96 protein-coding genes and 2 pseudogenes are annotated in these 115,343 nt (G+C 59.4%); 37 read left to right on the forward strand and 61 right to left on the reverse strand.

All coding sequences use genetic code 11. From position 1 onward, the window contains the following. Positions 1-136: IS3 family transposase (locus ABIB80_RS27225; RefSeq protein WP_354128838.1), on the forward strand; the 136-nt coding region annotated here is incomplete at its 5' end. A gap of 1,216 nt (positions 137-1,352) precedes the next feature. Here ABIB80_RS27225 and ABIB80_RS27230 read toward each other — a convergent pair. Continuing rightward, entirely contained in the window at positions 1,353-1,832 is a 480-nt protein-coding gene (locus ABIB80_RS27230) for a hypothetical protein (protein WP_240543874.1), read from the reverse strand. A 629-nt stretch (positions 1,833-2,461) separates the two neighbouring features. Here ABIB80_RS27230 and ABIB80_RS27235 point away from each other — a divergent pair. The 9 genes from ABIB80_RS27235 to ABIB80_RS27275 all read left to right on the forward strand — a co-directional run bounded on the left by ABIB80_RS27235 (position 2,462) and on the right by ABIB80_RS27275 (position 11,727). Next, positions 2,462-2,800: an H-NS histone family protein gene (locus tag ABIB80_RS27235; RefSeq protein WP_085357172.1), complete on the forward strand. Its 339-nt coding sequence runs from the start codon at positions 2,462-2,464 to the stop codon at positions 2,798-2,800. Positions 2,801-3,848: 1,048 nt separating this feature from the next. Continuing rightward, positions 3,849-4,031, forward strand: coding sequence for a hypothetical protein (locus ABIB80_RS27240; protein ID WP_245333112.1), 183 nt, complete (start codon positions 3,849-3,851; stop codon positions 4,029-4,031). A gap of 524 nt (positions 4,032-4,555) precedes the next feature. Further along, positions 4,556-4,741, forward strand: coding sequence for a hypothetical protein (locus ABIB80_RS27245; RefSeq protein ID WP_354128771.1), 186 nt, complete (start codon positions 4,556-4,558; stop codon positions 4,739-4,741). Between the two features lie 354 nt (positions 4,742-5,095). After that, positions 5,096-5,548 (forward strand): IS66-like element accessory protein TnpA, encoded by a 453-nt coding sequence (tnpA, locus tag ABIB80_RS27250; protein ID WP_354128772.1) that lies wholly within the window; start codon positions 5,096-5,098, stop codon positions 5,546-5,548. Beyond that, on the forward strand, positions 5,545-5,901 hold the full coding sequence (tnpB, locus tag ABIB80_RS27255; protein ID WP_007606730.1) for an IS66 family insertion sequence element accessory protein TnpB: 357 nt from the start codon (positions 5,545-5,547) through the stop codon (positions 5,899-5,901). Before tnpA ends, tnpB begins: the two co-directional genes overlap by 4 nt. A gap of 69 nt (positions 5,902-5,970) precedes the next feature. Further along, positions 5,971-7,500, forward strand: coding sequence for an IS66 family transposase (gene tnpC / locus ABIB80_RS27260; RefSeq protein WP_354128773.1), 1,530 nt, complete (start codon positions 5,971-5,973; stop codon positions 7,498-7,500). Between the two features lie 78 nt (positions 7,501-7,578). After that, positions 7,579-7,752 carry a hypothetical protein gene (locus ABIB80_RS27265; RefSeq protein ID WP_007592727.1) on the forward strand — a complete coding sequence of 58 codons (174 nt, stop codon included), beginning with the start codon at positions 7,579-7,581 and terminating at the stop codon, positions 7,750-7,752. 2,636 nt (positions 7,753-10,388) lie between these two features. Continuing rightward, positions 10,389-11,132, forward strand: a complete 744-nt coding sequence (locus ABIB80_RS27270; RefSeq protein WP_354128774.1) for a Crp/Fnr family transcriptional regulator — start codon at positions 10,389-10,391, stop codon at positions 11,130-11,132. A gap of 412 nt (positions 11,133-11,544) precedes the next feature. Beyond that, positions 11,545-11,727 (forward strand): hypothetical protein, encoded by a 183-nt coding sequence (locus ABIB80_RS27275; RefSeq protein ID WP_354128775.1) that lies wholly within the window; start codon positions 11,545-11,547, stop codon positions 11,725-11,727. Between the two features lie 228 nt (positions 11,728-11,955). Here ABIB80_RS27275 and ABIB80_RS27280 read toward each other — a convergent pair whose 3' ends face one another. The 5 genes from ABIB80_RS27280 to ABIB80_RS27300 form a co-directional block, all read right to left on the reverse strand. Further along, on the reverse strand, positions 11,956-12,219 hold the full coding sequence (locus ABIB80_RS27280) for a hypothetical protein (protein WP_007592736.1): 264 nt from the start codon (positions 12,217-12,219) through the stop codon (positions 11,956-11,958). Positions 12,220-12,924: 705 nt separating this feature from the next. Next, positions 12,925-13,590 (reverse strand): RraA family protein, encoded by a 666-nt coding sequence (locus tag ABIB80_RS27285; RefSeq protein WP_354128776.1) that lies wholly within the window; start codon positions 13,588-13,590, stop codon positions 12,925-12,927. 70 nt (positions 13,591-13,660) lie between these two features. Continuing rightward, positions 13,661-14,008: a hypothetical protein gene (locus ABIB80_RS27290; protein ID WP_354128777.1), complete on the reverse strand. Its 348-nt coding sequence runs from the start codon at positions 14,006-14,008 to the stop codon at positions 13,661-13,663. Between the two features lie 387 nt (positions 14,009-14,395). Further along, the gene (locus ABIB80_RS27295) at positions 14,396-17,767 is read right to left on the reverse strand and encodes an adenylate/guanylate cyclase domain-containing protein (protein WP_354128778.1); all 3,372 of its coding nucleotides are present in this window, start codon (positions 17,765-17,767) and stop codon (positions 14,396-14,398) included. Positions 17,768-17,809: 42 nt separating this feature from the next. After that, positions 17,810-18,208, reverse strand: a complete 399-nt coding sequence (locus tag ABIB80_RS27300) for a YybH family protein (RefSeq protein WP_246648595.1) — start codon at positions 18,206-18,208, stop codon at positions 17,810-17,812. 220 nt (positions 18,209-18,428) lie between these two features. On the opposite strand from ABIB80_RS27300, the gene ABIB80_RS27305 reads away from it, so the two are divergent. The 4 genes from ABIB80_RS27305 (at position 18,429) to ABIB80_RS27320 (ending at position 19,810) form a co-directional block, all read left to right on the forward strand. Continuing rightward, positions 18,429-18,644 carry a dodecin family protein gene (locus ABIB80_RS27305; RefSeq protein ID WP_035994976.1) on the forward strand — a complete coding sequence of 72 codons (216 nt, stop codon included), beginning with the start codon at positions 18,429-18,431 and terminating at the stop codon, positions 18,642-18,644. A gap of 165 nt (positions 18,645-18,809) precedes the next feature. Next, complete coding sequence (locus tag ABIB80_RS27310) at positions 18,810-19,121, forward strand: hypothetical protein (protein ID WP_219680055.1); 312 nt, start codon at positions 18,810-18,812, stop codon at positions 19,119-19,121. A 151-nt stretch (positions 19,122-19,272) separates the two neighbouring features. Beyond that, a complete protein-coding gene (locus ABIB80_RS27315; RefSeq protein WP_354128779.1) occupies positions 19,273-19,443 on the forward strand; it encodes a hypothetical protein in 171 nt (56 codons plus the stop codon). 37 nt (positions 19,444-19,480) lie between these two features. Then, on the forward strand, positions 19,481-19,810 hold the full coding sequence (locus tag ABIB80_RS27320) for a GcrA family cell cycle regulator (RefSeq protein WP_007592751.1): 330 nt from the start codon (positions 19,481-19,483) through the stop codon (positions 19,808-19,810). Positions 19,811-20,845: 1,035 nt separating this feature from the next. Here the strand turns inward: ABIB80_RS27320 and ABIB80_RS27325 are convergent. Then, positions 20,846-20,995 (reverse strand): hypothetical protein, encoded by a 150-nt coding sequence (locus ABIB80_RS27325; RefSeq protein ID WP_198288232.1) that lies wholly within the window; start codon positions 20,993-20,995, stop codon positions 20,846-20,848. A 1,014-nt stretch (positions 20,996-22,009) separates the two neighbouring features. Between ABIB80_RS27325 and ABIB80_RS27330 the strand changes: the two genes are divergently transcribed. After that, positions 22,010-22,213 (forward strand): hypothetical protein, encoded by a 204-nt coding sequence (locus tag ABIB80_RS27330; RefSeq protein ID WP_007592755.1) that lies wholly within the window; start codon positions 22,010-22,012, stop codon positions 22,211-22,213. 35 nt (positions 22,214-22,248) lie between these two features. Here the strand turns inward: ABIB80_RS27330 and ABIB80_RS27335 are convergent, their stop codons facing one another. The 10 genes from ABIB80_RS27335 to ABIB80_RS27380 form a co-directional block, all read right to left on the reverse strand. Continuing rightward, on the reverse strand, positions 22,249-23,250 hold the full coding sequence (locus ABIB80_RS27335) for a formate dehydrogenase subunit gamma (protein ID WP_007592756.1): 1,002 nt from the start codon (positions 23,248-23,250) through the stop codon (positions 22,249-22,251). A 39-nt stretch (positions 23,251-23,289) separates the two neighbouring features. Then, entirely contained in the window at positions 23,290-23,886 is a 597-nt protein-coding gene (fdh3B, locus tag ABIB80_RS27340; protein WP_007592757.1) for a formate dehydrogenase FDH3 subunit beta, read from the reverse strand. A gap of 13 nt (positions 23,887-23,899) precedes the next feature. Beyond that, complete coding sequence (locus ABIB80_RS27345) at positions 23,900-26,848, reverse strand: formate dehydrogenase subunit alpha (protein WP_354128780.1); 2,949 nt, start codon at positions 26,846-26,848, stop codon at positions 23,900-23,902. Positions 26,849-26,860: 12 nt separating this feature from the next. Continuing rightward, positions 26,861-27,070 (reverse strand): twin-arginine translocation signal domain-containing protein, encoded by a 210-nt coding sequence (locus tag ABIB80_RS27350; protein WP_007592759.1) that lies wholly within the window; start codon positions 27,068-27,070, stop codon positions 26,861-26,863. Then, positions 27,067-27,891, reverse strand: a complete 825-nt coding sequence (locus tag ABIB80_RS27355; RefSeq protein ID WP_354128781.1) for a molecular chaperone TorD family protein — start codon at positions 27,889-27,891, stop codon at positions 27,067-27,069. The genes ABIB80_RS27350 and ABIB80_RS27355 overlap by 4 nt, the downstream gene beginning before the upstream one ends. Positions 27,892-28,027: 136 nt before the next feature. Continuing rightward, the gene (locus tag ABIB80_RS27360) at positions 28,028-28,636 is read right to left on the reverse strand and encodes a DUF3306 domain-containing protein (protein ID WP_354128782.1); all 609 of its coding nucleotides are present in this window, start codon (positions 28,634-28,636) and stop codon (positions 28,028-28,030) included. Next, the gene (locus tag ABIB80_RS27365) at positions 28,633-29,145 is read right to left on the reverse strand and encodes a DUF3305 domain-containing protein (protein ID WP_007592762.1); all 513 of its coding nucleotides are present in this window, start codon (positions 29,143-29,145) and stop codon (positions 28,633-28,635) included. The genes ABIB80_RS27360 and ABIB80_RS27365 overlap by 4 nt, the downstream gene beginning before the upstream one ends. After that, positions 29,142-30,149, reverse strand: coding sequence for a DUF6352 family protein (locus ABIB80_RS27370; RefSeq protein ID WP_354128783.1), 1,008 nt, complete (start codon positions 30,147-30,149; stop codon positions 29,142-29,144). Before ABIB80_RS27370 ends, ABIB80_RS27365 begins: the two co-directional genes overlap by 4 nt. Further along, positions 30,146-30,685 (reverse strand): DUF6505 family protein, encoded by a 540-nt coding sequence (locus ABIB80_RS27375; protein ID WP_354128839.1) that lies wholly within the window; start codon positions 30,683-30,685, stop codon positions 30,146-30,148. Before ABIB80_RS27375 ends, ABIB80_RS27370 begins: the two co-directional genes overlap by 4 nt. 8 nt (positions 30,686-30,693) lie before the next feature. Then, positions 30,694-31,461: a biotin/lipoate--protein ligase family protein gene (locus ABIB80_RS27380; protein ID WP_007592767.1), complete on the reverse strand. Its 768-nt coding sequence runs from the start codon at positions 31,459-31,461 to the stop codon at positions 30,694-30,696. A 135-nt stretch (positions 31,462-31,596) separates the two neighbouring features. On the opposite strand from ABIB80_RS27380, the gene ABIB80_RS27385 reads away from it, so the two are divergent. Then, positions 31,597-33,567 (forward strand): 4Fe-4S binding protein, encoded by a 1,971-nt coding sequence (locus tag ABIB80_RS27385; protein WP_354128784.1) that lies wholly within the window; start codon positions 31,597-31,599, stop codon positions 33,565-33,567. Positions 33,568-33,600: 33 nt separating this feature from the next. Here ABIB80_RS27385 and ABIB80_RS27390 read toward each other — a convergent pair whose 3' ends face one another. Both ABIB80_RS27390 and ABIB80_RS27395 read right to left on the reverse strand, forming a co-directional pair. Further along, entirely contained in the window at positions 33,601-34,890 is a 1,290-nt protein-coding gene (locus ABIB80_RS27390; protein WP_354128840.1) for a c-type cytochrome, read from the reverse strand. 69 nt (positions 34,891-34,959) lie between these two features. Then, on the reverse strand, positions 34,960-35,181 hold the full coding sequence (locus tag ABIB80_RS27395; RefSeq protein WP_354128785.1) for a hypothetical protein: 222 nt from the start codon (positions 35,179-35,181) through the stop codon (positions 34,960-34,962). Positions 35,182-35,349: 168 nt separating this feature from the next. Between ABIB80_RS27395 and ABIB80_RS27400 the strand changes: the two genes are divergently transcribed. From ABIB80_RS27400 to ABIB80_RS27415, 4 genes are all read left to right on the forward strand, one after another. Next, the gene (locus ABIB80_RS27400) at positions 35,350-35,619 is read left to right on the forward strand and encodes a hypothetical protein (protein WP_354128786.1); all 270 of its coding nucleotides are present in this window, start codon (positions 35,350-35,352) and stop codon (positions 35,617-35,619) included. Between the two features lie 102 nt (positions 35,620-35,721). Beyond that, positions 35,722-35,844, forward strand: a complete 123-nt coding sequence (locus ABIB80_RS27405; RefSeq protein ID WP_007592777.1) for a hypothetical protein — start codon at positions 35,722-35,724, stop codon at positions 35,842-35,844. 454 nt (positions 35,845-36,298) lie between these two features. Next, positions 36,299-36,724: a YybH family protein gene (locus tag ABIB80_RS27410; RefSeq protein WP_007592779.1), complete on the forward strand. Its 426-nt coding sequence runs from the start codon at positions 36,299-36,301 to the stop codon at positions 36,722-36,724. A gap of 245 nt (positions 36,725-36,969) precedes the next feature. Next, entirely contained in the window at positions 36,970-37,146 is a 177-nt protein-coding gene (locus ABIB80_RS27415) for a hypothetical protein (RefSeq protein ID WP_245285875.1), read from the forward strand. Positions 37,147-37,422: 276 nt separating this feature from the next. Here the strand turns inward: ABIB80_RS27415 and ABIB80_RS27420 are convergent, their stop codons facing one another. Continuing rightward, positions 37,423-37,836, reverse strand: coding sequence for a helix-turn-helix transcriptional regulator (locus ABIB80_RS27420; protein WP_354128787.1), 414 nt, complete (start codon positions 37,834-37,836; stop codon positions 37,423-37,425). 760 nt (positions 37,837-38,596) lie between these two features. Here ABIB80_RS27420 and ABIB80_RS27425 point away from each other — a divergent pair. Continuing rightward, complete coding sequence (locus ABIB80_RS27425; RefSeq protein WP_035992968.1) at positions 38,597-39,388, forward strand: Crp/Fnr family transcriptional regulator; 792 nt, start codon at positions 38,597-38,599, stop codon at positions 39,386-39,388. 280 nt (positions 39,389-39,668) lie between these two features. Here the strand turns inward: ABIB80_RS27425 and ABIB80_RS27430 are convergent, their stop codons facing one another. Continuing rightward, positions 39,669-40,151: a phasin family protein gene (locus ABIB80_RS27430; RefSeq protein ID WP_354128788.1), complete on the reverse strand. Its 483-nt coding sequence runs from the start codon at positions 40,149-40,151 to the stop codon at positions 39,669-39,671. Between the two features lie 862 nt (positions 40,152-41,013). Next, a pseudogene (locus ABIB80_RS39455) lies at positions 41,014-41,292 on the reverse strand (hypothetical protein); the annotation flags it as partial. Between the two features lie 241 nt (positions 41,293-41,533). Here ABIB80_RS39455 and ABIB80_RS27435 point away from each other — a divergent pair. After that, positions 41,534-41,806 (forward strand): hypothetical protein, encoded by a 273-nt coding sequence (locus ABIB80_RS27435; protein ID WP_166517484.1) that lies wholly within the window; start codon positions 41,534-41,536, stop codon positions 41,804-41,806. A gap of 12 nt (positions 41,807-41,818) precedes the next feature. Here ABIB80_RS27435 and ABIB80_RS27440 read toward each other — a convergent pair whose 3' ends face one another. After that, on the reverse strand, positions 41,819-42,565 hold the full coding sequence (locus ABIB80_RS27440) for a LuxR C-terminal-related transcriptional regulator (RefSeq protein WP_354128789.1): 747 nt from the start codon (positions 42,563-42,565) through the stop codon (positions 41,819-41,821). A 970-nt stretch (positions 42,566-43,535) separates the two neighbouring features. On the opposite strand from ABIB80_RS27440, the gene ABIB80_RS27445 reads away from it, so the two are divergent. Next, a complete protein-coding gene (locus ABIB80_RS27445) occupies positions 43,536-43,877 on the forward strand; it encodes an H-NS histone family protein (RefSeq protein WP_007592797.1) in 342 nt (113 codons plus the stop codon). 59 nt (positions 43,878-43,936) lie between these two features. On the opposite strand, the gene ABIB80_RS27450 is transcribed toward ABIB80_RS27445, so the two are convergent. Both ABIB80_RS27450 and ABIB80_RS27455 read right to left on the reverse strand, forming a co-directional pair. Continuing rightward, positions 43,937-44,167: a hypothetical protein gene (locus ABIB80_RS27450; protein ID WP_051058403.1), complete on the reverse strand. Its 231-nt coding sequence runs from the start codon at positions 44,165-44,167 to the stop codon at positions 43,937-43,939. Between the two features lie 170 nt (positions 44,168-44,337). Beyond that, positions 44,338-44,877: an acyltransferase gene (locus ABIB80_RS27455; protein WP_354128790.1), complete on the reverse strand. Its 540-nt coding sequence runs from the start codon at positions 44,875-44,877 to the stop codon at positions 44,338-44,340. 881 nt (positions 44,878-45,758) lie between these two features. On the opposite strand from ABIB80_RS27455, the pseudogene ABIB80_RS27460 reads away from it, so the two are divergent. From ABIB80_RS27460 to ABIB80_RS27470, 3 genes and pseudogenes are all read left to right on the forward strand, one after another. Continuing rightward, positions 45,759-46,295 (forward strand): annotated as a pseudogene (locus ABIB80_RS27460) (YqaJ viral recombinase family protein); the annotation flags it as partial. A 71-nt stretch (positions 46,296-46,366) separates the two neighbouring features. Next, positions 46,367-46,594 (forward strand): hypothetical protein, encoded by a 228-nt coding sequence (locus ABIB80_RS27465; protein ID WP_354128791.1) that lies wholly within the window; start codon positions 46,367-46,369, stop codon positions 46,592-46,594. 22 nt (positions 46,595-46,616) lie between these two features. After that, a complete protein-coding gene (locus ABIB80_RS27470) occupies positions 46,617-48,257 on the forward strand; it encodes an ERF family protein (RefSeq protein ID WP_354128792.1) in 1,641 nt (546 codons plus the stop codon). A 259-nt stretch (positions 48,258-48,516) separates the two neighbouring features. Here ABIB80_RS27470 and ABIB80_RS27475 read toward each other — a convergent pair whose 3' ends face one another. From ABIB80_RS27475 to ABIB80_RS27585, 23 genes are all read right to left on the reverse strand, one after another. Continuing rightward, on the reverse strand, positions 48,517-50,244 hold the full coding sequence (locus ABIB80_RS27475; protein ID WP_354128793.1) for a PQQ-dependent sugar dehydrogenase: 1,728 nt from the start codon (positions 50,242-50,244) through the stop codon (positions 48,517-48,519). Between the two features lie 426 nt (positions 50,245-50,670). Then, a complete protein-coding gene (locus tag ABIB80_RS27480) occupies positions 50,671-51,285 on the reverse strand; it encodes a transglutaminase-like cysteine peptidase (RefSeq protein ID WP_354128794.1) in 615 nt (204 codons plus the stop codon). 876 nt (positions 51,286-52,161) lie between these two features. Continuing rightward, the gene (locus ABIB80_RS27485; RefSeq protein WP_354128795.1) at positions 52,162-53,475 is read right to left on the reverse strand and encodes an HlyD family type I secretion periplasmic adaptor subunit; all 1,314 of its coding nucleotides are present in this window, start codon (positions 53,473-53,475) and stop codon (positions 52,162-52,164) included. Next, a complete protein-coding gene (locus ABIB80_RS27490) occupies positions 53,472-55,175 on the reverse strand; it encodes a type I secretion system permease/ATPase (RefSeq protein ID WP_354128796.1) in 1,704 nt (567 codons plus the stop codon). Before ABIB80_RS27490 ends, ABIB80_RS27485 begins: the two co-directional genes overlap by 4 nt. Before the next feature lie 323 nt (positions 55,176-55,498). After that, positions 55,499-58,240: an Ig-like domain-containing protein gene (locus tag ABIB80_RS27495; protein ID WP_354128797.1), complete on the reverse strand. Its 2,742-nt coding sequence runs from the start codon at positions 58,238-58,240 to the stop codon at positions 55,499-55,501. Positions 58,241-58,892: 652 nt separating this feature from the next. Then, on the reverse strand, positions 58,893-59,930 hold the full coding sequence (locus ABIB80_RS27500) for a glycosyltransferase family 2 protein (RefSeq protein ID WP_354128798.1): 1,038 nt from the start codon (positions 59,928-59,930) through the stop codon (positions 58,893-58,895). Beyond that, on the reverse strand, positions 59,920-61,068 hold the full coding sequence (locus tag ABIB80_RS27505; protein ID WP_354128799.1) for a glycosyltransferase family 4 protein: 1,149 nt from the start codon (positions 61,066-61,068) through the stop codon (positions 59,920-59,922). Before ABIB80_RS27505 ends, ABIB80_RS27500 begins: the two co-directional genes overlap by 11 nt. 125 nt (positions 61,069-61,193) lie before the next feature. Then, positions 61,194-62,384 (reverse strand): GNAT family N-acetyltransferase, encoded by a 1,191-nt coding sequence (locus ABIB80_RS27510; protein ID WP_354128800.1) that lies wholly within the window; start codon positions 62,382-62,384, stop codon positions 61,194-61,196. An 88-nt stretch (positions 62,385-62,472) separates the two neighbouring features. Then, positions 62,473-63,270 (reverse strand): right-handed parallel beta-helix repeat-containing protein, encoded by a 798-nt coding sequence (locus ABIB80_RS27515; RefSeq protein WP_354128801.1) that lies wholly within the window; start codon positions 63,268-63,270, stop codon positions 62,473-62,475. Between the two features lie 303 nt (positions 63,271-63,573). After that, complete coding sequence (locus tag ABIB80_RS27520) at positions 63,574-64,926, reverse strand: O-antigen ligase family protein (protein WP_354128802.1); 1,353 nt, start codon at positions 64,924-64,926, stop codon at positions 63,574-63,576. A 90-nt stretch (positions 64,927-65,016) separates the two neighbouring features. Beyond that, a complete protein-coding gene (locus ABIB80_RS27525) occupies positions 65,017-65,874 on the reverse strand; it encodes a 2OG-Fe(II) oxygenase (protein WP_247816343.1) in 858 nt (285 codons plus the stop codon). Between the two features lie 190 nt (positions 65,875-66,064). Beyond that, complete coding sequence (locus ABIB80_RS27530; protein ID WP_354128803.1) at positions 66,065-66,922, reverse strand: hypothetical protein; 858 nt, start codon at positions 66,920-66,922, stop codon at positions 66,065-66,067. A gap of 268 nt (positions 66,923-67,190) precedes the next feature. Beyond that, a complete protein-coding gene (locus ABIB80_RS27535) occupies positions 67,191-68,381 on the reverse strand; it encodes a glycosyltransferase family 4 protein (RefSeq protein ID WP_354128804.1) in 1,191 nt (396 codons plus the stop codon). 3 nt (positions 68,382-68,384) lie between these two features. Beyond that, a complete protein-coding gene (locus ABIB80_RS27540) occupies positions 68,385-69,422 on the reverse strand; it encodes a glycosyltransferase family 2 protein (protein ID WP_354128805.1) in 1,038 nt (345 codons plus the stop codon). 194 nt (positions 69,423-69,616) lie between these two features. Beyond that, positions 69,617-70,816, reverse strand: coding sequence for a DegT/DnrJ/EryC1/StrS family aminotransferase (locus ABIB80_RS27545; protein WP_354128806.1), 1,200 nt, complete (start codon positions 70,814-70,816; stop codon positions 69,617-69,619). Then, a complete protein-coding gene (locus ABIB80_RS27550) occupies positions 70,756-71,757 on the reverse strand; it encodes an NAD-dependent epimerase/dehydratase family protein (protein ID WP_354128807.1) in 1,002 nt (333 codons plus the stop codon). Before ABIB80_RS27550 ends, ABIB80_RS27545 begins: the two co-directional genes overlap by 61 nt. Beyond that, on the reverse strand, positions 71,754-72,929 hold the full coding sequence (locus tag ABIB80_RS27555) for a DegT/DnrJ/EryC1/StrS family aminotransferase (RefSeq protein ID WP_354128808.1): 1,176 nt from the start codon (positions 72,927-72,929) through the stop codon (positions 71,754-71,756). Before ABIB80_RS27555 ends, ABIB80_RS27550 begins: the two co-directional genes overlap by 4 nt. A gap of 94 nt (positions 72,930-73,023) precedes the next feature. After that, complete coding sequence (locus ABIB80_RS27560; protein ID WP_354128809.1) at positions 73,024-73,545, reverse strand: acyltransferase; 522 nt, start codon at positions 73,543-73,545, stop codon at positions 73,024-73,026. A gap of 27 nt (positions 73,546-73,572) precedes the next feature. After that, entirely contained in the window at positions 73,573-75,093 is a 1,521-nt protein-coding gene (locus tag ABIB80_RS27565; protein WP_354128841.1) for an oligosaccharide flippase family protein, read from the reverse strand. Positions 75,094-75,099: 6 nt separating this feature from the next. Then, a complete protein-coding gene (locus ABIB80_RS27570; RefSeq protein WP_354128810.1) occupies positions 75,100-76,161 on the reverse strand; it encodes a Gfo/Idh/MocA family protein in 1,062 nt (353 codons plus the stop codon). A gap of 61 nt (positions 76,162-76,222) precedes the next feature. Then, positions 76,223-77,485: a UDP-N-acetyl-D-mannosamine dehydrogenase gene (gene wecC / locus ABIB80_RS27575; protein ID WP_354128811.1), complete on the reverse strand. Its 1,263-nt coding sequence runs from the start codon at positions 77,483-77,485 to the stop codon at positions 76,223-76,225. After that, positions 77,478-78,602, reverse strand: coding sequence for a non-hydrolyzing UDP-N-acetylglucosamine 2-epimerase (wecB, locus tag ABIB80_RS27580; protein ID WP_354128812.1), 1,125 nt, complete (start codon positions 78,600-78,602; stop codon positions 77,478-77,480). Before wecB ends, wecC begins: the two co-directional genes overlap by 8 nt. A 3-nt stretch (positions 78,603-78,605) precedes the next feature. Next, on the reverse strand, positions 78,606-79,400 hold the full coding sequence (locus ABIB80_RS27585) for a WecB/TagA/CpsF family glycosyltransferase (RefSeq protein ID WP_354128813.1): 795 nt from the start codon (positions 79,398-79,400) through the stop codon (positions 78,606-78,608). A 190-nt stretch (positions 79,401-79,590) separates the two neighbouring features. Between ABIB80_RS27585 and ABIB80_RS27590 the strand changes: the two genes are divergently transcribed. After that, positions 79,591-80,478, forward strand: a complete 888-nt coding sequence (locus ABIB80_RS27590; protein ID WP_247816356.1) for a glycosyltransferase family 2 protein — start codon at positions 79,591-79,593, stop codon at positions 80,476-80,478. Between the two features lies 1 nt (position 80,479). Here the strand turns inward: ABIB80_RS27590 and ABIB80_RS27595 are convergent, their stop codons facing one another. The 9 genes from ABIB80_RS27595 to rfbC form a co-directional block, all read right to left on the reverse strand. Beyond that, positions 80,480-81,667 carry a hypothetical protein gene (locus ABIB80_RS27595; protein ID WP_354128814.1) on the reverse strand — a complete coding sequence of 396 codons (1,188 nt, stop codon included), beginning with the start codon at positions 81,665-81,667 and terminating at the stop codon, positions 80,480-80,482. 24 nt (positions 81,668-81,691) lie between these two features. Next, positions 81,692-83,119, reverse strand: a complete 1,428-nt coding sequence (locus ABIB80_RS27600; protein ID WP_354128815.1) for an HlyD family type I secretion periplasmic adaptor subunit — start codon at positions 83,117-83,119, stop codon at positions 81,692-81,694. After that, entirely contained in the window at positions 83,116-85,320 is a 2,205-nt protein-coding gene (locus ABIB80_RS27605; protein WP_354128816.1) for a peptidase domain-containing ABC transporter, read from the reverse strand. Before ABIB80_RS27605 ends, ABIB80_RS27600 begins: the two co-directional genes overlap by 4 nt. Beyond that, complete coding sequence (locus tag ABIB80_RS27610; RefSeq protein WP_247816360.1) at positions 85,298-85,624, reverse strand: hypothetical protein; 327 nt, start codon at positions 85,622-85,624, stop codon at positions 85,298-85,300. The genes ABIB80_RS27605 and ABIB80_RS27610 overlap by 23 nt, the downstream gene beginning before the upstream one ends. Positions 85,625-85,635: 11 nt before the next feature. Further along, complete coding sequence (locus ABIB80_RS27615) at positions 85,636-92,376, reverse strand: DUF4082 domain-containing protein (RefSeq protein ID WP_354128817.1); 6,741 nt, start codon at positions 92,374-92,376, stop codon at positions 85,636-85,638. A 90-nt stretch (positions 92,377-92,466) separates the two neighbouring features. Then, a complete protein-coding gene (gene rfbA / locus ABIB80_RS27620) occupies positions 92,467-93,342 on the reverse strand; it encodes a glucose-1-phosphate thymidylyltransferase RfbA (RefSeq protein WP_354128818.1) in 876 nt (291 codons plus the stop codon). Then, positions 93,251-94,240, reverse strand: a complete 990-nt coding sequence (gene rfbD, locus ABIB80_RS27625; RefSeq protein ID WP_354128819.1) for a dTDP-4-dehydrorhamnose reductase — start codon at positions 94,238-94,240, stop codon at positions 93,251-93,253. Before rfbD ends, rfbA begins: the two co-directional genes overlap by 92 nt. Before the next feature lie 7 nt (positions 94,241-94,247). Then, positions 94,248-95,306, reverse strand: a complete 1,059-nt coding sequence (rfbB, locus tag ABIB80_RS27630) for a dTDP-glucose 4,6-dehydratase (protein WP_354128820.1) — start codon at positions 95,304-95,306, stop codon at positions 94,248-94,250. A gap of 28 nt (positions 95,307-95,334) precedes the next feature. Beyond that, a complete protein-coding gene (gene rfbC, locus ABIB80_RS27635) occupies positions 95,335-95,892 on the reverse strand; it encodes a dTDP-4-dehydrorhamnose 3,5-epimerase (RefSeq protein ID WP_354128821.1) in 558 nt (185 codons plus the stop codon). Between the two features lie 349 nt (positions 95,893-96,241). Here rfbC and ABIB80_RS27640 point away from each other — a divergent pair, with 349 nt between their 5' ends. The 3 genes from ABIB80_RS27640 to ABIB80_RS27650 all read left to right on the forward strand — a co-directional run bounded on the left by ABIB80_RS27640 (position 96,242) and on the right by ABIB80_RS27650 (position 102,232). After that, entirely contained in the window at positions 96,242-98,578 is a 2,337-nt protein-coding gene (locus tag ABIB80_RS27640) for an AAA family ATPase (RefSeq protein WP_354128842.1), read from the forward strand. Between the two features lie 67 nt (positions 98,579-98,645). Then, a complete protein-coding gene (locus ABIB80_RS27645) occupies positions 98,646-100,652 on the forward strand; it encodes a hypothetical protein (RefSeq protein ID WP_354128822.1) in 2,007 nt (668 codons plus the stop codon). Between the two features lie 110 nt (positions 100,653-100,762). Continuing rightward, positions 100,763-102,232, forward strand: a complete 1,470-nt coding sequence (locus ABIB80_RS27650; RefSeq protein WP_502918756.1) for an exopolysaccharide biosynthesis polyprenyl glycosylphosphotransferase — start codon at positions 100,763-100,765, stop codon at positions 102,230-102,232. A gap of 67 nt (positions 102,233-102,299) precedes the next feature. On the opposite strand, the gene ABIB80_RS27655 is transcribed toward ABIB80_RS27650, so the two are convergent. After that, on the reverse strand, positions 102,300-102,668 hold the full coding sequence (locus tag ABIB80_RS27655) for an H-NS histone family protein (protein ID WP_007592882.1): 369 nt from the start codon (positions 102,666-102,668) through the stop codon (positions 102,300-102,302). A 711-nt stretch (positions 102,669-103,379) separates the two neighbouring features. Here ABIB80_RS27655 and ABIB80_RS27660 point away from each other — a divergent pair. Further along, positions 103,380-103,763: an H-NS histone family protein gene (locus tag ABIB80_RS27660; RefSeq protein ID WP_007592884.1), complete on the forward strand. Its 384-nt coding sequence runs from the start codon at positions 103,380-103,382 to the stop codon at positions 103,761-103,763. Positions 103,764-103,833: 70 nt separating this feature from the next. Here the strand turns inward: ABIB80_RS27660 and ABIB80_RS27665 are convergent, their stop codons facing one another. The 3 genes from ABIB80_RS27665 to ABIB80_RS27675 all read right to left on the reverse strand — a co-directional run bounded on the left by ABIB80_RS27665 (position 103,834) and on the right by ABIB80_RS27675 (position 106,471). After that, complete coding sequence (locus tag ABIB80_RS27665; protein ID WP_245285879.1) at positions 103,834-104,859, reverse strand: nucleotidyltransferase family protein; 1,026 nt, start codon at positions 104,857-104,859, stop codon at positions 103,834-103,836. Positions 104,860-104,896: 37 nt separating this feature from the next. Further along, a complete protein-coding gene (locus ABIB80_RS27670) occupies positions 104,897-106,012 on the reverse strand; it encodes a hypothetical protein (RefSeq protein ID WP_007592888.1) in 1,116 nt (371 codons plus the stop codon). Between the two features lie 213 nt (positions 106,013-106,225). Then, on the reverse strand, positions 106,226-106,471 hold the full coding sequence (locus tag ABIB80_RS27675) for a hypothetical protein (protein WP_007592890.1): 246 nt from the start codon (positions 106,469-106,471) through the stop codon (positions 106,226-106,228). A gap of 3,211 nt (positions 106,472-109,682) precedes the next feature. On the opposite strand from ABIB80_RS27675, the gene ABIB80_RS27680 reads away from it, so the two are divergent. The 6 genes from ABIB80_RS27680 to ABIB80_RS39460 all read left to right on the forward strand — a co-directional run bounded on the left by ABIB80_RS27680 (position 109,683) and on the right by ABIB80_RS39460 (position 114,671). Further along, positions 109,683-111,140 carry a coiled-coil domain-containing protein gene (locus ABIB80_RS27680; RefSeq protein WP_354128823.1) on the forward strand — a complete coding sequence of 486 codons (1,458 nt, stop codon included), beginning with the start codon at positions 109,683-109,685 and terminating at the stop codon, positions 111,138-111,140. A gap of 124 nt (positions 111,141-111,264) precedes the next feature. After that, positions 111,265-112,284: a TAXI family TRAP transporter solute-binding subunit gene (locus ABIB80_RS27685; protein ID WP_354128824.1), complete on the forward strand. Its 1,020-nt coding sequence runs from the start codon at positions 111,265-111,267 to the stop codon at positions 112,282-112,284. Further along, on the forward strand, positions 112,281-112,841 hold the full coding sequence (locus ABIB80_RS27690) for a hypothetical protein (protein ID WP_354128825.1): 561 nt from the start codon (positions 112,281-112,283) through the stop codon (positions 112,839-112,841). Before ABIB80_RS27685 ends, ABIB80_RS27690 begins: the two co-directional genes overlap by 4 nt. 34 nt (positions 112,842-112,875) lie before the next feature. Further along, positions 112,876-113,472 (forward strand): DsrE family protein, encoded by a 597-nt coding sequence (locus ABIB80_RS27695; RefSeq protein ID WP_354128826.1) that lies wholly within the window; start codon positions 112,876-112,878, stop codon positions 113,470-113,472. Positions 113,473-113,951: 479 nt separating this feature from the next. Next, positions 113,952-114,248, forward strand: coding sequence for a hypothetical protein (locus tag ABIB80_RS27700; protein ID WP_354128827.1), 297 nt, complete (start codon positions 113,952-113,954; stop codon positions 114,246-114,248). 135 nt (positions 114,249-114,383) lie between these two features. Continuing rightward, entirely contained in the window at positions 114,384-114,671 is a 288-nt protein-coding gene (locus tag ABIB80_RS39460) for a DUF7662 domain-containing protein (RefSeq protein ID WP_473367095.1), read from the forward strand. The last annotated feature ends 672 nt before the right edge of the window (positions 114,672-115,343 follow it).

The raw sequence follows: 115,343 nt of genomic DNA on the forward strand, positions 1-115,343 counted from the left end.
TCACCGTCAATATGAGACCCGCAATGAAGCCGAGCGCGACATCTTCGCTTACGTCGAAGGCTTCTACAATCAGACCCGAAGACACTCGGCCATCGCCTATATCAGCCCGGTCGAGATGGAGCTAAAATCGGCTTGATCCATGTCCACTTTTTTGGGGGAAGATCACCGTCCCGTGTAGTCTCGTTCGCTTTACCGCGCAACGGGGGTCGGCGAGCAAGCATTCGAAATCCATGTGAAGCTTAAACCGAAAGCAGTTCCCGGTCGGCTTACAAATGGAACCAAATTGATCGCCATTAAATGAGAAATTTGATTATCTCATATAATCATGATGACTCCATCGTAAAATTGAAAAATATGTTGGGGGAAAACATGGGAGGTTGAAATGGAAGCTGCCCGCCGCCTGCGTGCAATGGCGCTGCTTTGCCGACAGACTGCCGCACTCCAACCTGAGAGAAGCTGGAAACTGCTTGCAGAGGCAGAGTACTGGGAGCATCTGGCGGCTGTGGCTTTAGCTCATTGAGCTTCGGTCGAGTGTTCTTTCTTTCGCTTTCGTCGACTTCTTACTTCAAGTCATTTTCTGAGGCATGTGATGTCGAGTACGCGTCAGATTTTTTCGAGTGCTGTTCTGAACGAACGGCACCAGGCGCTTCTGGAGGAGCTTAGAGAGGTGGAGAAGCTTCGAAGCAAGCTCCGACATGTAGAAGCAAGAACAATCGGCAGAAGGCGGCGTACCAAAGCGAGCGGCAGAGCAAGAGCCGTTTAGAGACCGCCGGGACCGAAGGCTGACCCGCGTTGGCTCACTCGCGCGAGTCGATGGACGGATTGCCCGCGTTCCTCGCATCTGCCACTATTTTGAAAGAGGACTGGCGCCTTCATCCCGCAGTAGCGAGCCTCGGTGACGACGTCGCTGCGACATGTCGGCAACCAGCCAGGCCGGGGTGCCTCACAATGCTCGAACTAACTCGGCGGCGAGACCGGCCGTCTATTCAGGATCGCGCGTTAACTCCGACCTTCATTCGACGTTGCACTTCGGAACACAGCAACGAGTCGATCGCCTTGCCAAAGCTCAACGTCGTGCTCGTCATGCATTTGCTCGGCTCGGCGTCTCGCCGCCTGCTCATCAATGCAGTCGAGCTTTGCAGCGCAGATCACTTGCCGGCTGCCGTCCACCACGAACACCTTGTATCGCATAATGCAGTCCGATCCCAAAGGCGACCGTCATCGTACTCGAATGTCCGTCTAAGCCGGTGCCAAACTAGGCGTGGCGCACGGAATCTTTGTACGTGTGGCAGTTCGGCTATACCGGCTCGTGGAATCCATTGATTGCGCGGCGGATGTACCTCGCATCTAAGCTAACGTAATCTCCACGCATGCCGAAGCGTGCGGCTCGAGCTCAAGAGCGAGAGGCCACCAAGCGTCATCAGCAGTACACCGAACCAGGCCGTCCAGCTGCGCGCTTCGCCGTGCGCCTCTGCAGTGCGCGCGCCCAGCGGCATATCTTGAGGTGCGTCGGCGAGAAGCTGCCCAACGTCGACTTGGCCCGGCACGGAGTGTTCGGAGGTGATCTGGTTGGGAAGATCGACAATGGGGGCCGCCGACCCCGTGCCGAGATTGGAAGCGGCATCAGCTACCTTCATTTCGGGTACAGGCGGCTGAGATTGCTCGGGCGGTGCGGAGCGCAGCACCTCCGCGCGCGCATCAACGACCGCGCTCCACCTCGTCCCGTTCTCGTCCAAACTGGCGCTGCGGTCTTTGGCCATGCGAGCCCGAATGGGCTTCTTCACCGTCGCGATGCCCTCGGCCAGGAACCAGCATTTGCGGCGACCGTCCATTCGGTAGACCCAATGCTGTCCACCAGTGGTCGAGGGACCGGGACGCGGCACGCATTCGGCTTGCGGCGGAGAGGTTACCGTGGGTTGGGGCGTAGCAGTATTGAAGAAGTCGGCAAGAGGGTTGGCAGACGCAGGCGCCGCCGATAAACCTCCGACAAGCACCAAACTGGCGAAGTACAATCGCAAATGGCCGGACATCGAAAGCTCCCGGGTGCGCCCCACCCCCGCTCGAACCTTAGCGGCGACAACCGGCTCCCATGCGGCTTAAATCGGGCGGCGCGATGAATTAATTAATTGTACTCTTGGCTACCTGATTAATATGCCGGTCACGAGGCAGCGCGATTCATCGAGCCGTCCGCGCCGCCGTCCGGTCGATCGCCATCTTTGCGCTCGTCCCCGAGCACGAAAGCGCAACTGGCCAAGGGTGAGTTTGTGGAGGTCACGAGACGTGGCTACCCCGCGCGGCGATTTAAATACTCCGCCACGATATTACCACTGTCGCGCCTTTCTCCCTGCTACCTCTCGTATTAAATGTGGATTGCACGATCAATATTTCACTGAGGGCTTGTCTGCTCCCGGATTCCCGACTTGTCTGCCTGGGCCTTCTGCCCAAGATTAGGGATGGAGCCATGAACACCGCGCATTTCAATTCGCTCTCCGTTGACGAGCTCTGGATATTTCACCAAGAGGTCGCCGCCAAACTCACTCAGAAAATGTTGGTGCAAAAAGCACATTTGGAGGAACGGCTCCACAGGATTGGACTGGCCAACGAGGCCACGCGGTTCAATCGCGAGCGCCGTCCATACCCGCCCGTTCGTCCCAAATATCGCAATCCGAAGAACCCGGCGGAGACATGGTCGGGTCGCGGCAGGCTGCCTCGATGGCTGCGGCCGCAGCTTCGAGGCGGCCGAAAATTGGACGATTTCCTAATCGATCGGGCTTCAGCCGAAAAGCGGCAGACAAGTTGAGCGCGCGTTGCGGCATTTTGGGATGGAAATGCTGGCGCCGGCTGTTCCCCCCTGGGCTCTGAGCTTCTCACATCATCGTTCAAACGCGGGTCATAACCATGCTTCGAGGCATGGCCATAGCGAGAGCGCTGGGCTGATGGTCTCGCTGAATCGCTCGGGGGGCCCGCGGCGCAGTGAGGACGCAGTGAGGACATCGACGAGAATCTCAAGCACGCGATGGCCGTGTCTGGTTGTCGTGCCCGCTGAAGTGCCGCCTAACCGCATTCCACGCTCGAAGGACTGGAAAGATGAGCACGATGAAAAGAACCCTGATTGCAACCGGCCTCATTGCGCGCTGCAGGAGTGGTGGGTCGTGATCGTCCAAGCGACCGGCCGTTGTGTTAATCGTCACCGGAGATGGAGTTCCTGCTCGCCGAGTAGGTGCCGGTCTGCGCGAGGGCAGGACAACTACAACGAACAGAACGTTCACCAGTAGCCATATTCCCACAATGAGAAGAAAAGTACGCACGAGGAACGACCATCGTTGGATCTAGAATCTGCCGAGCTTACTCCTGCCTCATACCCGGCACGCAACCGGCAACACTGCGTTCGCGGACGGAGCCGCTTCAGCGCAGCCGGCACATTTCGCATCCCCCGGCGCCGTTGGGCCCCGAGCGCTTTGCGAGCGTCCAGATCGATCGCAGCCTAGTCCGGCGCAACACTCGCGTCTGTGCGCTTTCGAACATTCATGCCCCTTCAGGTATGCTAGTTCTATGCATCATCCGGCGAGAGCCGGACAGGGATGGCTCATCGGCCAAGACGGCCGTCCTCAGCCCGCAATCCTGAACAGGGGCTGGGTCATGGAGCATGGCCAAATATCGCAGCACGATGAGCGGCGAATTTGGCGGTCCGCATAGAACCAGTATCGAGTTTCGGCAGTTGACTCCGGGTGGATCCGAACAAGCAAACTGATTTGTTCGGGCCAAGGATAAGTTTAAAAGCTAAGCCGGCACACATGAAGGACCTCCGACGACGTTTGGAAAAGGTCCGCGCTGACGCCAGAGAGCTTATGCTGATGAGTCAGCAGGCGACGGACATAGAAAAGCGCGAGCTGTTTAAGCGCTTGGCGGATGAACTCGCCTTCGAGGCTCTCGAGCTTGAGCTAATCGTCAAGAAAAATGAGCGAGCTAATCCGTGCGACCAGCACGAGGTCGTGGAGTTTAAGCCGCCCTCTCAGCGAACGCGCGGCTGATGCGGAAGAGGTCAAGCCGGCTCGATCGGCGTGCACAACGGAACTTTGCGCATGGCTCCACCAGCGAACGCTGCTCCGCCTTCGCCGCATCGCATTGCATATTGCGGCTGGGGGGCCCAATCCGGAAGCGGTGATGTCATTGTACGCCGCCAGCAGTTCATCCATTTGGTCCTTCCGTCGATTTCGAAGAACAGCGGGGTTTCAGCCAAGGCGCCCAGGCTACGGAAGTGGTCGACTATTTTTCGGTGAACCTCGATCGCAGCCCACGGACCCACCCGTAAATTTCCCAAGTGTTCGAAACGAGGCGCGCTGGTTAAGTGGTGCGGGTGAGCACCGCACCATGAAAACACCGAAGCCAAAACAATGGACCGACCGCGAGGTCCAGCAATTGTCGAAGCTGGCACGGACGGGCGCTGGCGTAACGAAGATTGCAGCCGAGCTGGGCCGTCATGCAGGATCAGTGAGGCGAATGGCGCGAACGATAGGGGTATTGTTGAAGAAGTAGCCGTCGAGGAAGCTCGCGCATGCCCCGCCCGAAGGAGCGCACCACAGCTGACCTACAGGCCGAAACCACGACTAATGTCCCGCACAAGCCTGAGCGCGGCTTCAGTATTTCGACCATAAAAGAGCGTCTGATCGAGCTGCGAAAGAATGGTCAGCCCAAAAAGCGTGATGGCAATGCCTCTAAACATCGTCGTGGACCGGGTTGAACGATGCAGTGCAAGTTCAAACGGCCCCGGCCGCAGGTTGGGAGGAACAGCCGGGGCCGGTATTCCCATTCCATGTGCCGCAATCGGCGGTAAATCGGCACGCACCTAGCTAGCCAAATAAAAGCTAACGAATTGTTTCGTAAGTCCGGAATTCGGAGCGAAGCGCCGCTTTGGCGTTGCAACGGCTCGTGCTTCGCAACGCAACATAGCGCGAGCACCGCCCGTACTTGCACGAAGGGTTGAACCAAACTTCTTGCCGTTGCATGTCGTCCATATTGTAAGCGCTGTTTCGGTCCCACCTTCCATTGAAGGCGTCGAACGAGGAATGATCGATCTCTGATTGGAGATCGGCTTGTGTCTAAGCTTGACCATATGCTTGAGCCCAGGACCTCGGTTCGTCGGGTCGAGGTCATCACGGAGAGCGGCCGACGGCGGCAGTTCTCGGCCGACGACAAGGCGCGGTTCGTCGAGGAGACGCTGGCCCCGGGAACCGTGGTATCGGAGGTCGCGCGGCGGCACGGATTGTCGCCGCAACAGCTGTTTACGTGGCGCCGGCAAATGCGACAGCCGGTTGCGATCCCTGTGGGATCCGAGCCGCAGACGTTCGTGCCCGCTGTCGTTAGCCCATCGTGCACGCCGCCGGAGCGCTCACCGCGGCAGCGCCGACGACTTCGGAAGACGCCCGAGGGGGCGGAGAACAGCGGCATCATCGAGATCGAGATCAACGGCGTCGCCGTCCGGGTCGGCCGCGGCGCGGATGCCGCGACGGTTGCGGCCGTGATCCATGCGCTGAAGACCTGCACGTGATCGGTCCGACGGGCGCGGTGCGGGTGATGGTGGCGACCAGGCCGGTCGACTTCCGCAAGGGTGCCGAAGGGCTCGCGGCCCTGGTGCGTGAGAGCATCCAGGCCGATCCGTTCTCCGGCGCCGTGTATGTGTTCCGCGCCAAGCGCGCCGACCGGGTGAAGCTGATCTATTGGGACGGCACGGGTGTGTGCCTGTTCGCCAAGCGGCTTGAGACCGGTTCGTTCTGCTGGCCCAACGTGCAGGACGGCGTCATTCGCCTGACCGCGGCGCAGCTGTCAGCCTTGCTCGAAGGACTGGACTGGAAGCGCGTCCACGCCGCGCGCGAGACACCGTCGCCGATCCAGGCGAGTTGAACTGCGGCACAGTGAATCAGTATGCATGTCGCGCTCGCGGGATGCCGCGACGCATGGTGTAATCGCATCATGGCGACGACGGCCGACACGCTTCCGGACGATCCCGGCACGCTCAAGGCGATGCTGCTGGCCGAACGGGCGCGCGCCGCGCGGCTCGAGCAGATCATCAAGGAGTTGCAGCGTCATCGCTTCGGCCGCCGGGCCGAGACGCTGCCGGAGGACCAGTTGCTGCTCGGCCTGGAGGAGGTCGAGCAGGTCGAGGCGAGCAGTGATGCCGCAACCGATGCAGCCAATGCTGCCGAGCGATCGAGCCGAGCCGCACGGCGCCGCAGGAACAGAGGAGCGCTGCCGGCGCATCTGCCGCGGGTCGAGATGCTGATCGACCTCGACGATCACGCCTGCCCTTGCTGTCAGCAGGCGCTGCACCGGATCGGCGAGGATGTGAGCGAACGATTGGATATCGTCCCGGCCCAGTTCCGGGTCCTGGTCGTAAGGCGGCCGAAGTATGCCTGCCGGGCCTGCGAGACCATGGTGCAGGCACCGGCGCCAGCGCGGCTGATCGAGGGCGGGCTACCGACCGAAGCCACCGTAGCGCAGGTACTCGTCGCCAAATATGCCGACCATCTGCCGCTGTATCGGCAGGCTCAAATTTACGCCCGCCAGGGCCTCGAGCTGGATCGCTCGACCCTGGCCGATTGGGTCGGGCGGGCAGCCTTCCTGTTGCGGCCGGTGCATGAGCGACTGCTCGCGAGGCTGAAGCAGTCGACAAAACTGTTTGCCGACGAGACCACCGCCCCGGTGCTCGATCCCGGACGCGGCCGCACCAAGACCGGCCAGCTCTGGGCCTATGCCCGCGACGACCGGCCCTGGGGCGGCACGGACCCGCCCGCCGTCGCCTATGTCTACGCTCCCGATCGCAAGGCCGAACGGCCGATCGTCCACCTCGCGGGTTTTGCCGGCATCCTCCAGGTCGACGGCTATGCCGGCTATCGGGTCCTGGCCGAGCGCGGTGACGTAGAACTGGCGTTCTGCTGGTCCCATGTGCGCCGGCGCTTCTACGAACTCGCCGCGGCCGGTCCCGCACCGATCGCCAGCGAGGCGCTCGAACGTATCGCCGGGCTCTACGTCATCGAAGCCCAGATCCGCGGCCGCACCGCCGACGAGCGTCGCGCCGTCCGCCAAGAGAAGAGCCGGCCGATCGCCGACGAGTTCGAACCCTGGCTGCGCGCCAAGCTCAGTCTGATTAGCCAGAAGACCAAACTCGCGGAGGCTATCCGATATGCGCTGTCGCGTTGGGACGGGCTGACGCGCTTCATTGCCGACGGCCGCATCGAGATCGATTCCAACGTCGTCGAGCGCGCTATCCGCCCAATCGCGCTCAACCGCAAGAACGCCCTGTTCGCTGGCTCGGACGGCGGCGGCGAACACTGGGCCGTCATCGCCTCACTGATCGAAACCTGCAAGCTCATCAGCGTCGAACCCCACGCCTATCTCGCCGACGTCATCACCCGCATCGTCAACGATCACCCGAACAGCCAGATCGACGAATTGCTACCCTGGGCCTATCTCGCTACCCAAAAACGCTGGCGCGTGGCCTGAGAACATCGCTTACTCCATATTCAACGTCTACTTCAGATTGATTTTGTGACAATCCGATTTTTCAGACGAGGCCGGTCCATGAGCGTTCAAGCCATGATGGCGACTATCCTCCAGAACCAACTGACATCGCGCGGAGTGCATTCGCTGACGCATTCGGACTGCGCGGAGATCGTGGAGCACCTGATCGAAAAGCTCACTGAGCTTGAGCTTAGTTTGGCGCGAGAAGTAGCCAACAACCAGAAACTGCAGTAGCGCCAAGCATGATGAGCAATCGAGACTGACAGCGGGGTGTTTGCTGATCCCGTCCCGCTGCCCGATGGCCGCAGTCTGAACACGCTGCACGTCGCCACGATCGACGACGCTCTCGACGCGCGAGCACGATGCGCCGGAATGGTGCCCCTAGCGACGTTGATGCTGGTTGTGGCACTATCGGCGCAGGTCGCGCCCATGGGCGAGAGACCGTCTCGATTAACCCGACCGAGATGTGTAGAGCGCCGACAGCGACCCAACTCACGACACGGTGAGTAGGCCATGTGCTTACAAGGCAGAGGCCCGGAGTGCCTGAGGCGGGCCTCTTCCCTCATCAACTAATCGTCGTCCCGGTCATGATGATGGCGTTCGTGGTGGTGCTCATGGTGATGGTGCTCTGCCCCACCTCCGTTCACACCTTTTGCCCAGACGCAGCGATGGCTTTAGAAGTGAGTGAGGTCGATAGAAGCAAGGTTGAGTGAGGTCGATAGAAGCAAGGTCATGGCGGGCGGCGTTACGCCCGCAAATCTACCGCAGGTCTTCAAAAATTCACGTCGATCGTCATCTTCTGTCGTGGGCATGACATCCACGTCATGGACGTTCGGACAGGCGCGGCGCCATATTATTTCGGCCACTTATCAGAATTTAAATAAGTTAAGCAGATTAAATCAGTCGCTCACGACGTGTAACGAATGCAGCTAATGTTCCGGGTTGCGTGAATCCGAGCGGGTACCTCCTCAGCGGCGGTGGCAGTCTTGAGTATGTCCAGAGCAGTGATCCGTCGGGAACGGATGGGAGTATCGTCCTAATTAACTGGACAGCTTCTTGATGTTATTTAACTTTCTCCGGTTTCAGCTTCGGAACTAATGTTTTGGAGCAAACTCATGCCGGAGTATCGAGCCTACATTCTTGGATCGGACGGCCACATACAGCTTCGCCTTGAACTTGATTGCGCCGACGAACCAACAGCGAGCGAACGAGCCAAGCAGCTCGTTAACCGCCAAGACGTCGAGCTTTGGGAAGGCGCGCGCAAAATCGCGACATATAGGCCAGAAGAGTAAGGTCGCCGACACTGGCGCGCTGGACCAACCCACATTTCGATTGCCGCGACGAGGATCTTGCTCATAGGAGCATAAGCGCACACTGCGCGTCATTCGTGGTCGCCGTTGCTTCGGGGGCAATCGTCTCCCGGCGCGAGTAGTCATTCGCCCCTGTGCGTGCTTGAGGCTCTGTTCTTTCATTTGCACAAGCGGCGTTGCATTCTTGGAAATGGGACGACAGCTCAAGCTCAGCCAAGTGCTCCCAGTATTCTGCTTCCGCGAGGAGCTTCCATTTATTCATGCCATTGTACGCGGCTTGTTGACGACACAGCGAACCCATCGCGCGTAAGCGTCGCACCTTCTCCACTGCGGACCCCCTTCGGCTTGTTCTTCACAAACCTGTTATTTCTGAGTGTCAGAGTTAAAGTCTCGCAGATTGAAATGACAAGCCCGGTGTTTGACTGGTTTTATGACAGCGCAATAGTCTGACTTTTGCCGCTAGCTGAGTGCAATGTCGAATGTCAGCGCCAGAGCGTCGTCCGCCTGCGCTCTGCGCAGGCATGCAATAAGGTTCGCACCAGCAGCATTGAACTTTTGAGCGATCCTTCTTCGATTATGGTTAGCTTTTCATCGCCCCGACGTTTGATCCTTACTTTGTCTCGCCGCATTGGACTACGAACCTGCTCGACGACCGATGGCAATTGATCAACACGACCGCTATTGCGCAAGCCTCCGAGGGCTGTCAGTTATTGCAACGTGGACACTAAGAGCCCGACACACGCAACGAGCGGTGCCGTACTCAGGGTCAAGAGCTTGCTCAGTGCCGGCTTGCAGATCGCGGTTAACAACAGCTGGTTCAGTTGGTTTCCCGCAGATCGAATTTTCTGGAATGCCAGTTCGCAGTGCGCTCACACCATCTAATGGGACGTAAGCTCCGACAGATTACGACGCGCGCAAGCAGGAGCCAGCGTGCAGCTTAAAAGTTCATGGGCGTGGATCGATCTGGAAGATGATCGACATGGATCGAACCGAGCACTTCTTTGCCGGAATGACTATCGTGGGCACGATCTGCCTCTGCGCCGCGTTTACGATGTGGATGCTCGTTTGAGCCGCCACTCGTGCCGCCAACGGAGGCGCCCTATTTCGGTGGCTGCCATCTTGGCAAGGTCAGCCACTCGGTTATCTGAGACGTGATTTCGTTCTGCCGGGCCTTCCTAAGCAGACTGTCTCGTTTGTCCTGGCGGAAATGACCGGGCTTCATCACGTAGCTGTCGAGCTTCTAGGTCAAGCCGAGCCCCACACTTCCGAGATCGCCGCGGCGTTTGCCGCGTCCCGGAAAGCGGAACTCCCTATGGTATTACCCATGCGCATTTCGCAATTGTACAGCGGGGCGCTGGGACCTAACTCCTCAATCATCCTGAGACACAACAATTCGCCTCCGAGGCGCGCGTAGTTGGAGTTTTTTCTTTTGAGATTGAGAGCTTCCGCAGCTGAATTGAACTTCGGGGCGCGAGGCGTAGGCGGATTCAAACAAAGTTCGAGTTGGCCGCCCTATGACGCTCAAAATGCGATGCGGCGGATCGTTCGAGGTAAACTGCAGTGACGCTTCCCGGCGAAATTGGTAACCGACTTCTGGCAACACTACCCGCGGCGGACCTCGATCTGCTGGCGCCCGAGCTAGAGGTGGTAGTGCTCGATCGGGATGCGGTCGTCTCGCAGGCGGGTGACCAGACCGAGCACGTCCTCTTTCCTCATAGTGGCGCCATTTCTGTGATGATCGACATGGCCAACGGACAGACGGTCGCCAGCGCCGCAATAGGGCGCGAGGGAGCAGTAGGCACTCTTTCCGTGCTGGGGCCGTCCCCTTCGGCCGTTACCGCCGTCGTTCGTGCCGCGGGCATTGCCTCGCGGATCCCCGCATCGCGATTCCACGCCGCTTTTAGCCGAAGCCCCGCGATCCGCCACGCAGTCCAGATTCATTTCAAAGCGATGCTGATACAGCTACAAATCGGCGGCGCCTGCAATGCTCTGCATCCGGCCCAAGCCCGCATGGCACGCTGGCTGCTCCATCTTCGCGACCGCGCCGACCACGACGTCCTCGCACTCACCCAAGAGGCGCTTTCGCAAATACTGGGTGTGCGACGAACGACAGTGACGCTCCTGATGCGCAACCTGCGCGCTTCCGGAGCGATCAGATCTGAACGGCGAGGAGAAATCGAAATTGACCCATCGCGGCTCGCAGCGGTGGCGTGCGAATGCCACGATACCATGCGTCTCGAAATCGAGGGGATCTTCTCTATGAATGCAGCCCGATCTCGCGCTTTGGTTCTGCCGACGCCGTAACTGAAACGGGGGATGCCGCAAACCATCGCGCCTTTCGGCGTGATAGCCCGTTATCCCGGACATGGACGATGTGGCCAATGTGCAACGGGCGCCTGGCTTCTCCACGGCAATGTCCGCGACCGAACAATCCCGCTCATGAGGTACGCGGTACTATCGGCGCGCCATGTACTGGGGGTCTGTGGATGAACTTTTCAGACGAAAGATCAGACCTTATTGTCTCTTTGGGAAAGCGTGCGGCGACAAGTGTTGGCTGATCGCGCGAATGGCGGACGCTCCCGCGTTGTTGGTGACAATCTGCGCACCTGCTGAACCGCTACGTTCGGAGATGGATCGACGGGAGCTCAAGTACGCCTCAATCAATTCAACTGAATGAAGCAGAGGGTGCCTCTGGGGCACACAGACGATGAGAGACATGCAGGAGCAGCTCGAGAACCTCCTCAAAGACGCAGCCGACTGCAAATCGATCAGCGATCTGGCCACCGACCTGAAAAAGCGAGAGTTGTTCGCGAGGCTTGCCGATCATCTGAGCGTCTTGGCTTCCGAGGTCGAGCGTGCAATTGCTGCGACAGCCTTTGGCACCGAATCGGAGCGATAAGAGGATATGCCCCCACACCGATGATTGGGAACTAGCATGCGATGAGCGGTGAAGGAGGACATGACTGCGGAGCGGCCTCGCGTGCGGGAGTGCAATCGCGCGCTCGCGTCGCCACTAGTCGGAACGCCTATCTGCCCGTGCAAGGCAATCAGCTAACTTCGATCGTCAGCTGCGACCGCAGCCCTGACCTTGGAGGATATCCCCGGCCACACGAAGGCTGCGTCATGCTCATTCGCTATAGGACCGGCGTTGCCCTGTTTCAGCAGCCTCATTCGAGGCCAAGCAACGCCGCGCCCGCTCGATCTGGGCGCCGGTCGCCCCGTGGTTACGGGCATACATCTCAGCCAGGGCCGCCGAATACTTAGCAACGTAGTATTTGACCTCTGAGCAAGAAATCCGCTCTCCCGGTCTGTGCTGGCGCGCAGCATAGGCTTCAGAGCTCAGCGTCATCAGAAACAAGGCAGCAGCGCCAATCGCACGCGTGACAGTCATTGTCATCCCCCACAGCTACTAGGTTCGTTGCAGAGAGCAGGCCTGAATCGTCCCGATCGCGCAAATTAACACTGGGGCGCTAGTGCAACGTGTTGTGGACTGTTGCTTTCATGCCCCAGCTTCGTGAGCACCGGCCCGCCCATGCTGGCGAACCCCGTACAAATCCAGACTCGTCGACACAGATGCGCGGCAATTGACGTCCCCATGTAAGCTGCATTGCGCAACGGGACACGCCGCTCTGGTCATCTCGGGAACCCAAGGGCGCGACACGCCGGCCGGCGCCGCCGCGATCCTAACGGGCACAAACCTCTCCCGCGTCGCCTGGGGAGGACCTCACGATGCCGACCAGCAATTCAATCCTCTGCGCGGATGACTACCGGTACGATCATCCTCTCTCGCTCCAGTCCATCATGGGCCAGTTTGAGCGAACTACAGCAACCGAGGGCCAACCAGATCCAATCGTGGCCCCGAAGCGCTTGGATTGATGGATCGGGCGGCGGGATTTGATGTCCTGTTCGTCGACGCGATCATGCCGGTCGGCATCAACGGACGGCTGCTTGCCGTCAAGATCGACAATCGCCCGCCCGGTACTTTACACGTGGGGATATTCGGAGAACGCGATCATTCACCATGGCATGCTCGATCCGGGGCTTCCTTGCTCAGCAAGCCGTCCCGGTAGGTCCCTGCTTCCTCCGCTTTGGCGCTTCAGTTCGCGCACCGCGCTTCCAATGCGTCGATGAACGAACGATCCCACCGGCCGCCACGCATGGGCTGCATCGTGGCTTCTTCACGGGCACGCTGAGTCTCGGCATTCGCGATCAACGAGCGAGCCGCATCGGGCGCGAATGCGAGCAGGCCATCCTGATCGCCAACGAGCAGATCACCTGGCCGCACGACCATCCCACCGACCGTGACCGGCACATTGATCGCGCCAGGACCATCCTTGTAGGGGCCGCGGTGATTGACGCCGCGTGCATAGATCGGAAACGTCCGCTCCCGGATTTCCGCCACGTCGCGGATAGCTCCATCGATCACCATCCCAGCAAGACCTATCGTTGCCCCGTAAAAGGATAGAATACCGCCGATCACTGCATTCGTGATGTCGCCACCCGCGTCGATCACCATGACATCGCCCGGCCGGCAAAATTCGAAGGCGCGCAGGATTGCGAGGTTGTCTCCCCCTCGAGTGAGCACTGTGACCGCCGTTCCGCCGAGCGGGGCGGGCTTGTGGTAGGGCGCGAGCCCGACGGAGCCGCTGTTCCGCTGCATATTGTCGCTCAAGAGCGCCACGGGGATGCCGCGAAGCGCAGTAATGATGTCGGCCGATATCTGCGGTGCGGAAGCATTCTTCGTGAGACCGGACGTCTGCATGGCTTCGAATCCTGTGTGGAGTATTAGCGCAAATCGAACACGGCCCGCGCGATGCGCGCGACGCCGTCGGTCAATGTTTCAATATCGGTGGCGATCGAAGACCTGAAGTAGGGCGAAAGTCCATAGGCCGTTCCGGCAACCAACGCGACGCCGGCGCTGTCGAGAAATACAAAACCACGTCGCCGTCGGCGTCGAGCCGTTTGCCGTCGGGCGTGGCCTTGCCGATCAAGCCACCGCAATTGACATAGAGGTAGAACGCACCACTCGGCGCCATGCAACTCAGGCCGGGGATCGCGTTGACGAGCGTGCAAGCACACATGCCTCGGCGCCGGTAAAACGGAATAGCACCCGGATTCGTACCTTCACGAACCTTATCGATGATATTGGCGAGGCGGCGAAAGGGTGTCCGGTAGGTCAATCGAATAAGCCATCAGTCCGCCAACTTGGACGAAGTCCCCATAAGCATACATTGTGGGAATTTGGGCTTCAGCCGCCAGTTCGGCAATCATCGCACGATTGGTGAAATGCTCGGCTTTCATCAGATACCATCAGCGCATCCAAGTGATCTTGTTGCATCGATCTGAAGACGCGCTCTGCCTCGTTAAAGCCCTTGCCCAGCAGCTGCTCTTTTTGCCGCTTCTCGCGCTGCCGCACCCTCTTGGGTCTTGCCAGTACGATCGCGAGTGCGGGCCCGGGTGCCCACCAACAACCAATTTAGTTTTCCAGATTGCGCGAGCCTCAGCAGAAGCTTCGGTCCACCGGAAGCCCCGGACCATGCGAATGGTGCACCGCTGAACACGTGACGTTAAACTTCAGCGATTTCCTCCAAGAGTGCTTTGGCAGAACGAAGGTCTGATGTTTCCAACCCTTCCGTAAACCAGCCGTAGACGGGACCAAGGAGGCCTCTCGCGTCGGCCTTCCTGCCCTGGTCGCGCCAAAGCCGAGCCAGACTCATGGCCGCACGTAATTCAAAGGATTTCGCGCTTTGGCTTTGAGCAATCTTGAGCGCAGCTTGCAAGTAGTTCTCGACCTCCTCAGTTGGAGCACCACGAGTGCGATGCAGTTCGCCCTCCATGCATGCAAGCTCCGCCTCCCACATATGTTCTTCGTTGCGCGCAGCAATGGCCTTCGCTTCGGCCAGGGTGGCCAGCCCGTTTTCGTCGTCACCTAACTGGTGGTGCATCGCCGCGAGCATCCACAAGTACCGGACCTGGTACCAACTGGCTCCGAGCCTGGCCCTCTCGTTCAGACTGAGGCGCATGAGCGCCAAGCCGCCCTCCACGTCACCTTCTTGGGCCATTGCCCAACCCCGCAGGATGAGACCGCTCAAGCGCCAATAATTCAAACTGTGCTGATCGGCGAGATCGATGATGGCTTCAGCGTGCGCATGCACACCCGCCACGTCACCCATCAGCTCCGCAGGCCCCGCTCCGCCATAGACCTGCACGTGCGCCGTAAGGTTCGTTTGATTTAACTCCGCAGCGTATTCAAACGCCGCGCGGCTGGCCCTCTGCGCCTGTTCGGAATAGCCAAGTATCCAAAGCACGATCGCCAGGTAGGGTAACGCCGAGGCCTTCGGATCATGTACATAGTGGACAGGTGGCGGCCGATGCGTATCCGGCTGATAGCGCCTCACGATCGCTTCGAGCTCTAAGCGCGCCGTAAGAAAGTCGCCGGCGTGCATGGCGGTGAGCGCCGCCAAACGATGCGTAGCTAGTTTGAGCGCCGTGTCCCCGGTGCGCTCGGCAGCGCGCTGGGCCTCGGCGACAAGGCTCTGCATGGCACCAAAGTCGCCTCGCACGAAGTGGAAAACAAACTTGCCGCTAAGGGTGGCGAACAAGGCATCCGTGTCATCGAGTTCATAGCAGAGCGCATGGGCCCTGCTGAAGGCCGTGCCAAGCTGCGGCGCCGTGTATCCGTGAATGGCAATCAGCGGACCTCCGATCGCCGTTTGCAGGGCGAGTTCCTGGCGATCGCGCTCCGGCCCTTCTGGATTCGACTTGAGTGCATCCAGCCCTCTTGTGAGATGAGCGATCGCCTCGAGATTGGCGGAACGCCCCGCGGCAATCCGGCCCGCCCGCAGCCAATAGCCGACCGCCTTTCCCGCCAGTCCCCCCTGCGTGAGGTGCAAAGCGATCGTCTCCGGCTCAGCTTCTGCACGGGCAGGATAATGTTCCTCGAGAGCTGCAGCGATGCGAGCATGGATCTGCTGCCGCTTGCTCTTTAAGAGGCTCTCATGCGCGATGTCTTGGACCAGCGCATGTTTGAAGCTGTAGCCCGTATCCGGAGGTGCTCCACGGCGGAATATCAGTTCCGCTGTCATTAGATCATTGAGAGCACGCTGCAGCGCGTGTTCGTCGAGCGCCGTTACCGATCTTAGAAGCTCGTGTCCGAATTCGCGCCCAATGCATGCCGCGATCTGGGCGACTTCCTTTACCGGCGCCAATCGATCGAGGCGCGCCATCAACGAGTCCTGGAGCGTCGTCGGGATCGCTAGGGGCGGCAAAGGACCAATCAACTCATAGTAGCCGCCCCGGTCTTTGAGCAGCCCGGATTCGAGGACGGCCTTGGTGAGTTCCTCGACAAACAGCGGCACGCCATCAGTTTTAGCCAGAATCTGCTCAAGCACCTCTTGTGGAAGTATTTTGCCGCCAGTGATCCGGTCAACGACAGTCGCCCCTTGCCTGCGGCCTAGTCGGCTTAAAGAGAGCGCCGTCACGTGCCCATGACCTGCCCAGCGCGGAACGAACTCAGGCCGGAAGGTGATGATGATCAGAATCGGGAGTTGCTGCACTTCGTCAACGGCCCGGTCGAGGAGTTCGAGCATGGTAGGGTCTGCCCAGTGAACATCCTCGTAGACGGCGAGCAGCGGCTGCCTTGCCGCCAGGCCTTGTATCTGCTCCAGGAGAGCCTGGAACGTTCGCTCCTTCTTCTGGTGTGGGCTAAGTGCGAGTGGCGAGTATCTCTCCCCCGTCGGGATTGCCAGGAGGTCCGCAAGAACCGGCGCGCTCTCATGCACGTCGTTTGTGGCAAGAGCGAGCATGGCCTCGAGTTTATCGAGCTGTTCTTCGGGAGCATCCTCCCGTCGTATTCCTGCTGCCCGCTCAAGGAGCCCAATGACAGGATACAAGGCGGTGCTGGTATGGAACGGAGAACAGAAATGGCTCAGTGGCGTGTGCGGCGCACCTGCGAGGTGGTCGCGCAGCGCCCGCACGAGCCGGGACTTGCCAATGCCTGCTTCGCCGCCGAGCAGGACAATCTGTCCCTCTCGCTCTTTCGCGTGCTCCCAGCGCTCCAGGAGCAATGCAAGTTCTTGGTCTCGTCCGACGAGCGCGGTCGTTGCCATGCCGTGCTGGGCGTCGAATCGACTCTCGGCTGCGCCCTCACCACTGACAAGCCAGGCCTGCACCGGCTCCGGGAAACCTTTGAGCGGCACTGTGCCGAGGTCCTGGTAAATGAAGGCTTCGGCCAGCAGGCGGCGCGTTGACTCGGCGATCACCACATCACCGGGCTCGGCCAGACTCTGCAGTCGGGCAGCCAGGTTCGGGGTTTCGCCGATCACGGCGCGCTCGCGAGCCTCTCCCTCGCCTATCAGTTCGCCGACCACGACGAGACCGGTTGCAATGCCGACGCGCGCGGCAAGCGCTACACCGCCCGGCTCGGTAAGGGAGGCGACCGCCTTGGTCACTCGAAGCCCGGCGCGGACGGCACGCTCCGCCTCATCTTCATGCGCCCGCGGCCAACCGAAATACGCGAGAACGCCGTCGCCCAGGAGCTTGGCTATGTGGCCTTCGAACCGGGCGATCTCGCCCGCCACGGCGTTGTGGTAGGCCTGCATGAGGTCACTCAGCTCCTCGGGGTCGCGCCCTGAGGCGAGCGCGGTGGAACCGACCAAGTCGACGAACATGACCGTAAGCTGCCGACGGTCCGCCTCTGAGGGCAGTGACGGCCTTGTACGTTCAGTTGGCTCACCAGCATCAGTGGCGACGGAAGCGATCGATGACATGCGCGCCTGAATCGCTTTCAATACGGTCTTGCGCGGCCCGAGCGGCAAGCCGAGTTCTCGCAGATCGGCTTCAGTCAGGTCGTGCAGTACATCAGGCGTGACTTCGGCTTCCTGGAAAGCGCGAGTGTAGCGCTCCAGCCCAAGACTGCGAAGCCATTCGGCTATATCCACGCGACGTCTCCTCGCGCGGCGCCAAGCGATACGACGGCGAGTTCAGTTGAAGGTATGTAACCTCAGCTTCAGTGAGCCATCCGCTTGACGCTCGAACACATGGGTGGCAATGCCGCCGGCACTTTGGCGGCTCCCATCCGGTCCCTTGCCGTTGGCCGTCCATTTTGCGGTACTGTAGACGACCTTCTCGTCTCCACCCGCATCTATGATTGTTAGTTTGTGATCAGTGAATCCGCCTGAAAACAGCCCAGCAAAGAATTTTTCGATTTCTTCCGGACCCGATATAACCTGATGCGTTGGTGGTAACACTTTCGCGTTTGAAACGTACGCTGTGGCGACCCCTTTGGCGTCAGCTTTGTTGAACGCCGTATCCCACGCGGCATAAGCTCCGGTAACTTCGGCTCTCACGTCGGAGTTCGTCGAGGAGGCCAGGTTCGGCATGATTCCCTCCCTCAGAATTGGCTTAGTGACCTCCATCATACTACTGCTGGCCAGTCCGCGAAATCGGAACTCGCGGGAACAGGGCGTGCTATTAGGCCGCGGACGAAACGAGGGCACATCCATACTTCCGCTGAGGGCTACGAGCGCCTTTTTCCGATTTCTAGATTTCACAATGGCAGGGAGCACCTGCTTCCTGCTTCATCCCGGACAGGAGGACGACATGCCTGATAGCGTCTACAAGGTCATTGAACTGGTCGGTACGAGCAACGACTCGTGGGAGAAGGCCGCCGCGAATGCGGTCGAGCAAGCTGCAAAATCTCTCCGAGATCTTCGCATTGCAGAGGTCGTCAAGCTGGATATGCAGCTCGATGACAAGGGAAAGGTCGAGGCCTATCGCGCCAAGCTCAACGTATCGTTCAAGTTCGAGGGCTCCTGAGCCTCAGCACCTCGCCCGATGCGCAGGGCGAGGAGGACTCATTGGAAAAGGCGCGTTGCCCGGTTCGCCTAGCCGGACACTGTGGCCCGGCCTCGGAAGTTGGCCCTAGTCCGACCGGGACCGATATGCTTTGATGCGTCGGGGCGTGTGGCGCGTGGTGGCCTTATGTACATGGTCATTCGCAAGTACACCAAGGTTCGTTCGGTAGCGGACGCCGCTCGCCGCGCCAAGAGCGGCGTCGGCCAGATCCTAAGGCAATCGCACGGATTCAGATCTTACTATGTGCTGGATGCGGGCGACGGCGTTGGTATCGCCGTGATGATATTTGACGATCGCGAAAGCGCCAATGCAGCGAACGCCAAGATACTCGCGTTTGTTCAAGCAAGTCTACATGACCTCGATCTTGGAGTTCCCGAAATCACCACCGGCGACGTTTTGGTGAACATAGAGCCGAATGAATTCTCGGGCATAAAGTAGCTGAAAACGCCGCCATTTGCGCGGCGGTTGGCCTCCTTTGCTCCTGTCGTCGACTTGATGTTCCCATCTCGTTTGCACCGGTCGCGCCCTGGACGCGCGTGCCGTCCGCCATGAATATGCGACTACGCGTGTTTTCGAGGAGTAGAGCCACATGAAGCAACATACCTTCGAAGCATTTTCCGCCACCGCGATCTACTGGACACCGCTTGTGCTTATGGGCACCGCGATGCCGCCAAGAGATCCCGATGAAGACGACGAGGACGACGAAGAGGAAGATGACGCTGACGACCCGCCGGTCGTGCGCGAGCCGGACGAAGACTAGACTGGCGTGTTCGGCAGTCGGCGCTATAATATCTCTCATGGGCTGGGATGCGAAAGACATAGCGCTCCTCAACAGACTCTGGTCCGCAGGACAGAGCGCGGCGCAGATTGCGCGTCGTCTCGGGTGCAGTCGTAACGCGGTCTGCGGCATGCTGACCCGTCTGGGCTTGAAGCGCGGCCACAAGCCGCCCACAGCAAGGCCCAAGATAAGGCCGCGCCCGAAGCTGAGGCCGACCTCGTCGGCGGCCTGCGCCCGTCCAGTCGCACGGAAGGTGTCGCGGAACACAGTGCAGAGGCAGCCGCCCAAGGAATTCAGCAAGCAGCAGCTCTACTCCATGCTGGCAGAGGCGGTCAGAAACACTGGCTAAGAGCTCACCAAGAATGTGGTTGTGCTCCCGCAAGTCCCTGGCCGAGTTCGACGGGTTCGGCAGTCGTACACCCATCCCAAGACTTCATCTGCTTGGAGTCAAAAGCAGCGGTAGATGCTAGGCTGAACTTACTTGTGGTTTGCCGCCGAAAGCCGACATGTCACCGATTCAAGAGATCTTCGGCTAAGCGGCCTGAAGTGGAAGCCGTAATGCCGGATCTGGCCCTTGAATGACCTGCCGTCGATATCGGTGACGCCGCAACGTCGATGGCGATCGTCGTGCGCTCGAAAAGCGATCTTGCAAACGATAAGGCGCTGCTTGCGGCCAACTCACCTGTTCCGCCGCAAGGAACGATTGCATCAGCCGTGCTTTAGCCGTCCGCACCTTGTTCGATCAACAGTTTGCGAAAGCCGCCGCCGCCGATCGAAGGACCAGTCAATGCGCATCCGTCTCGTTGGTGGCACGGGGCTTGTTCGATCGGCAATCCAGGCCAGACTGTCCGCCGAAGGGCCCGAATGCGTATTGGTGTCGCGCCACCCGGCGGCACCTGATACGCACCACATCACCCTCGATATGGTCGGACCACCGACGCTTCGAAATGGAAGGACGCTCTTGCCGACGTTGATGTCGTTGTCAATGCGGCGGGTGCCCTGCAGGGACAGGACATGCAGGCGGTTCATGTTGCTGGCAGCGCGGCGCGGGGGCCATGCAAGGGTGCGAAGTCATTGGATGTCTCAGCAGGCGGTTGCTGGGCCCGGCCCGGGCCTAGCAGAATCCCCGCGCTCGTTTCATTGTATGCGGCGCCCGAACCGTTGGGGCTGACTGACATCAGCGCCGAACTGAACCAAGGCTGGAGCCGAGTGACTTCCGCAGTTTGCCCGAAGCTGCAAATCAGAGTCCTCTGCTCTTGTCGCCGTTTGACCCTGAACGGACATGCTAGGCATAAACAGCTGGACGCGGTGTGGTGTGAGGTCTTGGCTTTGGTTTGCTCGGACGTCCGCATCACGGACTGACGCGCTCGCACCAAACCCTGCCCTACTGGGCTTGATCGTAGGCCTGCAGGATCCGGACAAAATCAGCCATGCTGGATCGATCTTGGTTTTCAGCCATAGCTGCAACCTGAGTATTGGACACGCGTTGGCTTCCCCGTCTGAACCGCATCAGGAGGTCGGCGATGTTTCTCATGGCGGACTCTCTGCACTAACTACGGCCGTAAGCGTCAGTTGAGCGGCGAAGCACCGCTAGATCGGGAGAAGAGCCGGCGGGCGCTACGCCGCCGGTCTCGTCCCGCAACTGTCGGCTCGCAGGGCCGGTTCCGTTGCTTTTCAGTCTGGATGTATCGGTAACATTAGCGCTTGGTCGGCGCCATCGCGCGCAGGTATGAAGTGACCATACTTAGGTAGACTTGGGTTAGTGAATCGGGATCGGGAGCCATCCCGATCGGCACCGTTCGAATTGGAGGCTGCCGCTGACCAGGCCATCGCTGCCTGCGGTCGAGACACCCGGGAGGCGGTCAAGGCGCTCATTGTCGCAAACGGGCTCCTCGAGGCGCAGGTCGAGGATTGCGAGCCTCGGTTTCCGCCGGCTACTCGCGCGGCCCGTTCGTCGTCCGCGCGACCGTCCCCCCGAATTGACCAAGTAGGCACTTCGAAACCGCCCGTCGAAAAGGCGGCCTCGGTCAAGCTGCAGATCCGAGCTTCATCGAAAGCTCTCAGCGCGGTCGCCTTCAGCCGCAGCGGGGATGCGGCGATGGGCCACTTCGGAGACGCAACCGTGATACGGAAGTTTGGCGAGGTCCTGGACGACCTGAGTACGCGTGAAGCCGCTGGTTCAGCTTTTTCAAGTCGTACTCGGTGCGCAGCCGGCCCACGATCGCTCCGATCACCTCCTCGCATCTTGCTGCCCGTCCGACATGATCGCGACCTTCCAGGTGTCGTGACAGGGCAAGATGAGATGGCGATATAGGTCGGCAACTCGCAGCTGTCTTCCATTGTTGGACCTTCGGCCCTTCTAAGCTCCGGAACACGTGCGCGGTCCATACTTCTTGTTTGGCGGCGCAAACCATCGATGGACTGCCCGACCTTCGTTCAGCCGTCGGAACCGGAAAAAAGGCTCGAAGGATGTGAGGCGGCTCACATCACCGGGACCAATTAGAGCCTACGCCGTCTTGGCGGATACAACACCGGACGGAGATGTCGAATGAAACGCCTTATGCTTTCGCTCGTCACGGCCCTGCTCGTCATCGGTGCGGCGACCAGCGTGCTCAGACCGCATGCACTTCTTCACTCTGCACAGAGCGGCATGCCAAACATTCAAGAGCTGCAGACAGCCCAGGCGAGCACGCTGGCCGAGCAGGAGATCGAGGACCGGTCCGTTCTGTTTGCCAGAGGGCGCACGCAATAGAGCACACCTGACCGGCCCTCTTCAGCCGCTCCCCCTCATTCCGCCGCAGCGGTCACTGGTTGCGGCTTTTGATCGTTCGGCCCGGTTCGCCCACTCTGTTCGTCGAGCCAGAGGCTATGATGTTCGCGTGCCCAGTTGAGGTCGACCTCACCCGAACCCATGGCCTCGAAAGCCCCCTCCATCCCGATCGTGCCGATGTAGATATGCGCTATCATTGCGGCCACGAATAGCACGGCAACCACGGAGTGGATGATCTGGGCCATCTGCATGCCTTCAATGCCGCTGACGTAGAACGGGAACATCAGCTCGTATCCCGTCGCTGCAACGAGGCCGCCCCCGATTACGACGATCCAGTAAATCATCTTCTGGCCGGCGTTGAAGCGATAGGCCGGTGGATGATCATGGCCGACAATGCCCCCTCCCCGCTTGATCCAGGCGACGTCCACCTTGTTCGGGAGATTTCCCGCGATCCACATCAGGAAGATCAGGACGACGCCGACGGTGAACGGGAAACTCAGATAGTTGTGGGCATACTTCGCCCATTGTGACCATTCGGAGAACGCTTCAAAACCGATCAACGGCAATAACAACGGCCGCCCGAAGGTGATGTTCAGACCCGAGATGGCGAGGATGATGAAGCAGGTCGCTGTCATCCAATGCACGAAGCGCTCAAACAGCGTGAAGCGCACAATGGTGCGGCCCGATCGCCCGCTTTCAAGCCGCACCATGCCGCGGGTGAGATAGAAGATCACGAGCAAAGCCAGCATGCCGATAATCGCGACGCCCCCGATCCAGCGCAGCGTGACATTGCGAAACTCCCGCCATTCGCGTCCCTGTGGCTGCTCAAGCACGCCCGATCTCTGATCCGGAATGCTGACACGGCCCTGGATTCGGTTCAGCTCCTGCAGCAACTGCTGCTCCTTGACGGAGCTTGCGGTCGGATTGACCTGCTGGGTGCTCGCTGGAGCCGCCATGATCACCAGAAGCAGCGCGCATGCGCCAAATGCCAGGCGAACGAGTTTTCCAAATGACGCCATCTGCGCCTCCCGGTATCGCGTCCTTGACTGTCGTCCGCGTCAGGACTCGATCGTCTCGCGATACGCGGTCTTCCAGCCCCACGCGCCGGAGCCGTAGCCGCGCTTCATCACGCGTTCCTTGTAGATCTGGGCGATGATCTCCCCGTCGCCGGCGAGCAATGACTTCGTCGAGCACATTTCGGCACACAGCGGCAACTTGCCCTCCGCCAGCCGGTTCGCGCCGTACTTCTCGTATTCCTCCTTGCTGCCATCGGCCTCGGGGCCGCCGGCGCAGTAGGTGCATTTGTCCATCTTGCCGCGTGAGCCGAAATTCCCGACCTTGGGATATTGCGGCGCGCCGAACGGACAGGCGTAGAAGCAATAGCCGCAGCCGATGCAGAGGTCCTTGGAGTGCAGCACCACGCCATCGGCGGTGGTGTAGAAACAGTTCACGGGGCACACGGCTGCGCAGGGCGCGTCGGTGCAGTGCATACAGGCCATCGAGATCGAACGCTCGCCTGGCTTGCCATCATTTATGGTGACCACGCGGCGCCGGTTGATACCCCAGGGCACCTCATGCTCGTTCTTGCAGGCGGTGACGCAGGCATTGCACTCGATGCAACGGTCGGCGTCGCAGAGGAATTTCATACGGGCCATCGTCGTTGCTCCTTTATGCCGCCGCGATTTGGCAAAGAGTGACCTTCGGTTCCTGCATGCCCGTCGCGGGATCATATCCGTAGGTCGTGATGGTGTTCGCGCTTTCGCCGAGAACGATCGGATCTGTCCCCTTCGGATAGGCGCTGCGAAGATCCTTCCCTGCCAGCCAGCCGCCGAAATGGAAGGGCATCCAGGCGACGCCCTTGCCGACACGCTCGGTGACGAGCGCTTTCATCCTCGCTCTGGAATTGTTCTCTGCGCCGGTGACCCAGACCCAGCCGCCATCCTTGACGCCGCGATCAGCAGCATCGGCCGGGTTGATTTCGATGAACATCTCCTGCTGTAGTTCGGCAAGCCACGGATTGGTACGCGTCTCCTCCCCACCCCCCTCATACTCGACCAGACGGCCCGACGAGAGGATGAGCGGGAACTGCTTGGCAATCCCCTTCTCCACAGCAGCCTTCTGCACCGAGAAGCCGATGTTGGGCATGCGAAACTGCTTGGCATTGGGCAGCGTCGGATATTTCTCGACAAGATCGACACGTGGCGTGTAGATCGGCTCGCGATGGACCGGAATCGGATCGGGCAGGCCGAAGGCGTTCATGCGTGCCTTGCCGTTGCCGTACGGCACGCAGCCGTGTTTGAGCGCGACCCGCTGGATGCCCCCTGAGAGATCGAGCGACCAGGACACCGAATCCGGATTGGTCGGATTGATCTTCATGATCGTGGCCATCTCCGCTTCGGTGAGATCCGTGTCCCAGCCAAGCTTCTTCAGGCTCGCCAGCGTGAATTCGGGATAGCCGTCCTGGATCTCGGAATCCTTAGAGTACGATTTGTCGGCCAGCAGGCTGACCTTGCGCGTGGACCCGTCTGGCAGCTTCTCCTCGCGTTCGATACCGAAGCGCGGCCGGAACGTGCCGCCGCCATCCATCACCGCGAGATTGGTGTTGTAGAGCAGCGGCGTGCCCGGATGCCGGACGTCCGGTGAGCCCCAGCACGGCCACGGCAGGCCGTAGTAGTCACCGCCGACCTCGGGATCGTCCTTTGGGGCACGCATCGTCAGCATGTCGAACTTCGCCTGGTGCTTCATGTGCGCCTTGAGCCGCTCAGGCGATTGCCCGCAATAGCCGGTCGACCAGCTGCCGCGATTCATTTCGCGCAGCACATCCTCTGCTTCAGGCAGATTGTTCTCGACCTTGATTTTCTTGAACATCTGGTCTGCGAATCCGAGCTTCTTGGCCACAAGATAAATGACCTCGAGATCATCCTTGGATTCGAAGATCGGTTTGACGATCTGCTCGCCCCATTGCAGCGAGCGGTTCGAGGCGACGCGCGATCCCTTGCACTCGAATTGCGTGGCCACGGGAAGAATGTAGACGCCATCCTTGCGGCCGGCCTCGACCGCCAATGACGCCCACGTCGTGGGATGCGGGTCGGCAATGACAAGCAGGTCTAGCGCCTTCAGGCCGTTGAGAGACTCCGGAATGCGCGTGATGCTGTTGCTGGCGTGCCCCTGAACGAACACTGCCCGTACGTTGTCCTTCTGAGCGACCTGATCTTTCGGCAGCGTTACTGCCTCGAACCAGCGGGTCAGAGGAATGCCGGGAGTCTCCATGATCTGCTTGGAATCGAAGCGCGACTTCAGGAATTCGTAGTCAACGTCCCAGACCCGCGACCAGTGCTTCCACGCGCCCTCGGCGAGACCGTAGTAGAACGGCAACGTCACAATATCGAGCCCAACATCGGTCGCCCCCTGCACGTTGTCGTGGCCGCGGAAGATGTTGGCACCCATGCCCGGTCCGCCCACATTGCCGGTCAAGAGCAGCAGGATGCAGCTCGCCCTCACATTGGCGGTGCCGACGGTCTTCTGGGTCTGGCCCATGGCCCAGATCAAGGTCGACGGCTTCTCGGTGGCGAACAGCTTGGCGACCCGCTTGAGCTGTTCGCCTGGAATGCCGGTGACGCGCTCCACCTCATTCGGATTCCATTTCTCCACTTCCTTGCGGAGATCGTCGAAGCCGTAGACGCGCTGCCTGATGAATTCCTTGTCCTCCCAACCGTTCTGAAGGATGTGCCACATGATGCCGTAGAGCACCGGAATGTCGGTGCCCGGACGCATCCGCACATATTCCGTGGCGTGCGCAGCGGTGCGTGTCATGCGCGGGTCGATGACGATGAAGTTGGCCTTTTGCAGTTCCTTGCCCTCGAGCAGATGCTGCAACGAAACCGGATGCGCTTCGGCCGGATTGCCGCCCATGATCATCTGGGTCTTGGCGTTGCGGATATCGTTGTAGCTATTGGTCATCGCGCCATAGCCCCAAGTATTGGCGACGCCGGTGACAGTGGTCGAATGGCAGATGCGTGCCTGATGGTCGGTGTTGTTGGTGCCCCAGAACGCCCCGAGCTTGCGGAACAGATAAGCGCCTTCATTGGTCATCTTGGCCGAGCCGAGCCAATAAACGGAATCGGGACCCGATTTTTCGCGAACTTCGATGATCTTGTCGCCGATCTCGTTGATCGCAGTCTCCCAGGAGACGCGCGTCCATTGCCCGTTTAAGAGCTTCATCGGATAGCGCAAACGCCGCTCGCTGTGCACCAACTCGCGTACGGAAGCTCCCTTCGCGCAATGAGATCCTCGATTGATGGGGGAATCCCAGCTCGGCTCCTGGCCGATCCAGACCCCGTTCAACACCTCCGCGGTCACGGTGCATCCGACCGAACAATGCGTACAGATGCTTTTCTTGACGGTGGCCCCGGCGGTCAGCGGACCCGCCACGGCCGCTTCCGCCTTGCGCACGCCGGAAATCGGCATGGTCCCGAGTGCCGCGAGCGCGCCACCCGCAAGACCGGACCGGCGCAGGAAGGCGCGGCGATCGAGACCGCCGGTCTGCCTTGCCATGGTGTCCGCGACCGAGCCGCGGCGGTCGGATCCGGAATGCTCTTGTGTTCGCTTGATAAGCACGGGCGGCCTCCCTCAGGCGGGATAGCGGTTGACGCGGTAATAGGCCTTCACGTGATCGGATTCCTTGTAGCGCGACTTGCGCTTCTCATCGTCATTCTCGCTGTCGGCCTGCGCGGAACCGACGAGTGGCGTCGTCAGCATGGCCCCAGCGCCTACCGTGCCGATGCCAACCCTGCGGAGGAAGTCGCGCCGTCCGACGATCGCTTTCTTTTCATCGCTCATCGCACCTCTCCCGGACCAGCCTCGCATGGCCACTTCGCGAACGAAAATCCTTGCCTCTCGATCTCGATAAACAGGCGGCCGAACGTGCCGACCGCGCGGTAGAACCTTGCGCTCGCCGCCTGCTCCATGTCGCCAAACAGACGTCCCATCCAGGACGAAACGTGTTTCTCGAACAGCGCACGCTGCGCAACGAACGGCGCTTCCCAGCGGCCATCAGCCATTCCGGCCATGATCGCGCAGAGGATGGCGGCATGATCCTCAGGCTCGGAATTGCCCTCGGCGCGCGCGATGCCGAGCTCCGCGAGATCCGTCCGCAAACGTGACAACGGCCGCTCGTTGAGGAAGCCGGTCATATAGTAGGAGGCGTAGGGCAGCAACTCACCGCGGCCGAGACCGACAAAAAGGTCGAAATATTCACGTTCGACCTGAGCTGCGGTCGTGTGCGAAGCGGCTTCCGCCAAGCCGGCGTGAGCCTGACCGAGTGGCGTGCCGTCTCCGCTCAAACCCGTAAGCCGATCGAGCAAGCGCTTGGACGGCGCAGCTGCGAGCAAGGCGGCGAGAAGGACATATTCCTGCGCTCGCGCGACATCGATCGGATCGATGCTGTCTTGCGATGCCGTGTGTTCGTGATGGTGATCGGGATAGAGATCAGGCCGCAGCTCGGCCCGAGGAACACCTGTTGCAGCTTCGACCGCAATCACCCGCTGAGCGGGTATCTTGCTCCAGTTCGAAATCGAGGGCTGGCTGATGTGGATTTTGCGCGCAAGCTGGGCCACGCCGCCTGCGGCGTCAATGGCGCGATATAGCCCGGCGTCACGCACATGGACCTCCGTTGCCTGAGACCCTCGAGCGACCAATTTTACTTGCGCAACAAAGCGCTAGCAAACCTAGACCTAGTTCCGCAGACGGTCAATCGCCGCTCAATAGGTTGAGGCTATAGCGCCTTTGGTAGCAACACTATTGAGGCAGGGCACTACCATGTACGCGGCGCGGAACAGTATCGGGCTCCATGGCCGATTGCGATGCAACGGGAGTCGCGATCTCTGTGGGACCGGTTTCATCAGGCGTCTCGGTAAGCCCAACGGAGTGCACAATATCGCCATTCGGAACGGCCGAGGACTCCTGCAATTGCGTCGGCGTGTCAGGCTGAGTCTCTGCGGCGTCACGCAGACCCCCGACGATCCGGTCGACCCAGGCTGCCAGCTCCGCCTGCGAGCAATCGAGTGGTCCGAAGCCGGGCATGGCATTCGGATCGTTGAAGTCCCAGGCGTTCTCGGCGAGCCCCACGAAATCGCGGATCGCCGGATCGGCCGTCCAGGCGCGGCGAAGGGCCGCTTGCATCAATTCGGGCGGAATACCTTTGCGCAGGAAGGCGGTGATGTCGGTTCCCGCCGCGATCGCGTCGATCGACGGCAAGCTGCCAAGATCCACGTCCGGTTCGGGCTCGGCCGCGGCGGATGGCACCGCGGCTGCACCGGCCGGCCCGGCTGTTTCCGCTGGCGGAGCATTCGAATTCGACGCGCGCTTGCGACGCGACCAACGTGCGAGAAACTCTTCCTCGGTCATTCTTGCCCGCCTTCATGCTGCCGACGCGCCAAAGCCTCGGGGTCGGCGCGCCGGCGCTCGCGTTTGACGAACTCTCGCTCGACGTGGTGTTCGGCAATGAAGCTTTCAATCAGCTCGCGCACTACCTCGGGCATCGGTACGGCTTCAACCAGATTGTCAGCGGCCCCGGTAAACCCCTCTCCTTCGGCGGGATCAGCGGTCGTGGCGGCGATCGCATAAGGCCAAGCTCCCTCGGATGGGCTCAAGACCACCCAGAGGCTCGGCGTGCCGGAGGCAATATTGTCGCGGTAACGCGCAGTTTCCGACACGTACAGATCAACCGTTGCGCTGCCGGCATAGAACCAGGTGGTGCCGCCCTGTTCGCGCAAGATTGTCCAGGGCTCCGTGTCCGGTATGTCAGGCAACACGGCGGCGCTCCGCCAGATAAAATCGCCCCACGGCGAATCCGCCTTGCGCAGTTCGACGACGATACCGACGGGAATACGCTGGAGCGGCAGGGCAACACTCATGAGATCGCCTCCAGGCGCCTGATCGGGAGTCCCCTCAACAGGTTCTGCGGTTTCATGCGGAGCTTCCGATCGGCTGTCATCGCTAGGATCAGATAGACCGGCTCGCCCCGCAGGGTCTCTAGGGCGAGTTGAGGATCCGCAAAGGTGAGGCGAAACAGCGAAAGAACTCGCCCTGCGCTGAGCCCGTCGAGCTCCTCGCCATGCCAAAGCCGATCGCCCATCTTGGTGGCGTCAGCGTCCAACCCGATATACCAGGCCAGCTTTACCTCGCGTAGTTCCGTCAGCGGTTCAATGCGAACATCGATCCCGAGCAGATGGGAGACCCAGCGCGTCATCGCCTGTGCCAGCGCGCGAGGGCCTCGCCCACCCGCGGTGAGATCGAGGGCCATATCGAACTGGTTGCTGCGTTGCCAATAACTCTCGGCATTTTCCTCGCTCAGCACATCGAGCTGGGCGTCAGTCTTGGTGCCCAGCATCGAGATCAGCGACAAGATAGGCGTCGGGCTGCGATCGCCGACAACCTCTTCGTCGCCAAGCAGCAAGGCCTGTTCATGTGGAAGGATCCGCTGCGGCCGGAAGAACAGCTCGGCGGCGCGCAGCACGAACACATCGTCGTTGGCGTCAAGCGCATTGCGCAAGATCACATGCACGAGCTGGTTGATGAACAGCGGCGGCAGGACGTTTGACGACGAACTCAGAACTGCGAGATACGCAGCTTCGAGCGTCGGGTGCCGCAACATAAGATCGCGAAACTCCACCACGAAGCGCCAGTTCTCCCGCGCGTCCTCATCGGCGATCGCAGCGACCTCGTCGGCTGCGACCGCCCGGCGCGGATCAGCAAGCATCTCACGATGCAGTCTTCGTTCGACCGGGCACGCGTCCTTCGGCGGCATCAGCTCGGGACGGGCAAAATAAGCCTTCAAGAATTCGTCGGTGACACGAAGCCCGCCGCTCTCGTCGCGATCGAGCAGATGATGGCCGCATGCGATCCAGAAATCACTCATCGGAGGAGCCGCTCCTGGCCCCCATCAGAATAGTTAAGATCGCTGTCGGCTTTGACATCATCCTCGATTTCCATGAACGAGAATGCCTTGCCATGACGCTGCCCTTCCCGCAGTTGCAGCTTACGGAAGCTCTCGTGGACGTCGCCGTCGCCGCCCGAGCGGTGGACCGCAATGAGCGAGCTGACCGGGTGCGAGCAGAGCGACTGTGCAAAGGTGACTTCCTCTTCCGCAGCGGCCCTCGCAATTGCCATGTCCGGTGCGCCGAACCGATCGACAAGTTGTCTGGCAAGGAGCTCGATCAGCACCTGGCAATCGTCCTCGGTTGCCGGAACGATCTGCGCGAGCGTCGACCATCCCCAGGATTGCACGCCAAGAAAGCCGCTGCGGAAGGCGGCACGTGCCTTTCGGCTCAGCTCCGCCGGATCCTGACCGCAGAAGCGGAAGGCGCCGGAGACGGCCCATTCGCCTGGCATTGCCGGCACGTCGAACACGAAGGTGTCGGAGGGATCCAGGGCGATCGTGCGTAGAAGTTTGATAGTCTTTTTCACCGCCTCGGCCCTCCAAGCGTCGGATCGAGCCAGGATGGCGAGGCCAGCGCGTCGACGAGAGCTGCCCGCTCGGTCGTATCACGACCCGTGTGGCGCGTGAGCAGATCGCCGCGATCATCGATGCGTCGGAGCGTTTGCCGCTCGCGAGGGATACGGCTGAGATATTCGCGCGCGACGCTGTCAAATCCATCGACCTGCCAACTGTCGATCGCCCGCATCAGGTGCCGCGCAAAGCTCTCTGTCATCTGTACTGCGCCGGCCTCGCCGAACCCTTCCTCATCGAGGGCGGAGGCAAGCGGGCGAACACCGGGATCATGATCGTTGATCATGACTGTTCGAATCATGGCCCCAAATACGAGCCAATCCGGCGGCTCATCCTCGTCCGCGGATGCAGGCCAGCCAAGCCGTCCCCCTCCGACGAGTCCACCGTCGATCCTCACCGCATCGGGCCAACCGATCGCAACTTCCTTGGCCGGCGGCGCATAGGCGCGCAGGGCGTCGGTCAGGGCGACCATGCCGGCGTAAAAGGCGCGGCGTGCGGTGATCAGCGGCTCCGTGGGCTCCAGCACCACCGCGAACTCGGCGACGTCGAACCGCCCTACATAGACCAGCGTGCCGGCACCGCTTTCGGGTGCAATGCAGCATGCATGGGCGAACGCGTCTCCGCTCTCGCGCAACCGGACCAAGGCAAAGGGCGGCGGCAATTGGATCCATTCCGCCGTGGAAGCGAGGCTGGTTGGGATCGACCGCAGGCCTTCCTCCAATTTCTCCTTTTCCCCAATTGACAATATCTATACGAAGCGAAGGATCGGAGCGAGCCCGTCATTCGTCGCCTTCTCGGAGGGATGAACCTGGAGCAGCCAGCGAAGACCATCCTGATTTGTTCGTGTGAAGACACGATGCGGCTTGACGTGGCCGCGATCAAGCGCGGATGCGACAATGGCGACATCAGGAGTTTTCGTCACCTGTGCGGCGCCGAGCTCGACCACTTTGGCCCATGCGCAAAGGCAGAGGGCCCTCTGACCGTTGCCTGCACGTATCAGCAATCCTTGTTTGCGGAGCAAGCCGGCGATCGTTCCGCGCCGATTGCTTTCGTGAACATTCGTGAGACGGCAGGCTGGTCGACCGAAGGCACGCATGCGGGCCCCAAAATGGCAGCGCTGCTCGCAGCCAGCGCCGTGCAGGCGCCCGATTATCCACTTGTCACGCTTGCCAGCGACGGCGTCATCCTGATCTATGGCCGGGACGAGGCGGCGATCGAAGCCGGGCTGCTCCTTTCGGATCACCTCGATGTGACCGTGATGCTGAGGGAGCCGGGCGCGATCATCTCGCCTGTGGCAACGCCCTTCCCGGTCGTTAAAGGAACCATCCGTAACGCCAGAGGACATTTTGGCGCTTTCGAGCTCACCGTCAACGACTACGCTCCCCCGCGCCCCTCCTCGCGCGACCACTACGTCTTTGAAACTCCACGCAACGGCGCCACCTCGCGTTGCGACATCGTCATTGACCTATCGGGAGAGAGACCGCTGTTTCAGGCGCATGATCTGCGCGACGGTTACCTGCGGGCCGATCCCAAGGAGCCGGGCGCCATGCTGCGAGCCGTCCTGAGCGCGCGTGAACTTGTCGGGCGTTTCGATAAGCCTAAATATGTCGAGTTCACGCCCGATCTTTGCGCCCATTCGCGCTCGAATCTGACCGGCTGTCATCGCTGTCTTGATCTATGCCCCACGAATGCGATCACGCCAGCCGGCAATCATGTTGCTATCGATGCCGAGATTTGCGCCGGCTGCGGCCAATGTGCCGCCGCCTGCCCGACGGGCGCCGCGTCCTACGCGTTGCCGCCCGCGGACACCCAGCTTCAGACCATCCGCGCCATGCTGCTCGCTTATCATCAGGCGGGCGGATCGAACCCCGTCCTGTTGCTACACGACCGCCAACACGGCACGCCGTTGATCGACGCGCTGGCGCGGCACGGCGATGGCCTGCCTGCCCACGTCATCCCTCTGGCCGTCAACGAGGTGACGCAGATCGGGATTGAGGCTGTCATCGGCGCATTTGCCTACGGAGCGACCGCGTTCCGGCTTTTGCTCCGCGGCAAGCCGCGGCATGACGTGGCTGGACTGACCCAAACGATCAACATGGCAGAGACCATCCTTGCGGGCCTCGGATTTGAAGGGCGCCGGGTCACCGTGATCGAAACTGACGATCCGGAGTCAATGCTGGAGCACCTGAGGGGCATCGAGCGACTTGCCGCGGTGAACACGCCTGCGACCTTCAAGACCGTCGGCAAGCGGCGCGACCTGCTTCGCTTCGCGTTGAGCGAACTGCATCGGCTCGCACCGAAGCAGGTCGACGTCATTGCCTTGCCTCAGGGCGCTCCGATTGGCGCGGTGAGTGTTGATACCGGTGGATGCACGCTGTGCCTGTCCTGCGTTTCCGTTTGCCCGACGGGCGCGCTCCGCGACGATCCCGACCGTCCAGTGCTCAAATTCGTCGAGGATGCCTGCGTGCAATGCGGTCTCTGCCAGAGCACCTGTCCCGAGAAGGTCATAACGCTGAAGCCGCAGATCGATTTCCGCGCAGGCCGCGCGCCCGCGATTGTGATCAAAGAGGAAGAGCCTGCCCTTTGCATCCGCTGCGGCACGGCATTCGGCGTGAAGAGCACGATTGATCGCATCGCGGTCAAGCTCGAGGGCAATCATTGGATGTATCCGGCGGGCGACCAGCGCCTCGACGCCATCAGGATGTGCGCGGATTGCCGCGTGATCGTGATGAGCGAACAGCGGTTCAATCCGTTTGAGGGCGTGCCAGAACGCGCGCCGCCCCGAACCACCGAGGATTATTTGCGCCGGCCGGACAGCAAGACGTAGGCGCGACGTCCCTCGTCCAGGTTAGGGCCTCGCCTATTGCGAGGTCGCCCGGGCCAGGAAGTCGGTCAACGCGCGGCGGTCTTCGGCCGATCCGATGCGCTGCTCCGGCATCTTCGTTCCCGGCGTGTAGGCGTTGGGCCCGACTTCAAACAGCTTTGCGACGGTCTCGGGGCTCCAGACGATATCCATCGTCTTGAGCGCCTCGGAAAACCGATAGCCCGAGAGCGAGGCGATTTTCCGTCCGAACAATCCGGCAAGCGTTGGCCCTGCACGTTGCGGCTCCTTGTCCGACAGCGTGTGGCAGGCAACGCAAGCGCGAAAAATATCGGCACCATGATCGCCCGCATAAGCGGCCAGCGGATCCGCTGATGTCCCGAACAGGTTCGAATCGACGGGCTCACCGGTATACACGTTCCAGCGCCGGATCTTTCCGTCCGCACCTCCGGTCACGAGCGTTGCTGCATCATGCAGAAACACGACCGACCAGATCGGGAAAACGGGGCCCACGAGCGTCCGCAACACTCTCCGCGGCTTGCGCTGCACAATGGCAACCGTGCCGTCGATGCCTGCGGCGGCGATCAGCATCCCATCATCGGAAAGCGCCAAAGCGACGATCGGTGCCAAGCCCGCGGCCACCTGGCCCTCCAGCTCCCCGTCCCTCGTCAACATGCGCAGCTTGCCGTCAGCCCCTGCCGCGACGATCTCGCCATCGGGCGCGATGGCGACGGCGTTCAATGGCGCTGGCAATTCCACCGTCTCAGGCCGGCCCTCGGGCAAGCGCCAGATGCGCAACGCACGATCATAGCCGACGCTAACGAGCGACATGCCGTCTGGAGCGAGGGCCACACCGTTCACATTCTGCGCGTGACCTTCGAACACCCGGGCGGCGCCATCAGCCAACGACCAAAGGCGCACGCTATGGTCCCAAGAGGCCGAGGCGAGGCTCGATCCGTCCGACGCCACGGCGATTGCCACGACGGGAGCGGTATGCCCCTCGAGGACTTGATCAGGCTGTTGGCGGCCGGCTGTCCATACCGCCAGCCGGGCGTCGGACCCCGCGGTGACCATGCGGCCGTCCTGCAGGAAAGCAACGGCGTTAACGGCGTCCGCATGATACCTTAGCACCTCGCCCGCCGCGTTGGTCTTAAGCGACCAGCGGATGACGGAAGTGTCGAAGCTGCCCGACAACAGGCTGTCGCCATCAGCCGAAACGGCGAGCGCACGGACGGGGCCGCCGTGACCCGCAAGCTGCGCGTGCGCCGCTGACGCAGCAACAATCTCCAGGAGGGTTGCGGCAACCCGGGCGCACGAAGCCCATCGCATCAATCACTGCCAGCCATGGTCACTCTATGCCGTCAAGAATGCCCGAAATAAGTGTCCGCGGCACCGCACTTACTTCTTCGGCGCCACGACTTTCTTGGACGAGCCCTCGGGCGCCGCCTGCATCCCGGGCGGGCTCTGGCCCTGCGGACTCTCGGCGGGCGCGCCGCCCGAACCCGTATTAACCGGGCCGGTCCAGCCCTGTGGCTGCGGCTGGCCCCTCTCTTCGGGAACCGTCTGTGGCGCAGGCGCCCCCGTCTGACGGGATTGGGCGAGCGCACTATCGAAGGCCACGACCGCTGCCAGGCATAGTATGGATGTCAGTGCCTTCACGGCCAGATCCTCCTTCTGGGGCGCAAGCTTCAACGAGGAAGGATCGGTATCCGTTCCTCGACGCGCACTGCGTCAGTTCGCCCGCCGCCCGCAATCTTCCCTTGAATCGCGGCAGCGCGAGTCCTAGCCTTGGTTTTTGCTCGTCATGTCAAGGAAGAAGGCATGCTGGGGCAATCGAGGCCATTGCTGCGGATGATCTCATGGCTACGCGCCATGCGCATGTTCTTGATCGCTCCAGAGCCAGCTACCCGAAAAGCCTCGCCTCTGCTCGCTTTTACGGTTGTCGTGCTCATGCTGCTCCTCCTCATATTGGAAGTGGACTTGCAAAGCGCCGACCTTCAATCGCTGGGGTTGATGAGCGATGCATTTTCGATCGACCCGGTTTTTAAGAGCCCCTAGACCCGGCAGCAACTGCGGGCGAGCTTGAGATCGTTCGCCACAGTTACTCACAGGAAGCGGCATCGTAAGATGAGTACGGCTTGTAAATGATGGAGTTCGCGCATGAAGGCTTTTCTGCTCGGTTGCGCTGCTGCCGTTGTGATCGCAATTGCAGCAATGGCGCTCTTGGATCAGGTGCAGAAACCAGTTGCCCAAGCGTTTGCTACAACCGGTGTCCGCCTGTAAGACTGCCCGCCACAAGACGCGCCGGGGTGGCCGCTTGATGCTCGGCTACTAATCTCCACGAGGTGAGGCGCGGGCTTCCATGACATCGCTACAAAGCGATCCCTTGTCGGAGTATCGACCGCGCCTCAAGGGCAGAATGCGATCAGGCACATCAAGAGTGGCACTTCTCCCTTCTCAGTCGAAGTACGACGTTCAGCAACATGGGAACGCTCTTTGTTGGACCGGTGCCTTGCGGCCTGTCACTCTATCGGTGAACCTTCGATAACGAGCAATCAACCTCGTCGCTCGATCGCACCCGGTGCGGCCTTGTTCTTACCTGTCAATGTTGTTGACGGTAGTCCTCCGGAGTTGCTGTTGCGCCAAACGCGGTCTGGGATGCGGCGTTCAGCGCATCCACTCGACGTCAGGACAATTGCCGCTCGCATTCGTATCTACATCAGAATTGGAGATGATCATGCGCAGCATAGCACTGGTGATCGCATTCGTGATTTCGTTGACCGGCCTAGCATCGGCTCAGAAGGCCGAAATTGAAGTGATCAACGCCAAATGGATTGAAATGTTCAACAAGGGCGACTTCTCTGGAATTGGGTCACTCTACAGCACGGATGCGACTGCATTCCCGCCCGGCTCTGCGATGGTGCAGGGCCGAGCAGCCATCGAGACAATGTGGAAAGGCATGGCGGAGCAAGTTGGCGATCCGAAACTTACCACCGTTGACGTTAAGCCGCTTGGCCCTATGGCGGCACGCGAGATCGGCACCTTCGTGCTGAAGACCAAGGGACCGACACCACAGGAAGTGACTGGAAAATATGTCGTGGTTTGGGAAAAGGTCGGAAATGATTGGAAGCTCGCCACCGATATCTGGAACGAAGGCAAGTAGCATCGTTCGCAGGCCTGCTTCGCGTCAAAAGCTTCCGAACGTCAAGGCTGTTTCATTGGCATGAAAGGGCGGGCCCTGCAGGCTTGCGCCTAATGGATTTTTCTGGATCTCCCGGTGCACACGTCGTGCACACGAAAGCCGGAGTGCACACGCGTGGCGACCTACACAAATTGCATCCGGAAACCGGCGCGTCCAAGTCCGGCGCAAGACCCGTTATGTGGCCGAGACGTTCCGAAGACGCAAGGATGGCGAAGGAAGAATGGGCGCTCGAAATGGAGCGCAACATTGACCGTAATGGATCGTCGAAGCCACGCGTGGTCCGGAACGTTCGCACGTTTGGCGATCTGATTGACTTGCACGACCAAGACATGCGCGAGGTCGGTAAGCCCCCTCGCCGATCAAAAGCTGCTGTGATGGCCTAGCTCAAGACCGAACTCGGCAGTGTGAAGCTGCCCGCTCTGAACAGAGAGTCGCTGATCGAGTTCGGAAGAAAGCGCGCCAAGCTGGGCGCTGGCCCCCGCGACACTGGCAATCGATTTGTCCTTCTCCGTACAATCATAACGAACGCCGCCGCCGTGCACGGTGTCGAGGTTTCAGCCGAGGAAGCCCGCCTCGCACGCGTCGCGTTAAGTCACCTCAATTTGGTTGGAAAGAGCAAAGAGCGTAACCGACAGCCCACGCAAGACGAACTCGACGAGCTAATCAAATACTTTGAGACGAACCGCCGGCAATTCATACCGATGGGACGGATCGTCAGACTGTTCCAGACGTTGCGCATTCGGTAGATTCGGCCTGTAAATTTGTGTCAGAAGCATACGCGACAGGCAATCATTGGACCACGTCTGACAGGTGAAAGCCTTTGCGACACGGGCCAGGCGCCCAGCTATGTGACGGGTGAAAGCCTGCGAAAACGAGGATGCGGAGTCACAACCAAGAGCGCGGCTGATTTCGTCGTTGATCTGGTTGCTTTCTCGCAAGGCCTTGGCGACGAGATTGACGCGCCAGCGCGTCGCGCGTCTCCAGCAGGCGCTGAAGCGCCGCACCCGAAAGCCGCTGACGTCACCGCTTGGGAGGCAGGATTCAAACTTTGTTGCGATATCACGGACGCTCACGATCTTTCCCGCGGGCGAAAATGCCGCTTCGCCGCCTCCCGAAGATATGTTCAAGCACGTGCAGGATCTCACCCTGTGGATGGATTCCCTCCGTGAACGTCACAAGCAATTCGCCTAAAATAGGAAGCCGCACCAAGGGCCGATCTGCTCAATAGCAGGGTCGTTCGAACTTGCGGCACACTCGTTCGGCAAATGGTGACTTAGTGGGGAAGCCGCTCGGCGAGCCGCTTGTCACCGGCACCGCCGATCACGTTGTCGGGAGCAACCGTCCGGTGGGATCCAAAAAGCACCGTTTGAAAAACCGTTTTAGTTCGGTCTTCTCAAACCGTGGATCGGCCTAAGGCTTTGCGAGGTGCGGTGGGCGGGGCCCAAACCTGGGACCCGCTGATTAAGAGTCAGCCACGAGTTAAGAACGTTCAATGATTAGGCGGTCGCCGCCTGAGCATACTCGGCCGAAAATTGGCATCCGTCGCACAGGCATAGAGCGTCCGCTTCGATGACACTCTTTCCGGTTCCCGAGAAGGCGGACGAGCGATAGGCTTGGCCGACATCAACTGCAATCCCCGCGAGCCTGCCGGTCTCCAGTTGGAGCCAATCGCAGGATCTAGCGGGATCGTGCGTGGCGGTGCCGTCGCACACGCACGACTCCCAATTGGAACCATATCTCCGGTGACCGATTGGAGCGCTGTTGAGTAGTGCAGACCAGCCGGCACCAGCCGGCAGGAGACCTAGCGCCGGACCTCCGTGGGGGACGAATCCCATGATGGACCACGCGACAAGAGTTGGTAATCGATTGTTAGCAGCGTTGCCGGCGGCGGATTTCGCTTTGCTTGCGCCTCACCTGCGGAAAGTCGTACTCAAGCGCGACGCCGTACTGGTCCGATCGGGAGATCGAATCGAGCACCTTCTCTTCCCCTGTGGCGGCGCGATTTCCTACATCGTGGACTTGCCGAACGGGCAGACTGCCGCCATAGCGGTGATCGGTCGTGAAGGTGCGATCGGTCTAACGTTGGCGCTTGGTACATCCCACTCATCCGTGACGGTAGTCGTCCGCGTACCGGGGCCCGTGCTGCAGATCCCGGCGGCGCAATTTTTGTCAGCTCTGGGGCGCAGCGCCGCGATCGCATCCATGGTGCAGATTTTCACGAGATCGCTGCTGACGCAGGTTCAGCACGTCGCGGCTTGCAATGCACTGCATTCCGTCGAAGCCCGGATGGCCTGCTGGCTGCTTCAAATTCACGACCGGGCGAATGGCAGCAATCTCCTCCCCTTGACCCAGGAGACTATGTCGGAGCTACTGGGCGTCCGACGCACCACGGTCACGCATGTTGTGAGGGCGTTGCGCGCGTCAAGAGCGTTGAAATCCAACCGCCGCGGTCAGCTCGAGATTGACCGGCCGCGGCTCGAAGCCGTGGCATGCGAGTGCTACAAGGTGATGAGCCGCAGGATCGATCGGATAATTTCGCGTGGCGGAGCAGGACTTATTCAAGCCGCGCCGGCGCGAGACGCCCGCCAGCCGCCCGGCGACCGACTATCCAGGGCAGGCTCGTAGACCCAGGCCTCTCGCGCGAACCACTCGTGTGTAGCCGCGCAGACCCGACAATAGGTGCGCGAGAAGAATACCGCGCTGCAGCGAAACCTTTCGCGATCAGTCTCGATACCCGTCGAAATAGCGTCGCCCGTTTCCGGGCATTTGATCATTACCACACCCATCTTCGTTTCCTGCAATCTGTTGCGGACCCTGAGCACGCTGGCCCGCCATCGACTGGACCGAGCGTCCCCTCGTCGCGGAAACGCCTGTCCAGTCGATCCGCGCGGCCGGTAGCCTCGGTTCAGACGGTCTTGTGCAGCACTCTGTTGAAGCTGGTCTTGATGGGCTCGGTCGTCTCGATCGCAACTTTCTGCGCGAGCTCCCAAAGCTCCCGATTCTGTGCGGAGACAACTTCGAAAGCCTCGCGGCTTCGGGCGGTCGAAAGATGCACGATATCCAGCAGCGACCTGGTCTCAGCGAGCCGGGATAAAAACTCCAGGGTGGCGCTGGTATTGTCTTTGGAAATCTCGATGACCTTGGCGCCGTAATCAACGGCCCCTCTGGCGTTCATAGAGCAGGCTTCACGGAGAATGTCGCTGATCTCCTCGGAAGTCGCTTTCATGCTCGCGATATTTTTCTTGGTCTGTGCGGCGCCCCGCTCGGCGAAGCCACGGAGGAGTTCCTGGAAATTCAAAAGCGGCAAATCGAACCTTGGTTTTGCACCATTCGCGTTCTCATTCACCGGATCGGCCTGCGTTTCGACTTTCACATTGGCATCATTCACGAGCTTTCATCCTTTCAAGCGAAACTAGTTAGTAGATTGAAGACCCCCCGCTCCCCGCACGTACTGCGCCAGAAAACTAGCGCCCCTGTTCTCGGCGTGACGGGATGCTGCTGCGGATGAACCGCTCGCCCCCCGCCGAGCCAAATATGATCGATTAAATTCGAACCATCCGTTCGCTTTCGGACTCTCGCTGAATAATTTGATGGGTTGCGACCAGGCGGAGCAGGCATAAGCTTTAAATCTGCGACGTTGCAGGGTTGCGCTCTGAGCTCGCGCGCCGTCCGAGATAGCCCGACCGGCGCAGCTCGCGCTGATGGTTCTCTTCTCGATCCACTCGGTCCCTGAGACTCTCAAGTTCCGCGAGTTGGGAGGCAAGCGCTTCGAGACGCTGGCGAAGAACAGCAGCGGGGTTGTCCACTCGAGCGCAGATTTTCATGTGAGGTCTCCTGGCAATATGTCCGCGAGAATTCCGCCAGCTTCGATGGTGGGCAAAAAAATATGCAATCAGAGAAAAACGCGACTAACATTCGGATGCTGCGTTGCCGATAACGATGCGGCGGCGCGTTAATAGAGTACTCATGTGCCCAGGCGCGGCACGCTCCATTGGGCTAGGCTGCTCAGCATGCAACAACAGCGGGTCGAACCGTTGTTAATGCTCGGAGCGGGTTGCGCTCGAAAGTCGAGTGGCGGCTCGCTCGCACTCGGGCTTGTGCCTCCGCTCGTCGTCTTCTTCATCTGCACAATCGACCCCTCCATATGCGGTCGGATCTCCGGAGTTCCCTCCCGTCGCGAAAGGTCCTTTGCCACCGGCCGCTCCGCCGGATCCGCCGCCACTGCCGGATGGCCCTCCAGCAGCAGATGCCCCTCCACGCCGCCCCCCAGGTCCGCCACCGCCTCCAGGTGCCCCGCCGCCAGAGGACCCCGACGCTGCAGAGGACGGGCGGTCGTTGTCGAGGAACGACTGGCCCCTGTCGTCGCCATGCGTTGCTCCGTTCTGTCCGCCTGAACGCGCGATGGCCGTCGAGGTCAGCGAGGTCGACAGCAGCAGCGTCATGACGGGGGGTGTCACGGCCGCGAATCTTCCGCAGGTTTTCAGGAACGCCCGCCGGTCGTCATCTTCATTGCCACTTTGGCTCACGATGCGCTCCCCTTGATTTAAATTTGCTTTATTCCTATTATATATTAAATAGACTTTCAACCAGAATTTTGTTTGAAAGATGGAGATTACGAAGCGTGCGCCGCCAGCAGATTGCCAGCATTTCCATGGCCTCGGGCTTGCTCGCCCCGGCGCCGGGAAACCCCAATCTGGAGTGTCAAACTAATATTTAATATGCATATATCTGATTAGCTTGATTAAGGGCAGCGCACGACGGATGATTGCCATGCCACTGCAATTTCACCGGCCCATCGAAAACATGGAGATCTGGAGCGCGAGCGGCGATGGCTTCTCGTTTGTGATCAGCCTGGAGAGCCCTACCGGTCCAGGCTTTCACGGACGCTCCGGATACCTGGCGAGTTGGCGACCACTCTACGAGAACAATGGCGCGATCAAGATCAGCGGGTCGCCCTTCCGAACATTGGCTGAGGCCGAAGGAGCCTGCCGCAACATGGCCGAGCATCTGCGCGCCGCAACCGATGCTCACCGCCCAGCATGATGCGGTGTCCAGCTAACGCGTACCTTCCGGAAGGACATTGCTTCGCTTAACGTCCTCGTCGTTTCGAACCGCCGAATCCTGCTGTAGTAGGCCGGAAGAGGCGAGTTCACGTGCGGCCGCATGTTTCCCGTTTTGCGAAATTGCAAATGCCGCGAGAACTGTTCGATTGCTGATATCGAGCTTCTGGAAGATGTGGTGAAGGTGGACTTTGATCGTACCGTCGGTAATGTTCAGGAAACGCCCAATCTCCTTGTTCGACAGCCCCTCCGATACAAGTCTCATGATCTGCCGCTCCCGGTCGGTCAGCTGCGTCGGAGCCTTTTCCTCACCGGTGTGAGACTCCCCACGGACCTCGCCACCTGTGCACGGCGACCGCGATGCCGGTCCCTGGCGTTCCGCGACCTTCCTCAGGGTCGCGACCAGCATCTCCGGCTCAGCATCCCTCGTGAGGACGAGGCAGGCGCGGCCCGCGGCCAGCGTCTGCAACCTTTGATCGCCGGCCTTTTCAGCGAAGAAAATGACCCGGGTACCCTGGCCAGCGGTGTTTGCGATAGCCAGAATGTCCGGTCGACTGATACTGGGCATTGCAATATCGACCAGTGCAATATCGGGCACCAGAAGTCGGATGGCCCCAATGCAGCTTGCAGTATCGCCGCAGGCGGCCACGATCGCAAAATCGCGCTGCGCCGCAAGGACGCTGCTGATCCCCTGCAAGACGATCGGGTGCCGATCCGCGATGACGACTCTGATGCGGCGCATGCTTCCCCTGCCTATCCCTGATACCCCGCGCGGCAGTTTTTATTCCTGCATTCACCTCAAGACGCGCGGGAAGCACAACCAATCCGTTCTGCCAAAACGCCGCACTGTCGATTGGTCGCGGCGCGTATCGGCAACGCATGATGGCCACACCACTGTAACTCGCTTTGAGAATGCATGCAGCACCGTAGGATTGCGGTCCTCCATGGAAAATCCGAAGCAGCCGATTCATCTACAAAACAGTGCCTTCTCAGCTGGCTATGATCTGCAAAACTCTCCCGCAGATCTGGCGGTCCAGTATGTGGCTGCCTTGTCAGGATTGGTTAACAGCCATCAAGCTCATCACCGACCACTTATTACGAACGATATATAGTCACATTCATGATTCAAATCTAACATTCGACAAACTTGACCGGAGCGAGGCGGCTGAAAAGCCTCGACCCATAACACGGAGAGGAGGCTCAAAAAGTAAGACTATTCATCCAACATCAATATGAGGAGTGGAAATTTTCTAACCATTAATCAGACGTCTCGAACGATAACGGCTGCTTCGGCAGGGGCACCGATGAAAACCTGGTCAGCAAAGTTCGGGCGACATTTTCGTTAACCCGGCAAACTTCAATCTGCGGTCACGGGTCATCGCTGGTAATGAGTAGGTGGTCACATGTATTCTTCGGCTGTTTTGCGGCAAACGCATGAATCTCTGATCGTTCAATTCACTGAATTGCAGAATTTACGTAGTCGTGTGTCGATGGCCGAGCAGCGCTTGCTCGGCCCGATGCGAAGGGTCCGCCGGCGGAGACCGGCTGGGAGGCGACCGGCCGGTCGAAGGCACAGGCCCGGCTGGTAGCCCCAAGAAGTACCGCACTGCACACTAGAGTTCTGTGGGCAGGCCGATCAGGCTTGCCCGACGGGGCTTCGACCTGATAAGCCCCCCTCCTATTTCAAATCGGAAGTAGTGGGGACGGCTTCCATGGGGAACGACGAGTGGGCATCCGCGGCCACAGCCGAGCTGTGGCGGCTTTACGATGAAGTGACGACTGTTCTTAGTCGGAGAATGATTGCGGAAAAAGCCAAGCTCGAAGAGCGGCTTCGCAGGATCGAGGGAACTTCCGGGGCCCCCAACGGCGAACGTGCGCGCCGCCCCTACCCGCCAGTGCTGCCGAAGTATCAAAATCCGAAAAACCCGTCCGAGACCTGGTCCGGTCGTGGCAAGCAACCCCGCTGGTTGAAGGCGCAGCTCCGAGCCGGCAAGAAGCTGGACGATTTGTTGATCAACCGTTCATCCAGCCGCAAGCGCCGCCGCACCGGTTGAGCCCCGCGACGGTCGCGACGCCGTAGACACCGCTATGGCGCGGCTGTCCACAGCAACATCTAGCGATCGCGATCCTCTTTATTGTTCGGACTGCCGTCACCGCCGCCGTTGCCGTAGCCATTGTTGCCGTGCACAATATGACCGCCTGAACTGGCTATCGCGGCTGAAGTAAGAGAGGTGGACAGCAACAGCGTCATGGCAGGAGGGGTGACGGCGGCAAATTTTCCGCAGCTCTTCAAGAACTCACGACGATCTTCGCCGTCGGTATCGAGATGGGTCATGGGGATCATCCTGCAACAGCCAGCCCTCAATTAAATGGTACGTCAAACTAGCGGAAGAGCAACTTAAATTTGTTAATGCAGTAATTTATTCCTCAGCTTGCCCGTTGATACTTGCCATTAAATCGGCGGCGACCGGAGTTGCGGCGAAAATGGAAACTTGGGCCGGCCGCGGATTGCATTTATTTCGACGTTGAGGGCTGCTGAAGGCGCGCAGGACAGCCAAACGCCTTGGCACCTGTAGGAATATCCCTGTTGACCAGTGAATTTGCACCTATGATCGCGCGGTCGCCGATCGTTACACCCATTTGGATCACGGAATTAGGGCCCACATATACTCCATTGCCGATCCAGGTGGGTGCGTAATCGATCGGGTCCCTGCCGAGCGAAATAGAACGATTTACGGTGTTATGTGTGTAGATCTGGACGCCAGCGGAGATGGAGCACCAGTCCCCTATCTGCAAATCTCCCCCCGAGCCATCCAGGATACATCCTGGTCCAATCCAGGTATTTCGTCCGACCTTGACAGACCCCAGAACGAGCACGTTGTCGTACATCGTGGTGCCCTCGCCGAACCCATACGCTGCGGCGTTATCGTCGCGCTCGGTGAGAAGGTCTCCGATCGGCACCCTCCGATCGAATTGCTTCCTCTTGCGAACTGCGAGAGCCCGCAAAAACTGGCGCGCAAATGCGAGCCATTGATCCACACGGTCATCGGACATTCTGGGATCTCGTAGCATCGGAAGCACCACTTGGTTTGAATTGCCAACTGCCTAACATCGGCAATCCTGACGTACGGCTAATTTGATAAGCGACTTTGGAATGCAATTACAACTTCCTCCCGATGCGCCGCGCCAAATGCAGGTATCGGAGGGCGATACTAGCTTCGGCACGACGTTCGTCGTCAGGCCGACATTATTTAAACCATTTCAATGGCCTACACTTCTTCGCTCCCGCCACACTTGCACAACCGCGACGAATGGACAGTGAGATCCGCTGTCCGCAGTTGACGCAGCCTTGGCATTTTGCCATGCGCGAACGCCCTTCCGTCCAGACCGGCGAACCTGCCTGTTCAATATCGAAGCCCCAAGGCCGGGGCTCGAAGCGTCGCCGCCGTGGCTGCGCCAAACCGGCCTCAGCTCTAACATCTCGGCGTTGGCAACGAACAAGACTACGTTGTAATCCTTCACGTTAATTGGGTTCGTTCTGCGCATTTCGAGCTCCCCTCCTGTTGCCGGAGCGCACAAACACCCGGGGCCGTGTGCCAATGCGCGCACGCGCGCATTGGCGCGAACCGATCGGCATGAAAACCGGTCCGGACGCCGATCACTGGGCCTGTTCCGCGTGACCAACCGCCTCGGCCGACTTGCGCGGTCTTGGCCCGCGTCCAGCGGGGCGGCATTGCACAGCCTCCTACCGGCTTGCGTCGGAGAGACGACGTCGCAGCAACCTGTCGCGCCGTGCCTGCGCACGCCGCAGATAGCGCTCGACCATTTTGAGGTCGTGAACAAGACCGACACAGGCGTCTCCTCGCCCTGACGCCACCGGGCCTGAAGCTGGATCAGAGCCGCACGCGGTTGCGCACAGTTGAGCCAGCAGTGCATTGGCCGCGACTCTCGATGGGCGGGTGCACCAAACCGGAGACGTATTCGAAAGCAAATTCGCGCTGCCCTGGAATTTCTCCGAGGACGCGGCGGCGGACAAGCATATGGCCCAACTGCAGCACAACATGTGGGTGGTCGCCGCCCGCGCCGCGGTGCTGTCGATCATCACCGGTGGTGGCCGATGGGTCGAAATCAGGGTCCATGCCGATCCGCTTTATCAACATCTGCTGCTCATCGCCGAGTAGAAGTTCTGGCGCTGTGTGCAAAACGGTGAGGCGCCGCAGCTGTTTGGTATCGAGCCGCCGCGGCCGCGGCTGGCGGCGATCCGGGTGGTCGACATGAGCGGCTCAAACGCCTGGGCGGAATTGGGCGCGCTCTACCGCCAAACTCGCGGCGCGGCGCTCGAGCACGAGCGGGCAAAAACGGAGCTAAAGGCGCTGGTGCCGGAAGACGCCAAGGAGGCGAGCGGCCACGGCTTGCGCGCCAAGCGCTCCAAGGCCGGCGCAATCAGCTTCGAGGTGGTCGACGTCGCTTAAACCTGCCGCCGAGCTCAGCCACGGGGCGGGCAACTTGCCGAGCCTGAGCTCCCGGTTCAGAGGGTCTGCCGATGCAGCCGTCCTTTGACTTTGTCCATCTCGATCCCTTCTCTGATCCCCCGGAGCCGTACGAATCGGCATTCGAGCTGTTCGCTGAACTCTGGGCCAAACTGCGTGGCTTTGAGGCGCGCTGCGCGCAGGACCACGCCCTTGTCGCCCTGATCCGTGACCTGGAGCACCAGTTGATCGTCGCCGGACTCATCCTGGCGATCCAGCTGGACCTCCTGAAGGACCGATAACCTCGAGCAGTGGAGACAGCCAATGCAGCGCTGCAGCGTGACCATCAGCCAAATCGCCGGCGCGCTTGCGCGGGCGCAAAGTGAACTTGAAAATCCGGAAAAGGTATTGACCGCGACGATCGTATCACCGTTCCCGCGGGAGGAGAGCCGCACCTTCCGCTATGCCTCGCTCGCCAGCGGGCTTCAGATCGTGCGCAAGTGCCTCACCAAGCACGAGATCGCGACCGTGCAGGCCACCGCGATCGATGTCGACACCGGACTGATCAGGCTCACGACCACCCTGCTCCACGCCTCGGGCGAATGGATTGCCTCCGACTGGCCGGTGTGCCCGGTCGCCGACACCGCCGCCCCGCACCGGATGGGCGCCGCCCTGACCTATGCCCGGCGCTATGCGTTGTTCACGCTGGTCGGCATTGCCGGCGAAGACGATCTGGACGCCCCCGATGCGTCAGCCGGCCCGCCCGCTGCGGCGTCGCAACCAGCCGTTGGCGCCACAGCCAAGCCCGCCAAGGGCGTGCTCAACCGCGCGCCGGTGCTGGGGCCGCCAAGGTCCGCCGAGCTCCGCGAGCAGCTGTTGCGCCGGCTCGCAGAGCTGTCTGGCAGCACTGACCTGCTTGCCTGGGCCAAGGCCAGCCTTCCTCTCAAGAACAGCCTGCTGGAGGCGGACGCCCGCTTGGTCGAGGCCGCCTATCAGAGCAAGCTCGAGGACGCCATCCCTCCCGCAGCCAGCAGGGTCGAACAAGTGCACGCCTTGGATCGCGAGCCAAGCCTGGCAGAAGAACCGCTGCCGGCAGCAGATGCGGGCACCGAGACCGCGCCGCAGCCGGCCCTGCCAGCGGCGCCCGAAACGAGGCTCGCTCATCCCAAAGAGCCTTCCCGCAAGCGCAGCAAGGCCCACCTGCTGTTCGTCCGCAAGCAGCCCTGCCTCGTCTGCCAGCGAGCCCCATGCGATGCCCACCATCTGAAATTCGCCCAACCTAAGGCGCTCGGCCGCAAGGTCAGTGACGAGTTCACCGTCCCCCTGTGTCGCGCCCATCACCAGGAGCTGCACCGGCATGGCAACGAACGGGCCTGGTGGGCCAATATGCAGATCGCGCCGCTGCCGGTGGCGCAGGACTTGTGGGTGGCGAGCCCAGTCCACAGCCCGTCCAGTGCCGCCGTCCTGAGCGCGCCGTGCCCTCACGCACCGGGGAGGAGGCCTCACCGCTACGAACGGGGCCTTCCAACGGCGCGCCCGCGCTGCCGGCAGAGTTCAGTCGCCGAACTCTCCTGGGAGATTCAGCGCTACCGCGTACTGCGCCATAAGCTTCTTGAGACTTATAGCCAAAAGGCGATTGAGGCCACGCTCCGCCGCATCGGCATGGTCGTGATCGCCTCGGAGTTCGAAGACAAGGCCGTGTACTACACGCTGCAAAACGCGCTGAGCTGGCGGATCGATCCAATCGCTACGTTCGAGATCAACGCGCGTCTTGCGTCCTATGGATTCGACGCGACGCCATCAACACGGAAGTCTACGCGCAGGCGCGCGAGCTCTTGGTCCTGTTCGACGGCTTACTCAATGCCGCGCAGACAAAAGCGCATGTTGCTGCTCCACGAGATCCGGAAACTCGTAAGCGGGCCCATGCGTCGGGGCGCGTCGCCATGCCGCTCACGGAGCGCTTGAAGTCGGGCACAATTAGCTCCGGCTTGTGGCCATCGAATAGGCCGTCACACGATCAAGACAATCCATCTTGCCGCAACGTACGGCCGATTTTCTGTGTCCACCCGCGCACACATCCACACATCTTGCGTTAGAGTCCACGATGGCAGAGGCGGATTTGTTCTGGACCAAAGATCTTCTCGTTAACGACTAAACGTTGGGGCGAATATCGGACACAGCTCACAGGCAGGGCAAAATTACAAAGCCGGCACAACGTGCTCCGTCAAAGCGCACGTAGATAACTGAGGATGGCTCGGCGTTCTGTCGCGCTGACATCACCGGGGAAATCCATTCTCGTTCCAGGACAGAAGACGCTTGGTGCTTTGAGGAACTCGTTAAGGCGCTCTTCGGTCCATGTGCCCCCTACCCGGCGCAAACTTGATGAATAATCCGGATAGCTCGTGACCGACGCGACTTGACGACCAACAATGCCGAGCAAATCTGGTCCGATCCGATTGCCACTCATCAAGTTCGGCTGATGGCAGCCGCTACACTTCTCCGCGAAAAGAGTTTCACCCGTGGCACCTTCCTTGGGACGAAGGGAGATCAATTTCTGTTCATCCGTCCATAGCAAGAGACTGCCATCATTGCCCTCGATGAGGTCGCGGATGCGACTCCCGATCGCGATCGGCTCGAGGTATTTGACCTGACCGTCCCGCACACGCGCTCGAAACAGCGACGCCGCCTTGAGTGTGGCGATCAGGAGATCACCTTGCCACTGCGCAAACAATCCGCGCTCCACCCCGATCAAATTAGAAACTGCGATCGAGGGGACCCAAGCGAACACTGGAGCTTCATAGCCCTTCTGCTCCGCATCAGGTTTATTCAGCGGCCACGAGAACGAACCATAGTCTGTTCCATAGGTCGCAAATGGCCAACCATAATTGGCGCCCCGGACCAGCTGATTGAGTTCGTCGCCGCCCTGCGGGCCATGCTCGGTCGACCAAATCGTTCCAGACCGATCGATATAGAGGCCTTCCGCATTTCGGTGACCAATCGTAAAAATTTGAGTGTTTCCATCCGTAATGTTAATGGCCAGTGTTTTGCCGTACGAGGCTGCCGGGTCCTGTGCATAGGCGTGAACCGAGGCAGCCCCGTCGAAGCCAAAATCACCGACGGTCAACAGCAGCGTTTCCGGATTTAAGAGAGCCATCCGGCCCCCACCAAAATAACCGACAAAAGGAATCCCGCGGCGGCGGTGTTCGCCGCGCGTTGGCAGGCAAGGTGAGGTCTCATATAGGGTTCTCCATCCGGAGACAGATTCCCCGCGAAGTAATGCCGCGCGGTTCGCCTCGAGGACGGAGATGCGTTCGGTCCAACATTCCTGACCAACACGCCAGTAAGCGTGCGAGACGAAAATGCGTGTACTGGCGCCGACCTCCTGAACCAGCAGGTCATACGTTCGGAACCACTCAGGATTAAGAATCTCGTGTCCGGCCTCTCTGCTCTGGGTCTCTTGAGGCACCCAGTCGGAGCGGTCTGCCCATGGACGGCCTGCAGCCGCGGAAAACGCCTCGCCGTTGATCGGTACCAGATACGGCAGCGTGTGGACGGTCATGTGGTCGACCGCTTCCCAGGAGAAGACATGGAGATGGCCGTCTCCGCTCACGAGAAGATAACGATCGCCGATCCGGGCCAGTGCTCCGCCGCGCACCGCAGATTTTGGAAACGCGTTCGAATAAGTGTGAACGTCCAAATTGTAGAACTCAGTCTTGATCAAGGTATTACTGTGCACCGCTACCTCGGGTGTAACCCGCAATGCGAACGACCCCGCGGCCGCCGCTGCCAGCAGCCCGCCAAGCGCCAGAGCTTGGTGCAGCGCCGCAGTTCCTACGAAGTACGGGGCGGGGACGAGCACCAGGGCAGACGTGAAAATCCCGAGGGTGATGGCGCGGGAATAATCGGTTCTGGTGAGGACAAACCCCAAGAAGACCACACCAAAAATCGCCATTGTGGACGCGATTGTCCCACCCAATCCCCGCCCCGGTGATGAGGGCCTAATTAAGAGAGTACATGCGGCGCTTAGGACGAAAGACGCCATAAGACAGCCAAATGGAAGCGACTGGGCAGGAGGAAGCCGCCAAAATGCCATCCCGTAGGTCAGTACTGGAAATAGCAAAAGCAGCACGACACACATGGCATACCACACCACTGGATAGTGCCATTGTCCGCGCCGATGAGGTTTTCCTTTGGATCGCGTTTGATTGAGAAAGTCGAGGTATGGACTCGCATCCTTTTCCGACGGTGGAATCAGCAACACCCTTCGCAATCCCTCAGTCTCCATCTCAGTGGATCCCCGGAACTCCATTTGATTCTCCCTAACGCTTTAACTCGTACAAGCGTGCCGCGCCGCAATCTAAATTCATTGATTTCGAGCTCATGCCCCTGGCCGCCCAACCACGGCCCACAGCCTGTCCCTGCCGGGGCTCTGGACCCGAACCCAGCGATAGGGCGTCCGCCACCACGGCTTGATCTGCGGGGTGAGATTGTCGAGAACCACATCGCCGCTCCTGGTACGCACGAGAAGCACCAAATGGTGCTCTCCGGAGCCGACCACGACTTCGCTCAATAGCAGGACCCGCGCCGGCCAGCCCCGCTGAAGCAGCTCGTGGCGCTTGCTGACTGCGTAATCATTGCAATCGCCGCCAGCGGGGTTGATGATCCAGGTCTCGCCAGCGAGTCCGAGCTCGTTGCGAACCGGCGCTATCGCCGAATTGACCGTGCGATTGATTTCCCTCAGGTCCGCCCATCGCTTCTCAATCAACCGCACCGGCCCGCCGCGGAAGAAGCGCCGCGGGCGACACTCGGTCTCATAGCGCTGGCAAAACACCGTGTAGCTGAAGGGCGGAAGCGTCGGGCGCCCCAGCTCGATATGTGCAAGAGCCGCCTGCGGAGCCGTCGGCATGGTCAACAACGCCGCTCGCCCGCACGGAGCGCCTCCTATCATGACAGCTATGGCTGCCGCGACGACTGGCCCGGAGGTTCGTTGCATCTGCCGATCCCCTGCGAACGCCAAGCTGAGGCCCGGATTCACCGCCCAGCGCGGCGGCCCCGGCCGCGGGGACGATTATCTCTCATATTATAATATTTAATCCTATTTAGATTTAATTCGACCTGCAAGAATAAATAACAATTAAATTGATGCAAAAGTCGCTTGCAAGGAGTCGTCGCGCCAGCGGCGCTGCCGAGGGAGAGACGGGAAGAATGAATGGAGCGGGAGGTTGATCGGCGCGAGTGTCCCGGTGGAGAGGCCCGTCAAGCGCCGCACGGAACGTGCTTCGCGCATCCAGGGTCAGGCAACAATTTAGCGCCCCACCATGATTTGTTGATTTTAATCATCCACCGAGGTCGTCAAACGGTGCTTCCTCGAGCAGGACAGTTTCATATGCCAGGTGAGCTACTTCATATGCCAGGTGAGCTACTCGTCATCCCTGGGGCTGAGGCTTCAATACTTGTCTTCGTCGCGGCGATGACCCTGTACGTCAGGCGGATGGACGTCTGAGCGGACGGTCGTTCGAGCGGTCCGAAGCCTTGTCCACGGACAACAGGCATCCGCTGCGGTCGATCCGTCCAAAGCCGCGCGATCTATTGCAGTTGATCAGGAGGTGGGTCGATCTCACCGCGCTCGCCCCACCAAATCTCTTGCGACGACCAGACATTACCAGAACGCCGCGGTCGAGCCTTCAAACCAGACCGCAGGCTCCGTCCTGGCTTGTGACGCGCACTCGTCGGCCAGCCACGCCCGCTGCGGATGCTTCCAGCCGCCCAGCCGTGCCTTCCTTCAGAGGCTAATCGCAACGCTGGCGCCCACGGATAGGGCGCCAGCCCGAATTCGCGCAGTCGAGCGGTACTATCTTCCCGCGAAGAGTCAGCGCTCCTTGAATGCGCGCTCCGCCTGATCCTGCAGCGGCTTGAGCAGGTAGGATAGCGCCGTCCGGCCTGCCGTCTTGATGAAGACGTCGACCGGCATGCCGGGCAACAGCTTGGCCGATCCGAGTTTCGCCAGCTCTTCCGGCTTCAGCAGGACGCGGCCCGTGTAGTAGCTCGTGCCGGCGCGCTGATCCTGGGTGATGTCGGCCGAGACCATGCTGACCTCCCCGTCGATTTCGGGCGTGGTCTTCTGGTTGAACGCCGCGAAGCGCATTGTCGCGGTCTGCCCCATATAGACCTGGTCGATGTCGCGCGGTGCGATCTTGACCTCAACCGCAAGCGAGTCCGCATCGGGCACGATCAGCATGATCTGCTCGCCGGGAGAGATCACACCTCCAACGGTGTGCACGCTCAGCTCGTGGACGCGGCCGGTTTGCGGCGCCCTGATATCGATCCGATTCAATTGATCGACCGCTGCAGTTTTGCGCTCGCTCAGCTCGGAGAGCTTCGATCGCGTTTCGATCAGATCCTTGCCCACTTCCGTCCGCAGGTCTTGGTCGATCTGAATGATCTGGAGTCCGATTTCGGCGATCTTGCCCTTCGACTGAGCAATCATTCCTGCCAGCTGGCTGCGCTCGCCTTCGAGACGAGCGGAATCACGCTCGAGGGAATTGAGCCGCGTGATCGGCACCAGATTTTTTTGCCAGAGACTGCGCACGCCCTCCAGCTCCTGCCGGATAAATTCGACTTCCTTCTGCTTGGCCTCGGTCTGCCCCGTAAGGCCTTTGATCTCGTTTTCCAGCTGCGCGCTTTTCTCCTGCAGCTGCGCTTTTTGGCCGCTCCGCGCCTGACGACGCAGCTCGAAGAGCTTTCGCTCCGCAGTAATCGCACGGCTCGCCTCGGAGTTGCTCTCCTTGGCGCGGTCGAGCAGCACCTTGGGAAAGACAGCCTGCTCGGCGCCATCGCGCTCGGCCTCCAGACGAGCCTGCCGCGCGAACAGCTCATCGAGGCTGTTGGTAACGATGGTGGCATTCGCGAGCGTCTGCGTCTCGTCGAGGCGGATCAAAATATCCCCTGCATTAACCCGCGCGCCCTCCCGCACGCGCAACTCTCCCACGATCCCGCCAGTGGAGTGCTGAACCTTCTTGACGCTCGAATCCACCACGACCACGCCTTGGGCGATCACCGCGCCCGACAGTTGGGTCGTTGTCGCCCAGCCGCCGACCCCAAAGGTTACCAAACCAAACATGATCATACCCACGATCATGTAACGCTGGATGGATTGCATCGCCGGCGTCACCTGGCCATTCATCGGCCACCTCCTTGAGCTTCCGCGACGACCTTGAGCGGTGTGGGATTTCGCAACACTCTCTTGAGGACCTCCTCTCTCTTGCCGAAGGACTGCACCTTGCCTTCCCCGAGGCACAAGACATGGTCCACACCTTCCAACGCCTTCGGACGATGCGCAACAACGGCAACAATTCCGCCTCGACGGCGCACGTTCAAGATCGCTTCGGTCAAGGCGTCCTCGCCCTCGGCATCGAGATTGGAAGAGGGTTCATCAAGTACGACCAGGAACGGCTTGCCGTAAAAGGCGCGCGCGAGCCCGATACGCTGCCGCTGCCCTGCCGACAGCGCTAACCCTCCTTCGCCGATCTTCGTGCCGTAGCCGTCTGGAAGCGAGAGGATGAGATCGTGCGCGCCCGCGGCATGCGAAGCTTCCAGAACTGCGGCGGCCGTTGCCTGCGGATCGAACCGTGCAATGTTCATTGCAATGCTGCCGTCGAACAATTCGACGTCCTGAGGCAGATAACCGATGTGCTTGCCGAGGGCGTCCGAAGACCAGTGATCGAGCGAAGCGTTGTCGAGCCGGATCCTGCCTCGAATGCACGGCCACACTCCCACCAGCGCGCGTGCCAACGTCGATTTGCCGGACCCGCTCGGACCGATGATTCCGACGGCTTGCCCGCTCCGCAGCTGGAACGAAACTTCACTGACGGTGGGCCTCTCCGAGTTCGGGGCACCAATATAGAGGTGCTCGGCAGTGAGAGTTTCAACGGGCGCAGGCAATGCCAACCGCTCCTCCTCGCGAGGCAAAAGCTTCAGCAAGTGATCAAGCCTTTGCCCCGATTGCCGCGCGGCGACGAATCCTTTCCAGTTCGCGATGGCCATTTCGACGGGCGCCAGTGCTCGCGCGGTGAGGATCGAACCGGCAATGATGATGCCGGCCGTGGATTCCTGATTGATAACGAGGACGGCGCCCACGGCAAGAACCAGCGATTGCAAGATCGCCCGGAAGAGCTTGGAGGCGCCACCGAGTCCGTTTGCGACATCGCTTGCCTGCTCATGGGCCGCGAGGTACTTCGCGTTGACATCCCGCCAACGTAAGCCCGCCTGTTGCCGCATGCCCATTGCCTGCAGGACCTCGGCATTTCGCCGCCCTTCGAGCGCCAGTGCGGTCCGCGAGACGGCGAGACGGGAGGTTGCCTTTGCCGGCCCTCGCGTACGTGTTTCCGTAAGGATCGTAATGCCGACTAAGACCAGCGCGCCGGCCAGCGCAGTCACGCCAATCCAGAAGTGAAACAGGAAGCAGATGCCGAGATAGATCGGCATCCAGGGGAGATCGAAGAGCGCAGTCGGCCCTCCACTCGACAGGAAGCTGCGGACCTGATCGAGATCCCGCACCGGCTGCAAACCATCGCCATCCGCTCTGGTCTTCAAAGGCAAGCGAACAAGCGAGTCGAATATGCGAATGCTGAGCTTTTCATCGAAATACCGGCCGACCCGGGAGCTGATCCTGCTCCTGACGAGATCGAGCCCGCCCTGGAACAGGTAAAGAACCGTGGCCAGAACCATCAAGGCGATTAGCGTCGGTATGCTGCGTCCGGGCAGCACCCGATCATAGACTTGCAGCATGAAGAACGAGCCGGTGAGCATAAGGAGATTGCTCATGCCGCTGAAGGCGGCGAGAGCCCAGAAAATCCGGCGGCAAGACCGCAGGAATGCCGACATCTCTGACTGCGACTCGTCATAGTGATTCACCGGCCGGGGTCGACCAGCGAATATCCGTTGCCGCAGGGCTTCGATCGGACGCTTTGCCCAGCCAATCAGTTGCGGTGTCCCAAATTCGGCGTCTTCCGCCCACTGCCGTCCAGCCGCCCAGAGCTCTGATATGTGAAGAAGTGGAATCCGTACGAGATTCGCGGGCGGGGGGAATACCCCCCGCCGTCCAAAGTCAATCATGGTAGCCGCCCTTAAACCATGCCTTTGTCGGAAGATCCGCAAGAGATCCCCAAGGCCGTTGTTGAGTACTACTCGGTGTGGATGCCCATACCTTACGCGAAGTGGAAGTCCTGGTTGGTCAACGATCCGACCTTCATGTTCTTCAGCGTGAGCGTGTCGCCCCCCGTCGCGACGACGACGTCCTGACCCGATTGGGTCGCATGGGAAAGAACACTCGCAAAGCTGTCGAACACGCTCTTGCTGAACTGGATCGTGTCGTGAGCAGGTCCGCTGGCAGTGAAGTCCTTGATGACATCGTTGCCGAAATTCGCAGCAAACGAGAACGTGTCGGCCTTGGTGGTGCCAACGAAGGCGTCATTTCCTGACGTGCTCGTCTGTACGTTGCTGCTCGTCGAGCTCGAAGTCGCAGCGAGGGAAGTGGTGCTCGTGGACGACGTAGCCACGCTCGACGTACCGACCTGCCCATCGCCGTTGAGATCCTGATGGAAGCTCGTCTCGAGCGATTTAAGGCCGGAGTTCGTACCCGACACGCTGCCGCCCGACGTGGAACCGGTCAGGCTGCTTACGTGCGAAACATAGTTGCCGTTGCTGTCGGTGTTCCACGCCGTATAAAGGCCGGTGCTCGCTTCCTTCCAGACGACCTGATAGCCCGTGGTGGTCTTTTCCGCGGCAATGGGAGCCCAGGTGTGATCTGACCCATCGATGAAATCCACGCCGCCTTGCTTCAGCGTGGGGCCCGTCCCGGTGCTGCCGTTGAGGTAGAACTTGTCGCCACCCTCAACGAGACGTGTCGCTCCAGCCGACTCGATCACCGTGCCAGCAGTGGGCGATGTCGGAGACGTCGGTGTGGACGTGCTGGAACCGATCTGTCCGTCACCGTTCAGATCCTGGTGGAAGGTCGTTTCGAGCGATTTGAGGGCAGAGCTCGTACCAGACACGGTGCCGCCCGACGTGGAGTCGGTCAGGGCGCCGACATGGGAAACGTAGTTGCCGTTGTTGTCGGTATTCCAGGCCGTGTACTGACCGGTGCTCGCCTCCTTCCAGACGATCTGGTAGCCCGTCGCCGTCTGCTCCGCACCGATCGGCGCCCAGGTGTGGTCTGAGCCGTCTATAAAGTCTACACCGTGATTCTTCAGTGTGGGGCCTGTCCCGGTGCTGGTGTTGAGGTAGAATTTGTCACCACTCTCAACGAGACGTGTCGCACCGGCCGACTCGATCACCGTGCCAGCAGTAGGCGACGTCGGGCTGGTGGGAGACGTCGGAGCGGTGGGGGACGTCGAGGTGATGCTGGCCGTGACCACGGAGGACGCCGCGCTGGTGTTGCCTGCCACGTCCGTGGCCTTCGCCGTCAGGCTGTGCGCACCGACCGCAAGGGCAGCGGACGTATAGGCCCACACACCGCTGCTGTTTGCCGTCGCGGTCCCGATCTGGGTCGTGCCGTCGAACACCTTTACGGCGCTGCCCGTTTCGGCATTGCCCGACATCACCACCTGATTGGCGCTGTTCACCTTGTTGCCGGCAATGGTCGGCGCAGTCGGCGCCTTGGTATCGACGGTGACCACCACCGCAGCCGACGTCGCGCCGGTCTGACCCGATGAATTGGTCGCCGTTGCGGTGAGCGTATGCTTGGCGTCAGTCAGGACCTTTGTGATGTAGTCCCAATTCCCGCTCGAATCCGCAGTGGTCGAACCGATTTGGGTCGTACCGTCATAGACTTTGACCGCGCTGCCGGCAGCCGCCTTACCCTTCAGCTCGAGAGTGTTGTCGTTCGTGATGCGATCGCCAGCGGTGCCGCTATCGTTCGAGATGGAGTCGATAGTGGGCGCAGTCGGCCCGGTCGGCGATGTCGGTGATGTCGGTGATGTCGGTGATGTCGGTGATGTCGGTGCATTTGCGTCCTGAAGGACGGCACCAGTCTTCATGTTGACGTTGTGGATATAGATCGACTTCGAACTGGAGTCGTTGGGACCGCCCCGGACGCCGCCGAATGCCAGTCCCGAAGACGAGCTGGACGGATCGAAGTAGTTGTCGTGAACGGTGAACGTATTCTGGATATCTGCCACCGTGACGCCAGTGAAGGCGTTGACGCTGCCAGTGAATACATTGTTGCCGATTTCGCCGGAAACAATCTCGCCCGGGCTGCTGCCGATGTCAGGCTCCACCATGAAGCCCTGGCTCGCCCCGCCGTTCTGGGTGGTGGTGTTGTACATGATGGTGGCGGTAAACGGCCCATCCATGAACTCGGTGTAGTCGCCGTGCGCACCGGATGCCATTCCGGCGTTCTGAATCAGATTGTACTCGACGATAAGGCCGGCCGACTTGCCGCCATTGTGCATTTGAATCATGTCGCCGCCGGCATTCTTGAGCCAAGAATACTCCACGGTCAGGGTACCTGAACCACGATTTTCAATGAGCCCGCTGACGCTGCCGTTGTTGTTGCCGTCCAGCGTGGAGTACATGACAGTCAAATTCGACGACGAATCCGTCGCCAAGATGGGTTTGAGGCCATTGGCCCCGACCTGGAAGTTGGAATTCAGAATCTTTGTATTTGCGCTCTGGACGACAACGCCCCAGCCACCGTTGAGCGAGAAATCATAGCCGTCGAGCGTAACCTCGCTGCCCGTCACCGTGATGGTGTGGTTCGCCGTATTCACCGATACCCCGGCCATCGAGATCGTCGCCGGACTTTTCAGCGCTAATCCCTGAGGTGTCCCGGCGTAGTAATCCACGCCCGCGACATTCCATCCGGGCCGGTTCGCACCGTAGGAATCGAGCAAGTTCGGAAGCTGCGGCGTTCCAGTTGGAGCATTTGCGAAGCCGTCGTTAATTGCCATCTACCCTGTTCTCCTGATTTAATACCCGATAGGGATGCGCTCAACCATGAAGGTCCCCCAAGCGACATGCCATCTTTAAAAGCCGAGCATCTCGGCCGCGGCGACTTTTGGCCGAGTACGGCGGACTTTTTTTGGACTACATCTAGGCCGTGCTGGGGTGATGTTTGGCTCAGACCGCCATACTCACGCGTTTATTGAATTAAACCCGGTACCGCGACGCAATCCACAGACAAGAACAGCATCATTACCGAGCGCAGAAAACGAAGCGGCCAAATTTGCCAGAGATAGATTGACACTAAGAGGTCCTAGAGAATTTGCATTGCCAATTAATAATCCGGCTCGACATAACCGTCTTAATCGAGGGACATAACCAGAACCATCCAAACAGTAAATCGAAGTAAGGCAGTGCGCCAAGCAATGCCACAATATTTTGCCGAGTCTAACCAATCCAGCGAAGCTCTTTGCGGTGGAAGGTTAAAGAACTTTGGTCGCTCCGATCCAGGCCGCGCGGGCTCAGACCCAGCTCTTCGTGCGAGGAGCGCGTATTACAGTGCCTCTGCCGCTCGATCAACGCGTTTTCCCAAATCCCGGCTCGCGCAAGACCGACAGACACAAGCCGCCCCTAGAGACCGAAGCTGGAAATGTGCAGCGCCTAGCTGGACTGAGGCAATCGCACAGAAGCGTCGGGTTTCCCGGACTTTCCGTGCGCGCCGTCTATTAGGCCGATGAGCGCAATCTTCGCGGCCAAAGGAGCGCCAATAGCGGCATACCTGGCGGCGTGCAGCAATCCCCATCCAAAGTGAAGCACCCACCGGCGTCCGGCCCATCGGCGTGCGAAGAGGATGCTGTTGCGCGCAGACAGATAGACCGAAAGGAATGACTGCTTTCTGGGATCAATCGCAGAACCGATGGCGGTGCCGCCAACGTGACGTATGATCGCCCGTTCCGCGAAGCCAATCCTGTGCTTACCGCGGCGACGACCCCAGTCTATATCCTCCATATAGAGGAAATAATCTTCGGCCATTAGTCCGACGTCCTCGATAAACGCTCGCGTGACTAACACGCAGGCGCCACTAATCGAATCGATCCGTGAAAGCACCTCAGCTGTGGGAGAAGTGCCGGCCGCCAAATTTCTGCCGACTGCGAGAACCCGGCCTGTCACGGGCGACCATCGAAGCCCGTAGTTGATGATTTTGTCGGGCGCATGATCGAAAACCAGGGTGCCGCCAATCATTCCGAAACCCTGATCTGCTTTGGACATGAACTCCGTCAGGCAGCTATCGTGGACCTCGGTATCGGGATTAAGAACGAGCACAGCTTCCCAGCCCCCCGTGTCGAGCAGGCGTTCGAGCCAGGCATTTATCCCGCCGCCATAACCGAGATTATCTGTCGCGAGTCCAAGTCGAACAATAACTGCCCGGTTCGGAAATCGACATTTAAAGACAGAGCCAAACCGTCCGCCGGGGGCGTCTACGGCATCATCTGCATCTTGAATGCACGGCAGCATCCGCTCCTGATCAATAAGCGCAGCCGCCAACGTTTCGAACGCGTCTTTCCCTCCATTTTCGCAAACAAAGATTTCAAACTCCTGCCAATCGGACGCTGCGAGCGACCTCAAACAACGCTGAATGTCATCGGGATTGCGATACGCGACAATCAGTACGACAAGCTTTGTGCGATCAGAGGCCATCGCCAAGACATTCCTTGATCTGCTGACGGCGCTGACTGGCGACCTCAGCCCAGACGAAATGCTCCGCACGCTCGGCAGCGGCTTCCGACATTGCTCGTCGAAGCTTGAGGTTGCCAGCCAGCGAACGAATAGTCTCGACCCAACGGGGCGCATCGTAGGGATCGAGCACAAAACCTTCATGGCCGTCTCGCACGAACCGCCCCGCCCCCATCTCCGTCGTGACCACCGGAAGTCCAGCGCCGCTCGCTTCGTATATGACCAAGGGACTACCCTCCTCCAATGAAGGAAATAGGAAGAGATCGGCCGATCGATAAAGCGCGCCAACATCTCTAACATAGTCCAAGAGGATCACGTCATCCCTGGCAAGAAGACTGGCGCACTTCTCCCTAATGGTAGGCTCCATCTCCCCCGCAAGCACGAGCCTACCCTTCACCCCGCTCCTTGCCCAATAATGCAGAAGCAGATGGGCCCCTTTCCGCACGCAAATGGCGCCGACGAACACCGCCGTGACGCCTGCGCTCGGCTCAAGCAACGGCTTCTTTCCGAAAAGCCGTGCCGGCTCCCAGCCGTAACTCGCGTTCAAGAACTTGGATCGTGGCACGCCGTTCTCCAGCAACGAGGCCTCGACCAGCGGGCTGGGACAAAACACGTGATCCACCGCCTGCAGGACTTGAGCCTCACGATCGACCTTCTCGGCCGTGATCCCATGCGCCGGCGCCACTCCAAGCCGCTCGTACGCATGATCAAGGATCCGCTTTGCAGTCCCGGTGTGGCAATTGAACTGTTCACGAAACACAGTGACTCCGCGTCGTTTCAGTTCCTTGATCGTGTCCAGGCTTGCATCCGGCCAAAGATAAGCTGCCGACCTCTTGGATTGAAACTTGTCGATATGAGAGAGAAATACGCCCTCGATCGTACGGCCGACCCAACGTCGCACGCACCCGTATGGGACGTATCGCGCCCAATCCGGCAGCACCTCGATGAGTCGTACCGGCGGCAACGCCCACTGCGCCCGCGGCGTCACGATCGTGACATCGAAATTCTCGCTCGCCATGCCCTTTGCGAGGGAACTGCACGTATAGCCAACTCCCATCCCGTTGAGTGGCAGCGGCATCATCACGCCTAGCGAGATGCTCATTGCGGCGTCGCGCTCAGAAGCTTGATCCCGCCTCTGGTGAACGCGTCCAGGTTCTTCCGCAAGAACTCGGGGAAGTACATCCTCCGGCACATGCTTGTTCCGGTGCGATCCAGGGAGCTTCGCAATCATGACGGAGGCGCCCGATAGAATGGTTGACTGCTAACCCCGGTACGCCACCTTCGCTTAATTCCGGCAAGCCATGATCTCCCCAGCAAACTCTGGGCCAGACGATTCAACTTGCCGATGGAGGTGCGCAGGAGGTTGACGCAGACCGCCTTGAATCGCGGGGCAAAGATATAAACCGTCGACTCCTGCCTCGATAGGTTGGCCAGCAATTCCTTGTAAGTTGCATCGCCGATACCAAAGTCGACCAGCCGCACCGGCCGGCCCGAAGACGCCTGTAGTTCTTCCAATATGCTTAGAATGAGGTGGAGGCCGGGGCCGTACTTCGCGTAGGCCGGATCGTAGGAAACATACTCGCTGAGAAAGACCCCATTGCGCAGCGAGCCGATCCAGAGAGCGACCGGTTGGCCGTCGAGGTAAAGAATGTATCCTTGCAGCCAGCCCTTGCTTGCTTCGAAACAGAGCCGCGATCGGATGAGGGGCGTTTCCGAGAAGCCTACGCCCAGCCCCCGTTGATAGGATTTGGCTGCGATGGTCTCCGCGTCCCGCATCAACTGATCCAAATCGGCAGGTGAACCAAATCGCTCGATCCTGCTTTCCGCAAAATCACAAGCAATACTTTCGGCGCGTTTGCGCTGGTTGTATCGCCCCTTCTTCGGAAGGCCAGCCAGGAACGAACCAGCTTTCTCCGGAATTTCGCACAACCGATGAGCTAGTGGGTTGATCAAATGATCGGCGCACAACCAGGACGGAAGACCGCGGGCATATTTGACGAGCGGAGAATTGACGTCCGGAGAATGGAATGAGGCCGCATCGGCCTCCCCGGCCGCCAGCGAATTCATGATGCTCTCGAGCAGCATCCGTGCGTTTTGCTCGGAGATTTCTCCCAACCAGCCGCCGTGCACAATCTGCAGGACTCCTAACTCAGGAACCGGAAGAGCAAAATACCCCAGCTTGACCGGCACCTGACTCGCCTCCAATCGACCGACGAGAAGTGCGATGGGAAGCCCTCCATAGTAGAGGACTACGATGTGCGGCCGCTGAACCTGCGGATATATGTCCAGGATAAATTGGAAGAAGTCGATATCTGCGTCTCGAGGGGGATTGCACGAGTTCCAGAACTCCCGAAGCGACTCGATCTCGGAACGTGTTCTGACAACCCTGATCTGGTGGCGCGCAGTGATTTCGTTCATGGTGTTGACCTGATGAACACTCCCTCGGCTCTCATTCCCGACCCTACACGCCACCGATGGAGCCAGGCCGCTACACGAGCTCGGGCGATCAGCGACGGGATATTCCACTTGTCTTGACATCCTGCATAATGGCGCCCGTGAGCATGTTCACGTTGCGCAGATAAATCGACTTGGCGCTGTTGTCGTTGGGGCCGCCGCGGATGGGACCACCAAAAGCCAGTCCCGACGAGGTCCTCGAAGGATCGTAATAATTATCGCGCACGATAAACGTGTTCACGATATCGGCGACCGTGACACCAGTGAATGCGTTGACGGCGCCGGTGAACGTGTTGTTGCCGATCTCGCCCGAGATGATCCTGCCGGGGCTGGAGCCAATATCGGGCTCCACCATGAACCCCTGACTCGCTCCTCCACTCTGGGCAGTGGTATTGTACTCGATCGTCACCGTAAACGGCCCGTCAATGAACTCCGTGTAGTCGCCGTGGGCGCCAGGCGCCATACCAGCATTCTGAATGAGATTGTACTGAAGAACGAGGCCTGCCTCCCGGCCACCATTGTGCATTTGAACCATGTCGCCGCCGGCGTTCTTCAGCCAGCAATACTGCACCGTCAGCGTACCTGAACCACGATGTTCAATGAGGCCGCTGACGTTGGGGTCGTTGTGACCATCAATCGTACAGTTGGCGACCCTCACATTGGATGACGATGGCGCCGCAAGGATGGGCTGGTTGCGATGGGCGCCGACAAAGAAATTGCAGTTTTGAATCTTTGTATCGTCTCCTTGGACAACGACGCCCCAGCCACCATCGAGAGAGAAGTCATAACCGTCCAGCGTAATGCCGCTTGCCGTTATGGTGATGAGGTGCATCTTGCGATCGACAGTCACCCCGGCCCTCGAGATTGCAGCAGGATCCTTGGGTTCGATGGCCGCTGGATGTCCCACGCAATAGTCGACCCCCGCAACAGGCCAAGAAGGACGAGCGCGATATCGGCTTAGCAGCGATGGATATTGAACATCGCAATGGGGCGCACCGGAGGCCCCATCGCTCTTCTCGCTGTATGCGCGCGGCGCGCCCGTGTCCTCGAGCGCTCCTGCGAGGGAGCAAGCGGTGTGTAGTGCCACCACGGCGGCGGATGAGAAGGCAATCAAGCCCCTAACGGCGGTTGTCAAAGGTAACTGCATGGATACCTACCATCGACGCGTAGTCGCCGGAACGTAGACCGGAGGACCATGCCAAGCAGAATACAGCTGGCCGAGGTGTCGCGTTCCCAGAAAATGCTCGTAGAGCGAAGCCCGTATTCCGATATATGCCCCCCAAAGCATCCACATGGTGTTCCAATAGTGCACGGTTAGTCCGACCAGCACGAACGTTATGACCGCAAACGTAAAGCCCGACCGCATCCTGTCCATATACTCATCGAGCGTCGGGCCAACGGTCGTTCGTCCAAACCCGACAAAGAAGGAGGTCACATTGGCCAGCAGCAAGAAGACAACGATCGGAATGCCAAACCGGAGCGCGATGACCAGCCAAACGGCGTCCACCGAAGCGTTGTCGAAGAACTCCAGGCCTTCGCCAATATCGCCAAATCCAAAGCCTATCCAGGGAGCAAAACCGATGTTGTAGAATGCTCGATCCCATGTGGCCTTACGAAAATAGCCCGTCGAGGGATCGAGGGTGAGGTGCGCGATGATCCAGGAAGTCGGATTGTTTGTGGTCAGGTAGATGAACGCGAGCACGGCTCCGATGACCGCTGCGAACGCTTTCCATCGCCATGGCGAGGATTTCAGGAGCCGATCATAGCTGTAGACCGACAAGACCACCATGAACATCAGCATGGGGGCTGAAGACATCGCCAAGAAGCATCCGACGAAAGCAACTCCAACCCAGCAAATCTGAGACATCCGGTGTCTTTCCGCATACAAAAATATCGCTCCGGCAGCAGTGCAGAATGTCCCATAGGAGATCGCGTGCGGAAAGACCGACGCTCCTCTCATCAGGCCGTTTCTGTACTCCGGCTCGCTATTCAGCCCGAGAAAGCTGTTGACGATGAGCTTTCCCGACATATGGTCGACCATCGCAACTGCGACGATGACCACGACTGCGACTTTCAAGCCGCTGATGAACTCGGCGACCGCCAGGTGCCCGAAGAAGTATGCGCGCGCGACGAAATAGCCGCCCAGGAGTTCGAGCGCCACTGCACCTGCCGACGACAATTCGGCCGAACGGTTGTCTGCTGATACGACCAGCATCCATGCTGACGCCAGCAAGACGAACAGATCGCAGACGACGAACCGCCGTCCCCTCTGCAGCAACAAGAACAAGGCCGGAATCAAGAGCAGAGCGATGATGAGCCGTTCAGGATTGAACTTCGCGCCCGCGAGCAGAAAACTCATATCGCCGGGTAATACTACCCCAAGAACGAACAACCAGGTCGCGAATTTATGGGCGCGTTGCGAAGCCGCACCGGCACTCGCAATTGTCCAAGGCTCCTGCTCCACCGGGCCCTTGTCTACCGTAACGTTGGGGAGGCGGTTCCTCAACGAATGTCTCCCCACCTGTTGGACCGGTCGGCTCGCAGTGCCTGCCCCGGGACGCTCTTCGCCATGCCGACGCCGTCGAATGAAAGATGATCAGCGCCTGAACATTCTCGGAATCTGCCAGACGATGGGCGGGATGAAAGGCTTGATGATCTCGAGGGTTGTTCGGTTTCTGACCTCGCCCGGCCGCATTTTGAAAATCGTCGTGTGGTCTTCGGACATTTCGTCTTCCGGCCGACCATTAGTGTAATAGTAGAGCGCGATCGATCTGCGATACTTTCCTTTGGGACTCGTCAGGGGATCGGGATGTCCGTGATAGGCAGTATCGGTCGTTGAGAATACAACGATTCGATTTGCGATCGGCAGATATGCTTTTTGCCTTGCCTTGACGTCCTTATCCCACAGCTCAAGGGCGCCGCCCCACTCCTGCTTCCAATCGTGGTTCAGATAGACCAGCAGATTGAGCCGGCGGTCCAGCCTGAGCTTCTTGTGCTTGTTGAAGTCGGCGTGAATGGCGAGCCGACCTCCGCGCGGAATCATGTGCAACCCGCCGCCAACGAGGTAAGGATCGGGAATAAGGCCCTCGATGCCCGTGAGGCGCTCCAAAAACTCCAGAAAGAGCCGCGAATTCAGCGAGCTGACGAATTGCTGAATGTAAGGAGGAAAGTCTTCAAAGCGGTCAAGTCCGAGCTTCTGCTCTTCATACGCGCCGGCATCGAGAAAGGTCCGATTCCACGAGCTCTCGAATTCCCCGGGAAACTCCGCGGCGACTCTTTCAATGACCTCGTCATCAAAAAAGGTATCAATTCCGATGTGGGAAAAGGGCTGGTTGTCCCGATACTGCTCGGCCCATGCGTCGGCATGGCGACGCATTTTATCCAACGGAAGGAAGGACTTGGTATCGAGACATTGAGACTCCGCAGACCGCGGCAGCACAGCTGTGGCAACCATTTCTACCTCTTTCCCCGTTCAGCGGGGTAAATGACGTCACTCGAATGCCGCTCTCTCGAGTGGCCGGCCGCATTATTAAATCACAATACATTATGATATTATATGCATCAAGCTAATTAAATAAACCTAATCAGGAACGTTAATGGCCCACCTGGGGAGACCCCGGGCTTGCCCAAGAAGGCGGAATGAATCACGCCGGCGTCAGGCAGCCAATCTCCGACAAAGAAGCAGCCAGCATCCGGTCCAACCCCAATTCCTTAGATATTGCACAGGGGTCCGAGGCCCGCTGCGTCGAATAAGTTGACCTCCGGAATATCGCCTTATGTCGCATGCGCAGGCGACGCATCGGCAGGACGAGCGGATTGCGGGTGATCGTGCCGCACGTGGTCTGGACGGGAAGGCGATCCCGCCATTTCCGCACCATGTAGCGATAGGCTCGAACGTAGTCGCGCCCTAACGATAGCTGTGCCTTGGCGTTGTGGATCAACGGCAGGTCCAGACCGTAACAGGACCTGCCCAGCCTCTCGGCTTCGAGCACGATGTCTGCCCCGTAGAGGTGAAACTCCGGCAGCAAGGGATCGAAGGACACGCCCGAGTCCCGGCGAACAATGATCGCCAATTCATCCACGCTGACCACGCGTACAGGTACCTTCAATTCCCCCCCATGAATCCCTCCAGTTTCGGGAAATAACGGGGCTAGCGAGGCATCCCACGTACGACCAACCACGTCCCCTGCCGCAGTGACGCTGCTCATTCCAGCCACGGCCCACCGGCTGTCTTGCTGCGTGAGCCGTCGGATTTCCCAATCCAGCCGCTCAAACCAGTATTCGGGCAAGAACACGTCGCAATGGGCAAAGATGAGGATGTCCTCCTTCGCACTTGCGATCGCCCGGGCATAAGCGCTGGAAGCGCTAGGGTGATTCCATAAGACCGTGAGCTTTACGTCGCCCCTGGCAATCGCCGGCGAGCGCCGAAGGTCACGATCGAGGATTTCGGCATCACTCGATCGAGCACAGGTATAGACGTGGAAGCCAGCGACCGGAAACATTGCGAGATCACCATACAATAACAATTAAATAGGCAACTACATTAACTTGGGACAAATCGCAATCAAGCCTTCAACGAATAAAATAAAGTCATTTGCTCGGCGCAGATCCCAGCCCTTTCGCTAATGGGAGTCAGCATCGCGCTCTGACAGCTTGGCGGCAGTGGACGGCGAGCGAAACTGCCGCCGAATCCCCTAAACGGTAGCGGGATGCAGAATGCCGACGGGCCGGGCATGGCGCTGCTGTTGCTCCATTCTCATTTCGCGCAAGTTAGGTGAACTCTTCACTCGGAGCCGCGGCACTTTTCCGTCTCATCGCATCTTGGATGAGCGACGCGATCGCTCGCCCCCCTTGCTTGGGGGTATGGCACGTCTCAAATTTTCGTTTCGCCGCGCGTCCCATTTGTTCGCGCAGCGCAGGCGACGAGAGGAATTCGATCACTTTCCTGCTCATTTCCCCAACATCAAATTCGGCCACGCTGAAACCGGCGTCCGGTTCGACAAATCTGCGCGCCGCGCCGCTTGCATCGAAGCAGATCGTGGGCGTGTTGCGCCGCGCTGCCTCCAGAACCACAAGGCCAAACGCCTCCTCGCGCGACGTGAGAAGAAAAACGTCGGATGCGGCAAAATATGTATCGACGTCCGCCTTTCGCCCAACGAAGCGCACCTGCGCGGCCGGCGCTTCGCTCTTGAGCCTGCGCTGCATGGTTTTGACTTTGTCCGGGGCGCCGCCCACCCACACGAATTGGACATTTCGCCCACTGACGCCGCCGGCGACTTGGCGAGCGACCTCTATGAAAAGGTCCGTGCCCTTGCGCGCCTCGATCGAGCCGCAACCGCACACGATGCTTACGTCAGGCGAAATGTCCAATTCGTGCGCGAGCCTGAGGCGCGCTTCCTCCGCGTCGGGGGAAGCCCCTTCGAGCTCGGGAATGAACGGCTCGACGACCTCGATCCGGTGCGGTGCTATGTCGAAATTTTCGATCAGGCAATCCCTCACGGCGTCGGACACCGCAATGTATCGGGGGCGCCGCCGCTCAAGCGCCGCGAGATTGGTCAATCCGACGCTTCGGATGGCTCCAGCAAGCTCGTGGACGTGACAGAGGACCTCGCAATCCCCGATGGGCAATCGTTCGAGCAACCGCCCAGAAGCGATCGAATTGACATAGACGAGACCGAAGCGGTCCTTGGAAAGATCCTTTTGCAGGCGCGCCAGATGATTTGACTGCGCGAAATGATGCACATCGAAGCGCCTCATCGCACGATAAAGCAGATCGCCGGGTTCGACGGAGTCGACCTTGCCAAGCATGGCGAGTTCCCTGCTGAGGTCGCCCGGGCTCGCAGTCACAGTACGGAAGGAAATGGAATCGTTGCGCCGGAGCCAGCGCTGTATGTTGAGGAGCATGATTGGCGCCCCCGTCCGCGACGCCTCATGGCTGAGGAAGAGAACCTTGTTCGTCATAACCTATCTCTGGCGCTCCCTGTCCGCGCGTAAAACGGGAATGGCGGCTGATTTCTGCAACACCTTTCGCCGTCGCGCCTTCGACTTGCCCATCAAGGACAGGAGTCTTTGGCGTCCCTCCGGCCCAGGCATCCGCAGAAGCCGCCAGACCGGTGGAAGGTAGCGCGATCGCGAGTCTAGGCTCATGGCCCAGCGCAGAAGCGTCAAGCCGCTTTCGATGCGCCCCTGTCGGATATAACTGATCCCGGTGTCGAAGGCCTGATCGGCGAGCGAGTGCGCCACCTGCCGCTGCAACAACGATATGTCCGGGCGTCGATCGCGACAGGTCTCGAAGAAGCTGTCGAACGCCGCTTTCCTCTGTCCATACTCCGCCAGCATTTCCGCGAGATAGGCGTTCGACATAGCGGAGTCGTGCTTCCGATAGATCGCCTGCACGGCCTCGATTTTGGCGACTTCCGCATGCGCGCCAAACCGGAGCCACATCTCCAGATCGCCGCTGTGAGGAAGCGACGGTCTATAGCCGCCTACAGCCTTCTGGACGGTTGTTCGCGCGATCGCTGTCGCCGTGGCCACGAAGTCGGACGCGGTCCGGCACATCTCCGCGACCAGATCTTGCTTGGTCCATCGCAAGTCCTGGACAAAGTTGACGAACGGCCGAGGAGTGTCCCGACGCCACACCAGGCATTCGCCAAAGGTCAATCCTATTTCCGGACACGAATCCATGATTTTCGCCGCACGTTCGAGCGCTCCCGGCGCGAGGAGATCATCAGCGGAAAGCAGCAGAAAGTAGTCGCCGTTCGCCCAATCGATTCCCTCGTTGTACGTTGCGATATGTCCCTTGTTACTTGCATGCGCCACAACCCGTACACGCGAATCTCTGTCCGCGAGGCCGCGCGCGATTTCGACCGAAGAATCTGAAGATGCGTCATCGATGATGAGGATACGAACGTCGGCGACGGATTGATCAAGCACGCTTCGTACGCAGTCCGTCAGGAAGCGTCCGTAATTGTAGCAGGGGACAACGACGTCAAACTTAGCCATCGCTTTGATTTCTCTCGTCGTGGCGACCTCTCAAAAATAAGAGCCGACTGCGGCGACCGTCGCCTCACATGTAGCGGCGTTCAACCCGGACTAGCTTGCTACTCTTTCCTGATCATCGGCGTTCGTCTGCGCGTAAAGGGAAGGGGAGTCGCGTACAGCGACCAAGTGTCTGCCGAATGTCAGCCTCGCAATAGCTATCCATGGGCCAGTTCCGCTTTAAGGCACTCTGCGACGCAAAGCTGCTCTGCCTGGCTCATCTGCGCGTAGATCGGCAGCAGGATCGAACGATCCTGGGAGAGTTCTGACTGGCTAAGGTCATGACGCTGCGCCGCCGTCGCATAAGGCAGCTCCCGATGCGAGCACATGATGCCCCGACGGGTGGCGATTCCCTGGTCTAGCAGCGATTGCATCGTCGCCCTCTGGTCGATGCGATCAGGCAAGCGTACACAGTAGCTCTGCCAGTTGGATCGCGCCCACCCCGGCTCCAAAGGTAACCGCAGCCCCTCTATATTCCCAAGCAGTTCGGCGTAACGGGATGCCAGCCTGCGCCGCCGCGCGATCAGCTGCGGAAGCCGCTCGAGCTGTTTGCGCCCGATCGCAGCCTGCATATCCGTCATTCGATAATTGTAGCCGAGAAGGACGTACTCCTCGAAAATGACGCGCTGCGACCCGTGACGTACAATATCCGGAACGCTCATGCCGTGTTGCCGCAGCAGCCTGAACTTGCGATCAAGCTCGGCATCCGCGGTGGTGAGCATTCCACCCTCGCCTGTCGTGATTACCTTTCGCGGATGAAAGGAAAAGCAGGCAATGTCTCCATGCGGCTTGCCGATCGGCTCCCATTCGCCGTTCATACGGATCTGCGATCCGGCGGCACAGGCCGCGTCCTCAATCACCGCGATGCCGTGGCGTCGCGCCACCGCGATGAGCGCTGCCATATCACACGGCATGCCCATCTGATGGACCGCGATGATCGCACGCGTGCGCTCGGTGATGGCTTCGGCCAGCCGAGCGCAATCCAAATTGTAGGTCTCCGGGTCGATATCGACGAAAACCGGCGTGGCGCCCTGGTATCGGATGACGTTCGCCGTCGCAATGAAGGAGTGGCTAACCGTGATCACCTCGTCGCCGGTGCCGATACCCAACGCTGCCAAAGCAAGCTGAAGTGCGGTCGTACAATTGGCGACGGCACAGGCGTGCGGCGCGCCAACAAGTGCGGCGAACTCACCCTCAAACGCGGCCACCTCCGGGCCTTGCGACACCCAGCCCGACAGCACGACCGCGCGCGCAGCATCGGCTTCTTCATCCGCAAGCAGCGGCGCCGCGATCGGAATCACGATGCCGCCGCCTGCCGCTGGGAGCCGGAAGCAAGTTCGCGTTCGGATCGCCACCATTTCACGAGCTCGGCGAGCCCCTGTTCCAGCGAAACCGTGGTGCGGAACCCCAGTAAACGCTCTGCTTTGCCAGTTGATGCCAGCCGTCGAGGCACCGGATTAACGGAGCGTTCCGGCGCGAATTCGGGTGCCAGGCCGCGGCGTCCCATCACGGAGGCAAGCACCGTAGCCAGCTCCGTCAGGCTGGTTTCCGTGCCGCTCCCGACGTTGAACACCTCATCAGTGATCTTTGCCCTGGCCGCAAGGATATTGGCACGCGCGATGTCACGGACGTGGACGAAATCCATGGTTTGATGACCGTCACCAAAAATGATCGGAGGTAATCCGGCTTCCAGCCGCTCCATCCAGCGGATCAAGACCTCGGTGTACCGGCCGTGGATGTCCATCCGGCTACCGTAGACGTTGAAATATCGAAATGCGACGTAGTCGATGCCATACGCATCGTTGAAGGTACGCAGCAGAGCCTCGTTAAAGGCCTTAGCGGCTCCATAGAGAGTTCGGTTGTTGTACGCATTCTGGCGCTCGGTGGTGGGAAACTCCTCTGCCATGCCGTATACGGACGCCGACGACGCCGCGATGATCTTCTCAACATCGTGCTTGATGCACAACTCCAGCAGGTCGTAGGTGGCGTCCACCATGACCTCCTTGGCAAGGCGTGGTTCGGCCGCACAATGAGTGATTCGGAGCGCCGCCTGGTGAAAGACAATATCAGCAGCCTTGAGCAACGCTTCCATCAGCTTGCGATCGCGTATGTCGCCATGAACCACCCTCACCGGGCCACGTCCGAGCGCGCGCGAGAGATTTTCCGGCCGGCCTCTGATCATGTTGTCGATGGCAACGATCTCGATGCAGCCCTCATCGCAGAGCAGATCAATGATGTGGGAGCCGATGAAACCTGCGCCGCCGGTGACCAGAACGCGTTTTCCCTTGAGATCGATCAAGACGCTCTCCTGTTGTGGGACCTTGTCGCGAGACTCTCTGGATGCTCTGCTCGGTCGCTTGTCACTTCGCTGGGCCGCAGTGCCGCGTTCCTGAGTGTGGAGGCAACCTCGACCACCTGTTCCGGCAGCAACTCTGGATAGATGGGAAGAGAGAGGAAATCGTTCGCCAGCATCTCGGTGACGGGAAGATCACCGGCACGATAACCGAGTTCTGCATAGGCAGTCTGCAGATGCACCGGAACGGGATAGTGAATCCCGGCGCCGATGCCGGCTTCACGCAATAGCGTCAGCGCTTCGTCGCGCCACGGCAATCTGACCGCATAGACGTGATACACGTGACGGGCGTAGGGGGGCGGCTGGGGACGCGGGCATGAAAGATCAGACAGCAGTGCATTGTATCGCTCAGCGAGCGAACGACGAGCTTCCGTCCAGCGCTCAATGTAGTTCAGCTTGACGTTCAGTATCGCGCTCTGAATTTCGTCCATGCGATAGTTGTATCCGGGAATGACGTGATTGTATTTCGTCTCCTGTCCCCAATCCCGCAGCAGTGACACGCGGCGTGCCAATTCAGGCCGATCGGTTACGACGGCCCCGCCCTCGCCAAAGGCTCCAAGATTCTTGCCGGGGTAGAAGCTGAAGCATCCCAGATCGCCAATCGAGCCCGCCCGACGTCCGCGGTATTCCGCGCCATGCGCCTGCGCGGCGTCCTCGATGACGACCAGACCGTGACGACGCGCGATCTCCATAATGGGATCCATGTCGGCCATCAGCCCGTGGAGATGAACCGGCAGGATCGCCTTCGTTCGCGGTGTTATCGCAGCCTCGATCGAGCCGGGATGCATCGTCCATGTTACCGGGTCAACGTCGACAAACACCGGCCTGGCTCCGCTGTAGAGAATCGCTGCGGTTGTCGCGACGAAGGTCATGGATACCGTGATGACTTCGTCACCGGTTCCGACGCCCGCCGCCAGCAAGGCAAGATGAAGTGCCGAGGTTCCGCTGTTCACCGCGCGGCAATGGGCGGTCCGGCAATATTCCGCGAAGCGACCCTCAAAGGCAGTGACCTCTGGGCCGAGCACAAAGTGCCCGCTGCCGACGACTCTCGCGACCGCGGCGTCGATTTCCGGCTTGATCTGGCTATATTGGGCTTTCAGATCCAGGAAGGGTATCAAGATTCAAGTCCCTCTATTGGACTAACATTATAATGTATTTAACCCGCATTATTATATTTAATCAATCATTAAATCTTGTCGTTTATGTGGGAATTCAAAATGGTTTACGAAGCGCCTCTGCTGAGCCGCGATCGCCCAAGACCGCCGTTTCAGCCGCAGACAATACCCGAGCGGGCACTCCGGCGACGACGGCGCCAGGCGGAACGTCCCTCGTCACCACCGCGCCCGCGCCTACCGAGGCCCCCTCTCCGATCGTCACTCCGCACAGAATCGTGGAGTTCGAGCCGATCGAAGCTCCCCTACCGACGCGAGTGCGCTGCAGCGGCCAGTCCGACGCTTGCTGAGGATGACCATCCGCCGTCGTTGCCTTCGGGTGCTTGTCGTTCGTGAACATCACGCCATGACCGACGAACACTTCGTCCTCAATCGTGACGCCCTCGCAGATGAAGCTATGCGAAGAAATTTTGCAGCGCGCACCGATCGTGGCGCCCGCCTGGATTTCGACGAAAGTCCCGATTCTGGTCTCGTCGCCGACCGTGCAGCCATAAAGATTGACCAGTTCCGCATGGAAGATCCTGACATCGCGGCCGAGCTGTACGTCATTCGTAATCGGCATCTTCGTCTCCAAAATAGCCGCAAGGCTTTACAGGGCCGAACGCGACAGTCGCCACCTTGGCGTAATGCGAGCGAGACCCGCTACCGCCTGATGAAGCTGATAGAGCAAGGGGTGCCCAGTCAGTAGCAGCCCCAGCCACCAGCAAAGCGCCGCAGCACACGATGCCAAAGCGAGCCCGGTGAGGGACGTCAGCAATCCAGCTTCCGTCAACGCCGCACAGACGGCGACGCCGAAGGCAGTTGCCGCCGTAACGAGTCCGCTCTTCATCAGCGCCCGCACTAGATCCTTTAGCCCGAAGCGTAGGTGCCGTCCGATAAAATAAATCGCGACCGCGGCCTGAAAAGGCAGCGTCAAAAGTGCGGATCCGGCGACAGCTTGCACACCGCAGAAGGATGCTCCTAGAATTACAAGAAGCGACGGGGGTAGCGAGATGCAAGAGGAGATCAACGCATCCCGGACACTTCCAACGGCTACGAGTACCGGATAACTCAAGCACGCCGCAAAAACTGCCATGTTCGCGATGCACAGCAGGCGCACGAGCGGCACGATATCCAGCCAGGTCGGGCCGAGCCAGATCGCAATGATCGGCCGGGCCATCAAGGCCACGAATATCAGAAATGGCCATTGCGCGACGGAAAGCAGTTGGATCGCCTCAAGGTAAATGGCCTTCAAGTCCTCCCCGGCTTGGCGCCTTGCGACAATCGCCGGCATGATGACGGGGTTCAGGACCTGCGTGACAAGCCTGTCAAAAATCTGCGTCAAATTGATCGCGCGGCTGTACAGACCGACGGACCCAAAGTCGATAATTCTGGCCAGAAATAGCTGGGGCGCCAAATTGTAGAAGACATTGACGACGCTGACCCCACTGGAATAAACGCCAAAGCTGACGATGTCGCGGTAGGCGAAAAGCGAAGGACGTAGCGCGCTGGGGTCTCGATGGCCTACCAGCAGCGCCAGGGTCAGGATCACGTTTCCTGCCAGACCACCCCAGATCGGGGCCATATAGCTCAATCCTGCTATCGCAAGTCCGATCGAGACCAGAGCGACCGCCACACCAGACGCAAAGTTGCATAAAGCCAACGTTCCGAACTTCATGTCCCGTCGCAGCAAGGCAGAAATCGTCCCGGAGATCGGCAGTAGCAGAAAATTCAGGGCTGAAACCTCGATGGCTCCCTTGAGGCTGTCCTGCGCGAACAACTGCGACAGACTGTCAGCGAGGACGAACAGAAGAGCGGCAATTACGCCCGAAATGCCGAACGTGATGGTGAAGGCCGAGCGCACGTCGTCGGGCGACAAATCGCGCTTCTGAATCAGATAATTTCCGCCTCCGAACTCCTGAAAGGAGGCAGCAATAACCACCGCGATGGCGTTGACGACCGCATAGACCCCGAATTCCGCTGGCGACAACAAACGGGAAAGGACCGCGGTAGCCACAAAGAATAGGACAAGGCTGCCATAACGGTCGGCCGCCGAAAACAGAATGGAACGTTGGACCGAATTCATCGCGAAACCGTCGCCCTTCGGCGGATAGCAATGCCCCGCCGGCATCACGATTTAGACCGTGGCCCGGGCGCGCTCCCGGACCTGATGCGGTTGCTTGAGGAGGACTGGTTTCCCCTGCGCGGCTATCGAGCGCGACGCCGCCTCCAGCACCTCAATCACCTGCAATGCGGACAGGCCGCTGGAAATTGGCCGCACGCCATTGTGGACGCAATCGATGAAGTGCTCGACCTCCGTCTGCAGCGCCTCTTTCGTGGAAATGTGAGGAGCCCACATGTCGCCAGCTCGATATCCAATACGGAATTCATGGGCATTTTCAGTCGGAGTATCAAGAGTTATCCCCCTGTCATAGACCTTGATCTTTTCGGTCGGCTCGACATCGTCGTAGACGATCATCTTCTTGCTCCCGCCGATGAACGTCTGGCGCACCTTGACCGGCGACAACCAATTGACGCTCACGTGCGCCACGCAGGCGCTGGCGAAGAACAACGTGATATGCGCCATGTTTTCCGGAGAACCGGCGATGTGACACGAGCCCGTTGCCGACACCGCAACCGGCTCCTCGTCGAGAATATAGTGGATGATCGAAATATCGTGCACCGCCAGATCCCAGATCACATTCACGTCCTTCTGGAACAGGCCGAGGCTCGAGCGCGTGCTGTCATAGTAGTAGATGTCTCCGATCTCCTTCTTCGATAGGAGCTCTCGGATCTTCTGGACCGCCGGCGTGTAGAGAAAGGTGTGATCGACCATCAGCGTCAATCCGCGCCGGTCGGCCTCGTCAATCAGGCGCCGAACCCTATCCGCACTTTGCGCAAGCGGCTTCTCGACCAACACATGCTTGCCGGCCTTAAGTGCAGCCATTGCCAGCTCATAGTGAGTGTGCACTGGTGTAGCAATGGCGATCGCATCGACGGCTGGGTCTTTCAGCAGGTCCTCATAGCAGGACGTCGTCTCCACCCCCGGATAAAGCCGCTTGCTCGCAGCAAGCTTGCTCGAATCGAGATCGCTCACGCACACGACCCGCGCCGATGAATTGCCTGAAAAACTACGAACAAGGTTCGGCCCCCAATAGCCGTACCCCACTACGCCGATTCCCAATTGGCTGCTGTGCATGCTTTCCTCGAATTCCTTCCGCGAATATCACTCACCGTCGCCTGCCGAGCGAGCGGCAGCATTATGTCCGCGCCGGCATATCCTGCCATATGCCTCGCGTATCGATGACGTCGAGGTGCCGCCGCTCTGCCAGCGGCACCATTTTGAACTCATCATGATCGACGAGGAGAAGCGCGATCTCGCAACTGCGCAGGGCTTCCTCGATACTCACGAATGCGACACGATGATCCGCCAGCTGAGGAGGCAGACGGCGCAAGTTCGGCTCGACAACCTTAATCCGTTCGCCGTATTTCGCCGCGAGATGCGTGGCTATCTCCATGGCCGGGCTTTCACGCAAGTCGTCGACATTGGCCTTGAAGGTCAATCCGCAACAAGCAACGTTCGCATATGGATGATCGTCGATCAGCGCCTCTGCGCGCTCGATGATCTTCTGTGTTTTGGCATTGTTCACTTCCCGACTTGTTCGCATCACACGTGCGAGGTCCGGCGCAGAATCGATGATGAACCAGGGGTCTACCGCAATACAGTGCCCGCCAACACCTGGCCCCGGCCGCAATACGTTTACGCGCGGGTGGCGGTTGGCGATGTCAATCACCTCCCAGACGTTGATGTCGAACCTGTCGCAAATCAGCGAGAGTTCATTGGCAAATGCTATGTTGGTATCGCGGAAGGCATTCTCCGTCAGCTTCACCAGCTCGGCCGCCCTCGCCGTTGTGCCGACGCAAGCGCCGCGAACGAACATTTTGTAGAACCGTTGAGCACGCCGCGTGCAGGTTGGCGTAATCCCGCCGATGCACCTGTCGTTGTTGATAAGCTCGGTCAAAATCCGTCCCGGCAACACGCGTTCGGGACAGTAGGCCACGTAAATCGCTCCATCCTCCTTGCCGTTGACGCCTATGTGCAACTCTGGCCTGCGTCCAACGATCCGCTTTGCGATAGCTTCGGTGGTTCCGATCGGCGATGTCGATTCAAGAATGACAAGATTGCCTGGCGCGAGGAGATCTACGATACTGTCGACGGCCGCATTCACGCTCGACAGGTCCGGACGGTTCTCGCGATCGATGGGCGTCGGCACCGCGATGATGAAAACGTCGGCCGGCTGCGGCGTTTTGGACGTGGTGAGCGTACCACTCGACACGACCTTGGACACGAGGCCGTCCAGATCGGGCTCGGCGATATGAATTTTGCCAGACGCAACGGTGTCGACGATGCGCTCATTGGTATCGATGCCAACCACCTGCAGACCTCGACTCGCAATAAGCGCTGCGGTCGGCAGACCGATATAGCCAAGTCCCAGGACATTGATTTTTTGGAATTCATGCATCGAGAAGAACCTTCACGATCCGCTCGCTCGCGTGCCCGTCACCAAACGGATTGTGCGAACGCGACATGGCAGCATAGGTCTCGTCATCGTCGAGCAGGCGAAATGTCTCCGCAACGATCCTCTCGTAGTTCGCACCGACCAGGCGTGCCGTTCCCGCTTCCACCCCCTCAGGACGCTCGGTCGTCTCCCGCATCACCAGCACCGGCTTTCCGAAAGTCGGTGCTTCCTCCTGTACGCCGCCTGAATCTGTCAGGACCAGATAAGATAGCGAGAGCAGGCTCACAAAGTCAGTGTATTCCTGAGGAGAAATAAGTACGACCCGCGGGTGGTCCGAAAACCGAGACGCAAACACGTCACGGACATTCGGATTCGGATGCACGGGGAGCACCACAGCGACATCCTCCCGTTGCAGGATGGTCTCCAACGCGTTCACGATGTTAAGGACCCCGCCCCCGAAATTTTCCCTGCGATGGCAGGTCACCAGGATGATGCGCCGATTGCCGTGACGCTTCTTGATGCCATCCCAGCGGCACGACAGTCCTGGGTCGGATTCGACCATGGCTTTGGCGAGGATGAGAGCGTCCACCACCGTGTTTCCGGTAACGTGAATGCGGTCATCCGCGACGTTTTCAGAACGCAACGCGCGCGCCGCGCGCTCTGTCGGGGCAAAATGTTGATCGGCGATCGAGCCGACGATCTTGCGGTTTACCTCTTCGGGCCATGGCGCGAAGATGTCACCGCTGCGTAGCCCGGCCTCGATGTGCGAGACCGGTATACGGTGGTAATAGGATGCCAGTGCACCCGTCATTGCCGTCGCCGTGTCGCCTTGGACAATGACCCTGGTGGGCTTCAACTTTTCCAGAAGTTCGCCAATTTGTCCGAGCAGCCGCGCGGTCAGATGATCCAGCGTCTGATTGGTCGTCATGACGTTTAGATCAAAATCCGGGACCACTTTTGCCAGCTTGAGGACCTGATCAAGCAGTTGCCGGTGCTGTGCGGTCGCACAGATCGTCACGGAAATGTCCTTGCTCTTTTCGGCCTTGAGCAGGTTGATGACTGGAAAAAGCTTGATTGCTTCCGGCCGGGTTCCCAGAAGGACGAAAAAATGCTTGCGCACGCCTTACCCTCCGATCCGGCTGGGACCCGGCGGAACGACGCCGGGCGCACCAAGCCGGTACCGAAGGGCCCGCTTGATGAGGCCCTGCGCCAAGACGCCCGCAAACAGTGTGTTCGTCGTGGCGTATCGCCACCACATCCGTCCAGGCTCCTGATAGATGCGGTACAGCCATTCGAGCCCGAGCCGCTGCATCTGTACCGGCGCGCGCCGAACAATGCCTGCTAGAACATCGAACGCACCACCCACGCCCATGATGAAGGGTACGCCGAGATCATCGCGATGGGCGGCGAGAAAGCGCTCTTTCCTCGGTGTCGGCATGCCGATGAAAAGACAATCAGCCGCGCTGGACTGGATGTCCCGGACGACGTCATTCTCTTGCTCAGGTTTGAAGTAGCCGTCGTGCCAGCCCGCAAAGGCAAGTGAAGGATACCTCCGGCGCGCCACTTGCACAGCTTGTTGTAGTACGACGGGAGTGGCTCCCAGGAAATAGGGCTTGAAGCCCTCGTGCGCACATACCGCAAGCAACTCGGCAAGGAGATCCACGCCCGCGACCCGCGACGTCGCCGGAAGCCCGAGCGCTCGGGTGCCCCAGAGAATTCCCATGCCGTCGATGCCAACGACATCGCTGTTGGCGACATCGGCCGCAAGCACGGGATCGGATCGCATATTGACGAACTTGGCGACGTTCAGCGCCACATGTTGCAACCGCTGACGGCTGCGCATGGCCCCGCGCGCCAATTCGACGGTTTCAGCCATTGTCAGGAAGTCGACGGGGCATCCAAGAAATGATGCGCGCATTAGAACCTACTCCCAGAAAATCAGACCTCATTTAAGTTTGCATTTAAGCTTATTATGGAGATAATACGCGGCGGATATTTAATTGCAAGGTTTAAATGATCGAACTTGGCCACACGCTGCGGAGAATGAAAGCTGCCGGGCAGATGAGGCAGGCGGCGAACGGAACAGAAATTAAATAGGGAATTAAACGATGATTTCGGTCATTATTCCCCACCTCAACCAGCCTGACGCGCTGGAATCCTGTTTGCGTAGCCTGGATGCACAGACCCTGAGTCGGCACTCGTTCGAGGTCATCGTGGTGGACAACGGCTCGGCAACGCCCCCAACGGACGTCGTTGCTCGACATCCCGGCGTATCTTTGCTGCATGAGTCGGAGCCTGGTCCCGGTCCAGCGCGCAATGCCGGCGTGACGATTGCGAGAGGTGAGATGCTCGCCTTCATCGATGCGGATTGCAGGGCGCATCCGGATTGGCTGCACACCATAGTGCAATGGTCGCGCTCGTCGCCGCCTGACACGGTCCTCGGGGGCGACGTTCGCATCTGGACGGCGGAGAATGAGAGTCTTAATGCCGTTGCAGCTTATGAGACCGTCTTCGCTTACCGCTTCAAGCTCTATATCGAGCGCCACGGTTATTCCGGCACAGGCAATATGGCAGTGCTTCGTCGCGATTTCGATCGCGTCGGCCCTTTCGCTGGCATCGATGTTGCGGAAGACATGGAGTGGGGGCAGCGTGCACTACGTGCCGGACTCCGATTTCGGTACATCCCCGACATGATCGTCTTCCATCCAGCCCGGAGCTCCCTTCGGGAGCTCTATGCAAAATGGGATCGACAAATCGCACACTATCGCAACATGGCTGAAGGTAATCCAGCATGGCAATTGCGTTGGATTGCGCAGGCTTTGCTGGTCCTGGCATCACTTGCGCCAGGCGCTGTTACGATACTAACCAGCGACCGCCTACATGGCGGCAGCCCCCGTCTCAAGGCTATCGCCGTTCTGTGTGCTGTCCGAGCACATCGTGCCATGACGATGCTTTCGCACCTGGGCGGGCGGCGAGCAATGGCTTGGAACCGTTAGTTCACGCCAGTTCAGCAGGTTCCACGGCAAAGACGTGGTTGTGCGTCAGTTCCGGCAAGCCGGTACGGCGGCCGAATGACCACAGAATCCAACCGAGTTCGTAGCTGCGGCACTCAAGCCGAACACCCACGTTCGCGTTGTCGATCAGCGTACCCCCCTTGTCGCGCCAGACGTTCTTGACCGCGCGCAACACCCGCGGCGCCTTGGTCTTCAATTCATGCTTGCGTACCTGCGAACGGATGGTCAGGCCGAGTTCAGGCACGAGCATGGTCCGGCCTAGCTGGTTGTGACCAAGTACCCAGTTGAATCCCTTGATCAGGGCCTCCCGCGCTTCTCGCCGCCCAAAGCGCTCGGCCCATTCCAGCAGCGCCGGGGCCATTCCATACTGATGGACTGAATAGACTTCGTAGAAATCAAGGACGCGGCCGCTCAGCGCGTCGAAAAACCAGGGCCATTCGCCTTGTGGCCCTTGAAGCGCTATGAGATCGCGCACACAAGTATCGGCCATGACAAGCGCAGACGCATCGCCAAGGAATTCGCCATACTGATAGCAGGCGATGGAGAGATAGGTCTGGGTCGCAAATGACGCGAAACGGCGTCGAAAACCACACGGGGCATCGAAGAACAGTCCTGACTCGCTATGGAAACGCTCCTTCAGGAAACGGAAGAGCGGGGCGGCGAAGCACGTCCACTCCCTGTTACCTGCCCTTGCCTGAGCAACGACTCCCGTCAGCAGCATGCCCAGATCCTGCGCCCGAAACGTACTCCACCGCGACTCATCCGAAAGAATTCCTTTCACCTCGCCCGTCACCTGCTCCGGAATCGGAAGGTCGAGCTCGGCGGCGGCCCACAAGGCCATGCCAAAGGCATATTTGCGCACTGGAAGTGCGGTGAGCTGCATGACATTTCGATGGAATATCTCTGGGATATCGATACCGATCGGACGTTCCACGACCCGCGACATCCCAAGCAGGACATTGAGGGTATAAAACACGTCACTATGCCGTATCGACTCGTTTGGGGAAGCACGTCCGTCGAGGTGATAAATGTGCGACCAACGGCGCTCCCCGGGCAACCAGCAGCGTTCTAGGCCCTTGAGCGCATAGTTTATCAGCGGTGAGTTGAGGGACGGCCTGTTCGCCGCGGCCGGCACTGCCAGCTTCACACCAAAATTGGGACCGATCATCATCGCACTACACCATAGTCAATCGGGTCAGTATTCCCGGATGCTTTCATCCAATCCGCGAAGCAAGGGATAGAGGAAATAGGAAATCACCGTCCGCTTTCCGAGCTTTATTTCGGCGGTGACCGCCATACCTGGCATGAACTGAACGCGTTCCGGCGGCAGCCGAAGATGCATGTCGCGCAAATCGATCAGTACGCGATAAAAGGGAGCTGACGGGCGGCGCGCACCTTCGACCTTCGCGTCTGGCGAGAATGAGTCCTGGCTGATGACCCCAATCTCACCAGTTGCCGTGCCGTACTTCTGGAACGGAAATGCTTCAAACTTGATTCGTACGGCCTGCCCGACCGTCAGCTGTCCGATATCCCTGCCTTCGACGTTGACCTCCGCCCGGAGCGTCTCGTCGCGAGGGACCAATACAAAAAATGTCTCGGCCTCGCGAATTACCGAACCCACCGTTCGATTGGCAATTTCAAGTACCACCGCATCAGCCGGTGCGTGCAGCACGATCAATTGCCGGCGAAGCTCCGTCTTCTTGAGCTCCTCCGCGGCGCCGTTACGCTTGGGCAACGTCTCCACGAGCTCCTGATAGGCAGTACGGCGAAACTCTGCAGCGAAGACCTTTTGGTCTGCACGGGCCTTGTCCAAACGATGCATGTTGTCGACAATGGCGCCACGAACACGCGCCAGATTGCTTTCAACCTCCAGCCGCGCGTCCCGGGACAGCAGGAAGTTCAGTCTTGAACCGACCTCCTTCGCCATCAACACATTTCGCATGGCCTCAATGGACTGCATGGTCTCCAGCCGCTGGGTCAGAACGAATTCCTCATCCTGGGCCGTCTTCAGATTGGCCTGAGCGGACGCAATCTGCGCGTCGTAGTTCTGGATCTGAAGATCGTAAGCCGCCCTTCTCTGGAGAAATACCTTTCGCTGCAGCGCCTGATCGGTATTCGCGGACTCCTCGAGGACGTACTCAACGCCGTCCAATTCCGCCCGGACCCGGTCGATGGAGGCGTCGAAACCCGCCAGGCGGCTGCGCAGTTGATCAAGGTCGGCCTGAGAAAATGTCGGATCGAGGATCGCAAGGACATCGCCGCGATTAACCGGATCGCCGGCCTTAACGCGAATGTCCCGAATGACCGATGTTTCCAACGGCTGGACGACCAGGTTGGGACGTGTGGTGATCAGTTTGCCCTGTGCCGTCACAATCATGTCGACACGCGACACGCACGCGAACGCGATCGCGGTCGCGATCAGGGCGACGACACAATAGAGCGTGATCCGTCCTCCGCGCGGTGGCGTTCCCTGCTCGATCTCGGCGGCGTCGGACTGAAATTCCGCAACTACGCGAGATGCCGTCGACGCGGGCCTCGACAGCCCTCGCCGCTTCCGCGAAACGGTCGAAGGCCCCGATCTGCCGGAGCTCCCCTCCGCCCTGCTTTTCTCGGCACCGGTCATGCGACCTGCCTCGTCTGCTGATTCCAGAGATGCCTGTAGATGGTGCACTTCGACAGCAGGCCGTCGTGACGATCCACATCGACGATTCGTCCACGGTCGATGACCAGAATCTGGCTCGCATCCGACAGCATCGAAAGCCGGTGCGATACGATGATGACGGTCCGTCCCTCGGCGATACGCCGCAGATTGCGCCGGATGATCGCTTCGCTCTCGGAGTCCAGCGCGCTGGTCGCTTCATCGAGGATCAGAATGCGCGGGTTGACGATCAAGGCGCGGGCGATCGCAAGCCGCTGCTTTTGCCCGCCCGACAGGTTCGATGCCTGCTCCTCGAGCATGGTATCGAATCCCCTCGGCAGCCGCTCTATGAACTCGTCGGCGCCGGCGAGCTGGGCCGCCCTGACAACTTCGTCGAACGTCGCGTCACGCTTCACGCAAGCGATGTTTTCGCGCACGGTGCCACGGAACAGGAAATTGTCCTGGAGCACAACCCCGAGATTCCGCCGCAGGTGGGTAAGATCAATCTCGCGCGAATCATGGCCGTCGATCCGTAGTAATCCCTGCTGCACCGGATACATTCCCGCGATCAGTCGCGTCAGCGTCGTCTTGCCAGAGCCGCTGCGACCGACAATCCCAAAGACCGAACCGGGAGCGATTGTAAACGAGACGTCGTCCAGCGCCGGCGCTCCCTCGCCATAGCGGAAGGTCACGTTTTCAAACTCGATCTGGCCGACCAAATCGGGACGCAGCCCGTCGCGATGACCGTCCCGTTCCGGCTGCTTATTCATGACCTCGCCCAGCATCTTAACCGCCAGCGCGACCTCCTGATACTCGTGAACCATGGTTACCATCTGAACCAGCGGCCCCGAGACGCGTCCCGCCAGCATGTTGAAGGCGACCAGTGCGCCGATCGTCATCTCGCCACCGAAGACGTCCAGCGCGCCCAGGGCCACGATACCGAGCGTCATCATCTTCTCGAGAAAACCGGTCAGTGCCTGGGCGCCCGCCGAGATCCTTTCAACCCCGAAACGCATCGATACCGATTGCGCGCAGCGATCGTCCCATGCCCTGTTCTGGTTGGGCTCCATGGCCAAAGACTTCACCGTGCGCATTCCGTGCACCGTCTCGACCAGAAGAGCCTGGCGGCCGGCTTCGGCTTGGTAGAGCTGGTAGAGCCGTCGTCGGAACGGTCCCATCAAAATCACAATCACGCTGCCGCTGATGGCGGTAAAGGCCAGGACGACGCATGTCAGCTTAACGCTGTAGAGCGCGAGGACAGGCAGGAAGACGAACAGCGAAAGCGCGTCCAATGCGGTCAGGAACAGCCTACCGGTCAGAAACTCGCGAATCCGCCCGGCCTGCTGCATGTGCTTCACCAGCACACCGGCCGAGATATGCTCGAAGAAGGTTACGGGAAGCCCCAAAAGATGCCGGAACGTTTTGGTCGCAACCCGGATGTCGATCTTGTTCGTGGCATAAAGCAGCAGGTAACGACGCAAGAAGCTGAATATGGCATCGAAGCAGAGCGCGATAATCGCGCCAGCCGAGAGTACGTAGAGCGTCGTGAGACTCTCGTGGACAAGAACCTTGTCGATCACGAGTTGAAAGAAGATTGGAAGCGCGAGGCCGAGCGCATACAGGAAGACGGCGGCGATCGCGACGTCAGAGAACAAGCGCCATTCCCGGAGCATTTCGGGTACGAACCAGCGCAATCCAAAGGTCCTAGGGCCCTGTGTTGAACGACTCTCGCGCTTGAACAAGATCGCCTTTCCGAGCCATCGGGCACAAAACCGTTCAGCATCGACAAGCAGCGGCTCGTCCGTCCGTTCAGCCAAGGGATCGAAGACAGCTACGGCATCGCGTTCCGGCCCGGCCTCGACAACAAGAACCCAGTTCTGATTCGAGAGCTGAACAAGAGCCGGGTAGGCTTCGCCGAGCCGACACAGCGCCTTCCAATCGAGCTGCGTCGCCTGGGCGCGAAGCCCGGCCTCATGCGCCATGCGCAGCAAGAGGTCGGTCGAGATGCCGGCATCATCGACGGCATAAGCATGCCGCAAACGGTCCGACGGCAGATCGATACCGTGATGGGTGGCGACCCTCGACAGGCATTCAAGGGCGGTTTGAGCGGCCCAACGCGGCTCGTCCTCAGACGAGAGCGGTGCTGGTTCACACCGCTCGATTTCAACGGAAGTTGGCTGAGACATTTGGAGATCGTGAGCTGTCCGAAACAGATGACGCAGGCTCCACCCGCGCAGGCGCTGCAGTCGGCGCTTTTGGCCGATTGCGCTGGACGACGCCGGCATCCACGAGACCCTGAAGCGCGTTTTGCATTACCTCGACGGAGTTCGCGAACGACTCCGCCGAAAAGATCAGCCTTTGCCGAAACACCTTCTTTGGCGCATTGTTGGCGTCACGTTCCGTGGGCGAGAGACTGACCAAGTCCACCCGCACGATCGCCCCGCCAATTGTGACCTCGTCAATCCCGTCGGTATAGAGCTCCGTATGCATTCCGACTCTCCCTATGCTGCGAGCTGTGGCCTGAAGACGACGTCCACCGCGTAGCTCGTCGCGTTAAAGGTGTTGGTGGGGAAGAGGCTTCCAGATCCGTACGCATAGACGCCGTTCCCCCCGCTGGACGCGGATGATGGGGCTGTCAATGGTCCGTTGGTTACCGAACTGGCAAACAGATTGGGATCTGCCGAGTAATTTCCCGCAGTGTGATAGGCGGCGATATAGGTCGTGCCCGCTGCTATCGTCACCGGCGTACTGAAGCTGACCTGCTGCCAGCCGCTCGCTGCCTCGTTGGAAAAGGTAGCGGTGGCCAGCAAAGTCCCTGTGCTGCTCCAGAGATCGGCGACGTGCGTTCCCGTGTTGGATGGCCCCTTGTAGAAGCGCAGACCGACGATGTCGCCCGAGCTGGACGCCAGGAACTTCATGCCCAGCTCGACGGAATTCGGATCATTCGCCGTAACCACGCTGGGCGTTGGATCCGTGCTGAACAGGTTCACAGTGCTCGCGGACGGCGCATGGACGATCACGTCCACCCTCGCGCTTGCCGTACCGCCCCGGCCATCTGCGATGGCATAGTTGAACGAAGCCGGTCCGGTGTATCCGTTGGCTGGCGTGAACGTCACAGTGTTGTTCTGAGAATTGAAACCGACTGTACCGTTCACGGCCCCACTGGCGCTCGTGATCGTTAGAGCATCCCCATTCGGATCGGTATCGTTTGCTAGAAGCGCTGAACCGGAAATGCCGAGAGGTATGTTTTCGGTCGCATTGAAGCCGCTGTCGTTGTTGGCGATCGGGGACTGGTTCGTGCCGCCGCTCGAATTGTTGAACACGACGTCGACCCAGTAATTGGTAGCGGCAAACGTGCTGGTGGGAAACAGATTTCCTGTGCCGTAGGTGTAGACACCATTGTTGCTCGCGGGGGCCGTAAGCGGGCCATTCGTTTGAGCCGTGGTGAAGTCGTTGGGCGTATCGGCGTAGTGGCCGTTGCTGTGGAAGCTCGCGACATAGGTGGTACCGGCCGCGATCGATACCGGGCTGCTGAACGTGACGGTTTGCCAACCGCTGCTGGTCTCGTTGGAGAAAGTTGCGGTCGCCAGGAGCGTGCCTGTGCTACTCCACAGCGAGCCGGCGTGAGTGCCGGTGTCATTCGCACTCTTGTAGTACTTGATGGCGGAAATGGTGCCGGCCGCCGAGGACGTAAACCGCACGCCAAGATTGACTTGCGACGTGTCAGACGTCGATAGCACTGATGGCGTATCGGCGCTCGAGAACAAACTGACCGTCGAGGGTGCTGTGCTCACCGCAACATTGAACGTCTCGCTGGCGGCTAGGCTGCCGAGATCGGTCCCGGTTGCCTTTACGCTGAGCGTGCCGACATCGCCAGACGCCGGCGTGCCGCTGAAGGTCCGGTTCGTTGCGTTGAAACTCAGCCAGCCAGGCAGTGGTGAACCGTCGGCGGCGGTTGCCGTGTAGGCGAGCGAATCGCCGGAATCGACGTCAGTGAAGGTGCCGGCAGGCAGCGTCAGCGAGAAGGCCGAACCAACCGTTGCCGTCTGGTTGCCGGTCTGGACCGCCAGCACCGGCGCGTCATTGGCGCCGTGAACGGTGATCGTGAGTGTCGTGGACGATGTCGCGCCGGCGGCGTCGCGCATCGTGTAATTGAAGGTGTCGGTCAGCGTATTGGTCGCAAGCCGCAGGGCCTGCACGGCGGGATCGGTTTCGTTGACGGTATAAGTGAAGGCTCCCGCGGCATTGAGCACGAGGCTGCCATGCGCTCCATTCAGAGCCGAGCCCAACGTGCCGGAGGTCGAGCCGAAGCTGACCGCAGTCACCGTCTTGGTGTCACCGGCGTCTGGATCAGTGTCATTGGTCAGTACGTTTCCCATAGCGGGCGAGCCGCCCGTGCCGTTGGCGAGGCCGCCTTTCTCCGTGGCGTCGCCCGTATCGGCGACCGCTGTCGGCGGCGCGTTCGGCGTCGTCGTCACGGCTATATTGAACGTCTCGCTGGCGGCTAGGCTGCCGAGATCGGTCCCGGTTGCCTTTACGCTGAGCGTGCCGACATCGCCAGACGCCGGCGTGCCGCTGAAGGTCCGGTTCGTTGCGTTGAAACTCAGCCAGCCAGGCAGTGGTGAACCGTCGGCGGCGGTTGCCGTGTAGGCGAGCGAATCGCCGGAATCGACGTCAGTGAAGGTGCCGGCAGGCAGCGTCAGCGAGAAGGCCGAACCAACTGTTGCCGTCTGGTTGCCGGTCTGGACCGCCAGCACCGGCGCGTCATTGGCGCCGTGAACGGTGATCGTGAGTGTCGTGGACGATGTCGCGCCGGCGGCGTCGCGCATCGTGTAATTGAAGGTGTCGGTCAGCGTGTTGGTCGCAAGCCGCAGGGCCTGCACGGCGGGATCGGTTTCGTTGACGGTATAAGTGAAGGCTCCCGCGGCATTGAGCACGAGGCTGCCATGCGCTCCATTCAGAGCCGAGCCCAACGTGCCGGAAGTCGAGCCGAAGCTGACCGCAGTCACCGTCTTGGTGTCACCGGCATCTGGATCAGTGTCATTGGTCAGTACGTTTCCCGTAGCGGGCGAGCCGCTCGTGCCGTTGGCGAGGCCGCCTTTCTCCGTGGCGTCGCCCGTATCGGCGACCGCTGTCGGCGGCGCGTTGGTGCTGGAGGATCCGTTGAAGACCACGTCGACGAAGTAGTTGCTCGACTTGAAGATGTTGGTCGGGAATACGGTTCCGGTTCCGTAGCTGTAGATGCCATTTCCCGTGGCGGGGGCGCTCAGCTGGCCATTGGTAATCGACGTTGTGAAATAGCTCTGAGTGTCCGAATAATTGCCGTTGGTATGATAGGAAGCGACATATGTCGTGCCCGCGGTAATGGCTATCGGGCTCGAAAAACTTACCTGCTGCCAGCCGCTGGCTGTCTCGCCGCTGAAGGTCGCTGTGCCCAGCAGCGTTCCCGTCGCAGTCCAGAGATGCGCGACGTGGGTACCCGTGTTCAACGAGCCCTTGTAGAAGCGCAGGCCGGTTAACGTCCCGTTGACCGAGGCGCTGAACTTGACGCCCACCTCGACTGAGCTTGTATCACCCGAATTGGTCACGCTCGGCGTGTCGTTGGTGCCAAACAGGCTCTGGGCAGATATCGGATAGTTGACGTTGAGAAACACCTGCCCCGTTCCACTGGCGCCACCGGAGTCGGTAATCGTGTAAGCGAACTGTGCCGCTCCCGCGTAATTCGCGATCGGGGTGAACGTCACCGTCTGAGTCTGGACGTTGTAGCTTACGGTGCCATTGGCCGGATTGCTCACGCCGCTGATCGAAAACGATAGGCCGGCGGGATCCGTGTCATTGGCAAGCAGCGCCGATGCCGCGATGTTCAGCGTCCCGTTTTCCGTGACCGTGAACCCACTGTCGTTGTTGGCCTGCGGCAGCTGGCTGTTGTCCCTGAAGACGACATCAACCCAGTAATTGTCTCCCTTTGCCATCGAGATGCTGTTGGGGAAAAGTGGTCCTGTCCCGTAAGCGAAGACGCCGTTCAGGCCGCCGCCCGTCGCTGTCAATGAGCCATTGGTGTGCCCTGCATTGTCGAAGTAGAAGTCGGAGGTCGAATAGTGGCCGGTGTTCGTATGGTATGAGGCGATGTAGGTCGTCCCGGCCTGTAGATGCACCGGGGTCGTGAAATTGACCTGTTGCCAGCCACTCCCCGTTTCGTTGGTGAATGTAGCGCTTGCAAGCAGCGTCCCGTTCGCCGTCCAGAGATCGCCGAGATGCGTTCCCGTGTTCTGGGTACTCTTGTAGAACCGGATGCCGGTAATATCGCCAGAAGCCGCGGCAACGAACTTGACACCAAGCTCCACAGCTCCGGCGTCGGGAGTGTTGATAACCGCCGGCGTGTCCGAGGGACTGAAGATCGTCAGGTTCGACGACGGCGTCACTGTGTAAGCAACGCCCGTACCTGGCACTTCGAGGTTCAAGCTATCATCGACAGCCCTGCTCCGGATCTTCAATTGCCCAGGCGCGCCGGCCGCGAACGTATAGGTCCAGGATACATTCGACGCTCCGACGGTGCTGCTGGCCGGATGCCAGGTGCTGCCGCCGTCGGTTGAAACTTCGACACCACCGATTACCCCCCCGGCGTCGCTTGCCGTGCCGGTCACAGTGATAGATTGGCCTTCCACGACGCTTGTGGCGGAAAGATTTGTGATAGTCGAGGTCGGCCCCGTATGATCGGTCGATTGGGCGGCAATCACCAGACTCGCCTGCAGCGTCGCGGGTTGCACTCCCATGTCCGCAAACAGATTGACCATGGCCTGCTGTACATTCGGATCAGTCGGCGTCGCCGGCGCCAAGTTGTACTGGTCGTGATCCGATGCAAGACCCCAGGACCAGAACACAGTGCCGGCGCTAAAGACGAGAGCACCGCTCACAGGATCACGAAATTCTACCAAGTTGTGGGTTGCGGTACCGCTGCCCGTCGTATTGCCGTAGTCAAGTAGGTATTTTGTGGTTTGGAGAGTGGTCGACGAGACATCCACCAGTCCAGCCGGACGGAAGCCGTTGTCTGGCGACGAATCCCATTCATAGCCCAACAGGTTCGGGGTCAGCGATGCAGTTTGCCCTTGCGCCGTCCCTGCGATCGGCGCGTTACGCCAAAGCCTCAACTGCGTCATCCCGTACGGAATTTTGATCGTGCCGTAGGAATCCCCGTCCACCTGAAAGACAGTGCCGGTCAGCGCGTTGGAGGGAATGCCTGACATGCCTCCGGTTGACGCAAAACGCGCGTCCATGAATGTTCCCGTCGCCGCCCCTGTCGGGTCGATCAACTGATTGGCATGGGTGTCCTTATACGTGATCAAGGTGCGATTTGCCGTGTGGCTGGGATCGATGCTGGCTGCAAGCCTCGTCTGCCAATAGACTTCGTTACCGCTCAGAAAGGTCAGATTGACGCCAGCGTGACCGGCGGCCCGGACGTTGGAGACCTGGCTATCGGTCCAGTACTCGTCGTGACCGACCTCCATATAAACCTGATGATTCAGCAGCAGCGACCCGTTGGTTGCCGCATCGATGCCCGAAATGTAGGAGACGTCGTATCCGTTTTGCTCAAGCCAGTAGATCGCCGGATATTCCGCCGAGAACACCATGTCATTGGAGGTGCCCTCGAGCCCCCCATCACGCGTGGTGATAGGACGATTGTAGCTTACGGCGTAAGCGGAACCGTTCACGCCAGGTCCGTTGCCAGTGTACAGATTGGCCCCGCCCCAAGGATTATATGCCTCCCAGGTTTGGTCAGACGTTTGGAACACGATAGCGCTGGTGGACGCGTCGCTACGGACGACAAACGGAATTTGGAAGACCTGCGTGCCGTCAATGACATTAGCGATGTAGACGCCTGACACGGCGCTCGTCGGAACCGCCCACGAGTCAGTCACGCTCCAGTTGCCGGCGTCCACGAGACCCGTGGACGCGTCCTTTAACGGGGTCGGTTGCACAACCGAGGTGGCAGCCTGATGCTGCAAGCTCGTAATCAGTCGGGCACCGTTGCCGCCGTAGTAACCAAGCCGGTAGATGTCGACATGATAGTTCGGCGCGCCGGTCTGGTTGTTGATCTTGAACTGAACGGTGCCGCCGATATTGGTACTTATCGCCGTCGTGAAGCCCTGGATTTTCGTTGAGTCTGCGCCAGCGTCGATCTGCCAGATGCTTTGCGGCGTGCCTTGTTTCTGATTCTCCAGCACGATCGGGTTCGTTGCAGCTGGGTCCGCAACAATGGTGCCGCCCTGCCCGTCGCTTGCAAAGGTCCAGTTCGGGTCATTTCGAGAGAACAGCAACGTGACGTTGCCGGCCCCGTTGCCGAAATCGACTGTGCTGATGTTTGAGCTGCTGTCGTAATGAACCGACGCCGACATCGTTGACGTGAAGGAAAAATCCCTGAGATCAATGAGATTGCCAGCCGAAAGCGGTCGATCCGGCGATGAACTTCCGATCAGACCGTGGAATTGGGCGGAGTGACCGAGGATAAGACTGCCGGCTTCCGTCTCGAACGACACGGTTATTCCGGAAAATGATCCACTCAAGACTTGCCCAGAGACCGCCCCTCCGATCTCGAGAGTTGCCTTGTCGGAAATCGCGAAGACCCCCGATCCGCGGACGTCTCCCTTAAAATCTGCCGCAGCTGCGCGATCTCCGCCCAAGGATCCGAGCGTGATGTTCCCGTTGTTTGTCGCATCGCCCTCTACGACGAATGAGCTTCCGGCCGCGAGCGAGACTGCCGCCTCTGCATCGACAACCAGCCTGCCTACGTCGATATTGCCCGCGGTTGCAACAACATAGGATCCCGGCGCATCGATGAACGCCGTCGACGAGATATCCGGAACGCCAGCACTCCAGTTCGCAGCAACATTCCAATAGCCGCCGCTCGCATTGATCCAACGAGTCGCGCCGGACGGCTGGGCAGACAATGTTGTCTGCAATGCTGCGGCAGCGTGACCGCGCACACCGCCGATAGCGGTCAGCTGCCAGGAACTTGCACTTTGACTTGTGCCCACACTTACCTCGGCCCCGACATTCGAGCTCCCACCTGGCAGGTCTGCGCGGGGCGGAATCCAGAGCGGCTGCCACACCGGCAGATTGCTGCTCCAGGTCGCGGCCCAGAAGGGCGGTCGCTCCAGGCTTGGGATCGTCGGGTTGAAGTCACTTTCTTCCGAGAGGAGAGGCCTTGCTCCTCGATAGAAGACGCTCGACCTTTGATTCAGCATGGTCAGCCTCTCGAAATCAGCATAACAGAACGCGATTCAATTAATAATTAAATCAACCGCAATTTCAATCCATTTATTTTAGCATTTAATTTAGCGATGAAACTGCAAGATTTCGTTGAGATACCTGCCATACCCGCTCTTCTGCAGCGACTCGGCGAGCGCGAGAAGTTGATCACGATTGATGAAGCCGAGTCTGAAGGCGACCTCCTCAAGACAGGCGATTTTCATTCCCTGCCGCTTTTCGAGGGTCTGCACGAACGTCCCAGCATCGATGAGCGACTCGACCGTGCCGGTATCCAGCCAGGCAAACCCCCGCCCCATGCGTTCGACATGGAGCGCGTCGGCTGAAAGGTAGCGCATTTGCAGATCTGTGATCTCAAGCTCGCCGCGCGGCGACGGTTCAACGCGACGAGCGTAGCGGACAACGCGATTATCGAAGAAGTAAAGACCGGTGATCGCCCAACTGGACGCTGGCTTGCTCGGCTTCTCCTCGATCCGTATCGGACGATCCGCCTCGTCAAATGCCACGACGCCATATCGTTCCGGATCGCGCACATGATACGCGAAGACCGTGGCGCCTTCCTCACGTCCCGCCGCCCGGGCCAGCAGTTCACTCAGACCATCGCCGAAGAAGATATTGTCGCCAAGTACCATCGCCACACGATCGCTTCCGATGAAATCGGCACCAACAATGAAGGCGTCCGCGAGACCGGCAGGACGGGTCTGTTCCGCGTAGCTGAGCCGAATGCCCCATTGGCTGCCGTCCCCCAGCAACCGCTCGAACTGGCACCGGTCTGACGGCGTGGTAATAATCAGAATTTCGCGGATCCCTGCCAACATCAGCGTCGACAGGGGATAATAGATCATCGGCTTGTCATAGATCGGGAGCAACTGCTTGCTGACCACGCGCGTGATCGGATAGAGGCGCGTTCCGCTGCCGCCAGCCAGCACGATTCCCTTCAGCATCGGTGTCTCCTTCTTCGACCAGCTGGTCAAGACAGGCTTCGAGTGAATGGCGCCAGGACGCCAGGCGAATTCCGAACACGCGTTCGGCCTTGGATGAATCCAGGCGCGAGTTTCGAGGCCGACGCGCAGCGGTCGGAAACTCTTCAGTCGTGATCGCCTCGAGCGTCGGAATCCGCGCTCCACGACGGGAAAGCTCGTCGAAGATTGCCTTCGCAAAGTCGTGCCAGCTTGTCTCGCCTTGACCCGCGAGATGAAAGATGCCGGCCGCGGCCCTGCGATCGACTGTTACTGACCGTTCTGCGATCTGAAGGACGGCCTCCGCGAGGTCGTATGCGTAGGTCGGATTTCCCTGTTGGTCCCGGACAACCCTTGCGATGGGCTGCGTCTCGCATAACCGCAACATCGTTCGAACGAAGTTGCTGCCATAGGGGCTGTAAAGCCACGAGCATCTGATCACGGTCGCGAGCGGATGCGCGGCCAATACAGCAGCTTCGCCGGCAAGCTTCGACGCGCCGTAGACATTTAACGGCGCGGGAATGTCGCTTTCGTCGTACGCATCCGGTTTTGCGCCGTCGAACACATAGTCGGTCGAGAGATGGATGAGTGGAATATTCATCTGCCAAGCGACATTTGCCAGCGTTGCCGCACCATCGCGGTTGATGCTGAACACTTTCGCCGCTTCAGATTCGGCCCGATCGACCGCCGTATAAGCGGCCGTGTTGATGATTGCAGACGGCGCGATCGATGCGATGAGCTCGTCGATCCCTTCGCGGTTCTCCAGATCGAGTTCTCGGTGCCCGAGAGCCACCGCAGGCAGACCGCGCATTGCAGCGACATTGCGAAGACACCTTGCCAACTGACCGTTCCGCCCGGCAATGAGGATGGGTCGATCTGTCATCTTCACCTCAATGTTGAGTAGCGAGCAGGCCCAGACGCGAGCCGTCATAGACACCGCAGCGAGCACGCTGCCACCATGCACGATTGTCGAGATACCATCCGACTGTTTCGGCCAAGCCATGTTCGAAGGTTCTCGTCGGTTCCCAGCCTAGTTCGCGATGTGCCTTCGACGCGTCGATCGCATAGCGCGCATCATGTCCTGGACGATCCGGCACGAACCTGATGAGAGATCGTCTCGCTCCCGCGCCCGGGGATAACCGATCCACCACGTCACAAATCCTGGTGACCACCTCCAGGTTGGATCGCTGGCCATCTCCGCCGAAATTGTACTTCTCGCCCGGTCTTCCTTCGTACAGAAGTTTTATCAAGCCAGCGGCATGATCATCGACATGAAGCCAGTCGCGAATATTTCGGCCGTCGCCATAGACCGGTAGGGGCTTCCGGTCGAGCGCATTGAGGATCGTCAGCGGGATGAGCTTTTCCGGGAACTGGTACGGCCCGTAATTGTTCGAACAATTCGATACGATGACCGGCAGACCGTAGGTTCGAAACCACGCGAGTGCGAGGTGGTCCGAGGCCGCCTTGCTCGCCGAATACGGCGAACTCGGCCTGTAGGGCGTGTCCTCGCGAAATAAGTCCTCCGGCCCCAATGAGCCATAGACTTCGTCTGTCGATACGTGGACGAAGCGGAACTGCTTCCGCCGCGGAAGCGGCAGACGTTCGTAGTAGGTCCTGGCCGCCTCCAACAGCGTGTAGGTACCAACTATATTGGTGCTGACGAAGGCCTCGGGTCCGGTGATCGAACGGTCGACGTGGCTTTCGGCGGCCAGGTGTATGATCGCATCCGGCTCGTAGTCGGCGAGCGCGAGACCCATAGCCTCTCGATCGCAGATGTCGGACTGCAGGAAGGCATAAGACCCCAGCCCCTCGATGCTCGCCAGCGAAGTCAGGTCGGCTGCGTATGTCAACTTGTCGACGTTGACCACCGCGGCACTGGTCTGCAGCACCAAACGGCGACACACAGCAGAACCGATAAAGCCCGCTCCGCCGGTCACCAGAATACGCATTCCACTCATCTCCACTATTTCATCTCCACTATTCGAAAACGCAAGCAAGCTGGTTGAGCGCAGGAAGGGTCTGGTCCTTTGGCGATATCTGAGCCTCTGACGGTGTGACGGGCCACTTGATCGCTAATGCGGGATCAGCCCAATAGACGCCGCTGTCATGGCTCGGCGCGTAGACTTGGTCGACCTTGTACAAGACGACGGTCTTGGGCTGCAGCGTACAGAAACCATGCGCGAATCCCTTCGGAATGAACAGCTGCTCGCTGCTTTCGCTATCCAACTGGATGGCGATGTGCTTGCCGAAGCTTGGCGATGAACGCCGGAGATCAACAGCAATATCGAGAATAGCCCCGTTCAACACCCGTATGAGCTTCGCCTGGGCGAAGGGCGGTCGCTGAAAATGCAAGCCGCGCACCGTGCCGACCCGATCCGAGCTGGACTGATTATCTTGAACGAAGTCGTGCAGGATTCCTTTCTCAGCAAAAGCCGATCGCTGAAAGGTCTCACAGAAGTAGCCGCGGGCATCGGAAAACCGATCCGTTCGAAGGACTTTGACATCAGGGATCGCTAAAGGTCGCAGTTCCAGCATTGGGCACCCTCCTGCCGGCCCTCAATTTCCCCATCGGGGTTCGTTGCGACGGACCATAAGTAAATATTCGACGGAATTTAATTATCCGCCCGCCGATCCGTCTCGAAACGCTCACATTATTTTCGATGCAAATACCGGCTAGATTGTAACCCTCAGAAGCACCTTCCATTTTGCCAACGCCGGGCCGAAACGACAGACCCATCAGCATTTTCAATTTCAGCCTCGGTTAATATATGATTTATTTAATTTGGCAAGCGGATTTTTATATGCATATAATCCCCCACTGCCTGCGCGCCCTCGGTCTGCGGGCGAGCGGCCCCAACGTGACCCACCGTCGGACAGGTACGTGATGCTCCAGAACAATCTTCGACACACGGATAGCGTACGGCTGCCTGTGACCGGGCTGGCCCAACCCGTTCAAACGGACAGCGGAGGAATCAGCGACGTTATCAATTTCGGCATCGGGCTTCTACGACGCCAATATCTCATGATCCTTGTGACTGCTGCACTCGTGACTGCGGCCAGTCTGCTCTATCTCCGCTTAGTGTCTCCAACCTATACCGCGCAGGTTCAGATCCTGTTGGCCAATCCAAGGGCCCAATTTGTCCAGCAGCAGTCACTCCTTGCCGAGCCGGCCTTCGATCTCACTCAAATCGAGACCCAGCTTCAGCTCCTGAGATCAAAGGCCACTGCGGTCGCGGTCATCGACCAGTTGAAACTGTCGGACGATCCGGACTTTAGTGCGACAGGGCTATCTCTACAGGCGCTCTGGCACCGAATTCGGTCATGGGCGTCGATTGGATCGAAGAAGGATGGCCCATCCGATACCCATGGCGAACCTTCCGACACTATCGTAGACGCATTTCTCAATCGGCTTTCCGCGGGGCGTATCGGCTACAGCAACGTCATTGAGATCAATTTCAATTCGAGCAACGCAGCCCGAGCCGCGGAGATCGTCAACGCCGTAGCCAATACCTATGTTGCGGACCAGCTCAATGCAAAATTCGATGCTAATCGCAGGGCAACAAGCTGGCTGCAGGACAGGCTGCGCGATCTCGGTGACCAAGCCCTCGCTGCACAACGTGCCGTCGACGTCTACAAGGCCCAGAACAATATCGTCTCTTCGGACGGAAAGCCCATCAACGACCAGCAGGTCACAGAAATCAACAATCGATTGGCTGCCGCACGCGCCCAGACCTCTGATGCCACGGCCAAGTTGGCTCGCTATGAAGCTCTTCTTGCCTCCGATCCGACAAAGCCGTCCTCGATGGGCAATCTGGATGCTATCGGGGCCGATGCGACAAACAGCCAGATCATTACTGGGCTGCGCCAGCAGTATCTGGAACTCCTGAGGCGTGAGGCCGAGTTGACGGCCAGGGTTGGTCGCGACCACCTGGCAGTCGTCAATGTTCGGAACCGCGCGCGGGAATTTCGCGTCTCCATTTTCGACGAAGTCAAAAGACTTGCCGAAGTCAGCCGAAGCGAATTCGAATTCGCCAAACAGCGCCAGCAAGAAATCGAAAAGCAACTGTCCAAGGCCGTCTCGCAGTCCCGTTCAGTCAATTCTGCCGAGCTAACCAACAAGGATTTGGAAAGCCGGGCAAAGGGCTTGCGTAGCTTGTACGAGACTTTCCTGCAGCGTTACATGGGCTCCGCACAGCAGGAGACATTCCCCATCTCGGAAACGCGCGTACTTTTTCCCGCTTCGCCGCCGCCGAGCAAGAGCAAGCCAAAGACGACGTTGGTGCTGGCGCTCGGCATCGTCGGCGGTCTCGCGCTAGGCATCGGCTTGGCGCTGCTCAGAGACATCATGGACCGCGTCTTTCGTACCTCCTCACAAGTCGAAACTGTGTTGGAATTGCCTTGCCTATCCTTGGTCCCATTGTTACCGGCCCGCAAATCCGCGAAGATACCAGTTCGCCCCCAGCTTACCGATGATGATGTTCAACAACGGATAGTTCCGTCTCCAACGGCAATTCATCGCACCGTGGTCGGGATGCCGCTATCTCGGTATACCGAGGCAATTCGCTCCATCAAGCTAGCCATCGACCACAATCCGGCCAAAATCTCCTCCCAGGTCATCGGGATTACCTCGGCCCTGCCGAATGAGGGGAAGACTACGATTGCAGCCTCGCTCGCGCAATTGATCGGCCACACCGGCAAGAAAGCTATCATCGTCGATTGCGACCTCAGGAATCCCTCACTTTCTGCTATCTTTGCGCCTAAGGCTGTCAACGGAATCATCGAAGTTGCAAACGGCAGCCGATCCCTGGCGGACACGATTTGGCGAGATCCCACGACGAACCTTGCATTTCTACCCGCCGTGCGGCGGGGATCTCTGCTTCACACCAGCGAGATTCTGTGCGCCGACGCAATAAGCAAGCTGTTCGACCGCCTGCGAGCTGACTATGACTACGTCATCGTCGACCTTCCTCCCCTGACCCCGTTAGTTGATGTCCGAGTCACTTCATCTCTAATAGACGGCTATATTCTAATCGTTGAGTGGGGCCGCACCAAAATAGATATCGTGCAGCACGCACTGCACACGGCACCCAACATTCATGAATCGTTGATTGGGGCAGTTCTCAGCAAGACGGATACCAAGGCAATGGCTCGATATGACGGCCATCGGAGCTATTACTATCATGACAGCCACTATATCCGTTATGGCCTTTCCGGCTCTTGATGCTGTCTCGTAGCGGCCTGCACGTTCTCCGGCCACCGGAGTGGCCGCACCACACCATGGTGTTTACATGATTATCCGGCTTGTCCTGTTAGCCGAGTTTGTGGCGATCACCGCGGCGCTCGCAATGCCGGAAAGCCTGCAAAGCTTGGGATTGGCATCATTCATACTAGCAACAGCCGCGCTGGTTGTAGCGATCTTTCCATCGCCCGCCTCCCTCGCGCTCACCAAGCTGCTCCGGCCTGGTCCCGTCGTTGTGCTCGCGGCTCCGGCCCTCTGGATGGCGTTACAGGTGGTGCCGATGCCTATGGACACGCTCGGAAATCCCATCTGGGCAACTGCTTCGGCGGCCTTAAGCGAGCCCCTCGCCGAAAAAATCACAGTCGATATGGGGGCGACTATGCTCTCGCTGGCGCAGTATTACGCTGTGCTCGCCGCGGCCCTCGTCACTGCGGTCATCACGCTTGACCGATATCGCGCAGCGCAAGTCCTGCATATGCTACTGTCCATAGCCACGATTGCCACGGCCATGTGGTTCGGCAAGGAAACTGCCGGTGTCGCCGGGCCCGATGGCTCAACCGTCGCAGTGCTCGGCGTCTTGCTCTCCTGCGCCACGGCAATACGCGCGGCCGATCAAATAGCGCGGCATAGTCGGCCAGGAACAGTTGCGCCAGTTCCGCTCCTTGCTCTGTCCGCCGCGACCGTCGCAATGATTGTCTGCTTGGCCGCGCTGCTCATTTGGACCAACTCCACCGTCGTCGTCGCTACCCTCCTCGGATCAGCAAGCTTGCTCTCGGTGTTCGTTATTCGCAGGTGGTTCTTGGGCTTGTGGGGTACCGCTGGCGTTTTCGCAACCGCCGCAATCTTCTGTATTGCCAGCGTAACGGTTATTCCGTTTAGGACGAACACCGATGTGACGATCGCCTTGTCAACGAGCAGTCAGATCGCGACAGAACGGATGCTACAGGAGGTCAGGCCGGCGGGATCCGGTGCCGGCGCTTCGACGGTCCTTTTGCCGCTTTATCGGGACATTGGAATCGGCGCCCCGCGAGAAAGGCCAACGGCTGCCGCCGCAATGGTTATAGACATGGGCTGGGCGTTCCTTTGCGGCCTTGTAGTAATAGCGATGCTCGGCGCTTGTATTCTGATCAGGCGTTCTCTGTCACGAGCTTACGACTACGTGTACCCCGCCTTGGGCGCCGGTGCTTCGATTGCACTGACGATACTGGCCTTTGCCGACCATGGAATTCTGGGTTTGGGCGCATCGCTTTTGGTCGCTGCGCTTTTTGGGCTGGCGTTCGGTCAAAGCGTCTCCGGTGCGGGCCGTGAGGCCATATCCTTGGAGTCGAAAGAGGCTTCGGACTGGACGGCCGGTCCAGCTCCGGCGTCTCGTCCAAGGCTCGCGCCAGCGTTTGCCATCCCATGGCCGCGCGCTGCTCTGGCGGTGCTTGGAATAGCGCTGATCATACAGACGATATGGATGGTCCTCCCTGGCCGGTATCTCGGAGGTCAGTCTTCTTTGTCGGCAGCTGTTTCGGCCGCAGCAGCATGGCCAAACGGGATCTCGAAACCAGTTTCGGCTGCGGCAGCGCATGAAGACCTTTGGATCCGAGGGGAATCACGATCCCGTGGAGATCCGGCTCTCGCCGCGGACGAGCAAAAAACGGAACTTCCGGCAGCGTCGAATGCGTTTGCCCGCGCGCTGCGCTCGTCGCCGCTCCGCGGCGACATTTGGCTCATGCTCGCGGCGGCGCCGAAACAGAATTCGATCCAGACGGCAGCCATGCTTAAGATGTCGTACTATACTGCGCCGAACGATCTGGATCTGCTTCCATTAAGGCTGTCCGTCGCGCTCGTTACAGATGCTGTGGTACGCGAGCTTGAATTTCGGGACTTGATCAAGCGGGACGTCAGCCTCGTCGTTACGCGTCGACCTGCTATCAAACCAGCGCTTGTGGCCGCGTACCGGTCAGCCTCGGCCGAGGGGAAGATCTATCTCGAGACCCTAATTTCGGAGCTCGATCCGACCTACCTCGACAACATGCGCGCGCGGAATTCCCGACAGGGATCTCGATAGGATCCTCTGAGCAGTGCGACATATTTAAAATGGCCGGACCCAGGATTTTTCTCTTGATTAATCCGATTAATTAATATATTATTAAATATTAACTCGCGGGTGTACCGACAATGAATTTCGTGAACCGACATTTCCCCGATCGGGAAGTTACGGATCGTGTCAGTCCCGGGCCGATAGTATCCCGCCAGCACAAATGGCCTCTCCGTTACGACTCGATCGAATACGTGGCGCTCTGTGCGGATATTGCGACCATTCTTTTTGCGAGCCTCGTTTCGACGTGGCTGAGCCAAGCTCAGAGTGGATGGGCTGCAGGCGACTTAAGCAACGCACTTGGCCTGGCCCTAGTCAGCGCAACATGTCTCGTTTGCCTCTTGAAGACGCACGGCCTTTATCGGCCAGCCGAGCTCCTCGTCCTGCGAAGTCAGATGCGCGCCGTCTGGATTGCATGGGCGTCATTGTTGTTCTTGATATGGGCCGGGTACGGTTTTGCAATTGGTTCGGGCTCTTCTCACCAAGCGGGCACACTTTTCGCTGTCCTGGGCCTGGGCTTGCTTATGGCCGAGCGGTGGGGAGTGAGAGCGCTTCTCGGGAAGGGCCTGAGCGGCAGAAAATTCGCCAGCACAAACATTGTTCTGGTCAGCGACCAGCCGCCATCGAAAAACGCCGGACTGCCTGAAACGCTGGCGATGCATGGTTATTGTGTCCGAGGCCGGTTCAGCTTGCCCCCAATCGGCTTCGGTCCTGCCTGTCGAAGGCGGCTCACGGCTCGCGTGATTGACTACATTCGCAGCTCCGAGCTCGACCAGGTGGTTGTGGAAGCGACCCCGGAACGATGGCCCGAACTTCGGGCCTTCGTTGCCGACTTGCGGGTCTTGCCGCTACCGGTTGTGTTCGTGCCGGTCGGTACGACATCCGAATTGCTTCGACACCCCACGCGAAGCCTTGGAAGTACGGTTTGTGTTGAACTCCAGCGTGGGCCGCTTACGCAGCTGGACTGTGCGACCAAACGAATCATTGATCTTTTCGGCGCCGCGCTCGCCTTGACGATACTTGCCCCGCTGCTTGTGCTGGCCGCACTTGCAATCAAGCTGGACTCGCCCGGCCCCATATTCTTTCGACAGCAACGCTGTGGTTTTAATGGCCGGATCTTCCTGATCCGCAAATTCCGGACGATGCATGTGCTCGAGGACGGGCCCGCGATCCTTCAGGCCCGTCGCCTCGACCGACGGGTGACCCGCGTCGGCAAATGGCTGCGACGGACAAGCTTCGATGAACTGCCACAGCTGTTAAATGTGCTCGACGGCAGCATGTCGCTGGTCGGTCCGCGTCCTCATGCCTTGGCTCATGACGGAGAATTTGACAAGCTCGTGCGGAACTACGCCCTACGCCGTAGGGTCAGGCCAGGATTGACCGGATGGGCCCAAGTCCATGGCTGCCGCGGTCCAACCCCCACAGCCATCACGGTCGAAACACGCGTACAATACGATCTCTGGTACATCGACAACTGGAGCCTTCGGCTTGATCTCGTAATCCTGCTGCGAACTCCCCTCGAAGTGCTGCGGGGACGCAACGCCTATTAGGCCACAGGATCACGGCACTGCGGCGGCCATTTAACCCCAACCACCCCGTCGAACAGTGCAGATCAGGTTACGCGCGCTGACGAAGCTTCGGACTTGCATCCCCTATGCGAAAGTCCTCAATTCTCCGGCCAGACTTCATGGCAGCAACCAACCACCGCGGCCGCTTGCCGCGCCCCGACCAGGTCTCGGAGGTCTGGGGGTTCCGGTATTTCGGCAGCACACGCGGATATTTGCGTCTCGCCTTGGCAGTCGGAGACACGCCCGGTCCGCTTGAGTCCGCCAAAACAGCCGCCCCGCCCCCGAGAACCGCCAAGCGCTTCTCCAGTTCGTGCTTTTCTGCCTTAATTCGGTCCGATAAGATCCCGCTAATTTCCTCATGAAGCGACCAGAGATCGTCAAGGGACATTGATTCTAATTCGAGTTTCTTAGCTGGCATGCTCGCACCCTGTAGTTGCGCCAAACTTAATATGCCCCGCATCGACATTAATCAAGATGGTGAACTAGATTTACCCAACAAAATGTATGGAACCGCACTTAATCCGCATTCCCAGATAACTGCGTCGCAGCAATCAATCAAGCCGAAACAATGGGCTATCCGCATAATCTAATTGCTGAGCGGATAAATTCACACGTCCAGCGGGCAGCCGTGGAACCATTCAAGCGAACTGATATGATGGGATCACATCGAGCGCCGGTACAAGTCATCCGCGACGCAATATTCTCGATGAATATGGTCGGCGTAGGCTGTCCTTTGTTCTGGGCAATCTCGATATTGCAGCCTTCGGATATGCACGAGCGCCAACGAACTCAATGTCCCTCAGCCCAAACCGCCTGAACTCGATTTGAGCTTCAGGTCCCGAATGTCCGAGGGGCCAGCCGGGGAAGGATGCTCCGACTGTGCCGCCGAGAGGAACTCGATTGAGAGACTCCCCTTTCTTGCTTTGCAGCAAGTCGTTGATCTGCCTACCCCCATTTAATAAAATAACCCTAGTAATAATTATTAAATAATATACTATTTATTTACTGTAGCGTCGATTTGAAGCACTGGCTTTGGTCCATCGTTGATTTGGGCGTTCGGGCAATGATGTGCTCGTAAGCTGAGGATGACAGATGGATCAGGCGTCAGTCAAACGGTGACGAGAATGCTATGCGTCGGCAAGATCTCGAAGCCATGGACTTTGAGGAACTCTGGCTCCTTCACGAAGAGCTGACAAAGATACTTGCCGAAAAGATCACAGTCGAGAAGCGAGAACTCGAAAAACGTCTTGCGCAACTCAACCAGCCGGATCAATTCGGTGAAGCTGAACGCCGGGCCGCCAACGCTGGACCGAGCGAGCCGCCGCGCCGCAAATACCCGAAAGTCGTGCCAAAATACTTCAATCCACTCCGCCCGACGGAGACTTGGTCGGGGCGTGGCAAACAGCCGCGCTGGCTAGTTGCCGCGCTCCAATCGGGCCACACGCTCGAAGAGTTCAGGATTCGCGAAAACGACGAGTCGTCCGATCGGAATGCCGGTGGACAAGGGCATTAACTCCGCGCAACTGCCGACATGTCGTTTGCTTAAATTGTTTGGCCTTGAAGGCGTGCGAGCGTTGCTGGCTTTACACCTTTCCGACACGAACGGCGGTGGCGGCCCTCAACAGGAACTTCAAGGTGTCCGTTCTTGGCACGGACCACAATCCAGGCCGGCGCATGCCGGTTTGCGTGCAGCCAGAGGTCGCCTCCCGCCGGTAGTTTCTGAGGTCCAGGACGGTCATTGCGAGGAACGGCACACGTGTGGCCGGAAAGCGCGCTTGCATTAATTGTCGCATGAACTGCAGACGAGGAATCAGCCGAGTGCGCATTGAGCGCGGGATCTCGACCCCAAGCAGCGCAGCAAGGGCGAGCAGTTGGGTTTCGACCGCGTTTTTCATCAATTCGCCCGAGACATGAGAGGCAAGTTCCTGCCAGTCCAACCCTTCAGAATCGTTCAAGTCGCGCAACCCAACCAGATGCCGGAGATCGAGTTCGCCAAGCCAGTAGCCGTAGTCTTGGAACTGATCGTGGATGATCAACATCAGCGCTCGATAAGTGGGCGTCGGGACGTACACGCGTCCGCGCCCCAGCAGCGCGGGGACGCAATGGTCCAGGGCATGTCCCGAGCCAGCATAGAGGTAGGCGGGGCCTGGAGCGGCCCGCTGCAGATCGATGGTTCCGACATCCCGCGGTCGACTTAGCTCGACATACCACCTCCGGCTTTCAGGGCGCGCTTGATCGTGAATTTCATAGCCAATTGCGCCCAGAGCGGCGACCGCCCTTTCAGCTTCGTCCGGCATGACCATAATATCCAGATCACACATCAGCCGAACTCCCCGCCGCTCGACAGGTGCTGTGGCTAGCGTTGCCGCACCCTTGAGCAACACCGGCGTAACTCCCTGGCCATTCATCGCAATGACGGCCTCTTCCAATTGACCGGCCAGCCGATCGTTGCGCAGCACGTTTCGGCGATGGATCTGGCGGATATAGGTGCACACGTCCTCTGGCAACACCGATGCAAATTGATCGACGAAGTCAATGAGCGCAGGCGTCGTCAACGTCTGGTTTGCGAGCCCGATGACGGAGGTCCACTCCACTTCGACGGGCGGCAAGCCTCGCAAGCAGTTGCATAGGCTTGTCAGTGCCGCACTATGCCTTGTCATTGCACAAGTCCATCAGCAGCTGTCGAGCCTGTGCCGATTCCGAATAGATAAGTTGGAACGATCGCGCGCCCGCAACAATCCGCTTCAAAGCGAAAAAGCCGGGCTGCGACAGCTTCCCGTCTGCGGCAAAAGCGCCCTCAATGAGCCGCTTGATCGAATCAAGTTGATCCAGGGGGGTCAGCTCGACGGGGCCGCTTGCAACCCGGTTCAGAAAGATGATCCAGTTGGCAGAGAGGCTCCCATTGTGCGCATCCGGAATCGGCAAATACCGCACTTCGGCGCCATCGGACCGGCGGTGCGTCACGTCGTTCCAATCGCCATACAGTCGGGATAGCAACCGCCACGATCCCTGCTTGAGGGTGAGGGCAAATGGGATGCCGCAGATCGTTCCGTCAGCCCCAATTAGCGCAACGTCATCGCCAGCATACTGAAATCCAGCGTCGACCAGTTCTAGTGCAAGAGTCGACTTGCCGGCTCCCGGTTGGCCGCACAGCAGCAAGCCCATGCCGCACTTTACAAGAGAAGCGGCGTGGAGCGCGAAAGCCCACTGATTGCTTCGGATAAGTCGCTCGGTGATGTGAGCTTTGATTGTAGGGGCCAGAGCTGCGGCTTCACATCTTTGGATGCTCGCGTCATTCCCGCGGAAAAATACCCGATCGCCGAGCATCATTGTCTCGATCGCAATATCCTCCTCCTCGCCGCTGTCGTCCGTAACACAAAATAGCGAACTCAACTGTTGTAAGAGGTCCCGATTTGCAGCCCGGACGCTGATCCTGCGCTGACCAAGAACAGTTGAGAAGGCACAATCGGCCGACCTTCGCCAGTCGAGATCGAGCACCCCCCGATCGATCCAGACGTTCATCGCCTGCCACGTGAACTCGCGCGCTGCGCGCTCGCCAATGCCTAGCTGCCCAAGCTCCTGATGGACGTCTTCCAAAGAAGCGCCTTGTGCCAACTTGCACCAAATGAATGCCCCTAGCTGATCCAACTCATAGAGCTTCTGCCTTGTCTCGCTGAAAAGCACTGATCGACCGTCCACCAGCGCGAAGACTGCACCCGCGGCGGGTCTCAACACCATCTCTGCCGATGTTTTTTCCAGCATGGCTATGCCCGATAGGAACGATATCTGTTTCGGCGCCGTGTCGACGCGGTGGCGACAACATCCTGCAATGTCCTGTCCGCGGCGCGTTCAAACGAGCTGCAGTTGCCGAGGAAATTCGGTTTGATCGCCGTGCTACAGCGGCGCAAATCCACCTTCAGTGCGGATGCACATCGCCTGACTGGGATTCGTTTCGAATGACCATACGGCCCCGGGTCACGCCGCCAGCTGACCACCCTCGTTCACCCCAGATGGAGAAATATTCAACACTTGTCCTCCGAGAAAGGTCGCCGGCGCGGTCAACCGGTGAGAGTCCAGCAGATAGCGGTAAACTTCGCGAGCAGCACTCCGCTCTCGTAGAACGCGCTCCCTCTCGCTGATGCTCGCTAGTTTCTCGCGCATTTGAGCCAACTGCTTCGCAGCCGAGGTGGAGTTGCGCTTCTTCTGGACTGATTCCCGCATCGTCTCCTCCGACCAAAAAAATGACGAAAACAGCTTACGTCATTGACAACAATTAACAACGAGATTTATATGATCTCAATATAATCAATATTTATTTCATGTTTGAACCGGATGCAACCATTCAAATACCAAGAAGCGGGTCCTGCGTCGAAAACAGCCGACCAAGAACAGCGTCGCAGAAATCGCCGCGATGATCTTGGCCTCCTGCGTGCAGGACAGCAAAAAATAAAACTTGACGAGAGTCGCAAACCAGACCGACAGCGCAAGGCTTAATTTGCAGGATTAAATTCTAACAACGAATATTTCGCTGACGAGAGTGGAGTGAAACCGGTGATCGAATTAGCCAATTTGCCCATCACGGGCGACATGATCGTCTTCGTCGCGAGCGGCATAGCACGCGCAAAACTCCCACCCGCTCAGATTGGCCCATTTTCAGCGGCGCCCCAGGAGCTTTCGAGAGACGAATAATCAACGCCCGCGCTGCCGAGCCAAAGAGTGGCGGCGTCCAAGGAATCGCTCAAGCAGCGATCCGGCCGGTTGGAAAAACGTTGTCACGAGCAACCCGCCCTGCTCGAACAAGCACTCCCAGTGTGCGATGCCCCCCAAGTAACCCACACTGAGATGACGACGCACTCCAGCCGGCCGGTTCTCTTTCGTTCCACAACGAATAATAATTTCCTCGGGAGGCTCGCATGGGAATGATCATGGTCAAATGTCCGCAAACCGGTCGCGCGATTCCTACTGGTATTAGGTCGGAGCGTGAGGCTTTCCTGCGGAGCGTTGTGTTTTATGGCAATACTCGTTGCCCGGTCTGTCGCGCCAATCACAACTGGTTCGCTCGCGAGGCCTGGGTCGATGAGCCGGTCGTGCGGCCCAGGGAGATATTCGAGGAAGCGCCGCTGTGCTGATGCGTAGCGGGCTTCGGTACAGACGCGGAGCCGAACTGACTAGCATTACACGAATTTGGGCCGACCGCCTCATTTGACGCCGCGTGTGCGGAGTTGACCTGTTGCGGCATGGCTGCCGCACCGGCTGGGAACTAGTCTTGGTACGGACTGGATGCGCTCAATCATGCGAGGGCTTACTGGAGGGATGCGAAATATTTTGGCCTATCGTCGTAAAGCGAACTGACGCCCTCATGAACCGTAAGTTAAGCGTCACACCGGCAGGTCGGCGCAAACTAACGCTTCCGATCGCTGATCCTGCAAGGGCCTGTTTGGGGGTATTGTAGTGAGTAGTGGGATTTGCGGCCGCTTGGCTGTTCTGCGTCAAACGGCGATAGAGCTCGTTAGCCTGCTTGCCCAATTGCAGAGGCTACGAGAGCAAGTGCGAAGGGCGGAAGGGCGAAGCCTCAGAGAAAGAGCGAGATTAGGGCCGGCGTCACGGATGCGTAGGCCCCGGTTTGGGACGAGTTGCCGCACGCGGATTCAATGATGGCGAGCGGCGCGCGTAATTTCAGCGAACTCGAAGACGATCGTCTCACGGATCGACCCTGAAGCCTCTGATAACCCTTTGGCACAGCTCCAAGCCGCCCGATCGCTCCTCAATGAGGCGTGCGCGCAGCGGAGTTTCAAGGCAGGCCGATGCGAGTGAAGGCTCTGTGCCAGGAAAAGTGCTGCGCTTGATCCGGCGTCCCTTTCCGGCTCTGACCGAGATCATCCACGAGCGGCATGCTGCGGATCATGTCTCGCACCTGAGTTGTTTAAGCCCCGGCTTTTTATCTGTTTTTAGGTTTATGAAGCAGCGCTTCATCTGAAAGACAATTTGAAAGCAAAGCGAAAGTTGTTCGCGTCAAATCATTTCGGTAGTTGCGCCACGGGAGGCAAATTTAGTTATCTGATATAATCATACTTAATAAGACGCAAAACAGGAAATAAGGTCAGAGAAAACCAATGGGAGGAGTGGATGGAGACCGTACGCCGCTTGCGCGCGATGGCGTCGCTGTGCCGACAGACTTCTGCGCATCATCCTGATCGAAGCTGGAAGCTTCTCGCCGAAGCTGAGTTCTGGGAGCATTTGGCTAATGACATGCTTCGCGAGCATTTCGGACAATGCACGGCTGGCTCCTCGCTCCGACCGATCGGACATGATCCGAATGCCGCGGAATCGAGCGCTCGCATAACCGCGTGAATGCTCTCGCTTAGCCCGAATCCCGCTCGGCCGTGTGCCGGGCGTCAGTCCTCTTCAAGGCGCCCCATGGAGAACCAAGCCCTGCCGGCGCCTTTGTCTGGCGGCGCGCAGACCGGAGCAGGGACGCCAAAGCGCGCTCGCTGCCCGGCTCGGGCCGCTCAGACTACCGAGTTCTGTTTTCTGGGTCGGGAATGCGCTTATGCGAAACTGTCGTTCGCCGTTGGACTTGCGCTTTGGCGTCCAGCACCTTTTCCCCAGCTCGTGAGGCGCGCGGCCGGCTCACCTGGTCCGAAAGGCTGGAGCCCCTACCAACTATTCCGGCGATATCACCGTCGACCTTCGCTGCCGGTATTTTCCGGTTAGGTGACGGTCCAACGATCATCTGCTCCTCGTTGCTCGTGCCGGTGCCAATAGCTCCGATCGGCAGACCATTTTGAGCATGGCCAGCGCCGGCATTTCTTTTGGCCTGCGCCGCCGCCCGCGACTTCGACGTGGCGGGTTGAACGTCCGGGCTGTTGGTTTGACTGGTGCGGTCCAGGTTTGCACCGGCACCAACGTCTCGTGTCCCCATTCCTGGAGGCGCCGATGGACCAGGGTTGGCGCTGCTCGCATTCGTACCCATGCCGGACGGAGCTGACCCACCAGTGTTGGCGCTGCCCGTGCCCGTCCCAGTGCCAGCACCCGCGGAGCCCGCCACTGCGCCGCCGGCTTGGGCCAGGGCCAGCACAGATACGCTCATGATAATCGCAACGATCAACGAAGGGATTCGGTGGAGCATTGGACGATCTCCTTCTCAAGCGACCGGCCGCATCGGCCGAAACTTTAATTAGCGATATAAATCATTGAATAAAATATAATATGGTTTATTTTTGCCTATGGATAAATTGCAATTGGGAAGCGGATTGACGCATTAATGTCGCGGATGTGGGCACAAGCGCCGATGCAGGCAGGGTCGGGCCTTGGATCGCCCGTTCGCCGCACAGACGTGTGGATTGTCTCGGATTGTGTTCGTAGCTGTGCGCGCACCTGCGCAACAAGGTCGGCCTGGGTTGCACCGACTGTCCTGACGGTAATATCGGTATTGACCATACCCGTTCTCGCGCAGCAGCCAAATTGGCCGGCGAGCGACGCCCATGTCATGGCGACGCACTTGCGCGGCGCGACCGGCTCGGACGGGTGGCGCGCGGCGCGGCTGAAACCATCTGCCGACACGACACCCCTGAAGTTCGCACAAGCCACAATCAGCAATACCGAGCGATCGCGGCAAGTGCTCGCCGCAGAACAGGAGAAGATACAGGCCCTTGCTGCTGACCTTCGAACATGCCGACGGGAGCAGGATACCGTGCTGGGGCTGTTGCAGCATGCACGCGAGCAATGGACCAGCATTGCGGAGGCCACCGAGAATGAAACCAATAAGCTGCAGAAATCGCTCCGGGAGGAGCGCTTGCACACGGAGCGTCTGGAACGGGAACTTGTCAAGGCGCGCAACGATTTCGAAGTGCAGGCACGGCTAAGCCGCGAAATCGGCACCGAAGGTCGCGAACCCGAACGCCGGGCACAGAGTGATCCGAGAGAGCTGCAACAAGCTGTCGAGCGGGAGAAAGATCGGGCAAACCGGCTGGAGCAGAATCTGACAGCCGCTCATCACGACCTGGAGACCCAGTCGGCAGAGGTAACCAGACAAGCCGCAGAGATCAGTGCAAAAGAGGCAGCGGAGGCTCAGGTACAGGCAGGCCTCCGACAGGAGCACGATCGTACCAAACAGCTGGAGGAGACGCTCGCGACGACGCGAATCGAGCTCGACAACCGATCCCAGCAGATCGCGAAGGCAATCGAAGAGACGGCGCAGGCCAACCGAACGGCGGAGAATACCTCGGCCAAACTGAAGCTCTCATTGAGGGAAGAGCACGAAAGAGCAGATGCGCTGGCGCAAGAGCTCTCGTTGGCGCGTTCCAAGCTGTTCGCGCATGAAGCGCAAGCCGCGGCAAACGATGATCGAGCCGAACAGTTGAAAAAGCAGCTCCGGCGAGAATGCAACCAATCCGGCCGAGATGAGCAAGAACTTACCGCAACACGCCCGAATGTCGGACCGTGGCTACCCGCCGGGGTGTCGGGTGAAGGCGGGGCCGGCAATTCGCCAACAAGGGAACTGCTCCGAACACTGCTGCTGGGATCGCCGCAGGCGCCGCCCGCGCAATTCGCGCGAGAGCTCGTGGTCACAGCAGCTGAGCCGAAGGCGCCATCCCCGGTTCTCGGGAACGAAAACGCGGCCGCGCTCGTGCGATTGATCGCTCGCGCAACCGGATTGCTTCGACAAGGCGACATTGGCGCGGCACGAGTTGTCCTGGAGCGTGCTGCTGAATTAGGGAGCGCACCGGCAAGTTTCGCGCTCGCCGAAACGTATGATCCGAGCCTGCTTGCCAAATGGGGCGCGAGCGGAACGCGCGGCGACACGTCCAAGGCGCGGGAGCTTTACGCCAGAGCAGCAGCCGGAGGGGTCAAGGAGGCAAGGGAGCGGTTCGACGCACTTGGTCGTTAGCAGCATCGGTGCAGACAAATGGTCGTGCGCTGTATCGACTAGTCAGATCGAATTTTAACTTACGTGTCGAAGTGACGAGCGCAGCGGACAAAACAGAATAGACGTTCCTAGGGGAGCCGGATCGATGAAGCAGCTGGTTGGAATACGTTCTTGGTTTCTCCTCATCGTGATAGCCGCTCCGCTTCTGATCATGGGCTGTTGCCTGGCAATGGCCCAGCAGACTCCGCGGGCGCGTGCGGATCATGCAAGGACGGAAATTGCGGCCATGAACGATTGGACTGTTGGAATTGCCGGAGGTCTGCTGGAAGGAGCTCCCATTCGGCTTGCCGCGGAAATGGCGCGAGTGGCCGATGATGGAACGGACCTTCACGTGCTGCCCATCGTCACCCGTGGCGCAACCGAAAACGTCAATTCGCTGCTGTATTTGCGGGGCATTGATGCAGCAATCATCAATTCCGACGCACTTGACGAGTACAAGAGCCAAGTGCCGGACATCCAGCGACGGATCACCTATGTGCTCAACCTGTTTCCATCTGAACTGCACGTATTCGTCAGGCCCGAAATTCAGAGCTTGAGTGATCTGGTCGGAAAGAAGGTCAATTTCAACACCCAAGGTACCGCCGCAGCTTATTCGGGCCCGCTGATTTTCAGCCGGCTTGGGATCGAGGTCGATAAGGCATTCATCCCCCATCAGGTTGCGATGGAACAAATGCGCAGGGGTGAGCTGGCCGCCGTCGTTTTCATAACTTCGAAGCCGGTGGATGCATTCATACGTGGTCGCTGGGATGTCGGCTTCAAGTTCTTGCCGGTCCCCTACGAGAGCAAGTTCGAAGATTATTATCTGCCATCTTGGCTGGACGCAGCTGATTACCCGAACTTGATCAGGCAGGGGGAACGCGTGACGACTATTGCCGTTCCAACCGTGCTGGTCGCTTTCAATTGGCCGATCAAATCCAATCGCTTTCATCGTGTGGCGCGCTTTGTCGACCGCCTGTTCTCGCGGATCAACAAGCTGCAGGAGCCCGGTTTCGATCCGAAATGGAAGTCGATCAACTTGGCGGCGACGGTCCCTGGCCTGACGCGCTTTCCCGCGGCGCAGGCCTGGCTCGATCGTCTGCCGCGTTCGAGCCAGGCGGCACAATGACGTTCACCCTGATCGCTCTCGTCGTGACGCTCGCGATCGCAAATGACCTCGCTCGGGCCCGAGGCGCCGAAGACCCTATGGCGCCGGTTCGCGTCTCTGATCGGCCCGCAAATGGAGCCGGGGCGTGGATCGTCAGCGAGACCACCTCGCCGGTTGATTATTCATCGATGATCAAGGCTACACTACCATCTCAAGGGGGCAGTTCCGACGCAGCAATGAGCCTGTCGATACGGTGTCGCGGCGGCCTGACCGAAGTGTTGCTTGATGGAGCCGGCCTATCGGGCCGCCGCGAGGATTACACCGTCTCCCTGCGCATCAATGATGATCCACCTTTTCAGGTCTCGACAATCACGGCGGCGCGCGGTGTCGCACTTGAAAGCGATGTCGTTCGCCTGTTGCAATCGATCCCCGGCCACAGCGAACTTTCTGTGCATGTGTCACGCCGGACGGGGGCCGGCGCCGGTGCAGTGTTCGCTCTCGATGGTATCGAGAGCGTGCGTGCAAAATTGGCGACAACATGCAAATGGCCACGCGCGATCGCGAAGCCCAACAATTGATCATGAACCTCAGCTTGCTTGGAGAAACAACATAATGCCCAAATTTCCGAAGATTATCACAGCGATGATCGCGACAATCATCTCGCTCCTGGTCGGGCTGTCTAGTTCCGCGGCACAGGAGACTCGCCTGCTCCCGGCACAGCCTAGTTTGCCTGCAGCCTCAACACATGGCGTGGCAAGAACGCACGCGAATTCATCGGCGCGGGCCGCGACGCCAAAACAATTTGAGCTGGCGCGCATCGTGCCATCGTCTGCTGCCAAGAACGAGCACCGCTTAATCCTTCAGGTCAACACAAGCGACTCCGCGTCAATGAATCTTGCATTGAACAATGCACTCAACGTCGCGCAATACTACAAGGAGGTTGGTGAAGGGGTGAAAGTTGAGGTGATTACCTTCGGCCCCGGCCTCCATATGCTCCGCGATGACACGTCGCCGGTGAAAGCACGAATCGAGGAAATGGCTCTGAGCACGCCGGAAGTATCATTCAAAGCCTGTGGAAACACGCAAGAGAAAATGCAAAAGGCCGAAAATAAAGACATTCCGATCGTTGCCCAAGCCCAAGTGGTGAGGTCGGGCGTCGTTAGGGTGATGCAGTTGCAGGAGCAGGGATGGACCTACGTCAAGCCATGAAATGGCGACCAGACAATGCCCTGTCGAGCGGCTAGGTGCCGGCCTGCGGTCGCGACACCCCGATCGAGTGGGTCGCCGCAGCCGATGCAAATTGAACTGGCCTCGATCGGGGACAGATCTATCGCGCGCTATTCACCGGGCAGCGCCAGACCGACTGTCTGATTACGAGAGCGACTTCGGGAGAGGGTTGAGCGAACATCGGTCGTCTCAGTCACTTGCGAGGTCTGGTAGCAATTTTGCGGGGCAGCCCCTGGCCCGCCCATCCTACTCGGCCGCCTGCTAAGGTCGATTGTCCCGTAGCAGCATAGGGTATCGGAGACGCAGGACGGCGCGAACTGTGACGTATGGTGCTTCGATTTACGTCAGTTCTGATGACCTCTTTTTCGAAGGCAAGCGATTAAATTCCAGTGGATTTTATTTTGTTAACGCGTCAGATTTCTAGACTTAAAGCGAGTCGATTTTACGTTGGGGAATGTTAAATGGCAAAACCTGCCGTTTCCCGTAATACCTTTCGAGGGTTATTCGCTTTTTATGCGAAAGCTGATCACAAGCACGACGGCGATTATTGTGTGCTGAAGCTGTTTGGATCCGCTCAAAACATTCCTGATCCGCCGCTACAGCAGTGGTCGCACCAGGCTGATCTACCCGGCGCGGAAGCCATCGCCAGCACACTGGAGCCGCGCACCCGCGAGATCGTGAATGGTCGTAAATGCTATGACCACGCCAGCGACTTTCTCCACGTGCTGCTGAGAGACCTAGAGCTAAGGGAACACTAAAGAGGCGTCGCTGCGTCAGGCTCCGCGAGGTCTTGCAGACCTGAATGATAATGCCTTTTGCCTCCGCGCTCTATATGCACCAGACTGCTATTCCAATGCCGGGCAGCCGGCCCATTTTGTCGATATAGTGCTCGCATGCCGAGGTCGATTTACCAGCCATTGCATGAAAGGCTGCGAACGGAGAACGGTCAAAGTCTCCGCCTGACCTTTTCAGAAATTGAAGCGATCTTGGGGAAGCCTCTGCCGAGATCGGCCTACACCTTCACTGCGTGGTGGAGCACTCTGAAGAGAGCAGGTCCTCAAGCGAGAGCGTGGATATCCGCTGGTTATCGTGTCCGGGTCTCAATGAAGCACCGCATCGTCGAATTCTATCGTTCTGATGTGAACGCCAATGATCGTCATGGAACGCCCTGGCTGCATTGAAGCTTCCCATGATGGCGGACCTATCAACTTCGGTGTTCGGGACCAACTGCGAGAACACGCTGGCGCAGAATCAAGTTGCAACTTCAGGGCCGCAGCGAAAACTGCTGCGGCCCTGTTTTTGAGCGGAAGCCGCGAGCCGGATGCTCCGGAACGTGGCGAGAAAAATCTAATGGGAACGCTGCGCGATGGCCCTAGGCCGCATGAGGGTTGACGATGGTGTACCCTCGCAGGGAGCGCGGGTGAATTCGCGTTGCGTGCCCACCTGAGTTGGCATCGTACGCCTTCCAGATGTCACCGGCGATGTGCCGTTCAAGGACGAAGACGTGTCCACGTCGCGCGGCAACCATTCCCGGTGCTGGCGAGGTGCGGGGAAAGCGCAGCCAATTGGCTGCGAGGTTCAGTTCCGGTACTACCCGACCAAACACTCGGATCGCCGCACCACATCCGCAGAACGATCGAGGGCAACCGGCCGGACGACCGCTGACGATCTCACTACTTAAGGCCCCTGAGCTGGCCCGTAGGCTAGCAACGGCACCTCGCTGCAGGCGCGGTGCCGGTCTCGTGTATCTCTGCGCCTGCACCAGCGAAGATGAAAAGTCGCATGGCATAATCACGTTGCATTCAGGTGGCGAAGCGGCGCGCAAGGGGCGTGCTTCAGAAGAAATGGATGTC

Origin of the sequence: Bradyrhizobium sp. i1.15.2 (assembly GCF_040548425.1) — a bacterium.
Lineage (GTDB): Bacteria > Pseudomonadota > Alphaproteobacteria > Rhizobiales > Xanthobacteraceae > Bradyrhizobium > Bradyrhizobium canariense.

Coding starts and splice junctions, on each gene's coding strand:
- ABIB80_RS27300 (WP_246648595.1), bottom strand. CDS start 18,208: ATGCCGAACCTGGCCTCCTCGACGAACTCCGACGTGAGAGCCGAAGTT.
- ABIB80_RS27315 (WP_354128779.1), top strand. CDS start 19,273: ATGAAGCAACATACCTTCGAAGCATTTTCCGCCACCGCGATCTACTGG.
- ABIB80_RS27275 (WP_354128775.1), top strand. CDS start 11,545: ATGCAGGAGCAGCTCGAGAACCTCCTCAAAGACGCAGCCGACTGCAAA.
- ABIB80_RS27320 (WP_007592751.1), top strand. CDS start 19,481: ATGGGCTGGGATGCGAAAGACATAGCGCTCCTCAACAGACTCTGGTCC.
- rfbA (WP_354128818.1), bottom strand. CDS start 93,342: ATGCTGAAGGGAATCGTGCTGGCTGGCGGCAGCGGAACGCGCCTCTAT.
- ABIB80_RS27695 (WP_354128826.1), top strand. CDS start 112,876: ATGCCCAAATTTCCGAAGATTATCACAGCGATGATCGCGACAATCATC.
- ABIB80_RS27560 (WP_354128809.1), bottom strand. CDS start 73,545: ATGCCGATTACGAATGACGTACAGCTCGGCCGCGATGTCAGGATCTTC.
- ABIB80_RS27465 (WP_354128791.1), top strand. CDS start 46,367: ATGCAGCCGTCCTTTGACTTTGTCCATCTCGATCCCTTCTCTGATCCC.
- ABIB80_RS27445 (WP_007592797.1), top strand. CDS start 43,536: ATGGGGAACGACGAGTGGGCATCCGCGGCCACAGCCGAGCTGTGGCGG.
- ABIB80_RS27645 (WP_354128822.1), top strand. CDS start 98,646: ATGATTATCCGGCTTGTCCTGTTAGCCGAGTTTGTGGCGATCACCGCG.
- ABIB80_RS27280 (WP_007592736.1), bottom strand. CDS start 12,219: ATGACTGTCACGCGTGCGATTGGCGCTGCTGCCTTGTTTCTGATGACG.
- ABIB80_RS27525 (WP_247816343.1), bottom strand. CDS start 65,874: ATGGTTGCCACAGCTGTGCTGCCGCGGTCTGCGGAGTCTCAATGTCTC.
- ABIB80_RS27610 (WP_247816360.1), bottom strand. CDS start 85,624: ATGCATACGGAGCTCTATACCGACGGGATTGACGAGGTCACAATTGGC.
- ABIB80_RS27475 (WP_354128793.1), bottom strand. CDS start 50,244: ATGGCGATTTTTGGTGTGGTCTTCTTGGGGTTTGTCCTCACCAGAACC.
- ABIB80_RS27700 (WP_354128827.1), top strand. CDS start 113,952: ATGGCAAAACCTGCCGTTTCCCGTAATACCTTTCGAGGGTTATTCGCT.
- ABIB80_RS27365 (WP_007592762.1), bottom strand. CDS start 29,145: ATGAGTGTTGCCCTGCCGCTCCAGCGTATTCCCGTCGGTATCGTCGTC.
- ABIB80_RS27650 (WP_502918756.1), top strand. CDS start 100,763: ATGAATTTCGTGAACCGACATTTCCCCGATCGGGAAGTTACGGATCGT.
- ABIB80_RS27490 (WP_354128796.1), bottom strand. CDS start 55,175: ATGTCGGCATTCCTGCGGTCTTGCCGCCGGATTTTCTGGGCTCTCGCC.
- ABIB80_RS27435 (WP_166517484.1), top strand. CDS start 41,534: ATGCCACTGCAATTTCACCGGCCCATCGAAAACATGGAGATCTGGAGC.
- ABIB80_RS27330 (WP_007592755.1), top strand. CDS start 22,010: ATGAAACGCCTTATGCTTTCGCTCGTCACGGCCCTGCTCGTCATCGGT.
- ABIB80_RS27285 (WP_354128776.1), bottom strand. CDS start 13,590: ATGCAGACGTCCGGTCTCACGAAGAATGCTTCCGCACCGCAGATATCG.
- ABIB80_RS27305 (WP_035994976.1), top strand. CDS start 18,429: ATGCCTGATAGCGTCTACAAGGTCATTGAACTGGTCGGTACGAGCAAC.
- ABIB80_RS27565 (WP_354128841.1), bottom strand. CDS start 75,093: ATGCCGGCGGGGCATTGCTATCCGCCGAAGGGCGACGGTTTCGCGATG.
- ABIB80_RS27595 (WP_354128814.1), bottom strand. CDS start 81,667: ATGATGATCGGTCCCAATTTTGGTGTGAAGCTGGCAGTGCCGGCCGCG.
- ABIB80_RS27545 (WP_354128806.1), bottom strand. CDS start 70,816: ATGGTGGCGATCCGAACGCGAACTTGCTTCCGGCTCCCAGCGGCAGGC.
- ABIB80_RS27675 (WP_007592890.1), bottom strand. CDS start 106,471: ATGCGGGAATCAGTCCAGAAGAAGCGCAACTCCACCTCGGCTGCGAAG.
- ABIB80_RS27605 (WP_354128816.1), bottom strand. CDS start 85,320: ATGTCTCAGCCAACTTCCGTTGAAATCGAGCGGTGTGAACCAGCACCG.
- ABIB80_RS27405 (WP_007592777.1), top strand. CDS start 35,722: ATGAAGGCTTTTCTGCTCGGTTGCGCTGCTGCCGTTGTGATCGCAATT.
- ABIB80_RS27655 (WP_007592882.1), bottom strand. CDS start 102,668: ATGCCAGCTAAGAAACTCGAATTAGAATCAATGTCCCTTGACGATCTC.
- rfbD (WP_354128819.1), bottom strand. CDS start 94,240: ATGACAGATCGACCCATCCTCATTGCCGGGCGGAACGGTCAGTTGGCA.
- ABIB80_RS27370 (WP_354128783.1), bottom strand. CDS start 30,149: ATGAGTGATTTCTGGATCGCATGCGGCCATCATCTGCTCGATCGCGAC.
- rfbC (WP_354128821.1), bottom strand. CDS start 95,892: ATGCTGGAACTGCGACCTTTAGCGATCCCTGATGTCAAAGTCCTTCGA.
- ABIB80_RS27440 (WP_354128789.1), bottom strand. CDS start 42,565: ATGCGCCGCATCAGAGTCGTCATCGCGGATCGGCACCCGATCGTCTTG.
- ABIB80_RS27540 (WP_354128805.1), bottom strand. CDS start 69,422: ATGGCTAAGTTTGACGTCGTTGTCCCCTGCTACAATTACGGACGCTTC.
- ABIB80_RS27385 (WP_354128784.1), top strand. CDS start 31,597: ATGCGGCTTGACGTGGCCGCGATCAAGCGCGGATGCGACAATGGCGAC.
- ABIB80_RS39460 (WP_473367095.1), top strand. CDS start 114,384: ATGCCGAGGTCGATTTACCAGCCATTGCATGAAAGGCTGCGAACGGAG.
- ABIB80_RS27470 (WP_354128792.1), top strand. CDS start 46,617: ATGCAGCGCTGCAGCGTGACCATCAGCCAAATCGCCGGCGCGCTTGCG.
- ABIB80_RS27600 (WP_354128815.1), bottom strand. CDS start 83,119: ATGACCGGTGCCGAGAAAAGCAGGGCGGAGGGGAGCTCCGGCAGATCG.
- ABIB80_RS27585 (WP_354128813.1), bottom strand. CDS start 79,400: ATGCGCGCATCATTTCTTGGATGCCCCGTCGACTTCCTGACAATGGCT.
- ABIB80_RS27500 (WP_354128798.1), bottom strand. CDS start 59,930: ATGGCCTCTGATCGCACAAAGCTTGTCGTACTGATTGTCGCGTATCGC.
- wecC (WP_354128811.1), bottom strand. CDS start 77,485: ATGCATGAATTCCAAAAAATCAATGTCCTGGGACTTGGCTATATCGGT.
- ABIB80_RS27335 (WP_007592756.1), bottom strand. CDS start 23,250: ATGGCGTCATTTGGAAAACTCGTTCGCCTGGCATTTGGCGCATGCGCG.
- ABIB80_RS27230 (WP_240543874.1), bottom strand. CDS start 1,832: ATGGACGGTCGCCGCAAATGCTGGTTCCTGGCCGAGGGCATCGCGACG.
- ABIB80_RS27670 (WP_007592888.1), bottom strand. CDS start 106,012: ATGCTGGAAAAAACATCGGCAGAGATGGTGTTGAGACCCGCCGCGGGT.
- ABIB80_RS27390 (WP_354128840.1), bottom strand. CDS start 34,890: ATGCGATGGGCTTCGTGCGCCCGGGTTGCCGCAACCCTCCTGGAGATT.
- ABIB80_RS27505 (WP_354128799.1), bottom strand. CDS start 61,068: ATGAGCATCTCGCTAGGCGTGATGATGCCGCTGCCACTCAACGGGATG.
- ABIB80_RS27235 (WP_085357172.1), top strand. CDS start 2,462: ATGAACACCGCGCATTTCAATTCGCTCTCCGTTGACGAGCTCTGGATA.
- ABIB80_RS27415 (WP_245285875.1), top strand. CDS start 36,970: ATGGCGAAGGAAGAATGGGCGCTCGAAATGGAGCGCAACATTGACCGT.
- ABIB80_RS27485 (WP_354128795.1), bottom strand. CDS start 53,475: ATGAATGGCCAGGTGACGCCGGCGATGCAATCCATCCAGCGTTACATG.
- ABIB80_RS27240 (WP_245333112.1), top strand. CDS start 3,849: ATGCTGATGAGTCAGCAGGCGACGGACATAGAAAAGCGCGAGCTGTTT.
- ABIB80_RS27325 (WP_198288232.1), bottom strand. CDS start 20,995: ATGAGAAACATCGCCGACCTCCTGATGCGGTTCAGACGGGGAAGCCAA.
- ABIB80_RS27530 (WP_354128803.1), bottom strand. CDS start 66,922: ATGTTTCCGGTCGCTGGCTTCCACGTCTATACCTGTGCTCGATCGAGT.
- ABIB80_RS27410 (WP_007592779.1), top strand. CDS start 36,299: ATGCGCAGCATAGCACTGGTGATCGCATTCGTGATTTCGTTGACCGGC.
- ABIB80_RS27265 (WP_007592727.1), top strand. CDS start 7,579: ATGAGCGTTCAAGCCATGATGGCGACTATCCTCCAGAACCAACTGACA.
- tnpC (WP_354128773.1), top strand. CDS start 5,971: ATGGCGACGACGGCCGACACGCTTCCGGACGATCCCGGCACGCTCAAG.
- ABIB80_RS27590 (WP_247816356.1), top strand. CDS start 79,591: ATGATTTCGGTCATTATTCCCCACCTCAACCAGCCTGACGCGCTGGAA.
- ABIB80_RS27640 (WP_354128842.1), top strand. CDS start 96,242: ATGCTCCAGAACAATCTTCGACACACGGATAGCGTACGGCTGCCTGTG.
- fdh3B (WP_007592757.1), bottom strand. CDS start 23,886: ATGGCCCGTATGAAATTCCTCTGCGACGCCGACCGTTGCATCGAGTGC.
- ABIB80_RS27510 (WP_354128800.1), bottom strand. CDS start 62,384: ATGAACGAAATCACTGCGCGCCACCAGATCAGGGTTGTCAGAACACGT.
- ABIB80_RS27245 (WP_354128771.1), top strand. CDS start 4,556: ATGCCCCGCCCGAAGGAGCGCACCACAGCTGACCTACAGGCCGAAACC.
- ABIB80_RS27570 (WP_354128810.1), bottom strand. CDS start 76,161: ATGCACAGCAGCCAATTGGGAATCGGCGTAGTGGGGTACGGCTATTGG.
- ABIB80_RS27685 (WP_354128824.1), top strand. CDS start 111,265: ATGAAGCAGCTGGTTGGAATACGTTCTTGGTTTCTCCTCATCGTGATA.
- ABIB80_RS27350 (WP_007592759.1), bottom strand. CDS start 27,070: ATGAGCGATGAAAAGAAAGCGATCGTCGGACGGCGCGACTTCCTCCGC.
- ABIB80_RS27660 (WP_007592884.1), top strand. CDS start 103,380: ATGCGTCGGCAAGATCTCGAAGCCATGGACTTTGAGGAACTCTGGCTC.
- ABIB80_RS27360 (WP_354128782.1), bottom strand. CDS start 28,636: ATGACCGAGGAAGAGTTTCTCGCACGTTGGTCGCGTCGCAAGCGCGCG.
- ABIB80_RS27450 (WP_051058403.1), bottom strand. CDS start 44,167: ATGATCCCCATGACCCATCTCGATACCGACGGCGAAGATCGTCGTGAG.
- ABIB80_RS27425 (WP_035992968.1), top strand. CDS start 38,597: ATGATGGACCACGCGACAAGAGTTGGTAATCGATTGTTAGCAGCGTTG.
- ABIB80_RS27480 (WP_354128794.1), bottom strand. CDS start 51,285: ATGCAACGAACCTCCGGGCCAGTCGTCGCGGCAGCCATAGCTGTCATG.
- ABIB80_RS27690 (WP_354128825.1), top strand. CDS start 112,281: ATGACGTTCACCCTGATCGCTCTCGTCGTGACGCTCGCGATCGCAAAT.
- rfbB (WP_354128820.1), bottom strand. CDS start 95,306: ATGCGTATTCTGGTGACCGGCGGAGCGGGCTTTATCGGTTCTGCTGTG.
- ABIB80_RS27535 (WP_354128804.1), bottom strand. CDS start 68,381: ATGACGAACAAGGTTCTCTTCCTCAGCCATGAGGCGTCGCGGACGGGG.
- ABIB80_RS27310 (WP_219680055.1), top strand. CDS start 18,810: ATGTACATGGTCATTCGCAAGTACACCAAGGTTCGTTCGGTAGCGGAC.
- ABIB80_RS27615 (WP_354128817.1), bottom strand. CDS start 92,376: ATGCTGAATCAAAGGTCGAGCGTCTTCTATCGAGGAGCAAGGCCTCTC.
- ABIB80_RS27455 (WP_354128790.1), bottom strand. CDS start 44,877: ATGTCCGATGACCGTGTGGATCAATGGCTCGCATTTGCGCGCCAGTTT.
- ABIB80_RS27495 (WP_354128797.1), bottom strand. CDS start 58,240: ATGGCAATTAACGACGGCTTCGCAAATGCTCCAACTGGAACGCCGCAG.